This window comes from Variovorax cryoconiti (genome assembly GCF_051216395.1).
GTDB lineage: Bacteria > Pseudomonadota > Gammaproteobacteria > Burkholderiales > Burkholderiaceae_C > Variovorax.
Window position 1 is genome coordinate 1 of record NZ_JBPJZI010000005.1, and the last position, 111,288, is coordinate 111,288.

105 protein-coding genes, 1 tRNA gene and 1 pseudogene (1 of these 107 only partly in view) are annotated in these 111,288 nt (G+C 68.2%); 60 read left to right on the forward strand and 47 right to left on the reverse strand.

All coding sequences use genetic code 11. From position 1 onward, the window contains the following. The 4 genes and pseudogenes from ACSFA2_RS13855 to ACSFA2_RS13870 all read left to right on the forward strand — a co-directional run. Positions 1–313, forward strand: a pseudogene (locus ACSFA2_RS13855) (methyl-accepting chemotaxis protein); the annotation flags it as partial. 19 nt (positions 314–332) lie between these two features. Next, complete coding sequence (locus ACSFA2_RS13860; RefSeq protein ID WP_435455896.1) at positions 333–1,565, forward strand: EAL domain-containing response regulator; 1,233 nt, start codon at positions 333–335, stop codon at positions 1,563–1,565. Beyond that, on the forward strand, positions 1,562–2,365 hold the full coding sequence (locus ACSFA2_RS13865) for a CheR family methyltransferase (RefSeq protein WP_435455897.1): 804 nt from the start codon (positions 1,562–1,564) through the stop codon (positions 2,363–2,365). The genes ACSFA2_RS13860 and ACSFA2_RS13865 overlap by 4 nt, the downstream gene beginning before the upstream one ends. Positions 2,366–2,390: 25 nt before the next feature. Further along, positions 2,391–3,458, forward strand: coding sequence for a protein-glutamate methylesterase/protein-glutamine glutaminase (locus ACSFA2_RS13870; protein WP_435455898.1), 1,068 nt, complete (start codon positions 2,391–2,393; stop codon positions 3,456–3,458). A gap of 12 nt (positions 3,459–3,470) precedes the next feature. On the opposite strand, the gene ACSFA2_RS13875 is transcribed toward ACSFA2_RS13870, so the two are convergent. From ACSFA2_RS13875 to ACSFA2_RS13890, 4 genes are all read right to left on the reverse strand, one after another. Beyond that, positions 3,471–4,076 (reverse strand): phospholipase D family nuclease, encoded by a 606-nt coding sequence (locus ACSFA2_RS13875; protein WP_435455899.1) that lies wholly within the window; start codon positions 4,074–4,076, stop codon positions 3,471–3,473. 62 nt (positions 4,077–4,138) lie between these two features. Continuing rightward, positions 4,139–4,855: an alpha/beta hydrolase gene (locus tag ACSFA2_RS13880; RefSeq protein ID WP_435455900.1), complete on the reverse strand. Its 717-nt coding sequence runs from the start codon at positions 4,853–4,855 to the stop codon at positions 4,139–4,141. Between the two features lie 218 nt (positions 4,856–5,073). Next, positions 5,074–5,448 carry an Hsp20/alpha crystallin family protein gene (locus ACSFA2_RS13885; RefSeq protein ID WP_435455901.1) on the reverse strand — a complete coding sequence of 125 codons (375 nt, stop codon included), beginning with the start codon at positions 5,446–5,448 and terminating at the stop codon, positions 5,074–5,076. Positions 5,449–5,576: 128 nt separating this feature from the next. Beyond that, the gene (locus ACSFA2_RS13890; protein ID WP_435455902.1) at positions 5,577–5,702 is read right to left on the reverse strand and encodes a hypothetical protein; all 126 of its coding nucleotides are present in this window, start codon (positions 5,700–5,702) and stop codon (positions 5,577–5,579) included. Between ACSFA2_RS13890 and ACSFA2_RS13895 the strand changes: the two genes are divergently transcribed. The 25 genes from ACSFA2_RS13895 to ACSFA2_RS14015 all read left to right on the forward strand — a co-directional run bounded on the left by ACSFA2_RS13895 (position 5,701) and on the right by ACSFA2_RS14015 (position 29,501). Further along, positions 5,701–6,855: a branched-chain amino acid ABC transporter substrate-binding protein gene (locus tag ACSFA2_RS13895; protein ID WP_435455903.1), complete on the forward strand. Its 1,155-nt coding sequence runs from the start codon at positions 5,701–5,703 to the stop codon at positions 6,853–6,855. The genes ACSFA2_RS13890 and ACSFA2_RS13895 overlap by 2 nt on opposite strands. A 21-nt stretch (positions 6,856–6,876) precedes the next feature. Then, complete coding sequence (locus ACSFA2_RS13900; protein ID WP_435455904.1) at positions 6,877–8,037, forward strand: pyridoxal phosphate-dependent aminotransferase; 1,161 nt, start codon at positions 6,877–6,879, stop codon at positions 8,035–8,037. Between the two features lie 245 nt (positions 8,038–8,282). After that, the gene (gene rpsO, locus ACSFA2_RS13905) at positions 8,283–8,549 is read left to right on the forward strand and encodes a 30S ribosomal protein S15 (protein WP_435450976.1); all 267 of its coding nucleotides are present in this window, start codon (positions 8,283–8,285) and stop codon (positions 8,547–8,549) included. Between the two features lie 218 nt (positions 8,550–8,767). Further along, positions 8,768–11,080, forward strand: a complete 2,313-nt coding sequence (gene pnp / locus ACSFA2_RS13910) for a polyribonucleotide nucleotidyltransferase (protein WP_435455905.1) — start codon at positions 8,768–8,770, stop codon at positions 11,078–11,080. 44 nt (positions 11,081–11,124) lie between these two features. Next, positions 11,125–12,123 (forward strand): NAD(P)H-quinone oxidoreductase, encoded by a 999-nt coding sequence (locus ACSFA2_RS13915; RefSeq protein ID WP_435455906.1) that lies wholly within the window; start codon positions 11,125–11,127, stop codon positions 12,121–12,123. A 19-nt stretch (positions 12,124–12,142) separates the two neighbouring features. Further along, positions 12,143–12,892: a triose-phosphate isomerase gene (gene tpiA / locus ACSFA2_RS13920; RefSeq protein ID WP_286645437.1), complete on the forward strand. Its 750-nt coding sequence runs from the start codon at positions 12,143–12,145 to the stop codon at positions 12,890–12,892. 34 nt (positions 12,893–12,926) lie between these two features. Further along, entirely contained in the window at positions 12,927–13,352 is a 426-nt protein-coding gene (secG, locus tag ACSFA2_RS13925; protein WP_435455907.1) for a preprotein translocase subunit SecG, read from the forward strand. Positions 13,353–13,482: 130 nt separating this feature from the next. After that, positions 13,483–13,567, forward strand: a tRNA-Leu gene (locus ACSFA2_RS13930). 68 nt (positions 13,568–13,635) lie between these two features. Beyond that, on the forward strand, positions 13,636–13,995 hold the full coding sequence (locus tag ACSFA2_RS13935; protein ID WP_183026589.1) for an NADH-quinone oxidoreductase subunit A: 360 nt from the start codon (positions 13,636–13,638) through the stop codon (positions 13,993–13,995). Between the two features lie 26 nt (positions 13,996–14,021). After that, complete coding sequence (locus ACSFA2_RS13940; protein ID WP_140839331.1) at positions 14,022–14,504, forward strand: NuoB/complex I 20 kDa subunit family protein; 483 nt, start codon at positions 14,022–14,024, stop codon at positions 14,502–14,504. 11 nt (positions 14,505–14,515) lie between these two features. Next, complete coding sequence (locus ACSFA2_RS13945) at positions 14,516–15,124, forward strand: NADH-quinone oxidoreductase subunit C (RefSeq protein ID WP_435455908.1); 609 nt, start codon at positions 14,516–14,518, stop codon at positions 15,122–15,124. Between the two features lie 2 nt (positions 15,125–15,126). Beyond that, entirely contained in the window at positions 15,127–16,380 is a 1,254-nt protein-coding gene (locus ACSFA2_RS13950; RefSeq protein ID WP_435455909.1) for an NADH-quinone oxidoreductase subunit D, read from the forward strand. Continuing rightward, entirely contained in the window at positions 16,377–16,907 is a 531-nt protein-coding gene (locus tag ACSFA2_RS13955; RefSeq protein WP_435455910.1) for an NADH-quinone oxidoreductase subunit NuoE family protein, read from the forward strand. Before ACSFA2_RS13950 ends, ACSFA2_RS13955 begins: the two co-directional genes overlap by 4 nt. Continuing rightward, positions 16,904–18,244 carry an NADH-quinone oxidoreductase subunit NuoF gene (gene nuoF / locus ACSFA2_RS13960; protein ID WP_435455911.1) on the forward strand — a complete coding sequence of 447 codons (1,341 nt, stop codon included), beginning with the start codon at positions 16,904–16,906 and terminating at the stop codon, positions 18,242–18,244. The genes ACSFA2_RS13955 and nuoF overlap by 4 nt, the downstream gene beginning before the upstream one ends. 19 nt (positions 18,245–18,263) lie before the next feature. After that, a complete protein-coding gene (gene nuoG, locus ACSFA2_RS13965; RefSeq protein WP_435455912.1) occupies positions 18,264–20,456 on the forward strand; it encodes an NADH-quinone oxidoreductase subunit NuoG in 2,193 nt (730 codons plus the stop codon). Beyond that, entirely contained in the window at positions 20,453–21,529 is a 1,077-nt protein-coding gene (gene nuoH / locus ACSFA2_RS13970; protein WP_435455913.1) for an NADH-quinone oxidoreductase subunit NuoH, read from the forward strand. Before nuoG ends, nuoH begins: the two co-directional genes overlap by 4 nt. Before the next feature lie 15 nt (positions 21,530–21,544). Continuing rightward, complete coding sequence (nuoI, locus tag ACSFA2_RS13975) at positions 21,545–22,057, forward strand: NADH-quinone oxidoreductase subunit NuoI (RefSeq protein WP_435455914.1); 513 nt, start codon at positions 21,545–21,547, stop codon at positions 22,055–22,057. A 27-nt stretch (positions 22,058–22,084) separates the two neighbouring features. Further along, positions 22,085–22,762, forward strand: a complete 678-nt coding sequence (locus ACSFA2_RS13980) for an NADH-quinone oxidoreductase subunit J (protein WP_435455915.1) — start codon at positions 22,085–22,087, stop codon at positions 22,760–22,762. Next, complete coding sequence (gene nuoK, locus ACSFA2_RS13985) at positions 22,759–23,067, forward strand: NADH-quinone oxidoreductase subunit NuoK (RefSeq protein ID WP_262074813.1); 309 nt, start codon at positions 22,759–22,761, stop codon at positions 23,065–23,067. The genes ACSFA2_RS13980 and nuoK overlap by 4 nt, the downstream gene beginning before the upstream one ends. 9 nt (positions 23,068–23,076) lie before the next feature. Further along, positions 23,077–25,107 carry an NADH-quinone oxidoreductase subunit L gene (nuoL, locus tag ACSFA2_RS13990; RefSeq protein ID WP_435455916.1) on the forward strand — a complete coding sequence of 677 codons (2,031 nt, stop codon included), beginning with the start codon at positions 23,077–23,079 and terminating at the stop codon, positions 25,105–25,107. Positions 25,108–25,132: 25 nt separating this feature from the next. Next, positions 25,133–26,608, forward strand: coding sequence for an NADH-quinone oxidoreductase subunit M (locus tag ACSFA2_RS13995; RefSeq protein ID WP_435455917.1), 1,476 nt, complete (start codon positions 25,133–25,135; stop codon positions 26,606–26,608). Positions 26,609–26,632: 24 nt separating this feature from the next. Then, positions 26,633–28,120, forward strand: a complete 1,488-nt coding sequence (nuoN, locus tag ACSFA2_RS14000; protein WP_435455918.1) for an NADH-quinone oxidoreductase subunit NuoN — start codon at positions 26,633–26,635, stop codon at positions 28,118–28,120. A 7-nt stretch (positions 28,121–28,127) separates the two neighbouring features. Further along, complete coding sequence (locus ACSFA2_RS14005; protein ID WP_435455919.1) at positions 28,128–28,436, forward strand: DUF2818 family protein; 309 nt, start codon at positions 28,128–28,130, stop codon at positions 28,434–28,436. A 4-nt stretch (positions 28,437–28,440) separates the two neighbouring features. Then, a complete protein-coding gene (locus ACSFA2_RS14010; RefSeq protein ID WP_435455920.1) occupies positions 28,441–29,031 on the forward strand; it encodes an NUDIX domain-containing protein in 591 nt (196 codons plus the stop codon). A gap of 11 nt (positions 29,032–29,042) precedes the next feature. Further along, positions 29,043–29,501 (forward strand): DUF1178 family protein, encoded by a 459-nt coding sequence (locus ACSFA2_RS14015; protein WP_435455921.1) that lies wholly within the window; start codon positions 29,043–29,045, stop codon positions 29,499–29,501. Between the two features lie 28 nt (positions 29,502–29,529). Here the strand turns inward: ACSFA2_RS14015 and ACSFA2_RS14020 are convergent, their stop codons facing one another. After that, positions 29,530–31,314 carry an ABC transporter transmembrane domain-containing protein gene (locus tag ACSFA2_RS14020; protein ID WP_435455922.1) on the reverse strand — a complete coding sequence of 595 codons (1,785 nt, stop codon included), beginning with the start codon at positions 31,312–31,314 and terminating at the stop codon, positions 29,530–29,532. Between the two features lie 80 nt (positions 31,315–31,394). On the opposite strand from ACSFA2_RS14020, the gene ACSFA2_RS14025 reads away from it, so the two are divergent. The 10 genes from ACSFA2_RS14025 (at position 31,395) to ACSFA2_RS14070 (ending at position 42,487) form a co-directional block, all read left to right on the forward strand. Continuing rightward, the gene (locus ACSFA2_RS14025; protein ID WP_435455923.1) at positions 31,395–31,925 is read left to right on the forward strand and encodes a MarR family winged helix-turn-helix transcriptional regulator; all 531 of its coding nucleotides are present in this window, start codon (positions 31,395–31,397) and stop codon (positions 31,923–31,925) included. Beyond that, a complete protein-coding gene (locus tag ACSFA2_RS14030; protein WP_435455924.1) occupies positions 31,922–33,394 on the forward strand; it encodes an efflux transporter outer membrane subunit in 1,473 nt (490 codons plus the stop codon). Before ACSFA2_RS14025 ends, ACSFA2_RS14030 begins: the two co-directional genes overlap by 4 nt. A gap of 59 nt (positions 33,395–33,453) precedes the next feature. Then, positions 33,454–34,713: an HlyD family efflux transporter periplasmic adaptor subunit gene (locus tag ACSFA2_RS14035; RefSeq protein WP_435455925.1), complete on the forward strand. Its 1,260-nt coding sequence runs from the start codon at positions 33,454–33,456 to the stop codon at positions 34,711–34,713. Between the two features lie 13 nt (positions 34,714–34,726). Beyond that, on the forward strand, positions 34,727–36,289 hold the full coding sequence (locus ACSFA2_RS14040; protein ID WP_435455926.1) for a DHA2 family efflux MFS transporter permease subunit: 1,563 nt from the start codon (positions 34,727–34,729) through the stop codon (positions 36,287–36,289). 194 nt (positions 36,290–36,483) lie between these two features. Continuing rightward, entirely contained in the window at positions 36,484–37,254 is a 771-nt protein-coding gene (locus tag ACSFA2_RS14045) for an ABC transporter ATP-binding protein (protein WP_435455927.1), read from the forward strand. Between the two features lie 85 nt (positions 37,255–37,339). After that, complete coding sequence (locus ACSFA2_RS14050; RefSeq protein WP_435455928.1) at positions 37,340–38,047, forward strand: ABC transporter ATP-binding protein; 708 nt, start codon at positions 37,340–37,342, stop codon at positions 38,045–38,047. Between the two features lie 71 nt (positions 38,048–38,118). Continuing rightward, the gene (locus ACSFA2_RS14055) at positions 38,119–39,273 is read left to right on the forward strand and encodes an ABC transporter substrate-binding protein (protein ID WP_435456248.1); all 1,155 of its coding nucleotides are present in this window, start codon (positions 38,119–38,121) and stop codon (positions 39,271–39,273) included. 61 nt (positions 39,274–39,334) lie between these two features. Then, the gene (locus ACSFA2_RS14060) at positions 39,335–40,537 is read left to right on the forward strand and encodes an ABC transporter substrate-binding protein (protein ID WP_435455929.1); all 1,203 of its coding nucleotides are present in this window, start codon (positions 39,335–39,337) and stop codon (positions 40,535–40,537) included. Between the two features lie 77 nt (positions 40,538–40,614). Further along, on the forward strand, positions 40,615–41,490 hold the full coding sequence (locus ACSFA2_RS14065; RefSeq protein ID WP_435455930.1) for a branched-chain amino acid ABC transporter permease: 876 nt from the start codon (positions 40,615–40,617) through the stop codon (positions 41,488–41,490). 10 nt (positions 41,491–41,500) lie between these two features. After that, positions 41,501–42,487: a branched-chain amino acid ABC transporter permease gene (locus ACSFA2_RS14070; RefSeq protein WP_435455931.1), complete on the forward strand. Its 987-nt coding sequence runs from the start codon at positions 41,501–41,503 to the stop codon at positions 42,485–42,487. 30 nt (positions 42,488–42,517) lie between these two features. Here the strand turns inward: ACSFA2_RS14070 and ACSFA2_RS14075 are convergent, their stop codons facing one another. Beyond that, positions 42,518–43,660 carry an HPP family protein gene (locus ACSFA2_RS14075; protein ID WP_435455932.1) on the reverse strand — a complete coding sequence of 381 codons (1,143 nt, stop codon included), beginning with the start codon at positions 43,658–43,660 and terminating at the stop codon, positions 42,518–42,520. 138 nt (positions 43,661–43,798) lie between these two features. Here ACSFA2_RS14075 and bamA point away from each other — a divergent pair, with 138 nt between their 5' ends. Further along, the gene (bamA, locus tag ACSFA2_RS14080; protein ID WP_435455933.1) at positions 43,799–46,216 is read left to right on the forward strand and encodes an outer membrane protein assembly factor BamA; all 2,418 of its coding nucleotides are present in this window, start codon (positions 43,799–43,801) and stop codon (positions 46,214–46,216) included. A 142-nt stretch (positions 46,217–46,358) separates the two neighbouring features. Here the strand turns inward: bamA and ACSFA2_RS14085 are convergent, their stop codons facing one another. The 7 genes from ACSFA2_RS14085 to ACSFA2_RS14115 form a co-directional block, all read right to left on the reverse strand. Continuing rightward, entirely contained in the window at positions 46,359–46,607 is a 249-nt protein-coding gene (locus tag ACSFA2_RS14085; RefSeq protein WP_435455934.1) for a hypothetical protein, read from the reverse strand. A 15-nt stretch (positions 46,608–46,622) separates the two neighbouring features. After that, positions 46,623–46,817, reverse strand: a complete 195-nt coding sequence (locus ACSFA2_RS14090) for a hypothetical protein (RefSeq protein WP_435455935.1) — start codon at positions 46,815–46,817, stop codon at positions 46,623–46,625. 87 nt (positions 46,818–46,904) lie between these two features. Then, a complete protein-coding gene (locus tag ACSFA2_RS14095) occupies positions 46,905–47,585 on the reverse strand; it encodes a response regulator (RefSeq protein WP_435455936.1) in 681 nt (226 codons plus the stop codon). Next, on the reverse strand, positions 47,582–49,123 hold the full coding sequence (locus ACSFA2_RS14100) for an ATP-binding protein (RefSeq protein ID WP_435455937.1): 1,542 nt from the start codon (positions 49,121–49,123) through the stop codon (positions 47,582–47,584). Before ACSFA2_RS14100 ends, ACSFA2_RS14095 begins: the two co-directional genes overlap by 4 nt. A 202-nt stretch (positions 49,124–49,325) precedes the next feature. Next, positions 49,326–50,369, reverse strand: a complete 1,044-nt coding sequence (locus ACSFA2_RS14105) for a lipocalin-like domain-containing protein (RefSeq protein ID WP_435455938.1) — start codon at positions 50,367–50,369, stop codon at positions 49,326–49,328. 5 nt (positions 50,370–50,374) lie between these two features. Further along, a complete protein-coding gene (gene dsdA / locus ACSFA2_RS14110; RefSeq protein ID WP_435455939.1) occupies positions 50,375–51,733 on the reverse strand; it encodes a D-serine ammonia-lyase in 1,359 nt (452 codons plus the stop codon). Between the two features lie 148 nt (positions 51,734–51,881). After that, positions 51,882–54,419, reverse strand: a complete 2,538-nt coding sequence (locus ACSFA2_RS14115) for an FtsX-like permease family protein (protein ID WP_435455940.1) — start codon at positions 54,417–54,419, stop codon at positions 51,882–51,884. 253 nt (positions 54,420–54,672) lie between these two features. Here ACSFA2_RS14115 and ACSFA2_RS14120 point away from each other — a divergent pair, with 253 nt between their 5' ends. Next, entirely contained in the window at positions 54,673–55,071 is a 399-nt protein-coding gene (locus tag ACSFA2_RS14120) for a helicase SNF2 (protein ID WP_435455941.1), read from the forward strand. Positions 55,072–55,178: 107 nt separating this feature from the next. Then, on the forward strand, positions 55,179–56,144 hold the full coding sequence (locus tag ACSFA2_RS14125) for a threo-3-hydroxy-L-aspartate ammonia-lyase (RefSeq protein WP_435455942.1): 966 nt from the start codon (positions 55,179–55,181) through the stop codon (positions 56,142–56,144). A gap of 7 nt (positions 56,145–56,151) precedes the next feature. On the opposite strand, the gene ACSFA2_RS14130 is transcribed toward ACSFA2_RS14125, so the two are convergent. The 5 genes from ACSFA2_RS14130 to mutL form a co-directional block, all read right to left on the reverse strand. After that, complete coding sequence (locus ACSFA2_RS14130) at positions 56,152–56,799, reverse strand: ABC transporter ATP-binding protein (protein WP_435455943.1); 648 nt, start codon at positions 56,797–56,799, stop codon at positions 56,152–56,154. Beyond that, positions 56,796–57,740 carry a tRNA (adenosine(37)-N6)-dimethylallyltransferase MiaA gene (miaA, locus tag ACSFA2_RS14135; protein ID WP_435455944.1) on the reverse strand — a complete coding sequence of 315 codons (945 nt, stop codon included), beginning with the start codon at positions 57,738–57,740 and terminating at the stop codon, positions 56,796–56,798. Before miaA ends, ACSFA2_RS14130 begins: the two co-directional genes overlap by 4 nt. Beyond that, positions 57,733–58,908: a Bcr/CflA family efflux MFS transporter gene (locus tag ACSFA2_RS14140; protein WP_435455945.1), complete on the reverse strand. Its 1,176-nt coding sequence runs from the start codon at positions 58,906–58,908 to the stop codon at positions 57,733–57,735. Before ACSFA2_RS14140 ends, miaA begins: the two co-directional genes overlap by 8 nt. A 109-nt stretch (positions 58,909–59,017) precedes the next feature. Beyond that, positions 59,018–59,905, reverse strand: coding sequence for an alpha/beta hydrolase (locus tag ACSFA2_RS14145; RefSeq protein ID WP_435455946.1), 888 nt, complete (start codon positions 59,903–59,905; stop codon positions 59,018–59,020). A gap of 108 nt (positions 59,906–60,013) precedes the next feature. Beyond that, the gene (gene mutL, locus ACSFA2_RS14150; protein ID WP_435455947.1) at positions 60,014–61,894 is read right to left on the reverse strand and encodes a DNA mismatch repair endonuclease MutL; all 1,881 of its coding nucleotides are present in this window, start codon (positions 61,892–61,894) and stop codon (positions 60,014–60,016) included. A gap of 39 nt (positions 61,895–61,933) precedes the next feature. Between mutL and ACSFA2_RS14155 the strand changes: the two genes are divergently transcribed. Beyond that, positions 61,934–62,602: a DedA family protein gene (locus tag ACSFA2_RS14155; RefSeq protein WP_435455948.1), complete on the forward strand. Its 669-nt coding sequence runs from the start codon at positions 61,934–61,936 to the stop codon at positions 62,600–62,602. Positions 62,603–62,660: 58 nt separating this feature from the next. Here ACSFA2_RS14155 and ACSFA2_RS14160 read toward each other — a convergent pair whose 3' ends face one another. The 4 genes from ACSFA2_RS14160 to ACSFA2_RS14175 form a co-directional block, all read right to left on the reverse strand. Beyond that, complete coding sequence (locus tag ACSFA2_RS14160; RefSeq protein ID WP_435455949.1) at positions 62,661–62,927, reverse strand: glycine zipper domain-containing protein; 267 nt, start codon at positions 62,925–62,927, stop codon at positions 62,661–62,663. A 119-nt stretch (positions 62,928–63,046) separates the two neighbouring features. Continuing rightward, complete coding sequence (locus ACSFA2_RS14165; RefSeq protein ID WP_435455950.1) at positions 63,047–64,543, reverse strand: N-acetylmuramoyl-L-alanine amidase; 1,497 nt, start codon at positions 64,541–64,543, stop codon at positions 63,047–63,049. After that, complete coding sequence (tsaE, locus tag ACSFA2_RS14170) at positions 64,540–65,019, reverse strand: tRNA (adenosine(37)-N6)-threonylcarbamoyltransferase complex ATPase subunit type 1 TsaE (RefSeq protein WP_435455951.1); 480 nt, start codon at positions 65,017–65,019, stop codon at positions 64,540–64,542. Before tsaE ends, ACSFA2_RS14165 begins: the two co-directional genes overlap by 4 nt. Before the next feature lie 133 nt (positions 65,020–65,152). Continuing rightward, positions 65,153–66,223: an alpha/beta fold hydrolase gene (locus ACSFA2_RS14175; protein ID WP_435455952.1), complete on the reverse strand. Its 1,071-nt coding sequence runs from the start codon at positions 66,221–66,223 to the stop codon at positions 65,153–65,155. Between the two features lie 180 nt (positions 66,224–66,403). Between ACSFA2_RS14175 and ACSFA2_RS14180 the strand changes: the two genes are divergently transcribed. Continuing rightward, a complete protein-coding gene (locus ACSFA2_RS14180) occupies positions 66,404–67,375 on the forward strand; it encodes a hypothetical protein (protein WP_435455953.1) in 972 nt (323 codons plus the stop codon). Between the two features lie 10 nt (positions 67,376–67,385). Here the strand turns inward: ACSFA2_RS14180 and ACSFA2_RS14185 are convergent, their stop codons facing one another. Next, complete coding sequence (locus tag ACSFA2_RS14185; RefSeq protein ID WP_435455954.1) at positions 67,386–68,396, reverse strand: ABC transporter substrate-binding protein; 1,011 nt, start codon at positions 68,394–68,396, stop codon at positions 67,386–67,388. Positions 68,397–68,521: 125 nt separating this feature from the next. Here ACSFA2_RS14185 and ACSFA2_RS14190 point away from each other — a divergent pair, with 125 nt between their 5' ends. Continuing rightward, positions 68,522–70,924, forward strand: coding sequence for a sensor histidine kinase (locus ACSFA2_RS14190; protein WP_435455955.1), 2,403 nt, complete (start codon positions 68,522–68,524; stop codon positions 70,922–70,924). Continuing rightward, positions 70,921–72,081 carry an adenylate/guanylate cyclase domain-containing protein gene (locus ACSFA2_RS14195; RefSeq protein WP_435455956.1) on the forward strand — a complete coding sequence of 387 codons (1,161 nt, stop codon included), beginning with the start codon at positions 70,921–70,923 and terminating at the stop codon, positions 72,079–72,081. The genes ACSFA2_RS14190 and ACSFA2_RS14195 overlap by 4 nt, the downstream gene beginning before the upstream one ends. A 76-nt stretch (positions 72,082–72,157) precedes the next feature. Here ACSFA2_RS14195 and ACSFA2_RS14200 read toward each other — a convergent pair whose 3' ends face one another. Beyond that, entirely contained in the window at positions 72,158–72,607 is a 450-nt protein-coding gene (locus ACSFA2_RS14200) for a hypothetical protein (protein ID WP_435455957.1), read from the reverse strand. A 131-nt stretch (positions 72,608–72,738) separates the two neighbouring features. Here ACSFA2_RS14200 and ACSFA2_RS14205 point away from each other — a divergent pair, with 131 nt between their 5' ends. After that, the gene (locus ACSFA2_RS14205; protein ID WP_435455958.1) at positions 72,739–73,455 is read left to right on the forward strand and encodes a Crp/Fnr family transcriptional regulator; all 717 of its coding nucleotides are present in this window, start codon (positions 72,739–72,741) and stop codon (positions 73,453–73,455) included. Continuing rightward, complete coding sequence (queG, locus tag ACSFA2_RS14210; RefSeq protein WP_435455959.1) at positions 73,452–74,519, forward strand: tRNA epoxyqueuosine(34) reductase QueG; 1,068 nt, start codon at positions 73,452–73,454, stop codon at positions 74,517–74,519. Before ACSFA2_RS14205 ends, queG begins: the two co-directional genes overlap by 4 nt. A gap of 7 nt (positions 74,520–74,526) precedes the next feature. Here queG and ACSFA2_RS14215 read toward each other — a convergent pair whose 3' ends face one another. The 6 genes from ACSFA2_RS14215 to ACSFA2_RS14240 form a co-directional block, all read right to left on the reverse strand. Continuing rightward, positions 74,527–75,354, reverse strand: coding sequence for a siderophore-interacting protein (locus tag ACSFA2_RS14215; RefSeq protein ID WP_435455960.1), 828 nt, complete (start codon positions 75,352–75,354; stop codon positions 74,527–74,529). A 1-nt stretch (position 75,355) separates the two neighbouring features. Then, positions 75,356–75,952, reverse strand: coding sequence for a PadR family transcriptional regulator (locus tag ACSFA2_RS14220; protein ID WP_435455961.1), 597 nt, complete (start codon positions 75,950–75,952; stop codon positions 75,356–75,358). A 111-nt stretch (positions 75,953–76,063) separates the two neighbouring features. After that, the gene (locus ACSFA2_RS14225; protein ID WP_435455962.1) at positions 76,064–76,555 is read right to left on the reverse strand and encodes a nuclear transport factor 2 family protein; all 492 of its coding nucleotides are present in this window, start codon (positions 76,553–76,555) and stop codon (positions 76,064–76,066) included. Between the two features lie 7 nt (positions 76,556–76,562). Further along, complete coding sequence (locus tag ACSFA2_RS14230) at positions 76,563–76,958, reverse strand: nuclear transport factor 2 family protein (protein ID WP_435455963.1); 396 nt, start codon at positions 76,956–76,958, stop codon at positions 76,563–76,565. 4 nt (positions 76,959–76,962) lie between these two features. Next, positions 76,963–77,859 carry an MBL fold metallo-hydrolase gene (locus ACSFA2_RS14235; protein WP_435455964.1) on the reverse strand — a complete coding sequence of 299 codons (897 nt, stop codon included), beginning with the start codon at positions 77,857–77,859 and terminating at the stop codon, positions 76,963–76,965. Between the two features lie 31 nt (positions 77,860–77,890). Then, positions 77,891–78,529: a DsbA family protein gene (locus ACSFA2_RS14240; protein WP_435455965.1), complete on the reverse strand. Its 639-nt coding sequence runs from the start codon at positions 78,527–78,529 to the stop codon at positions 77,891–77,893. A 78-nt stretch (positions 78,530–78,607) separates the two neighbouring features. Between ACSFA2_RS14240 and ACSFA2_RS14245 the strand changes: the two genes are divergently transcribed. Next, positions 78,608–79,555 carry a LysR family transcriptional regulator gene (locus tag ACSFA2_RS14245; protein ID WP_435455966.1) on the forward strand — a complete coding sequence of 316 codons (948 nt, stop codon included), beginning with the start codon at positions 78,608–78,610 and terminating at the stop codon, positions 79,553–79,555. A gap of 44 nt (positions 79,556–79,599) precedes the next feature. Here the strand turns inward: ACSFA2_RS14245 and ACSFA2_RS14250 are convergent, their stop codons facing one another. Together ACSFA2_RS14250 and ACSFA2_RS14255 are read right to left on the reverse strand one after the other, a co-directional pair. Then, a complete protein-coding gene (locus ACSFA2_RS14250; RefSeq protein WP_435455967.1) occupies positions 79,600–80,697 on the reverse strand; it encodes an alkene reductase in 1,098 nt (365 codons plus the stop codon). Between the two features lie 78 nt (positions 80,698–80,775). Beyond that, the gene (locus ACSFA2_RS14255) at positions 80,776–81,630 is read right to left on the reverse strand and encodes a pirin family protein (RefSeq protein WP_435455968.1); all 855 of its coding nucleotides are present in this window, start codon (positions 81,628–81,630) and stop codon (positions 80,776–80,778) included. A gap of 130 nt (positions 81,631–81,760) precedes the next feature. Here ACSFA2_RS14255 and ACSFA2_RS14260 point away from each other — a divergent pair, with 130 nt between their 5' ends. Beyond that, positions 81,761–82,720, forward strand: a complete 960-nt coding sequence (locus ACSFA2_RS14260) for a LysR family transcriptional regulator (RefSeq protein WP_435455969.1) — start codon at positions 81,761–81,763, stop codon at positions 82,718–82,720. Here the strand turns inward: ACSFA2_RS14260 and ACSFA2_RS14265 are convergent, their stop codons facing one another. The 4 genes from ACSFA2_RS14265 to ACSFA2_RS14280 form a co-directional block, all read right to left on the reverse strand. After that, a complete protein-coding gene (locus ACSFA2_RS14265) occupies positions 82,721–83,815 on the reverse strand; it encodes a mechanosensitive ion channel family protein (protein WP_435455970.1) in 1,095 nt (364 codons plus the stop codon). It abuts the gene before it with no gap. A 3-nt stretch (positions 83,816–83,818) separates the two neighbouring features. Beyond that, positions 83,819–86,062 carry an FUSC family protein gene (locus ACSFA2_RS14270; protein ID WP_435455971.1) on the reverse strand — a complete coding sequence of 748 codons (2,244 nt, stop codon included), beginning with the start codon at positions 86,060–86,062 and terminating at the stop codon, positions 83,819–83,821. Then, complete coding sequence (locus ACSFA2_RS14275; RefSeq protein WP_435455972.1) at positions 86,062–87,123, reverse strand: inositol monophosphatase family protein; 1,062 nt, start codon at positions 87,121–87,123, stop codon at positions 86,062–86,064. The genes ACSFA2_RS14270 and ACSFA2_RS14275 overlap by 1 nt, the downstream gene beginning before the upstream one ends. Positions 87,124–87,252: 129 nt before the next feature. Continuing rightward, entirely contained in the window at positions 87,253–87,540 is a 288-nt protein-coding gene (locus ACSFA2_RS14280) for a DUF1330 domain-containing protein (RefSeq protein ID WP_435455973.1), read from the reverse strand. A gap of 104 nt (positions 87,541–87,644) precedes the next feature. On the opposite strand from ACSFA2_RS14280, the gene ACSFA2_RS14285 reads away from it, so the two are divergent. The 3 genes from ACSFA2_RS14285 to cysE are packed head-to-tail and all read left to right on the forward strand — an operon-like array spanning position 87,645 to position 90,109. Then, on the forward strand, positions 87,645–88,517 hold the full coding sequence (locus tag ACSFA2_RS14285) for a LysR family transcriptional regulator (RefSeq protein ID WP_435455974.1): 873 nt from the start codon (positions 87,645–87,647) through the stop codon (positions 88,515–88,517). 30 nt (positions 88,518–88,547) lie between these two features. Beyond that, on the forward strand, positions 88,548–89,297 hold the full coding sequence (locus ACSFA2_RS14290) for an RNA methyltransferase (RefSeq protein WP_435455975.1): 750 nt from the start codon (positions 88,548–88,550) through the stop codon (positions 89,295–89,297). A 35-nt stretch (positions 89,298–89,332) separates the two neighbouring features. Continuing rightward, positions 89,333–90,109, forward strand: a complete 777-nt coding sequence (gene cysE, locus ACSFA2_RS14295) for a serine O-acetyltransferase (protein ID WP_435455976.1) — start codon at positions 89,333–89,335, stop codon at positions 90,107–90,109. 39 nt (positions 90,110–90,148) lie between these two features. Here cysE and ACSFA2_RS14300 read toward each other — a convergent pair whose 3' ends face one another. Continuing rightward, positions 90,149–91,849 (reverse strand): electron transfer flavoprotein-ubiquinone oxidoreductase, encoded by a 1,701-nt coding sequence (locus ACSFA2_RS14300; protein WP_435455977.1) that lies wholly within the window; start codon positions 91,847–91,849, stop codon positions 90,149–90,151. A gap of 174 nt (positions 91,850–92,023) precedes the next feature. On the opposite strand from ACSFA2_RS14300, the gene ACSFA2_RS14305 reads away from it, so the two are divergent. Next, on the forward strand, positions 92,024–92,446 hold the full coding sequence (locus ACSFA2_RS14305) for an acyl-CoA thioesterase (protein ID WP_435455978.1): 423 nt from the start codon (positions 92,024–92,026) through the stop codon (positions 92,444–92,446). A 6-nt stretch (positions 92,447–92,452) separates the two neighbouring features. Here the strand turns inward: ACSFA2_RS14305 and ACSFA2_RS14310 are convergent, their stop codons facing one another. The 7 genes from ACSFA2_RS14310 to ACSFA2_RS14340 all read right to left on the reverse strand — a co-directional run bounded on the left by ACSFA2_RS14310 (position 92,453) and on the right by ACSFA2_RS14340 (position 100,774). Further along, the gene (locus ACSFA2_RS14310; RefSeq protein ID WP_435455979.1) at positions 92,453–92,911 is read right to left on the reverse strand and encodes a copper chaperone PCu(A)C; all 459 of its coding nucleotides are present in this window, start codon (positions 92,909–92,911) and stop codon (positions 92,453–92,455) included. 33 nt (positions 92,912–92,944) lie between these two features. Beyond that, positions 92,945–93,586, reverse strand: coding sequence for a TIGR02466 family protein (locus tag ACSFA2_RS14315; protein ID WP_435455980.1), 642 nt, complete (start codon positions 93,584–93,586; stop codon positions 92,945–92,947). An 8-nt stretch (positions 93,587–93,594) separates the two neighbouring features. Continuing rightward, positions 93,595–94,557, reverse strand: coding sequence for a HupE/UreJ family protein (locus tag ACSFA2_RS14320; protein WP_435455981.1), 963 nt, complete (start codon positions 94,555–94,557; stop codon positions 93,595–93,597). Continuing rightward, positions 94,554–95,372, reverse strand: coding sequence for a peptidyl-prolyl cis-trans isomerase (locus ACSFA2_RS14325; RefSeq protein ID WP_435455982.1), 819 nt, complete (start codon positions 95,370–95,372; stop codon positions 94,554–94,556). The genes ACSFA2_RS14320 and ACSFA2_RS14325 overlap by 4 nt, the downstream gene beginning before the upstream one ends. 48 nt (positions 95,373–95,420) lie before the next feature. Beyond that, a complete protein-coding gene (locus ACSFA2_RS14330; protein WP_435455983.1) occupies positions 95,421–98,039 on the reverse strand; it encodes a fused MFS/spermidine synthase in 2,619 nt (872 codons plus the stop codon). Positions 98,040–98,120: 81 nt separating this feature from the next. Further along, entirely contained in the window at positions 98,121–100,226 is a 2,106-nt protein-coding gene (locus ACSFA2_RS14335; RefSeq protein WP_435455984.1) for a hypothetical protein, read from the reverse strand. Positions 100,227–100,267: 41 nt separating this feature from the next. Further along, entirely contained in the window at positions 100,268–100,774 is a 507-nt protein-coding gene (locus tag ACSFA2_RS14340) for a hypothetical protein (protein WP_435455985.1), read from the reverse strand. Positions 100,775–101,042: 268 nt separating this feature from the next. Between ACSFA2_RS14340 and nikR the strand changes: the two genes are divergently transcribed. Further along, the gene (gene nikR / locus ACSFA2_RS14345) at positions 101,043–101,516 is read left to right on the forward strand and encodes a nickel-responsive transcriptional regulator NikR (RefSeq protein WP_435455986.1); all 474 of its coding nucleotides are present in this window, start codon (positions 101,043–101,045) and stop codon (positions 101,514–101,516) included. Positions 101,517–101,601: 85 nt separating this feature from the next. Next, a complete protein-coding gene (locus ACSFA2_RS14350) occupies positions 101,602–103,686 on the forward strand; it encodes a TonB-dependent receptor (protein WP_435455987.1) in 2,085 nt (694 codons plus the stop codon). Positions 103,687–103,689: 3 nt separating this feature from the next. Here the strand turns inward: ACSFA2_RS14350 and ACSFA2_RS14355 are convergent, their stop codons facing one another. After that, positions 103,690–105,051 (reverse strand): sensor histidine kinase, encoded by a 1,362-nt coding sequence (locus ACSFA2_RS14355; protein WP_435455988.1) that lies wholly within the window; start codon positions 105,049–105,051, stop codon positions 103,690–103,692. Beyond that, positions 105,048–105,722, reverse strand: a complete 675-nt coding sequence (locus ACSFA2_RS14360) for a response regulator (protein ID WP_435455989.1) — start codon at positions 105,720–105,722, stop codon at positions 105,048–105,050. Before ACSFA2_RS14360 ends, ACSFA2_RS14355 begins: the two co-directional genes overlap by 4 nt. A 277-nt stretch (positions 105,723–105,999) precedes the next feature. On the opposite strand from ACSFA2_RS14360, the gene ACSFA2_RS14365 reads away from it, so the two are divergent. Both ACSFA2_RS14365 and ACSFA2_RS14370 read left to right on the forward strand, forming a co-directional pair. Further along, positions 106,000–106,713, forward strand: a complete 714-nt coding sequence (locus ACSFA2_RS14365) for a phosphatase PAP2 family protein (protein ID WP_435455990.1) — start codon at positions 106,000–106,002, stop codon at positions 106,711–106,713. Between the two features lie 46 nt (positions 106,714–106,759). Continuing rightward, positions 106,760–108,517, forward strand: a complete 1,758-nt coding sequence (locus ACSFA2_RS14370) for a phosphoethanolamine transferase (protein ID WP_435455991.1) — start codon at positions 106,760–106,762, stop codon at positions 108,515–108,517. Positions 108,518–108,521: 4 nt separating this feature from the next. On the opposite strand, the gene ACSFA2_RS14375 is transcribed toward ACSFA2_RS14370, so the two are convergent. Then, positions 108,522–109,112: a peroxidase-related enzyme gene (locus ACSFA2_RS14375; RefSeq protein ID WP_435455992.1), complete on the reverse strand. Its 591-nt coding sequence runs from the start codon at positions 109,110–109,112 to the stop codon at positions 108,522–108,524. A gap of 183 nt (positions 109,113–109,295) precedes the next feature. Here ACSFA2_RS14375 and ACSFA2_RS14380 point away from each other — a divergent pair, with 183 nt between their 5' ends. Then, positions 109,296–110,027: a gluconate 2-dehydrogenase subunit 3 family protein gene (locus ACSFA2_RS14380; RefSeq protein WP_435455993.1), complete on the forward strand. Its 732-nt coding sequence runs from the start codon at positions 109,296–109,298 to the stop codon at positions 110,025–110,027. A 144-nt stretch (positions 110,028–110,171) separates the two neighbouring features. Further along, positions 110,172–111,288, forward strand: partial view of a GMC family oxidoreductase gene (locus tag ACSFA2_RS14385; RefSeq protein WP_435455994.1) — the 5' portion only. Its footprint extends 656 nt past the window's final position; only the first 1,117 of its 1,773 coding nucleotides appear in the window; it begins with the start codon at positions 110,172–110,174; its stop codon lies beyond the right edge, outside the window.

The window sequence follows — 111,288 nt, forward strand, 5'->3', positions numbered from 1 at the left end:
GTCGGGCGTGGGCCAGATCAACGCGGCGGTGAGCCAGCTGAGCCAGACGACGCAGCAGAACGCGACCAGCTCGGAGGAGCTGGCGGCGACGGCCGAGGAGATGAGCAGCCAGGCCGAACAGCTGCAGCGCACCATGAGCTTCTTCAAGCTGGCCGGTGTGGCGGCTGCGGCGTCGGTGCGAAAACCGGTCAAGAGCGCCGTGACCAAGGCGCCCAAGCCGATGGTGGCCGGCCGCAAGAGCGGCAACCCGAGGCTGGCGCTGGCGGGCGCCGACGCGGCGGAGGTGGACGAGAGCCACTTCGCGAGCTATTGAGTCGCCGACCATGCAAGCGATGGCGCCCGCTCTCCTGAAGCGATCGATCCTGGTCGTCGACGACAGCGCCGTGCAGCGTCAGCACGCTGTGGCGCTCTGCCGTGCGCTCGGCATCGCGGCGGTGCACGAAGCGGCCGATGGGCTGGAGGCACTGGCCGCGATCGAGGCGCTCGACGTGATGCCCGGCCTGCTCATCGTCGATCTCGAGATGCCCAGGATGGATGGCATCGAACTGATCGAGGAACTGCACCGGCGTGGCGTGCATGTGCCGATCGCGCTGGTGTCCTCCCGGGAACATCCCCTGATCGAATCGGTGCAGGCCCTGGGCCATTCGGTCGTGGCCGGTCTGCGCAAGCCGCTGACGCACGAGAACCTGGTGAATGCATTGAGCGCCGGGAGCTCGTTTCTCGCCACCATTCCTTCGCGAAGCCGCCTGCTGCGCCTGCCGATCACCGTGGCGATGTTGCGCCAGGCGATTGCCGAGCGCGCCATCGTCCCGCACTTCCAGCCCAAGGTCGATACGCAAAGCTGTGCGCTGCAGGGTGTCGAGGCGCTGGCGCGCTGGTCGCATCCCACGCTCGGCATGGTTCCGCCGGACGAGTTCATCCCGATCGCGGAGAGCACCGGCCTGATCCACGCGCTCACGCTGTCGATCATGGAACAGGCCTTCGCCCAGTGCGCGGCCTGGAACGAGCAGGGCCTCGTCCTGTCGGTGGCCATCAACCTGTCGCCGAGGCTGCTCGTGCATCCGGAGATCGTGATGCAGATCTGCGAGCTGCAGCGGCGCTACCGGCTGCGCGCCGAGCAGGTGATTCTGGAGGTCACCGAAAGCTCGGTGGTCGATGCCACGGGGTCTGCGCCCGGCGTGCTCGCGCGCCTTCGGCTCAAGGGCTTCGGGCTGTCGATCGACGACTATGGCACCGGCTTCTCGTCGCTGCAGCAGCTCACACGCATTCCCTTCACCGAACTGAAGATCGATCGGGCCTTCGTCTGCGGCGCGCACCGGCGCAAGAGCATCCGCACCATCCTCGAATCGGCCGTCGAGCTGGCGCACCGGCTGCAGCTCGCGACGGTGGCGGAGGGTGTCGATGCCGTCGACGACTGGCGGCTGCTGCAGTCCTTTCGCTGCACGCAGGGCCAGGGATGGCTGATCGCGCCAGCGATGACGGGGCCGGACCTGCAAGCCTGGGCGGCCACCTGTCAAGAACGCCTGGCGCCGTTGCAGGCGCCGGCACACCCCTCCTCGCCATGAACAGCCAGACCATCTCCGACCGTGACTTCGCCAACTTCCAGCGCTTCATCTTCGATGCTGCGGGCATCACCTTGTCGCCGTCCAAGAAGGCGCTGGTCTGCGGGCGCCTGGCCAAGCGGGTGAGCGCGCACGGCCTGGATGGCTACGCTGCCTATTTCGCCCTCCTCAAGAAGGGCGATGCGCCCGACGAAGTGCAGACCGCCGTCGACCTGCTCACGACCAACGAGACCTACTTCTTTCGCGAGCCCAAGCATTTCGAACTGCTGCGCGCCGCCGCGACGGCCCACACCGGCCCCGGGCCGTTCAGGGTGTGGAGCGCGGCGAGTTCGAGCGGCGAAGAGGCCTACAGCATCGCGATGGTGCTGGCCGATTGCCTGGGCGAGCGGCCCTTCGAGGTGCTCGGAACGGACATCAGCACCCGCGTGCTCGCGCGCGCTCGCGTGGGCCACTACCCCGAACAGCGCGTGCGGCAGATCCCGCAGAACTACCTCAAGAAGTACTGCCTCAAGGGCATGGGCGATCAGCAGGGCACCTTGCTGGTCGAGCGCTCGCTGCGCCAGAAGGTGCGCTTCGCGCATGCCAACCTCAACGAGCGGCTGCCTGACCTGGGGCTCTTTGACGTGGTGTTCCTGCGCAACGTGCTGATCTATTTCAACGGCGAGACCAAGCGGCAGGTGGTGGCACGCGTGCTGGCGCCGCTCAAGCGCGGCGGCTTCTTCTTCATCGGCCATTCGGAGAGTCTCAACGAGGTGAACACCGACGTCGTGCAGATGGCGCCCGCGGTCTACCGCAAACCCTGATGGCCACGCACGAAGGCGCTACCGAATGAAAGCGATCCAGGTTCTCGTGGTCGATGACTCGGCGGTCGTGCGCCAGGTGCTGACGGCCCTGATCGACGCCACCCCGGGCATGGAGGTCATGCACGCCGCAGCCGACCCGCTGCTTGCGATGGAGCGCATGCGGCGCCAGTGGCCGGACGTGATCGTGCTCGACGTCGAGATGCCGCGCATGGACGGCATCACCTTCCTGCGCAAGATCATGACGGAGCGCCCGACGCCGGTGGTGATCTGCTCCACGCTGACCGAGCAGGGCGCCAAGACCACGCTGGAGGCGCTGTCCGCCGGCGCCGTGGCGATCGTGACCAAGCCCAAGCTGGGGCTCAAGCAGTTCCTGACGGATGCGGCGGACGACCTGGTCACCACCGTGCGGGAGGCCGCCCGGGCCAACGTGCGGCGGCTGGCGCCGCGGCGCGAGGCCGCGCCCCTGCAACCGGTCGCCAAGCTCACGGCCGATGCGATCCTGCCGCCGGGTGCCGGCCGCGCCATGACACAGACCACCGAGCGCGTGGTCGCCATCGGCACGTCAACCGGCGGTACCCAGGCGCTCGAGGAGGTGCTGACGGCATTGCCGCGTGTGTGCCCGGGCATCGTGATCGTGCAGCACATGCCCGAGAAGTTCACCGCCGCTTTTGCCAGCCGCCTCGACAGCGTCTGCCGCATCGCCGTCAAGGAAGCCGAACACAACGACCGCGTGTTGCCCGGCCGCGCGCTGATCGCCCCGGGCGGCAAGCACATGGTGCTGCGGCGCAGCGGCGCGCAGTACCACGTGGACGTGGTGGACGGCCCGCTGGTGAACCGGCACCGGCCGTCGGTCGACGTGCTGTTCCGTTCGGTGGCCAAGTGCGCCGGCGCCAACGCGGTGGGCATCATCATGACCGGCATGGGCGACGACGGCGCGGCGGGCCTGCTCGAGATGCACAACGCCGGCGCGCGTACCGTGGCGCAGGACGAGGAAAGCTGCGTCGTGTTCGGCATGCCCAAGGAAGCGATCAAGCGCGGTGGCGTCGACAAGACGGTGACGCTGTCGGCGATCTGGCGCGAGATCGGCGCCTGAACCCAGGCACCGCTACGGCTTTTCCTCGGCGCTACCGTCGGCGTCGAACACCATGCCGGGCCGGTAGGTCGCCGATTCCTTCTGCAGCCGCTGGAACTCGGCCGCATAAGTGCCCGCGAGCTGGGGCCAGCGGCGGAACAGGTTGAAGTTCTCGGCGTTCTGCTGGGCCCCGGCGCGCGTGAAGTTCATCGAGCCGAAGCCGACCGTGTCCTGGTCGATGACCACGAACTTGTGGTGCATGACCGGGTAGCGCGCGTTGATCCACAGCGGCACGCCGTGGTTGTGGAAGTAGGTCGCGCTCGAATAGCGCAGGCTCACCTGCGAGCGGTCGAGCACGACGCGGACGTCGAGCCCGCGTTCACGCGCCTGGTGGATGGCTTTCGCGAGGACCGACGACGTGAAGTAGTAGCCCGCGATCCAGACACGCTGCCGCGCCTGCGCCATGGCCTGGGCGATGGCGCGATCGGTTTCGTCGTCGGGGGAGAAGAAGACCTGGACCTGGGCACCCGCGGAAGGTGCCGGCAGCGGGACCACGGTGGCGGTGGCCTGTGCGTGGGTGGCCGCAACGGCCAGGAGCGTCCAGGCGCAGGCGAGGGTGGTCCCCCGGAGTGGCTTCATGCGATCTTCCCTGAATGAGCGGCAGCGGGTGTGCCGGACCGCCCATTGTCGCGGCCGGTGCGTCAGGCCGCGACGGGCAGGGCGGCAGCAGGCTGCGTCTTCGGGGTCGTGGACGAAGGAAGCGGCAGCACGTCGAGCAGGCTGCGCCAGAGGCGCGACCATTGCGGCCAGTCGTGGCCGCCCTCGGTCGTGAACACGTGCCCGTCGGGCAGCACGTCGGCCAGCAGCTGGTGGTTCGCGGCGAAGCGGTCGGCCAGGCCGTAACCCAGGTACAGCGGCGGGAGTGCGCCGGCCGGGCGCGGGTCGGCGTACTGCTGCAGCCAGGGCCAGAGCTTGCGGTCGATCTCGTCGTCGGTCGGGGCTTCGGGCGCCTTCCAGGCGCGCAATCCACCGGCCTTCTGGATTTCGGCGCCGATCGGCCGGCGACCCAGGTAGGGTGCGAGGACGACGATGCCCTCGACCAGGCCGGGGCGGCTCAGTTCATGGGTGAGGGCACCGAAACCGCCGATCGAGATACCGACCAGCCAGATGGCGGCGTAGCCGGCGCTGCGCGCGGGGGCCAGCACGTCGTCGCTGAGCCGCTGGACGAAACTCTGGTCGTAGTAGTACGACACGTTCGCGTCGACCAGCATGACGTCGGCCGCCAGGTCCCGCTCGCGCACGGCGCTGACGAAACCCTCTCGTTCGAACTCCTCCGGCTTCAGAAAGGCACCTGGCAGGAACACCAGGAGCGTGTCCGAACGCTGGCCTGGCTTGGCGGTCTGCAGATGTGTGTCCAACGGGGAGCCCCTTCATGCCGAGGCCCCGCTGAACACGGGCTTTTCAGCGGAAGCGCGACCTCGAATTAAGAAAATAGTTTTGTAAAACAATCACTTGGCGTGATCTTTTACACACCTTTCAGATTGAAGCATAAAAAAAGCCGGCCACAAATGTGGCCGGCCGGCGTATTGAGGGAAAAGTGTAAGTAAAAGCGGCAAGGTGCCGCTTCCGCGCGCCCTCAGTTGATGGCGAGTTGCTGCACCTGGCTCACGGGCACGACCTTGCCCAGCTTGAGGGTCAGGACGCCGTTTTCGAGCCGCGCGTCGCTGGTGGCGACGTCGATGCTCTGCGGCAGTTCGTAGGCGGCCTTGAAGGGGCGCTTGGCGTCGGCCTTGGTTTCGATGCGGACGACAGGGCCTTCGATGCCGATGCTGAGGTCGTCACGCGACAGGCCAGGCACGTCCAGGCTGAGCGTCCAGGTCTTGTCGTCCTGCTCGACGTTCAGCGAACGCTGCGGGCCGCTGGGAAACGCATCGTTGACGAAGCGTTCGAAGCTGCGGTCGAAGGCGCGGGGGGCGAAGCGGGCGGTGCGGACGGCGGGTGCAAAGAACATGGTGAGACTCCAGAGGATGAACACGATGGGGACAAGAATGGTGTGTCCCGTACACTGCGCGGCCGTTCAACATGAGTGCCGCTTGCCACCTCATCTAGGCATGCGCGCACGCGTTTCAAGAGAATGAATCAGAGCTTTATTTGGCGCCGCCGGGCCTTGAAATTCGCGGCCTCGGCGCTATGCGTCGCGGCTGCCGCGCCGGCGGTGCAGGCCCAGTCCGCGGCTCCCATCCGCCTGGCGTTGATCGAAAGCATGAGCGGCCCCTTCGCGAACACCGGCGAGGCCGTGTTTCGCAACATCCTCTGGGCCGTGGAGCGCGTCAACGCCCGCGGCGGCGTCAAGCTGCCGGGCGGTGCCCGCCAGCTGCAGCTCGACCGCTACGACAGCAAGGGCCAGAACGAGGAGGCGCTGTCGGCACTGCGCGCCGCCATGGACGACGGTGCGCGCATCGTGCTGCAGGGCAACTCGTCGGCGACGGCGGCGGCGCTGGTCGATGCCATCGACAAGAACAATGAGCGCGACCCGTCGCGCCGGGTCATCTTCCTGAACTACTCCGCGGTCGACCCGGTGCTGACCAACGAGCGCTGCAGCTTCTGGCACTTCCGCTTCGACGCCCATGCCGACATGCGTGTGACGGCGCTGATGGACGTGGTGAAGGACGACGCGTCGCTCAAGCGTGTCTACCTGATCGGCCAGGACTACAGCTTCGGCCAGGCCGTGCTGCGCGAGTCGAAGCGGCAACTCGCGGCGCTGCGGCCCGACGTGCAGGTGGTGGGCGACGAACTGCATCCCATGGGCCGGGTGAAGGATTTCTCGCCCTATGCCATGAAGATCATCGCCAGCGGTGCGCAGGCCGTGATGACCGGCAACTGGGGCAACGACCTGACGCTGCTGGTCAAGGCGGCGCGCGAGGCCGGCTTCAACGGGAGCTTCTACACCTTCTATGGCAACGCGCTGGGCGCGCCCGCGGCCATCGGCGACGCCGGCATCGGCCGCGTGATCGCGGTGGCCGACTGGCTGCCGAACGTGCAGACGGCACCGTCCGAAGCTTTCTACCAGTCGTTTCGCGCGCGCTTCCCGAAGGCGTCCGAAGACTACGTGCACATGCGCATGCAGTTGCTGGTCGAGTCGCTGGCCCAGGCGATCGAGCGCGCCGGAAGCACCGACACCGTCGCGGTCGCGCGCGCCATGGAACGGGCCGACGTCACGCTGGCTGGCCAACGCGGCCGCATGCGCGCGGCGGACCACCAGTTTCAGCAACAACTGGTCGTGGGCATGATGGACAGGCAGGGGGCGCCGGGCGTGAAGTTCGACGTCGAAGGTTCGGGCTACGGCTTTCGCGTCGTGAAGACCGTGGCCGCCGAGCGTGCCGAGATGCCCACCACCTGCAAGATGCAACGCCCCTGAGCGGGCCCGGAGAACCCCACCATGCGCCAAGCCATCCTCGACCTCGAAGCCTCCAAGATCCGCGAAGTCGCCAATGCCGGCATCGGCCGCGACGACGTGCTCGCCTTCTGGTTCGGCGAGAGCGACGAAGTCACGCCCGAGGTCGTGCGCCGGGCCGCGATCGATTCGCTGCAGCGCGGCGAGACCTTCTACGCCCACAACCTGGGCCTGCCCGAGCTGCGCGAGGCGATCGCCGGCTACGCCAGCAGCCTGCACCCGCGGATCGATGCGTCGCGCATCGCCGTCACCTCCGGTGGTGTGAACGCGCTGATGCTGGCGGTGCAGGCGCTGGTCGATGCGGGCGACGAGGTCGTGGCCGTGACGCCGGTGTGGCCCAACCTGGTGGCCCAGCCGGCCATCATGGGTGCGACGGTGCGTGCCGTCGCGCTGAAGCCGGTCGACGGCGAATGGACGCTCGACCTCGATGCGCTGCGCGCCGCCATCACCCCGCGCACCAAGCTCTTGATCGTCAACGCGCCGAACAACCCGACCGGCTGGACGCTGACCGGCGACGAGCAGCGCGCCATCCTCGACCATTGCCGCCAGACCGGCACCTGGATCCTGGCCGACGAGGTCTACGAGCGCCTGTACTTCGAGCCGACGCCCAACGGCTGCGCGCCGAGCTTCCTGGACGTGGCCGCGCCGGACGACCGCCTGGTGGTGGCCCACAGCTTCTCCAAGAGCTTCCTGATGACCGGCTGGCGCCTCGGCTGGCTGGTGCTGCCGCCGGCGTTGATGGACGGAATGGGCAAGTTGATCGAATTCAACACCTCGTGTGCGAGCGTGTTCACCCAGCGCGCGGGCATCGCGGCCATCGAACACGGTGCGGACATCACGCCGCGCGTGGTCGCCCACCTGAAGGCCTGTCGCGACGTGCTGGTGCCGTTGCTGGCGGCCGTGCCCGGCGTGCAGGTGGCACCGGCCAAGGGCGGCATGTATGCCTTCTTCAAGCTCGACGGCTTCGACGATTCCCTCGCGGTCGCCAAGCGGCTGGTCACCGAAGCCGGCCTGGGCCTGGCGCCGGGCAACGCGTTTGCCCCGGAGGCGCAAGGCTGGCTGCGCTGGTGCTTCGCGTCGAAGGACCCGCAGCGGCTGGTCGAAGGCGTTCGCCGACTCCAAACCTGGCTCGCCGCTCAAAGATAAGCCGACTGGCGTGCCAATCCGATGAGCGGGCGCCGGCCGCAGGTCCGGCGCCTGTTCGTGAAACACCGCGGAACCGGCTTCGCCGGGCCGCTGGTGTTGCCCCCGGTAGGGGGTGCGGAGCGCTACACGCAGTGAGCGCGACCTGGGGGCGAGCTATAATCCTTGGCTAACCGCCGCAAGGCACACGGTGCGTGCAGTTCCAGCGCACACCGCAAGTCAAACTATTTGGAACGAAGGAAATCATCATGATCGCAGCCTCCATCAAGGCCGAAGTCGTCAAGGACAACGCCCGCGCCGCCAACGACACGGGCAGCCCCGAAGTGCAAGTCGCACTGCTGACCGCCCGTATCAATGAGCTCATGCCCCACTTCAAGACGCACGCCAAGGACCACCATGGTCGCCGCGGTCTGCTGCGCATGGTGAGCCGCCGCCGCAAGCTCCTGGACTACCTCAAGTCCAAGGATGCCGACCGTTACACCGCGCTGATCGCCAAGCTGGGCCTGCGCAAGTAATTCGAATCGCATGCAAAAAACGCCTGGGTTAGTCCGCTAGCTCAGGCGTTTTTTACTTCGCGAACAAGTTTTCGGAGCGACAGAACAGAGCGAAGCTGTGTCATTCCAGGGAGGTTCGAGCCGAGCTTCACTGGAATGGCATCGTGTTCTGCGAAGCGCTCCAACCCCTGCGGGTGCTGCCGATACGGTGGTTCGCCGCTCTCAAATCAGGAGCAAACATGAGCCTCTTCAACAAAGTCACCAAGTCCTTCCAGTGGGGCGACAAGACCGTCGTCCTGGAAACGGGCGAAATCGCCCGCCAGGCCAGCGGCGCAGTCAAGGTCGACATCGACGGCACCGTCGTGCTGGCCACCGTGGTCGCCTCCAAGTCGGCCAAGCCCGGCCAGGACTTCTTCCCGCTGACCGTCGACTACATCGAGAAGACCTATGCCGCGGGCAAGATCCCCGGCAGCTTCTTCAAGCGCGAAGCCAAGCCCAGCGAACATGAAACCCTGACCAGCCGCCTGATCGATCGCCCGATCCGCCCGCTGTTCCCCGAAGGCTTCCTGAACGAAGTGCATGTGGTCATCCACACGCTGTCGCTGAACCCCGAAGTCGATGCCGACATCGCCGCCATGATCGGCGTGTCCGCCGCACTGTCGATTTCCGGCATCCCGTTCAGCGGCCCGATCGGCGCCGCCCGCGTGGGCTACATCAACGGCCAGTACGTGCTGAATCCGGGCCAGACCGCCCGCAAGGATTCGCAGATGGACCTGATCGTCGCCGGCACCGAAGCGGCCGTGCTGATGGTCGAATCCGAAGCGCTGCAACTGTCGGAAGAAATCATGCTGGGTGGCGTGGTGTTCGGCCATGAGCAGGCGGCTGTCGCGATCAACGCGATCCACGAACTCGTCCGTGACGCCGGCAAGCCGGTGTGGGACTGGTCGGCACCGGCCGAGGACGAAGCTTTCGTCGCCAAGGTCAATGGCCTGGCCGAGGAAAAGCTGCGCGCGGTCTACCAGATCCGCAGCAAGCAAGCGCGCACGCAAGCCCTGCGCGAAGCCAATGCCGGCGTGATGGCCGCGCTGAAGGAAAGCGGCGAGCCTTTCGATTCGGGCAAGGTCAACGACCTGCTGTTCGCGATCGAATCGAAGATCGTGCGCAGCCAGATCCTCGAAGGCGAGCCGCGCATCGACGGCCGCGACACGCGCACCGTGCGCCCGATCGAGATCCGCAATTCCGTGCTCCCGCGCACCCACGGTTCGGCCCTGTTCACCCGCGGTGAAACGCAGGCGCTGGTCATCACCACGCTCGGCACCGAACGCGATGCGCAGCGCATCGACGCGCTGATGGGCGAGTACGAAGACCGCTTCCTGTTCCACTACAACATGCCTCCCTTCGCCACCGGCGAAGTCGGCCGCATGGGCTCGACCAAACGCCGCGAAATCGGCCACGGCCGCCTGGCCAAGCGCGCGCTCGTCGCCGTGCTGCCGTCGAAGGAAGAGTTCCCGTACACGGTTCGGGTGGTGTCGGAAATCACCGAGTCGAACGGTTCGTCGTCGATGGCGTCGGTCTGCGGCGGCTGCCTGTCGATGATGGACGCCGGCGTGCCGATGAAGGCCCACGTGGCCGGCATCGCCATGGGCCTGATCAAGGAAGGCAACCGCTTCGCGGTGCTGACCGACATCCTGGGCGACGAAGATCATCTGGGCGACATGGACTTCAAGGTGGCCGGCACGACCAACGGCATCACCGCGCTGCAGATGGACATCAAGATCCAGGGCATCACCAAGGAAATCATGCAGGTCGCCCTGGCCCAGGCCAAGGAAGCGCGCATGCACATCCTGGGCAAGATGCAGGAAGCCATGGGTGAAGCCAAGGCCGAGGTGTCGAACTTCGCGCCCCGCATGACCACGCTGAAGATCAACCCGGAGAAGATTCGCGACGTGATCGGCAAGGGCGGCGCGGTCATCCGCGGCCTGCAGGAAGAAACCGGCACGACGATCAACATCGACGAAGACGGCACCATCACGATCGCATCGGTCGACCCGGAAAAGGCCGAGCTGGCCAAGAAGCGCATCGAGCAGATCACGGCGGAAGTCGAAATCGGCAAGGTGTACGAAGGCCCGGTCACGAAGATCCTGGACTTCGGCGCGCTGATCAACCTCTTGCCCGGCAAGGACGGCCTGCTGCACATCAGCCAGATTGCGCACGAGCGCGTCGAGCGCGTGCAGGACTACCTGAGCGAAGGCCAGATCGTGAAGGTCAAGGTGCTCGAGACCGACGAAAAGGGTCGCGTCAAGCTGTCGATGAAGGCCCTGACCGAGCGTCCGGCCGGCATGGAGTTCCAGGAACGTGCACCGCGCGAAGACCGCGGCGACCGTCCGCCGCGCAACGATCGCGGCCCGCGTGAAGACCGTGGCGATCGCGCGCCTCGCGGTGACCGTCCGCCGCGCTTCGAAGAGCGCGGCAACGGTGGCGAGCAGGCACCCGAGCAGGGCGCCGCACAGCCGACGCCGGACGCCAACCGCGGCGGCGATCAGCAAGGCTGAGGAAGAAGAGGTCGGGCGGTGCGAGCCGCCCCCTCTTTCCCACCATGAAAGCCATTGAAATCACTTCGTTCGGCGCGCCGGACGTGCTGCGTGTCGTCGAGCGGCCGGACCCGGTGGCGGGCGAGGGCGAGCTGCTGATCCGCGTCGCGGCCAGCGGCGTGAACCGTCCGGACGTGCTGCAACGCACCGGCAACTACCCGGTGCCACCCGGCGCGTCCGACCTGCCAGGCCTCGAAGTGGCGGGCGAGATCGTCGCGGGCGATGCCAAGGCCCTGGCCGATGCCGGCCTGGCGATCGGCGACCGCGTCTGCGCGCTGGTGGCGGGTGGCGGCTATGCCGAACTCTGCGTCGCGCCCGTCGCGCAATGCCTGCCGGTGCCCAAGGGCTGGAGCGTCCTCGACGCCGCTTCGCTGCCCGAGACCTTCTTCACCGTCTGGAGCAACGTGTTCGAACGCGGCCGCCTCCAGAAGGGCGAGACGCTGCTGATCCAGGGCGGCTCGAGCGGCATCGGCGTGACCGCCATCCAGCTCGGCAAAGCCATGGGCGCGACGGTGGTCGTCACGGCCGGCAGCGACGACAAGTGCGAGGCCTGCCTGAAGCTGGGCGCCGACCACGCGATCAACTACAAGTCGAGCGATTTCGTCGCCGAGATCCAGCGCATCACGGACGGCAAGGGCGTCGACGTGGTGCTGGACATGGTGGCGGGCGCCTACGTTGCGCGCGAAATCGAATGCCTGGCCGAAGACGGCCGACTGGTGATCATCGCGGTGCAGGGCGGCATCAAGGCCGAAGTCAACGCCGGGCTGGTGCTGCGTCGCCGCCTGACCATCACGGGTTCGACCCTGCGGCCGCGCTCGATCGCCTTCAAGGGCGCCATCGCGCAGGCGCTGCGTGACACCGTGTGGCCGCTGCTGGAAAGCGGCGCGATCAAGCCGGTCGTGCACAGCACCTTTGCCGCCGTCGGCGATCCCAGCGGCGGGGCGCAGGCCCATGTCCTGATGGAATCGAACCAGCACATCGGCAAGATCGTGCTGCGCTGGTGAACAACGGAACAAGACGACGATGACCCCACGCAAGCTGATTGCCGGCAACTGGAAGATGAATGGCAGCCTGTCGGCCAACGACGCGCTGCTGAAGGCGCTGCTGCAGGGCGTCGGCACGCCGGGCTGCGATGTAGCGGTCTGCGTGCCGGCGCCTTACTTCGCGCAGGTGCAGTCGCTGGTGGCGGGCTCGCCTGTCGCGCTGGGTGCGCAGGACATCTCGGCACAGCCGCAGGGGGCCTTCACCGGCGAGCAGTCGGCAGCGATGCTCAAGGACTTCGGTGTGCGCTATGCCATCGTCGGCCATTCGGAGCGGCGCCAGTACCACGGCGAAACCGATGACGTCGTGGCGGCCAAGACGGCCGCCGCGCTCGCCAACGGCATCACGCCGATCGTCTGCGTGGGTGAAACGCTCGCAGAGCGCGAGGCCGGTCGCACGGAAGAGGTGGTGAAGCGCCAGCTTGCCGCGGTCATCCATGTCAACGGCCATTGCATCAGCGAGATCGTGGTGGCGTACGAGCCGGTCTGGGCCATCGGCACCGGCAAGACGGCCACGCCCGAACAAGCGCAGGGCGTGCACGCCGTACTGCGTGCACAACTGCACCACGCCGCCAGCGAACACGCCGCCGGCATTCGCATCCTCTACGGCGGCAGCATGAACGCGGCCAATGCCGCGGAACTGCTGGCCCAGCCCGACATCGACGGCGGCCTGATCGGTGGCGCGTCGCTCAAGGCACCCGACTTTCTACACATCATTGCGGCCGCACGCTGAGTCGCACGCGGCAGATCCTTAGGAGAAACAACGAATGAACATGGTCCTCAACATCCTCGTCGGCGTGCAGATGCTCACCGCGCTGGCAATGATCGGCCTCATCCTGGTGCAGCACGGCAAGGGCGCCGACATGGGCGCGGCCTTCGGCAGCGGCAGTGCCGGCAGCCTGTTCGGTGCCAGCGGCAGTGCGAACTTCCTGTCGCGCACCACGGCCGTTCTCGCCGCCGTGTTCTTTGTGTGCACCTTGCTGCTGGCCTACTTCAGCCATGCACGTCCTGCGTCGGGTGGCAACAGCCTGCTCGAGCGCGCGGCCATCGGTGCGCCGGCACCGGCCGCTTCGGGTGCTGCAACGCAGATTCCGGCCCCGGGCACGCCGGCTGCGCCGAGCGCCGGTGCGCCGGCGTCGGCGTCGGCACCTGCCGCACCCACTTCCGGCGCGGGGCAGATTCCGACCAAGTGAGCTGTGTGAATCTGTGTGCATTCATTGCAGCAGCGCACTGAAAACAGCTGTATTTCAGGGTAAACTCTAAAGCTGCGCCGGAAAGCCAAAACCCTTTGGGTTCCTCATGCCATCCGGGCAGCAAAAAACCGCGGTCGTGGTGAAATTGGTAGACACGCTATCTTGAGGGGGTAGTGGCGAAAGCTGTGCGAGTTCGAGTCTCGCCGACCGCACCAAATCTCACCGGCAGGTGGCAGCCATCGTGTTGCTTTCTGCTGGTGGCAAGCGGTGATAGAACCCCCTGATGAACCTCGATTCCTACCTCCCCGTCCTGTTGTTTATTCTGGTCGGCATCGGGGTCGGCATCGCACCCCAGGTTCTGGGCTACATCCTTGGTCCCAACCGTCCCGACGCGGCCAAAAATTCCCCCTACGAGTGCGGCTTCGAAGCGTTCGAGAACGCCCGCATGCAGTTCGATGTCCGCTACTACCTGGTGGCCATCCTTTTCATTCTGTTCGACCTGGAAATCGCTTTCCTCTTCCCGTGGGCCGTCGCGCTCAAGGAAGTGGGGGCTGCGGGCTTCTGGGCGGTCGTGATCTTCCTGGCGATCCTCGTCGTGGGCTTCGCCTACGAATGGAAAAAGGGTGCGCTTGACTGGGAATAGCCGGAACTCGGCAACAAGGTACAGCCATGGCCATTGAAGGCGTTTTCAAAGAAGGTTTCGTCACCACGTCCTACGACTCGGTGGTGAATTGGGCCAAGACCGGCTCGTTGTGGCCCATGACCTTCGGTCTGGCCTGCTGCGCGGTCGAAATGATGCATGCGGCCGCCGCGCGCTATGACATCGGGCGCTTCGGCGCCGAGGTGTTTCGCGCCAGCCCGCGCCAGTCCGATCTGATGATCGTGGCCGGCACGCTGTGCAACAAGATGGCGCCGGCGCTGCGCAAGGTGTACGACCAGATGGCCGAACCCCGCTGGGTGCTGTCGATGGGCTCGTGCGCCAATGGCGGCGGCTACTACCACTACAGCTACTCGGTCGTGCGCGGCTGCGACCGCATCGTGCCGGTCGACGTCTACGTGCCCGGCTGCCCGCCCACGGCGGAGGCCCTGATCTACGGGATCATCCAGCTGCAACAGAAGGTGCGCCGCACCAACACCATCGCCCGCGCCTGAACGGGACCGACATGACAGTCTTTGCGATCGATCCCGGTGCCCTGAAGGACACCATTGCCGCGGCCCTTGGCGACAAGGTCAAGAGCATCAACGTAGCGCTCGGCGAGGTGACGCTGGTGGTCAAGGCTGCCGACTACCTGGCCGCCATGCAGACCCTGCGCGACGCGCCGGGCTGCCAGTTCGAGCAGCTCGTCGACCTCTGCGGGGTCGACTATTCCGCCTACCGCGACACCGAGTGGGAAGGCCTGCGCTACTGCGCGGTATCGCACCTGCTGTCGGTGAGTCTGAACCAGCGCGTGCGCGTGAAGGTGTTCTGCGCCGACGACGACTTCCCCGTGCTGCCGTCGGTGATGCACCTGTGGGCGTCGGCCAACTGGTTCGAGCGCGAAGCCTTCGACCTGTTCGGCATCGTGTTCGAGGGCCATGAAGACCTGCGCCGCATCCTGACCGACTACGGCTTCATCGGCCACCCGTTCCGCAAGGACTTCCCGCTGTCGGGTCATGTCGAGATGCGCTACGACGAAGCGCTCAAGCGCGTGGTCTACCAGCCGGTGTCGATCGAACCCCGCGAAGTCACGCCGCGCGTGATCCGCGAAGAGAACTACGGCGGGCTCCACTGACCATGGCTGAAATCAAGAACTACACGCTGAACTTCGGTCCGCAGCATCCGGCCGCGCACGGCGTGCTGCGCCTGGTGCTCGAGCTCGACGGCGAAGTCGTCCAGCGCGCCGATCCGCACATCGGCCTCTTGCACCGCGCGACCGAAAAGCTCGCCGAACACAAGACCTACATCCAGTCGCTGCCCTACATGGACCGCCTCGACTATGTGTCGATGATGTCCAACGAGCACGCCTACTGCCTGGCCATCGAGAAGCTGATGGGCATCGAGGTGCCGATCCGCGCGCAGTACATCCGCGTGATGTTCGCCGAGATCACGCGCCTGCTGAACCACCTGATGTGGCTCGGTTCGCACGGCAACGACTGCGGCAGTTCGACCATCCTGATCTACGCCTTCCGCGAACGCGAAGACCTGTTCGACATCTACGAAGCCGTCTCGGGTGCGCGCATGCACGCGGCGTACTTCCGGCCGGGTGGCGTCTACCGCGACCTGCCGGACTCGATGCCGCAGTACAAGGTCAGCAAGATCAAGAACGCCAAGGCGCTCGAGCGCATGAACGAGAACCGTCAGGGTTCGATGCTCGACTTCATCGATGACTTCACGAAGCGGTTCGTCAAGCACATGGAGGAGTACCACACGCTCCTGACCGACAACCGCATCTGGAAGCAGCGCACCGTGGGCATCGGCGTGATGACGCCCGAGCGCGCGCTCAACCTCGGCCTGTCCGGCCCGATGCTGCGCGGTTCGGGCATCGCCTGGGACCTGCGCAAGAAGCAGCCGTACGACGTGTACGACCGCATGGACTTCGACATCCCGGTCGGCAAGACCGGCGACTGCTACGACCGCTACCTGGTCCGCATGGAAGAGATGGCGCAATCCAACCGCATCATCCAGCAGTGCGTCGAGTGGCTCCGCGTGAACCCCGGCCCGGTCATCACCGACAACCACAAGGTGGCAGCACCGGCCCGTGAGTCCATGAAGGGCAACATGGAAGAGCTGATCCATCACTTCAAGCTCTTCACCGAAGGCTTCCATGTGCCCGAAGGCGAGGCCTATGCCGCCGTCGAGCACCCCAAGGGCGAGTTCGGCATCTACCTGGTCAGCGACGGCGCCAACAAGCCGTATCGCCTGAAGATCCGCGCGCCCGGCTTCGTGCATCTGTCGGCGCTCGACGAGATGACGCGCGGCCACATGATCGCGGACACTGTCGCCGTGATCGGCACCCTGGACATCGTGTTCGGAGAAATCGATCGATGAGCAACCCCAGCACCCCCGCGGCTGCGAAGCCGCTCTCTGCCGCCGCACTGGAACGCTTCGCGCGTGAGGCGGCCAAGTACCCGGCCGAGCAGGCACAGTCCGCCGTGATGGCCTGCCTGTCGATCGTGCAGCAGGAACAAGGCTACGTGAGCCTCCAGAGCGAGAAGGTCGTCGCCGACTTCCTCGGCATGGCACCGATCGCGGTGCACGAGGTCACGACTTTCTACAACATGTACAACCAGCAGCCGACCGGCCGCTTCAAGCTCAACGTGTGCACGAACCTGCCGTGCCAGTTGCGCGACGGTGTCACGGCGCTGACGCACCTCGAGAAGAAGCTCGGTGTGACGATGGGCGGCACCACCGACGACGGCATGTTCACGCTGCAGCAGAGCGAATGCCTGGGCGCCTGCGCCGATTCGCCGGTGATGCTGGTCAACGACCGCACCATGTGCAGCTTCATGAGCAACGAAAAGCTCGACCAGCTCATCGACGGCCTGCGTGCCTCCTCGAAGGGAGACGCCGCATGACGCCCGAACAAGTCCTCTCGCAGTTCCAGGCCACCGGCGTCCAGACCTGCTTCCACGACCGCCATATCGGCGCGCAGATCTACGCGGACCTCGACGGCACCAACTGGCGCCTGGCCGACTACGAAGCGCGTGGCGGTTACCAGGCCCTGCGCAAGATCCTGAGCGAGGGCCTGACGCCCGATCAGGTGATCGCCGAAGTGAAGGCCTCCGGCCTGCGTGGCCGCGGCGGTGCGGGTTTCCCGACCGGCCTGAAGTGGAGCTTCATGCCCCGCCAGTTCCCGGGCCAGAAGTACCTCGTCTGCAATTCCGACGAAGGCGAGCCGGGCACCTGCAAGGACCGCGACATCCTGCAGTTCAACCCGCACATCGTGATCGAAGGCATGGCCATCGCGGCGTACGCGATGGGCATCAGCGTCGGCTACAACTACATTCACGGCGAGATCTTCCAGTCGTACGAACGCTTCGAGGAAGCGCTGGAAGAAGCGCGTGCGGCTGGTTACCTTGGCGACAAGATCATGGGCAGCACGTACAACTTCCAGTTGCACGCGGCCCACGGCTTCGGCGCGTACATCTGCGGCGAAGAAACGGCACTGCTCGAGTCGCTCGAAGGCAAGAAGGGCCAGCCGCGCTTCAAGCCGCCGTTCCCGGCGAGCTTCGGCCTGTACGGCAAGCCGACGACCATCAACAACACCGAGACCTTCGCGGCGGTGCCCTGGATCATCCGCAACGGCGGCCAGGCCTACCTCGAGTGCGGCAAGCCGAACAACGGCGGCACCAAGATCTACTCGGTGAGCGGTGACGTCGAACTGCCCGGCAATTACGAAGTGCCGATGGGCACGCCGTTCTCCAAGCTGCTCGAACTCGCCGGCGGCGTGCGCAAGGGTCGCACGCTCAAGGCGGTGATTCCGGGGGGCTCGTCGTCGCCGGTGCTGCCGGCCGACATCATGATGGCCTGCACCATGGACTACGACTCCATCGCCAAGGCCGGCTCGATGCTCGGCTCGGGCGCGGTCATCGTGATGGACGACAGCCGATCGATGGTCGAGTCGCTCAAGCGCCTGTCGTACTTCTACATGCACGAATCCTGTGGCCAGTGCACGCCGTGCCGCGAAGGCACGGGCTGGATGTGGCGCGTGGTCGACCGCATCCACACCGGCCACGGCAAGCCGAGCGACATGGACCTGTTGAACTCGGTCGCCGACAACATCCAGGGTCGCACGATCTGTGCGCTGGGCGACGCCGCGGCGATGCCCGTGCGCGCCATGATCAAGCATTTCCGCCACGAGTTCGAGGCGCTGATTCCGGGCTATGTGCCCAAGGCGCCGGCCAAGGCCTGAGCACGAAAACGCAACACATATGGTTGAAATCGAACTCGACGGCAAGAAGGTCGACATCGTCGAAGGCAGCATGATCATGCATGCCGCCGACAAGGCGGGCACGTACATCCCGCACTTCTGCTATCACAAGAAACTCAGCATCGCGGCCAACTGCCGCATGTGCCTGGTCGACGTGGAGAAGGCGCCCAAGCCGATGCCGGCCTGCGCCACGCCCGTGACCCAGGGCATGATCGTCCGCACCAAGAGCGAGAAGGCCATCAAGGCCCAGCAGTCGGTGATGGAGTTCCTGCTCATCAATCACCCGCTCGACTGCCCGATCTGCGACCAGGGCGGCGAATGCCAGCTGCAGGATCTGGCCGTGGGCTACGGCGGCTCTTCCTCGCGCTACGAGGAAGAAAAGCGCGTGGTGTTCCACAAGGACGTCGGCCCGCTCATCAGCATGGAAGAGATGAGCCGCTGCATCCATTGCACGCGTTGCGTCCGCTTCGGCCAGGAAGTGGCCGGCGTGATGGAGCTCGGCATGATCCACCGCGGCGAGCACTCCGAGATCACGACCGTGATGGGCGAGACCGTCGACTCCGAACTGTCGGGCAACATGATCGACATCTGCCCGGTCGGCGCGCTCACCAGCAAGCCTTTCCGCTACAGCGCCCGTACCTGGGAGCTGTCGCGCCGCAAGTCGGTCAGCCCGCACGACTCGACCGGCGCCAACCTGATCGTCCAGGTCAAGAACCACCAGGTGATGCGTGTCGTTCCGCTGGAGAACGAAGACGTCAACGAATGCTGGATCGCCGACCGCGACCGCTTCTCGTACGAATCGCTCAACAGCGACGAGCGCCTGACGCAGCCCATGCTGAAGCAGGGCGGCCAGTGGCAGGCCGTCGACTGGCAGACCGCCCTCGAATACGTCGCCAATGGCCTGCGGCAGATCAAGACCGACCATGGCGCAGCTGCCATCGGCGCGTTGGTCAGCCCGCACAGCACCGTTGAAGAACTGGCCCTGGCCGGCGCACTGGTGCGCGGCCTGGGCAGCGAGAACGTCGACCACCGCTTGCGCGCCGCCGACTTCACGTCGGCCGGTGGCATCCGCTGGCTCGGCACCTCGATCGCGTCGCTGTCGAACCTGCAGCGCGTGCTGGTCGTGGGTTCGAACCTGCGCAAGGACCATCCGCTGTTCGCGCAGCGCATCCGCCAGGCGGCCCGCAAGGGCGCGGCCGTGAGTGTGATCGCTTCGTCGAACGAACTGGCCTCGCGCGACGCGTGGGCCATGTCCTTGGCCAGCGTCACGACCGTGGCTGCCAGCGGCTGGGCACAGGCCCTGGCCGACGTGGCGACGGCCATCGGAGCAGAGAAGGGCGTTTCGGCGCCTGTCCAAGGCAGCGCCAGCGACGAAGCCAAGGCCTTCGCGCAATCGCTGCTGGGCGGTGAACGCAAGGCCATTCTGCTCGGCAATGCCGCTGCCCACCATGTCGACGCGTCGCGTCTGCTGGCGCTCGCGCAGTGGATCGGTGAACAGACCGGTGCCAGCGTCGGCTACCTCACCGAAGCGGCCAACACGGTCGGCGCCCAATGGGCGAACGCCGTGCCGGGCGCCAACGGTCTGAACGCCGGCCAGATGCTGTCGGGCGGCCTGAAGGCCGTGCTGCTGCTCAACAACGAACCCGAATTCGATTCGGCGGCCGGCGCCCGTGCCGCGGCCGGCCTCGAGCATGCCCAGATGGTCGTGACCCTGAGCCCCTTCAAGGCGAACCTCGCCATCAGCGACGTGCTGCTGCCGATCGCGCCGTTCAGCGAAACGCCGGGCACCTTCGTCAATGCCGAAGGCCGCATCCAGAGCTTCCACGCCGTGGTCAAGCCGCGCGGCGAGGCCCGCCCGGCCTGGAAGGTGCTGCGCGTGCTGGGCAACATGCTCGGCCTGCCGAACTTTGATTTCGAGACCGCGCAGGACGTGCTGGCCTCGGTGCGCGGGGCCGATGCTGGCGCCACGCACATCGCCGCCGACCGGCTGTCGAACGCGGCGCCTGCCGGCGTCGACCTGTCGAAGGCGGCGGTCGATGCTGCGGCGCCGGTCACGGCGTCGATCTATCAGCTGGACGGCCTCGTGCGCCGCGCCACCTCGCTGCAGCTCACCGCCGACGCGCGCGGTGCCGCGCATGCGGCGCTGGGGGTGTGGCCTGGCCAGCACCCGGTGATCGACGAGGTGACGGCATGATCGATTCCATCTACGGTTTCGGCCAGGGTCTCATCGGCGCGCATTGGTGGACTGCCGGTGGCTGGCCGGTGCTCTGGGCACTGATCAAGATCATCTGCGTGCTGCTGCCGCTGCTCGGCGCCGTGGCCTATGCGACGCTCTGGGAGCGCAAGTTCCTGGGCTGGATCCAGGTCCGCCATGGCCCCAACCGCGTCGGCCCCTTCGGCTTGCTGCAGCCCATCGCCGACGCGGTCAAGTTGCTCACGAAGGAAATGATCAACCCGACGGCGGCAAGCCCGGGCCTGTTCCGACTCGGCCCGATCATGGCCATCATGCCGGCGCTGGCCGCCTGGGTGGCGATTCCCTTCGGGCCCGAAGCGATCCTTGCGAACGTCAATGCGGGCCTGCTGCTGATCATGGCGATCACCTCGATCGAGGTGTACGGCGTGATCATCGCCGGCTGGGCCTCGAATTCGAAGTACGCCTTCCTGGGTGCGCTGCGCGCGTCGGCCCAGATGGTGAGCTACGAAATCGCCATGGGCTTCTGCCTGGTCGTCGTCATCATGGTGACGGGCAGCTTGCACCTGGGCGACGTGGTGGCTTCGCAGGGCAAGGGCATGGGCGTCAACATGGGCCTGGGCTTCCTGTCCTGGAACTGGCTGCCGCTGCTGCCGATCTTCGTGGTCTACGTGATCTCCGGCGTGGCCGAGACCAACCGCCACCCCTTCGACGTGGTCGAAGGCGAAGCGGAAATCGTGGCCGGCCACATGGTCGAGTACTCGGGCATGGGCTTCGCGATCTTCTTCCTGGCCGAGTACGCCAGCATGTGGCTCGTGTCGATCCTGGCTGCGCTGATGTTCCTGGGCGGCTGGCTGTCGCCGATCGGCTTCCTCGATTTCATCCCGGGCTGGATCTGGCTGGGCCTGAAGACCTTCTTCGTGCTCACGCTCTTCATCTGGATCCGCGGCACCTTCCCGCGCTTCCGTTATGACCAGATCATGCGTCTGGGCTGGAAGATCTTCATTCCGGTCACCCTTGTGTGGCTGCTGGTGGTCGGGGGCTGGATGCAGACGCCCTGGAACATCTGGAACTAAGCGGAGAACCCCACGATGTCTTCAGCTGTTGCTGCTTCCACCTTCTCGGTCAAGGACTTCCTCAAGAGCTTCATGCTCACGGAACTCCTCAAGGGCATGGTCCTGACGGGACGCTACGCGTTCCGCCGCAAGATCACGGTCCAGTTCCCCGAGGAGAAGACCCCGCTGTCGCCGCGCTTTCGCGGGCTGCACGCGCTGCGTCGTTATGAAAACGGCGAAGAGCGCTGCATCGCCTGCAAGCTGTGCGAGGCCGTGTGCCCCGCGGTGGCGATCACCATCGAATCGGAAGTGCGTGACGACGGCTCGCGCCGCACCACGCGCTACGACATCGACCTGACCAAGTGCATCTTCTGCGGCTTCTGCGAAGAGAGCTGCCCGGTCGACTCGATCGTCGAGACGCACATCCTCGAGTACCACGGCGAAAAGCGGGGCGACCTGTACTTCACCAAGGAAATGCTCCTGGCCGTGGGTGACCGCTACGAACCCGAGATCGCGGCCGCCAAGGCCGCCGACGCGAAATACCGTTAACGGCAGACGCCCGCAAAGAAAAATTCCATGGACGTCAAGACTGGCTTCTTCTATCTGTTCTCGCTGGTGCTGCTGTTCGCGGCCTTCCGAGTCATCACCGCGCGCAATCCCGTGCACGCCGTGCTCTACCTGATGCTCGCGTTCTCGCAGGCGTCGGCCGTGTGGCTGCTGCTGCAGGCCGAGTTCCTGGCCATCGTGCTGGTGCTGGTCTACCTGGGCGCCGTGATGGTGCTCTTCCTGTTCGTCGTGATGATGCTCGACCTGAACATGGACAGCCTGCGACAGGGCTTCTGGAAACACTTCCCGCTGGCCGCGCTGGTCGGCGTGGTGATTGCGCTCGAGATGGCCTACGTGCTGATGGGCGGCTTCCGCGAGATGCCGGCTGCCGCGCAGGCGGCCATGACGCAGGGCGGTTCCAACACCAAGGCGCTGGGCATCCTGCTGTACACGGAATACCTGTACCCGGTGCAGATCGCCGCGGTGATCCTGGTGGTGGCCATGATCGCGGCCATCGCGCTCACGCTGCGCGAGCGCAAGGACACCAAGTTCATCGACGTGAGCGACCAGATCCACGTGAAGGCACGCGACCGCATGCACCTCGTGAAGCTCGACGTCACGCGTGCGGCACCGCCGCCTCCGCCGGCCGAGCCTGCACCCGCCGCCGCGCCTGCCGCACCCGCCGCCGCACCGGAGAAGAAGGCATGACACTGACCCTCTCACATTACCTGTCGCTCGGCGCGATGCTGTTCGCGATGTCGGTCATCGGCATCTTCCTGAACCGCAAGAACCTGATCGTGCTGCTCATGTGCATCGAACTGATGCTGCTGGCGGTCAACATGAATTTCGTGGCGTTCTCGCACTACCTGGGCGACATGCACGGCCAGATCTTCGTGTTCTTCATCCTGACGGTGGCCGCGGCCGAGTCGGCCATCGGCCTGGCGCTGCTGGTGCTGCTGTTCCGAAACAAGTCGAGCATCAATGTCGACGAGCTCAACACGCTCAAGGGATAAGGCTTTCTCATGAGCGCAACACTTTCCGCATCCACGCTGCTGGCGGTCCCGATGGCGCCGCTGGTCGGCGCTGCACTGGCCGGCCTGTTCGGTACGAAATTCGGCGGCAACCACATCGGCCGCAAGGTCACGCATTCGCTGACCATCCTGGGCGTCGCCATCGCCTTCCTGATCTCGGCCATGACGCTCAAGAGCGTGGTCGTCGACGGCGCGCGCTTCAACGCCACGCTGTACGAATGGATGATCGTCGGCGGCCTGAAGATGGAAGTCGGCTTCCTGGTCGACGGCCTGACCGCCATGATGATGTGCGTCGTGACCTTCGTGTCGCTGATGGTCCACATCTACACCATCGGCTACATGGAAGAAGACGAGGGCTACAACCGCTTCTTCGCCTACATCTCGCTGTTCACCTTCTCGATGCTGATGCTCGTCATGAGCAACAACATGCTCCAGCTGTTCTTCGGCTGGGAAGCGGTGGGCCTGGTGTCGTACCTGCTGATCGGGTTCTGGTTCAACAAGCCGACCGCGATCTTCGCGAACATGAAGGCCTTCCTGGTCAACCGCGTGGGCGACTTCGGCTTCATTCTCGGCATCGGCCTGATCGCCGCCTACGCCGGCACGCTGAACTACGGCGAAGCCTTCGCCAAGGCCGACGACCTGGCCAAGCTGACGTTCCCGGGCACCGAGTGGATGCTGGTCACCGTGATCTGCATCTGCCTGTTCATCGGCGCGATGGGCAAGAGCGCGCAGTTCCCGCTGCACGTCTGGCTGCCCGACTCGATGGAAGGCCCGACCCCCATTTCGGCGCTGATCCACGCGGCGACCATGGTGACCGCCGGCATCTTCATGGTGGCGCGCATGTCGCCGCTGTTCGAGCTGAGCGACACGGCCCTGAGCTTCATCCTCGTGATCGGCTCGATCACGGCGCTCTTCATGGGTTTCCTGGGCATCATCCAGAACGACATCAAGCGTGTGGTCGCGTACTCGACGCTGTCGCAGCTGGGCTACATGACGGTGGCGCTGGGCGCCTCGGCCTATTCGGTCGCGGTGTTCCACCTGATGACGCACGCCTTCTTCAAGGCGCTGCTGTTCCTCGGCGCCGGTTCCGTGATCATCGGCATGCACCACAACCAGGACATCCGCTGGATGGGCGGTGTGCGCAAGTACATGCCGATCACCTGGATCACCTCGCTGCTGGGCTCGCTGGCGCTGATCGGCACGCCGCTGTTCTCGGGCTTCTACTCGAAGGACAGCATCATCGAAGCGGTGCACGAGAGCCACCTGTGGGGCGCCGGCTTCGCCAACTTCGCGGTGCTGGCGGGCGTGTTCGTCACGGCCTTCTATTCGTTCCGCATGTACTTCCTGGTGTTCCACGGCAAGGAGCGCTACGACCAGAATCCGGACGCGCACCACGACGACCACCATGCGCATGATGACCATGGTCACGGCCATGATGCGAAGCCGCACGAGTCGCCCTGGGTGGTCTGGCTGCCGCTGGTGCTGCTGGCGATCCCGTCGGTGGTGATCGGCTTCATGACGATCCAGCCGATGCTCTACGGCGACTTCTTCAAGGATGCGATCTTCTTCAATCTGGAGAAGCATCCGGCGATGGAAGAAATGAAGGAAGCTTTCCACGGCCCCTGGGCCATGGCGCTGCACGGCCTGACGACCATGCCTTTCTGGCTGGCACTCGCCGGCGTGGTGGCTTCGTATTACATGTACATGATCAATCCGGCGCTGCCGGCCGCGATCAAGCGCGCCTGCGGCCCGGTCTACCGCCTGCTCGAGAACAAGTACTACCTCGACTGGATCAACGAGAACATCGTGGCGCGCGGCGCCCGTGCGCTCGGCACCGCCTTCTGGAAGGGCGGTGACCAGGCCCTGATCGACGGTGCCGTGGTGAACGGTTCCTGGAAACTGATCGGCCGCATCGCCGGCGTCGTACGCTGGATGCAGTCGGGCTACATCTACCACTACGCGTTCGCGATGTTGCTGGGCATCTTCGTGCTCATGACGTACTTCGTCTGGTTCAACAAGTAAGCGTGCGCGCTGGAGAAAAAGAAAAATGGGTTTGTTGAGCCTTGCCATCTGGGTGCCGATCGCCTTCGGCGTCCTGCTCCTGGCCATCGGCCGTGACGACCGTGCCAACCTGGTCCGCTGGATCGCGCTGGTCGGCTCCCTCGTGAGCTTCCTGGTCACGATCCCGCTGTACACGCGCTTCCAACTCGGCACCGCTGCGATGCAGTTCGTCGAGAAGTTCAGCTGGATCCAGCGATTCAACGTGAGCTACCACGTGGGCGTCGACGGTCTGTCGCTGTGGATGGTGCTGCTGACCGCCTTCATCACCGTGGTCGTGGTGATCTCGGCCTGGGAGGTGATCACCGAGCGCGTCAGCCAGTACTTCGGCGCCTTCCTGATCCTGTCGGGGCTGATGATCGGCGTGTTCTCTGCGCTCGATGGCATCCTGTTCTACGTCTTCTTCGAAGCCACGCTGATCCCGATGTACCTCATCATCGGCATCTGGGGCGGCCCGAACAAGATTTACGCCGCCTTCAAGTTCTTCTTGTACACGCTGCTTGGCTCGCTGCTCATGCTGGTCGCGCTGATCTACCTGTACAACAAGTCGGGTGGCAGCTTCGACATCCTGACCTGGCACAAGCTGCCGTTGGCCAGCGGTGCGCAGAGCTTCCTGTTCTTCGCCTTCTTCGCGGCCTTCGCGGTGAAGGTGCCGATGTTCCCGTTCCACACCTGGCTGCCCGACGTGCACGTCGAGGCGCCGACCGGTGGCTCCGCCGTGCTGGCCGCCATCATGCTGAAGCTGGGCGCCTACGGCTTCCTGCGCTTCTCGATGCCGATCGCGCCGGATGCCTCGCGCGAGTGGGCCTGGCTGATGATCGGCCTGTCGCTCATCGCCGTGATCTACGTCGGCCTGGTCGCGCTGGTGCAGCAGGACATGAAAAAACTGGTGGCGTACTCGTCGGTCGCCCACATGGGCTTCGTCACGCTCGGCTTCTTCATCTTCAACGAGCTGGGCGTGTCCGGCGGCATCGTGCAGATGATCGCGCACGGCTTCGTCTCGGGCGCGATGTTCCTGGGCATCGGCGTGCTGTACGACCGCGTGCACTCGCGCCAGATCGCCGATTACGGCGGCGTGGTCAACACCATGCCCAAGTTCGCCGCCTTCGCGCTGCTGTTCGCCATGGCCAATTGCGGCCTGCCGGGCACCGCCGGCTTCGTGGGCGAGTGGATGGTGATCCTCGGCGCGGTCAAGGCGAATTTCTGGGTCGGCTTCGGTGCCGCCACCGCGCTGATCTTCGGCGCCGCCTACACGCTCTGGATGTACAAGCGCGTCTACCTGGGCCCGGTGGGCAACGACCACGTGAAGGCGCTCAAGGACATCAATGCCCGCGAGTTCCTGATGCTGTCGCTGCTGGCCATCGCCGTGCTGTGGATGGGCCTTGCCCCCAAGCCCTTCACCGATGTGATGGACGCTTCCGTGAGCGACCTGTTGCAGCACGTCGCCAAGTCGAAGCTGCCCTGAGTCCACGCTGAACAAGAGAACGAGATGATTGACAAACTCAGCTGGATGGCGATTTACCCCGAAGTGGTGCTGCTGGTCATGACCTGCATCATTGCACTGGTGGACCTGTCGACCACCGACGCCCGCCGCACCCGCACCTACATCCTGACCCTGCTCACGCTGGCGGTGGTGGCGGCGCTGACCGGCCTCAATGCCTACAACGGCCACACGGTCTACGGCTTCGGCGGCATGGTGGTGAGCGACCCGATGGGCAACTGGCTCAAGTGCTTCGCCACCGTGGCCCTGATGGTGACGCTGGTCTACGGCCGGCCGTATGCGGCAGACCGCGGCATGCTGCGCGGTGGCGAGATGTTCACGCTCAGCATGTTCTCGCTGCTGGGCGGGTTCGTGATGATCTCGGGCAGTAACTTCCTGATGATCTACCTGGGCCTGGAATTGCTCACGCTCTCCAGCTATGCCCTGGTGGCGCTGCGCCGCGAGAACGCGACCGCCAGCGAAGCCGCCATGAAGTATTTCGTGCTCGGCGCCATGGCCAGCGGCTTCCTGCTGTACGGCCTGTCGATGATGTACGGCGCGACCGGTTCGCTCGACGTCAACGAGGTCTTCAGAGCGATCGCGAGCCGCAAGGTGAACCACCAGGTGCTGGTGTTCGGCCTGGTCTTCGTCGTGGCCGGGCTGGCCTTCAAGGTCGGCGCCGCGCCGTTCCACATGTGGGTGCCCGACGTTTACCAGGGCGCACCGACGGCGATCACGCTGCTGATCGGCGCCGCGCCTGAACTGGCCGCCTTCGCCATCATCATCCGCCTGCTGGTCGAAGGCATGCTGCCGCTGGCCATCGACTGGCAGCAGATGCTCGCGGTGCTGGCCGTCGCCTCGCTGCTGGTAGGGAACCTGGCCGCCATCGCACAGACCAACCTCAAGCGCATGCTGGCCTACTCGACCATCTCGCAGATGGGCTTCATGCTGCTGGGCCTGGTGGCTGGCGTGGTCAACGGCAGCACCTACAACGCGCAGTTCGCGTACAGCGCCTCGATGTTCTACGTCGTGACCTATGTGCTGACCACGCTGGCGAGCTTCGGCATCATCCTGTTGCTGGCGCGTGAAGGCTTCGAGAGCGAAGAGATCACCGACCTGGCCGGCCTCAACCAGCGCAGCCCGCTGTATGCCGGCGTGATGGCCATCGCCATGTTCTCGCTGGCCGGCCTGCCGCCGCTGGTCGGCTTCTACGCCAAGCTGGCCGTGTTGCAGGCCCTCATCGCGTCGGGGCAGGCCGTCTACATCGGCCTGGCCGTGTTCGCGGTGATCATGTCGCTGATCGGTGCCTTCTACTACCTGCGCATCGTGAAGGTCATGTACTTCGACGCACCGGTCACGGCGACCACCGTGTCGGCACCGCGCGACGTGCGTGCAGTGCTCACGGTCAATGGCGCGTTGATCCTGATCCTCGGCATCGTGCCCGGCGGCCTGATGACGTTGTGCGCCCAGGCCATCGTGGCCACGCTGGCGAACTGACGGCGGCGTGTCGCAAAGCGCCTCGGTCTGGTTGGTCCTGCTGCTGGCCCTGGTGGCGGCGAACCTGCCGTTCGTGAACGAGCGGCTGCTGGCCTGCATCCCGGTCGGCACCGGCGGCAAGAAGTCGCTCGCGCTGCGCTTGGCCGAACTGGTGCTGCTCTATGTCATCGTCGGCGGCATCGGATTGCTGTTCGAGCGCCGGGTCGGGCAGATCGCGCCGCAGGGCTGGGAGTTCTACGCCATCACCGGCGCGCTCTTCATCGTGCTGGCCTTTCCCGGCTTCACCTGGCGCTATCTGCTTAAACACAGGAATTGACCCCATGGACGACGCGCATCTGAAGGAAGAGGGCATCGCGAGCGAGTCGCTCTTCGAGGGCAATTTTCTCCACGCCAAGCGCGACACCGTGCGCCTGCCCGACGGCCAGACGGCGACGCGCGAGTACGTGATCCACCCGGGTGCCGTGGTGGTGGTGCCGCTGCTCGACGACGGCCGCCTCGTGCTCGAGCGGCAGTACCGCTACCCGGTGGGGCAGGTGATGACCGAGTTTCCGGCCGGCAAGCTCGACGCGGGGGAATTGCCGCTGGTCTGCGGCCAGCGCGAACTGCTGGAAGAAACCGGCTACACCGCCCGCGAGTGGGCCTATGCGGGCCTGATGCATCTGGCGGTCGGTTACTCCACGGAGATCATCCACATCTTCTTCGCCCGCGGGCTGACGCTCGGCGATCGCCAGCTCGACCACGGGGAGTTCGTCGATGTGTTCACGGCCACGCCGCAGGAGCTTTTCGACGGCTGCCGCGACGGCCGCGTGACCGACGCCAAGACGCACAGTTGCATGCTCTGGCTGCAGAACGTCCTGTCGGGCGTGTGGACGCTCGACTGGCAGACCCTGCCCGCCGCGAACGGCGACTGATAATCGCCGGCATGAAGGTTCTCGACCTCCAATGCCAGCACGGCCATGCCTTCGAGGGCTGGTTCGCCTCCAACGATGCCTTCGACGAACAGCGCGCGACCGGCCTGGTCGCCTGCCCGATCTGCGCCGACACGTCCGTCATCAAGCTGCTGTCGGCGCCGCGCCTCAATCTGAGCGGCGCGAAGGCGCCTGAAGGCCCTTCGGCACCGGCATCGACATCGGCCAATGCCGTGGCCGTACCGGATTCACCCGAAGCGCGGTGGATGCGCGCCGTGCGCGAGGTGATGGCCAAGACCGAAGACGTCGGCGAACGCTTTGCCGACGAGGCGCGTCGCATGCACTACGGCGAGACGGCCGAACGCGGCATCCGCGGGCAGGCCACGCGCGCGCAGACCGAAGCGCTGCTCGACGAGGGCATCCCGGTGCTGCCGTTGCCGCTGCCCGTGGCGCTCAAGGAAACGCTGCAGTAGCGCCAGCGTTTGGAGGCCGCGTTCGGACTCAGGCCGTGAACTGCAGCGCTGCCAGCCGCGCATAGACACCGCCTTGCGCCACCAGCATGGCGTGCGTGCCCTGTTCGACGATGGCGCCGTGGTCCAGCACGACGATGCGGTCCGCTTTCTGAACGGTCGCCAGCCGGTGCGCGATCACCAGGGTGGTACGGCCGGCCATGGCCGATTCCAAGGCCGCCTGCACCATGCGCTCGCTCTCGGCGTCCAGCGCGCTGGTGGCCTCGTCGAGCAGCAGCAGCGGCGGGTTCTTGAGCATCGCCCGCGCGATCGCGATGCGCTGGCGCTGCCCGCCCGACAAACGCACGCCACGCTCGCCCAGGAAGGTGTCGTAGCCCTCGGGCAGGGCCTTCAGGAAGTCGTCCGCGTAGGCGGCGCGCGCGGCGGCGTACACCTCGTCGGCGCTCGCGTCCGGACGGCCGTAGCGGATGTTCTCGAAGGCGCTGGTCGAGAAGATGACCGCGTCCTGCGGCACCAGCCCGATGCGGTGGCGCAGGTCCTCGAGCGCCAGCATCTCAAGTGGCACGCCGTCGAGCGCGATGCGGCCGGTGCCGGGGTCGTAGTAGCGCAGCAGCAACTGGAAGACCGTGCTCTTGCCGGCGCCGCTCGCACCGACCAGCGCCACGGTCTCGCCCGGTGCGACCTGCAGGCTGAAGTCGCGCAGCGCGGGCGTGAGCGGCCGCGAAGGGTAGTGGAAGGTCACCGCGTCGAAGCCGACGCTGCTGCCGGCCGGCGGCACCGGGGCGGCGACCGGTTGCGCCGGCGACGCGATGGCCGAGCGGGCGTGCAGCAGTTCCATCAGCCGCTCGGTGGCGCCGGCGGCGCGCAGCAGGTCGCCATAGACCTCGCCCAGCACGGCGGCGGCGCCCGCCAGGATGATCACGTACACCACCGTCTCGCCCAGGTGGCCTGCGGTGATCGTGCCCTGCAGCACCGCTTGCGTGCCCTGGTACAGGCCCCACAGCAAGGCGGCCGAGGTCGCGATGATGATGAAGGCGACCAGCACCGAGCGCGCCTTGGCGCGGCGCACCGCGGTGCGGAAGGCGTTGTCGGTCGAGGCATCGAAGCGGGCCGCCTCGCGCGCCTCCGCGGTGTAGCTCTGCACCACGGGGATGGCGTTCAGCACCTCGGCCGCGATGGCGCTCGAATCGGCCACGCGGTCCTGGCTGGCGCGCGACAGCTTGCGCACGCGGCGGCCGAACCACATGCTCGGCAGCACGACGAGCACCAGCACGCCCAGCACCTGGCCCATCACATAGGGATTGGTCCACACCAGCATCCCCAGCGCCCCGATGCCCATCACCGCATTGCGCAGGCCCATGCTGAGCGACGAGCCCACCACCGTCTGCACCAGCGTCGTGTCGGCGGTCAGGCGCGACAGCACCTCGCCGGTCTGCGTCGTCTCGAAGAACTGCGGGCTCTGGCGCAGCACATGGGCGTAGACCGCGTTGCGCAGGTTGGCCGTGATGCGTTCACCGAGCCAGCTGACCGTGTAGAAGCGCGCCGCCGAGAACAGCCCGAGCGCCACGGCCACGCCGAAGAGGGCGAAGAAGTGCTCGCGCAGCGCCATCGTCTGCGCGCCTCGGTCGGTGGTGACCAACCCGCCGTCGATCAGGCGGCGCAAGGCCAGCGGGAACACCAGCGTGGCGCCGGCGGCCGCCACCAGAAAAACGGCCGCGAGTGCGATCTGCCAGCGGTAGGGCCAGAGAAAAGGGAGTAGGCCCGACAGGGATTTCGGGGAGCCTTTTGCAGGCGTGCGGGAGACGGAGACGGCCATGGGCACCGATTCTACTTACCGGTTGCCCTCGCAAAGGTCGCCTTGACAGTAATTGCCTAAGCAAATAATATCGCGCCCCGATGAACGATCCCCATTCCCCTGAGAAGTCCGCGTCCGACGCGGCGCCCTTGGCGGTGCCGGCCTTCTATTCGGCCGCCACCTACCGTTCCGAGGAAAGCGTCGGCTACCTGATGCGGCGCATCATGACGGCGGTGGGGCAGGCCGTGGATGGCCAGATTTCCGAGCCGGGCGGCCCGACGTATCCGCAATGGATCCCGCTGCACAAGCTGCAGATGGGCACGGCCACCACGGTCGCAGAGCTGGCCCGTGAATGCCTGCTGGACGCTGGCGCGATGACCCGGCTGCTCGACCGGCTCGAGGCCAAGGGCCTGTGCCGCCGAGTGCGCTCGCTGGAGGACCGCCGCGTCGTCAACATCGAACTCACCGACGAGGGCCGGGCGGCCGCACAGCAGGTGCCGGAGGTCCTGAGCCGGGTGCAGAACGAACACCTCGCGGGCTTCAGCGAAGCCGAATGGGAGCAGCTCAAGAGCTACTTGCGTCGCATCCTCGACAACGCACAGGCCCTGGCGGCCCGTGGAGAAAAGAAATGACCCGTCCCCCTTTCATGTTCCGTCGCGGTGCTGCGCTTTCGGTCGCCGCGGCCGTTCTGGTCGTGCTCGCCGGCTGCGCCGACATGTCCGGCATCGCATCCCAAGCCAAGCTGCGCGATGCCGACTCGCTCGGCCTGAAGGGGGCGCCATTCAGCACGGGCACCAGCGAGGTCGACGCCTGCTGGTGGCTCGGCTTCGGCGATGCCCAGCTCGATGCGTTGGTCGACGAGGCGCTGGCGGGAAGTCCCAACATCGCGGTGGCACGCGCGCGGCTGTCGCGCGCGCAGGCCGCCATCGCCACGGCCGAATCGGCCGACCGGCCGCAACTCAACGGTTCGCTCGACGCCACCCGCCAGAAGTTCAGCAGCAACTACATCTACCCGGCACCGCTCGCCGGCTCGATCCAGGAGGTGGGAACGCTGCAGCTCAACGGCAGCTGGGAGATCGACTTCTTTGGCAAGAACCGCGCGGCGCTCGACAGCGCCCTGGGTTCCTCCACCGCGGCGGCCGCCGAGGTCGATGCCGCGCGCATTCTCCTGGCCAGCAATGTCGCGCGCGGCTACATCCAGTGGGCCCGCCTGAACGACCAGTTGACGGTTGCCAGACGCACCCTGGCGCAGCGCGACGAGACGCTGCAGCTGGTGCGCGACCGGGTGTCCGCCGGCCTGGACACGCGCCTCGAACTGCGCCAGAGCGAAGGCGGCCTGCCTGAGGCGCGCCAGCAGATCGAGGCGCTCGACGAGCAGATCGCGATCGCGCGACACGCGCTCGATGCATTGGTGGCACGCCCCGACGCCACGAAGGCGCTGACCGCGCCCAGCCTGGCGTCGCTGCACGCCGTGGCGCTGCAGCCCACCATCCCGGCCGACCTGATCGGACGGCGCGCCGACATTGCCGCAGCGCGCTGGCGCGTCGAGGCCGCCACCGGCGACGTGGCGGGTGCGAAGACGCTGTTCTATCCCAACGTCAATCTCACGGCCTTCGTCGGTGTGCAGAGCCTGGGCTTGGACAACCTGCTGAAGTCGGACAGCGCGCAATGGGGTGTCGGCCCGGCCATCCGCCTGCCGATCTTCGAAGGCGGGCGGCTGCGTGCCAACCTGCGCGGCAAGGCCGCCGACCTCGATGCCGCCATCGAAAGCTACAACGCCAGCGTGCTCGACGCGGTGCGCGACGCGGCCGACCAGGTGAGCAGCGCGCAATCGGTGGCACGCCAGCAGGTGCAGCAACGGGAGGCGCAGACCGCCGCCGAAGGCGCCTACGACATCGCCGTGCAGCGCTACCGTGCCGGCCTCGGCAACTACCTCAACGTGCTGACCGCCGAATCGACTGTGCTGGCGCAACGCCGCCAGGCGGTCGACCTCGCGGCGCGCGCGCTCGAAACCCAGGTCGGCCTGGCGCGCGCGCTGGGTGGCGGATGGCAGCCGCCCGTGGCTGTCGCTGCCTCCGGCAAGACCGCCACCGCCCGCTGAACACATCCGGTGCGTGCGCATCGCGCGACACCCAACGCCCGAACTCGAAGGACACTGACATGGACAACAACACAGTCGCCACCTCTGCAGCATCTGCCCCGGCCGCGAAGGCCGGCAACCCGAAGCGCCGCCGCGCGCTCACCGCGCTGGCCGCGGTCGTAGTCGTCGCCGGCGCAGGGTGGGGCCTGTACGAATACCTGGTGGCCAGCCACTACGAAGACACCGACAACGCCTACGTGCAGGGCAACGTGATCCAGATCACGCCGCAGGTCACCGGCACCGTGCTGTCGATCATGGCCGACGACACCGACTTCGTGAAAGCCGGCCAGCCGCTGGTGCAGCTCGACCCGGCCGACGCCCGGCTCGCGCTCGCGCAGTCCGAAGCCGCGCTGGGCCAGGCCGTGCGGCAGGTGCGCACGCTCTACGCCAACAACGGCTCGCTGGCCGCGCAGGTCACGCTCAAGCAGGCCGACATCGCGAAGGCGCAGAGCGACATCGCCCGCGCGCAGGACGACCTGAAGCGCCGCCAGGCGCTCACCGGCAACGGCGCGGTGTCGAAGGAAGAACTCAACCATTCCGAGACGGCGTTGTCCAACGCGAAGAGTGCCCTGGCCGCCGCGCAGGCCGGCGTCGCGTCGGCCCGCGAGCAGCTCGCCAGCAACCAGTCGCTGACCGAGGGCACCAGCGTCGAGCAGCACCCGAACGTGCTGGCCGCCGCTGCCAAGGTGCGCGAGTCGTGGCTCGCGGTGCAGCGCGTCGCGCTGCCGGCGCCGGTCGACGGCTACGTCGCCAAGCGCACGGTGCAGCTCGGCCAGCGCGTGGCGGCTGGGACGCCGATGATGTCCATCGTGCCGCTCAACCAGCTGTGGGTCGACGCCAATTTCAAGGAAGTGCAGCTGCGCAACATTCGCATCGGCCAGCCCGTGAAGCTCACGGCCGACCTCTACGGCAAGAAGGTCGAATACGACGGCAAGGTGGCAGGCCTGGGCGTGGGCACCGGTGCGGCCTTCGCGCTGCTGCCGGCGCAGAACGCCACCGGCAACTGGATCAAGGTGGTGCAGCGCGTGCCGGTGCGCATCGCGCTCGACGCCGAGCAGCTCAAGGCCAGCCCGTTGCGCGTCGGCCTGTCGATGGACGCCGAGGTCGATGTGACCGACAAGGGCGGCAAGGCGCTGGCCGATGCACCGCGCAGCACCGCCTTCGCGCAGACACAGGTGTATGCCGATGTCGATCGAGCCGCCGAGGCCGATGCCGACGTCGCCCGCATCATCGCGGCCAACCTCGGTCGCCCCATGAAGCCGCAGAGCGGTCGCGGCTGATCGGCACGTCGCCATGGCCACCAACGCTGCACCACCCGCCGCGCATCCGCCCCTGGAGGGCTCCGCGCGGATCCTCGGGACGATCGCGCTGTCTGCCGCGACCTTCATGAACGTGCTCGACACGTCGATCGCGAACGTCTCGCTGCCCGCCATCTCGGGTGACCTCGGCGTCAGCCCGACCCAGGGCACCTGGGTCATCACCAGCTTCGCCGTGGCGAACGCGATCGCCGTGCCGCTCACCGGCTGGCTCACCCAGCGCTTCGGGCAGGTGCGCCTCTTCCTGCTCAGCATCCTGCTGTTCGTGATCAGCTCCTGGATGTGCGGCCTGGCGCCGAACATGACCACGCTGATCCTGTTTCGCGCCGTGCAGGGCTTCGTCGCCGGACCGATGATCCCGCTGTCGCAGACGCTGCTGCTGGCAAGCTACCCACGCGCGCTGGCCGGGACGGCGATGGCGATGTGGGCCATGACGACGCTGGTCGCGCCCGTCATGGGGCCGCTCTTGGGCGGCTGGATCACCGACAACGTCTCCTGGCCGTGGATCTTCTACATCAACATCCCGGTGGGCATCCTCGCGGCGGGCATCACGTGGATGATCTACCGCAAGCGCGACACGCCGATCAAGCGCCTGCCGATCGACGGCGTCGGCCTGGCGTTGCTGGTGCTCTGGGTCGGTGCCATGCAGCTGATGCTCGACAAGGGCAAGGAGCTCGACTGGTTCCATTCGCCGGCGATCGTGACGATGGCCGTGGTGGCGGTGGTGGGCTTTGTCTTCTTCATCATCTGGGAGCTCACCGACGAGCACCCGGTGGTCGACCTGTCGCTCTTCAAACGGCGCAATTTCTGGTCGGGCGCGGTGGCGACCGCGGTGGCCTACGGGCTCTTCTTCGGCAACCTCGTGCTGATGCCGCTGTGGCTGCAGCAGTACATGGGCTACACCGCGACGCAGGCCGGCATGGTGCTGGCGCCGGTCGGCGCGTTCGCGATCGTGCTGTCGCCGCTGGTGGGCATGACGGTGGCCAAGGTCGACCCGCGTCGCTACGCGACCTTCTCCTTCCTCGTGTTCGCGCTGGTGCTGTGGATGCGGTCCAACTTCAACACGCAGGCCGACATCGGCACCATCATGATCCCGACGATCATCCAGGGCATCGCGATGGCGTTTTTCTTCATCCCGCTGGTGACGCTGACGCTGTCGGGCCTCACGCCCGATCGCATTCCGGCCGCCTCGGGGCTGTCGAACTTCCTGCGCATCACGGCGGGCGCGATCGGAACGTCCGTCGTCACGACCGTGTGGGACAACCGCGCGACCGTGCACCACGCGCAGCTCGCGGAGTCGATCAACCCCGGCAACGCAACGGCGATGGCGACGATGAACAGCTTGAGCAGCAGCGGCTTGAGCGCCGACCAGGTGCTCGCGCAGATCAACCGCCTGGTCGACCAGCAGGCGTTCATGCTGGCGTCGAACGACGTGTTCTACGCGTCGGCCGTGCTGTTCGTCTTCCTGATCCCGCTGGTCTGGCTGGCGCGGCCGCAGATGGGCGGCAGCGGCGGCGATGCGGCCGCCGGCGCGCATTGATCGACTCTGACGCTGCGCTGACACTTCGCTGACGGGCGCGCCCTCAACGCGCGCAGGTTGCAGTGCAGCATAGGCATTTGCCCCAGTAGGCACGGGGGAGGGGGTCGCCAACAATGCGGACGCGCTCAAGGTGGGCGCGAACAGACGCACCGCATGACCGACCTTTCTTCCCAGCCTTCGGGCTCCCGCGCGAGATGAGCGACATCATTCTCGAGACGCGCCAGCTCACCAAGGAATTCAAGGGCTTCACCGCGGTCAGCAAGGTCGACCTCAACGTGGTGCGTGGGTCGATCCACGCGCTCATCGGCCCCAACGGTGCGGGCAAGACGACCTGCTTCAACCTGCTGACGAAATTCCTGGAGCCCACCTCCGGCGCCATCCTGTTCAACGGGCAGGACATCACCGGCGAGCGGCCGGCACAGATCGCACGGCGCGGCATCATCCGCTCGTTCCAGATCTCGGCGGTGTTCCCGCATCTCACGCTGCTGGAGAACGTGCGCCTCGGCCTGCAGCGTGCGCTCGGCACCTCGTACCACTTCTGGAAGAGCGAACGGTCGCTCAAGCCGCTCGACATCCGCGCCCGTGCGCTGCTGGCCGAGGTCGGGCTCGAAGACCTCGCCGACGAACTCACGGTGAACCTGCCCTATGGCCGCAAGCGCGCGCTCGAGATCGCGACCACGCTCGCGATGGAGCCCGAGCTGATGCTGCTCGACGAACCCACGCAGGGCATGGGCCATGAAGACGTGCACCGCGTGGCCGAGCTCATCAAGCGCGTCTCGGTGGGCCGCACCATCCTCATGGTCGAGCACAACATGAGCGTGGTGTCGACCATCGCCGACACCATCACGGTGCTGCAGCGCGGCGCCGTGCTGGCCGAAGGGCCGTACGCCGAAGTCTCCAGGAACCCGCTGGTGATGGAGGCCTACATGGGCACCACCGACGGCCAACTGCAAGGGGCACACTGATGAGCGCAGCGCCGGGCCGCCCCAAGCAAGCTCGCGGCCCCCTCGGGGGGCAGCGAGGACACGAAGTGCCGAGCGTGGGGGCCCTATGACACCCGCACTCCAGATCAAGGACCTGCACGCCTGGTACGGCGAATCGCACGTGCTGCACGGCGTCGACATGGTGGTGCAGCCCGGCGAAGTCGTCACGCTGCTGGGTCGCAATGGCGCCGGCCGCACGACCACCATGCGCGCCATCATGGGCCTCGTGGGCGCGCGCAAGGGCAGCATCCAGGTCAATGGCGTCGAGACCATCGGCATGGCGACGCACCGCATCGCCCACCTGGGCCTCGGCTACTGCCCGGAAGAGCGCGGCATCTTCGCGAGCCTGTCGGCCGAAGAGAACCTGTTGCTGCCACCGGTACTCAAGGGCATGGGCCCGGGCATGTCGATCGACGAGATCTACGCCATGTTCCCCAACCTGGCGGAGCGCCGCCACAGCCAGGGCACGCGCCTGTCCGGCGGCGAGCAGCAGATGCTGGCGGTCGCACGCATCCTGCGCACCGGGGCCAAGCTGCTGCTGCTCGACGAGATCTCCGAGGGCCTCGCCCCCGTCATCGTGCAGGCGCTGGCGCGAATGATCCACATGCTGCGTGGCAGGGGCTACACCGTGGTCATGGTCGAGCAGAACTTCCGCTTCGCCGCGCCGCTGGCCGACCGCTTCTACGTGATGGAGCACGGGCGCATCGTCGAGACCTTCGGCGCATCGCAGCTCGAAGCCAAGATGCCGGTGCTCAACGAACTGCTCGGCGTCTGATTTCTTTCCACGACAACAGAGACAAAACAATGAACAAGCAATTGAGCGCCATCGGTTTGGCAACTGCAGCGATGCTCCTGGGCGTGACGGGTGTGCATGCCCAGGAGAAGGTCAAGATCGGCTTCGTCACCGACCTGTCCAGCCTTTACGCCGACCTGGAAGGCAAGGGCGGCATCACCGCCATCCAGATGGCGATCGACGACTTCGGCGGCAAGGTCCTCGGACAGCCCATCGAGCTGCTCACGGCCGATCACCAGAACAAGGCCGACGTGGCGGCCTCGAAGGCGCGTGAGTGGATCGACACCGCCGGTGTGACGATGGTCTTCGGCGGGACCAACTCCGGCACGGCGCTGGCCACCGCCAAGGTGGCGCAAGAGAAAAAGCGCGTGTACTTCAACAACGGCGCGGGCACCTCGGCGCTCACCAACGAGCAGTGCAGCCCCTACACGGTGCACTACGCCTACGACACCGTGGCACTGGCCAAGGGAACGGGCAGCGCGGTGGTCGACAAGGGCGGCAAGAGCTGGTTCTTCCTGACCGCCGACTACGCCTTCGGGCATGCGCTGGAGGCCGACACCTCGACGGTGGTCAAGGCCAAGGGCGGCACCGTGGTCGGCACCGTGCGTCATCCGCTCAATGCTTCGGACTTCTCGTCCTTCCTGCTGCAGGCGCAGAACTCCAAGGCCCAGATCCTGGGGCTGGCCAACGCTGGCGGCGACTTCATCAACGCCGTGAAGGCGTCCAAGGAGTTCGGCATCAACAAGACGATGAAGACGGCCGGCCTGCTGGTGTTCCTGAGCGACATCCACAGCCTGGGCCTGAAGAACACCGAAGGCCTGTTGCACACCACCAGCTGGTACTGGGACCTGAACGACGACACCCGCAAGTTCGCCGCCCGCTTCTTCGAGAAGACCAAGCGCATGCCGACCGACGTGCAGGCCGCCGACTACTCGGCCACAACGACCTACCTGAAGGCCGTGGCCGCGGCCAAGACCACCGATTCGGACAAGGTGATGGCGCAGCTCAAGAGCATGAAGATCGACGACTTCTACGGCAAGGGCCAGATCCGCGCCGACGGCAGCTTCATCCACGAGATGTACCTGGTCGAAGCCAAGTCGCCCGCCGAATCGAAGAAGCCCTGGGATTACCTGAAGGTGATCGCCAAGCTGCCCGGCGAACAGGTCTTCACGACCAAGGCCGAGACCAAGTGCGCACTGTGGAAATGACCCGCCCGCCACGGCGCCACCACCCCCGCATCGACCGCACCCCCTTCATCCAGGAGACACCATGAAACGCACCCTCATCGCTACCGTCTGCACGCTCGCCGTCGGCCTCCTCGGCGCCGCTGCGGCCCAGGCCCAGGCCACCGACAAGGTCAAGATCGGCTTCATCACCGACATGTCGAGCCTGTATGCCGACGTGGAAGGCAAGAACGGCGCGCTGGCCATCCAGATGGCCATCGACGACTTCGGTGGCAAGGTCAACGGCATGCCGATCGAGCTGCTCACGGCCGACCACCAGAACAAGGCCGACATCGCAGCGTCGAAGGCGCGCGAGTGGATCGACACGCAGGGCCTCACGATGCTCTTCGGTGGCACCAGCTCCGGCACCGGCCTGGCCATGGCCAAGGTGGCGCAGGAAAAGAAGCGGGTCTTCATGGTCAACGGTGCCGGCAGCTCGGCGCTGACCAACGAGCAGTGCACCCCGTACACCGTGCATTACGCCTACGACACCGTGGCGCTCGCCAAGGGCACCGGCAGCGCCGTGATCGCGCGCGGCGACAAGAACTGGTTCTTCCTGACAGCCGACTACGCCTTCGGCCATGCGCTCGAAGCCGATGCGAGCAAGGTCGTGAAGGAGAAGGGCGGCACCGTGGTGGGCGCGGTCCGGACGCCGCTCAACACCTCGGACTTCTCGTCCTTCCTGCTGCAGGCCCAGAACTCGAAGGCGCAGGTGCTCGCCCTGGCCAACGCGGGCGGCGACACCATCAACTCGATCAAGTCGGCGCGCGAGTTCGGCATCACCAAGTCGATGAAGATGGTCGGCCTGCTGGTGTTCGTCACCGACATCCACAGCCTGGGCCTGAAGAACACCGAAGGCCTGCTGCTCACCACCAGCTGGGACTGGAACCTCGACGACAAGACCCGCGCCTTCGGCAAGAAGTTCTTCGAGAAGACCAAGCGCATGCCGACGGACATCCAGGCGGCCGACTACTCGGCCACGATGACCTACCTGAAGGCCTTGCAGGCCACCAAGACGACCGATGCCGACAAGGTGATGGAGTACATCAAGAAGACGCCGATCGACGACTTCTACGCCAAGGGCTACGTGCGTCAGGACGGCCGCTTCGTGCACGACATGTACCTGATGGAAGTCAAGTCGCCCGCCGAATCGAAGCAGCCGTGGGATTACTACAAGGTCGTTCAGAAGCTCAAGGGCGAGGACGTGTTCACGACCAAGGCCGAGTCGCGCTGCTCGCTCTGGAAGTAATTGTTCGACCCTTCCGCGCGGCCGGGCGCGGAACGCCGTGAATCAGAAACTCGATCGTTGTTGTTGAAGCGTCTTCCATGAATATCTCCCTGCCGGCCTTGTTGAGCCAGCTCCTTCTGGGGCTGGTCAACGGCTCGTTCTACGCGATCCTGAGCCTGGGGCTGGCCGTGATCTTCGGCCTGCTCAACGTGATCAACTTCGCCCACGGGGCGCTGTTCATGCTGGGGGCGGTGCTCAGCTGGATGGCGATGGAGTACTTCGGCATCAACTACTGGGTGATGCTGGCGGCCGCGCCGGTCATCGTGGGCCTGTTCGGCGTGCTGATCGAGCGGCTGCTGCTGCGATGGATCTACAAGCTCGACCACCTCTATGGCCTGCTGCTCACGCTGGGCCTCACGCTGCTGATCGAGGGCGTCTTCCGCTCGATCTATGGCGTGTCCGGTCTGTCCTACGACGCGCCCGACGCACTGTCGAGCGCGACCGACCTGGGCTTCATGGTGCTGCCCAACTACCGCGCCTGGGTGGTGGTCGCTTCCTTGGTCGTGTGCTTTGCCACCTGGTACGTGATCGAGAAGACGCGCCTGGGCGCCTACCTGCGCGCGGGCACCGAGAACCCGCGGCTGGTCGAGGCCTTCGGCGTCAACGTGCCGCTCATGATCACGCTGACCTATGCTTTCGGTTGCGCGCTGGCCGCTTTCGCCGGTGTGCTGGCGGCGCCGGTGATCCAGGTGTCGCCGCTGATGGGGCAGAACCTCATCATCGTGGTCTTCGCGGTGGTCGTGATCGGCGGCATGGGCTCGATCATGGGCGCCATCCTTACCGGGCTCGGCCTGGGCGTGGTCGAAGGGCTCACCAAGGTGTTCTATCCGGAGGCCTCCTCCACCGTCGTGTTCGTGATCATGGTGATCGTGTTGCTGATTCGTCCGGCCGGTCTGTTCGGCAAAGAGAAATAAGAAGCGCGGTATGAAGAAGCTGTCCACTGTCATCTACCTGCTGCTGCTCGTTGCATTGCTGGTCGCGCCTTTTGCCGGGGCGTACCCGGTGTTCGTCATGAAGCTCATGTGCTTCGCGCTGTTCGCCTCGGCCTTCAACCTGCTGCTGGGCTACACCGGCCTGCTGTCCTTCGGCCATGCGGCGTTCCTCGGCGGCTCGGCCTACGTGGCCGGCCACGCGATCAAGGTCTGGGGCCTGACGCCTGAGCTGGGCCTGCTGGCCGGCACGCTGGCGGGCGCGCTCATGGGCTGGCTCTTCGGCGTGCTCGCCATTCGCCGGCAGGGCATCTATTTCGCGATGATCACGCTGGCGCTGGCGCAGATGATGTTCTTCGTCGCGCTGCAGGCCAAGTTCACCGGCGGCGAGGACGGCCTGCAGGGCGTGCCCCGCGGCAAGCTGTTCGGCGTGATCGACCTGTCGAACGACCTCACCATGTACTACGTGGCGCTGGCCGTCGTCGTCGCGGCCTTCCTCTTGATCGTGCGCACCATCCATTCGCCCTTCGGGCAGGTGCTCAAGGGCATCAAGGAGAACGAGCCGCGTGCGCTGTCGCTGGGCTACGACGTGGCCCGCTTCAAGCTGCTGGCCTTCGTGATCTCGGCCGCGCTGTCGGGCCTGGCGGGTTCGCTCAAGACGCTGGTGCTGGGCTTCGCCACGCTGTCCGACGTGCACTGGACGGCGTCGGGCCAGGTCATCCTGATGACGCTGGTGGGCGGGCTGGGCACGCTGTCGGGCCCGATCGTCGGTTCGGCGGTCGTGGTGCTGCTGGAGAACAAGATCGGCGAACTGGGCAACTTCCTGGCGCGTGTCACCACCGTCGACTGGTTCAACACGCTGGGCGAGTCGGTGACCATGGTCACGGGCCTGATCTTCGTGGTCTGCGTGCTGGCCTTCCGCAAGGGCATCATGGGCGAGATCATCGCCTTCATCGAGCGGCGGCGCGGCAGGCGCGCCTGAGCGGGTTCGATCGCGCCGGCGCGTCGTGCCTCAGGTCGCGCGATGCAGGGCGCGCACCAGGTCCGACTGCGTGATGATGCCGACCAGCCGTCGCTCCGCATCGATGATCGGAATGTGGTGGTGTCCGCCTTCCGAGAAAAGTGGCACCAGCTCCGACACCATCCGTCCTTCGCTCGCCACGCGCACCTCGCGCGTCATGATCTGGCCGACCGCGTCGGGCTTGTCGTCGTGCGACACGCCGCTGCGCCGCACCAGGCTGCGCAACCGTTCACCGATGCCGTCGTGCCGGCCGACGTCGGCATGCCGCATGAAGTCCGCGACGGTGACGATGCCGACGATCCGCTGGGCGCGATCCACCACGGGCAGGGCCTTGACCTTGCGTTCCCGCATCATCGACCACGCCTCCTGCAGCGAGGTGCCGAACTGCACCGAGAGCGGGTCCGGCGACATGATGTCGCGGCAGCGCAGGGCACCGAAGCGCCGCGCGTAGGCCGCTGCCTCTGCGTGCTGAAGCAAGGCTTCGAGGTCGTCGCGGCTCACGTCGAGCACCTGGTTGTAGTGGGCGAGCGCGGCGTCCAGGTCGGCCGCACTGAAGCGTGACCCGTGGGGGACGGGCGTTGCCGACGGCAGCCTCTGAGCATGCGGGTAGCGCCGGCCGGTGAGGCTGTTGTAGGCCACGCCGGCCGCGACGAGCAGCAGCGAGTTGACCAGCATGGGCGACAGGGCGAATTGGAAGCCCGTGGCACCGAGAGCGGTCAGCAGCGCCGTCGCACCGCCGGGCGGATGCAGGCAGCGCAACGCGAACATCAGCGCGATGGCTGCCGCCACGGCGACCGCGCCGGCCCAGGCCGGGTCGCCGATGAACATCGCGCAGGCGGCGCCCACGAGGGCCGACAAGGTGTTGCCGCCGACCACGGCCCAGGGCTGCGCGAGCGGGCTGGCCGGCACCGCGAACACCAGCACCGCGCTGGCGCCCAGGGGCGCGACGAGCCAGGGCTGGGGCGCTCCCGTGCCGATCCACCAGCGGCTGATCAGCGCCGTGACGAGGATGCCGAGGCCTGCGCCGGCCACGGCGCGCCAGCGCTCCTTCGAATCGGCGAACACGCGCTCCGGTCGCAGTCCGCCGAGGAACTGGCGCAGACGGGCCGTGGCGCGTTGCAGCGGTGGTGTCATGGGATGTTGTCTCTTCGGTTCAAGCGCAGGGTGCATGCGTCGCCGCGAGCTGCGCGGGCCGATCGGTCGCGGCGCGTGAGGATGCCACAGCCCGCGCGTCTCCCAGATTCCTCCGCAGTCGCTGCCGATCATCGCGCCATGCATTTTTCCAACTTTCGCCTGCTGGGCGCGGCCACTGCGGTGGCCGGCGCACTGGCACCACCGGCCGCCTGGGCCATCGATCCTTTCGCCGTGCGCGACATCCGCGTGGAGGGGCTCCAACGCGTCGAGCCCGGCACCGTCTTCGCCACCGTGCCGCTGCATGTCGGCGACACCTACACCGACGAACGCGGCTCGGCATCGATCCGCGCGCTGTTCGAACTCGGGGTCTTCAAGGACGTTCGCATCGACGTGCGCGACGGCACATTGATCGTCGTGGTGGAAGAGCGCCCCACGGTGGCCGCCGTCGACTTCGTCGGCGCCAAGGAATTCGACACGAAGGCGCTGCTCAAGGCCCTGGCCGAGGTCGGCCTGGCCGAAGGCCGCGCCTACGACAAGGCGCTGACCGACCGTGCCGAGCAGGAAATCAAGCGCCAGTACGTGAGCCGCAGCCTCTACAACGCCACGGTGGTGACCACCGTCACGCCGATCGACCGCAACCGGGTGAACCTGAATTTCAATGTGACGGAGGGCGAGCCCGCACGCATCCGCGAGATCCACATCGTGGGCCAGCAGGCCTTCTCGGAGGACACGCTGCTGAGCCTGTTCGACCAGGACAGCGGCGGCTGGATGAGCTGGTACACCAAGTCGAACCAGTACTCGCGCACCAAGCTCAACGCCGACCTGGAGACGCTGCGCTCGTACTACCTCACGCGCGGCTACATGGAGTTCCGCATCGACTCCACGCAAGTGGTCGTCTCGCCCGACCGCAAAGACCTCAGCGTGACGGTGAACGTCACGGAGGGCGAGCGCTTCGTGATCGCCGGTGTGCGGCTCGATGGCGACTACCTGGCGCGCGAGCAGGAGTTCCAGACGCTGGTGGACGTCCGCGTCGGCGAGCCCTACAACGGCGAGCAGGTCAGCGCCACGACGAAGGCCTTCACCGACTACTACGCGAGCTTCGGCTACGCCTTCGCGAAGGTCGCGGTGCAGCCGGAGATCGATCGCGAGCGCCGTCGCGTCACGCTGGTGCTCAAGGGCGAGCCGCAGCGCCGCGTGTACGTGCGGCGGGTGAACATCGGCGGCAACAGCCGAACCCGCGACGAGGTGATCCGGCGCGAGTTCCGCCAGTACGAGGCGAGCTGGTACGACGGCGACAGGATCAAGCTGTCGCGTGACCGGGTGGACCGCCTGGGCTATTTCACCGACATCGACATCCAGACGCAGGAGATCGCCGATTCGCCGGACCAGGTCGACCTGGTCGTCGACGTCAAGGAGAAGCCCACCGGCAGCCTGCAGCTGGGCGCCGGCTTCTCCACCTCGGACAGCGTCACGGTGAGCTTCGGCATCACGCAGGAGAACGTCTTCGGTTCGGGCAACTACCTCGGGCTGTCGGTGAGCCTCGGGTCGTACAGCAAGGCGATCTCGCTGTCGGCCACCGATCCGTACTTCACGCGCGACGGCATCTCGCGCACGGTCTCGGCCTTCTACTCGACGTCGCGGCCCTACTACGACGTGGACGGCAACTACGAGCTGGTGCACGAAGGCGCGTCGATCAAGTTCGGCGTGCCCTTCAACGAGATCGATCGCGTCTTCTTCGGCATCGGCCTGGAGAAGTACCACTTCGACCCGGGGTCCAACGGCACCACCACGACGGTCGATGGCACGACCTACGACACCGGCGTGCCGCAGTCCTATGGCGACTACTTCGGCTGCAGCCGCGACGCCAGCAGCGGCGTGGTCACGAACTGCACGAAGGCGGGCGTCTGGGGCATTCCGCTGACCGTCGGCTGGTCGCGCGACGATCGCGACAGCGCGCTGGTGCCGACCAAGGGCCGCTTGCAGTCGGCCAACCTGGAGGTCGGCATCGGCGGCGACATGCGTTACCTCAAGAGCGACTACCAGTACCAGCAGTACTTCGCGCTCAACAAGCAGTACACGTTGGCGGTCAACGGCCAGCTCGGCTACGCCAAGGCGCTGGCCGGCCAGACCTACCCGGTGTTCAAGAACTTCTACGCCGGCGGCCTGGGCTCGGTGCGCGGTTTCGAGAGCAACTCGCTCGGGCCGCGCGACAGCGTGACCGACGGCGCGCTAGGCGGCACCCGCAGGGCGATCTTCAATGCCGAGCTGAGCACGCCCTTTCCGGGCGCTGGCAACGATCGCACGCTGCGGCTCTACAGCTTCTTCGACATGGGCAACGTGTTCGCCGAGCGCAGCGCCGGCCTGACCGATGCGCAGTGGAAGGCGCAGCAGGCCCTGCGGGCGTCGGTGGGCCTGGGCATCAGCTGGATCTCGCCGCTCGGGCCGTTGCGGGTGGCCTATGCCATCCCCGTGAAGTACCAGAAGGCGGACGATGCGAACGGCATCGCGAAGGACCGCACCCAGAGCTTCCAGTTCCAGATCGGCACCGCGTTCTGAGCCGTCGGCTCAGGGCAGGCGGTCGAGGAGGTTGCCGATCTGCTGCGCCAGCGCGACCAGGGCGTGCCAGAGCGCTTGCAGCGTGCGCAGGAATTCCATGGGTGATTCTCGAGGCGGCTGCCCGCTTCCGGGCCAGCCAGCGCTAGATTGGGGGGAGGCTGCCGGCATGGTGGCGTGCTGCCAGGATGAGTGCATTGAGCGTGTCGTCCTGAAAGCCCAGCCACCAGCCTTGCGAGGCGAAATGCGAAGCGTCGGCAGTGGGCGGCGATGCCGGGCCGCTTGCCGTTGCGATACCGGGCTGTTTCGTCGCGGGCGACATCACGAGATTGGCTTGGGCACCGATGGCCGCCGACAGGTCCAGCAGCGCCAGGAAGGGAAGGGGAATCCGCATGCGCGCCTCGCGGGCTCAGGGCTGGCGTCCGGGCCGGAACATCGGCTGGCCATCGTCGTCGCGCTCGCGACCGCGCTCCAGTGCCTCGCCGGGTGGGCGGTACGCCTGAGGCGGCGGTGGGGGCAGAAATGGCGGCGGGGGCGGCAGTATCACGCAGCCGCTCAGCGCCAGGGCGGCCGTCACGGCCAGCATGCCATCGCGTCTTTTCATCAGTCGACTCCTTGTTGAGAAGCCTCGACTGTGCGCAGCGAATGCGGAGGAATATGGGAACGCGAGGTGGCCGCCGTGGCGGCCGGATCAGTCGTCCGGCGTCTCCAGCGAGAAGCCGATGCCGTAGACCGAACGGATCCAGTCGTGGGAGGGCGAGAGCGTGGCGAGCTTGCGCCGCAGGTTCTTGACGTGGCTGTCGACGGCGCGCTCGGTCACGTCGTCGACCGGCTCGTAGGCCAGCTCGAGCAGCTGCCCGCGCGAGAAGATGCGGCCCGGGTGGCGCGCCAGCGCCTGCAGCAGGCGGAACTCGCGCCGTGTCAGGTTGAGCGGCTCGCCATGCAGGCTGGCGCTCCACTGTTCCTCGTCGAGCGCGAGGGCGCACGGTGGCGTGTTCGACACCGCGGCCTGGGCCGTGCGGCGCAGCACGGCGCGCACCCGCGCCACCACCTCGCGCGGCGAGAAGGGCTTGCAGATGTAGTCGTCCGCACCCAGCTCCAGGCCGATCAGCCGGTCGACTTCCTCGGTGCGCGCGGTGAGCATGATCACCGGCGCGTCCGAGCGCGCGCGGGCACCGCGCAGCACGGCCAGGCCGTCGAGCCGCGGCAGCATCACGTCGAGCAGCGTCAGGTCCGGCGGGTCGGCCTGGATGCGCGCCAGCGCGAGCTGGCCATCGGCGATGTGTTCGGTCTCGTAGCCCTGGTGCCGCAGGTAGTCCTGCAGCACCGAGGCGATGTCGGGTTCGTCTTCGACGATGAGGATGCGGGTCATGGTGCGGGGCTCAGAGGAAGGGTGACGATGACGCGCAGGCCGCCCATCGGCGACGGCGACGCGTCGATGCTGCCGCCATGCGCTTCGACGATGGTGCGGCAGATGGACAGGCCCAGGCCGGAGCCGCCGGTCTCGCGGCTGCGCGATGCCTCGCCGCGGAACAGGCGGTCGAACAGGCGCGGGACCTCGTGCACCAGCGGGCCGGGCGCGCTGTCGTCGAAACGCAGGTGCAGCAGGCCGTCGCTGGTGCCGCCTTCGACACTGGCGCTCAGCCGCACGCTGCCACCGGCGTCGGTGTAGTTGAGCGCGTTTTCCAGCAGGTTCATGAAGACCTGGTGCAGGCGCGGCGCATCGCCACGCATGGCCAGACCGTTGTCGACGCTGCCCAGTCGGCGCGTGTCGACCGCGATGTAGCGTTGTGCGAAGCGTTCGCGCATCGTCTCGACGGCCTCGGTCAGCAGCATGAAGGGGAACACCGTCGCGAACGCGGCGGTGCCGTGCGTGGTCACGTCGTCCGGCTCGCGCATGCTGCTGCGCAGGTCGTCGACCAGCTGGCCGAGCCGCATCACCTGCCGGTGCAGGCGCAGCGCGGTCTTGTCGTCGAAGCGGCGCACGCCGTCCTGCAGGGCTTCGATCTCGGCGCGCATCGCGGCCAGCGGCGTGCGCAGCTCGTGCGCGACATCGGCCAGCCAGGCGCGGCGCGAGGTCTCGATGGTGTCGAGCCGTTCGGCCATGGAGTTGAAGGTCTGGCCGAGCAAGGCGATCTCGTCGGTGCCATCCACCCTCACGCGGGTGTGGAGACGGCCATGGGCGATTTCCTGCGCGGCACGGCTCAGTCCGTCGATCGGCGCGAGCCAGCGGCGCGCCACCAGCCACGACAGCAGCAGCGCCAGCATCAGGCCGACCAGGCCGGTCCAGGCGATGAAGCCCGATTGGCGCGCCAGGAACGCACGATCGACCCGGCCTCGAAACACTTCAGGCGGCGCCAGCACGAGGTAGCCGATGACGCGGTTGCGTTGCATGAGCGGCAGGCGCGCTGCATCGGCCGGGTTGACACGGGCTCCGGCCACGTAGCCGCCCTCGGCGTCGGTCACGCCGAGGTGCTCGAAGATCGTGTCGGGTCCGCCGTTCCCGCCTTCGTCGAGCGGTGGCGGTGGGAAGGCGCGCCCTTCCAGCGGCAGCAAGCCGTCGCCGGGCCCGCCGGGTGGCGGGCCCGGCCGGCCGTACCACGGCGGCAGGCGGCGCCCGCCCAGCTGGGCGCCGGCGATGTCGCGCTCGCCCCACTGCAGGCGCGGCCAGACCAGGCCATCGCGCCGCAGCGACTCCCAGTTGCCGTCGGCGGCGTACTTCTTCTGCAGCCCCTCGGCCAGCCAGGTCATCCGGCGGATCTGGATCTCTGCCGCATAGGGCCCGAGTCCGCGCTGCAGGCCGACGATCGAGAAGGCGGTGAAGATCAGCAGCAGCAGCACGAGCAGCGTCGCGAGCGCGAGGAAGATCTTTCGGGACAGCGTCAGGCGAGGAAAAAGAGGGCGGCGCACAGGAATCCGTTCGAGGGGGCGCGGTGCGCTGCGGGTGGCGCATCGACAGGGCCGAGGTAGCGGCGCGATCTTGCGGGGCAATTGCGGAGAGATTGGGGAGAACCCGTGCCGGGGACCGCGACCGCCCGCGATTCTCGGGAGCGCACGAACACGCCGGGTGTCGCCCGTGTAAAGGCCGCGTGAAGCCGGTGCGGAGGCGCTGCTAGAGCCGCAGGCGCGCCGCGTAGCCCGTCATTTCCAGGTAGCCGCGCCCGACGCGCCGGGCCTGGTCGTCGAGCAGTTCGCTCAGCCCCTCCCAGTAGACCGCACCGGTCGAGCCGCGGCTGTCGAGTTCCTGGTCGTCGAGCAAGGCCCGCACCGTGAAGCGCCCGGCGGGCGTGTCGATGCGCCACTGCACCGGGTAGGCGGCGCGCGTTCGCGGGCTGGCCCAGCGGCGCCCGGCGTCGAAGTGCACCGTGTCGGCGCCGAAGCTGCGCGCCGCGCCGCCGCGCGGCCGCCACGAGCCGCCGCCCCACAGCGCGCTGCCGTCGGCGCGCCGCAGGTGGAAGGCGGTGAGCGCGCTGCCGTCGTCGAGGTTCATGCCGATCCAGTCCCAGCCGACGGCCTCGGGGTGCATCAGCGCCTCGCTCCATTCGTGGTCGAGCCAGGCGGTGCCCTCGACGTCGAAGCCCTGGCCCTGCACGGTGAGGCGACCGCGCGCGGCGAGCTGCGGCTCACTGTAGTAGTAGCTGGCCTGTTCGGGCTGCGGCCCCTTGCGCGACAGGCCGGCGCTGCCCTGCAGCAGCACCGGCTGGGTCGGCGTGAAGTCGAGGGACAGCGCGAAGTCGCCGGCCGGCAGCCGGGCCTGGTAGCGGCCGTCGGGGCGGCGTTGCAAGGTCCAGTCGCGCAGGCGTAGGTCGGTGTCGGTCTCGCCGGCCTGCGCGATGCCGAAGCCCGCGCGGGCGATGCGCTGGTCGTGCAGCAGGCGGCGGCCCTGGAGGTCGGTGACGGCGGCATGCGCGAAGACCAACTGCTTGGCCGCGAAGGCCGAGCGCATGCCCTGCGTGTCGCCCACACGCGAGCGGAAGAAGGTCAGCTGGAAGCCGAATTCGCGCGTACCCGATTGCGCGTGGCCGGTGATGTACCACCACTCGGTGCGCAGATCGGGGTGGCTGCCGAAGTCGCGCGGGAACTGCAGTGCACGCGGTGGCAGCGCCCAGGCGGCGGGCGCCGACAGCATCGCCAGCAGCAGGGTGCGGCGATGCATGGCGTTCATGCGAGCGCGCGGCCCTGCGCCAGGTAGCGTGCCATCTCGTCCTCCGGCACCATGCCGCCGCCGGTGGCCCACACGAGGTGGGTGGCGCGGCCCATTCGCTCTTGGGACAGATCCATCCGTTCGCGGTAGCCCTGCGTCTCGGTCAGCACCTGCACCATGCCGGGCAGGCCGGCCACGGCGGAGGGCTCGAGCCGCACCCCTTCGAGCGCGTCCATCTGCGCGATGCGCCGGTACAGCGTGTCGTCGCCCACGGTGATGTAGCCGTCGATGAGGCGCTGCATCGCGCGCCCGACGAAGCCCGACGGCCGGCCCACGGCCAGGCCGTCGGCCGCGGTGACGCCGTCGATGCCGAAGTCCTGCACCGCCACGTCTTCGTGCAGGCCGGTGCGCACGCCCAGCAGCATGCAGGGCGCGTGCGTGGGCTCGGCGAAGACGCAATGCACCGCGTCGCCGAAGATCAGCTTCAGCCCGAAGGCCACGCCGCCCGGCCCGCCGCCCACGCCGCAGGGCAGGTAGACGAAGAGCGGGTGCTCGGCGTCGACCGCGATGCCCTCGGCGGCGAGTTGTTTCTGCAGCCGCTCGGCCGCGACCGCGTAGCCGAGGAAGAGATCGGTCGAGTTCTCGTCGTCGACGAAATGGCATTGCGGGTCGGCCTCGGCCTGGCGGCGGCCTTCGGTCACGGCGGCGCTGTAGTCGGACGCGTACTCGACGACGTGCACGCCGTTCGCGCGCAGTCGCGCCTTCTTCCAGGCACGCGCGTCGGCCGACATGTGGACCGTGACGTGGAAGCCGAGCTTGGCGCCCATCAGGCCGATCGACAGTCCGAGGTTGCCGGTCGAGCCGACGGCGATGCGGTGCCGGCCGAAGAAGGCGCGGAAGGCGTCGCTGTCGAGGCGCGCGTAGTCGTCGTCTTCGTGCAGCAGGCCGGCGGCCAGGGCCAGGCGCTCCGCATGCGCCAGCACTTCGTAGATGCCGCCGCGCGCCTTGATCGAGCCGGAGATGGGCAGGTGGCTGTCCTTCTTGAGCCACAGCGCGCCCTGCGGCGCGATGCCGGCGTCGCGGCACAGCGCGGCCTGCATCGCGGGCAGTGCGGCGATGCCGGATTCGATCAGCCCGCCGGCGGCCTGTGTTTCGGGGAACACGCGCGCGATCCACGGCGCGAAGCGCTGCAGCCGCGCGCTGGCCGCGGCCACGTCGGACGCATCGAGGCCGACATCGGCCAGGGCTTGCGCCGTGGGCGCGATGCCGGGGTTGAACCAGCTCAGTTCCTTCAGCGCGACCAGCTCGTCGATGAGCGGGATGGCGTGGCGCCATTCGGCGGCACTGCGGCCGCCCAGCGTGTTGTCAGCTTTCATTTCAATGATCCAATTCGTTTGGCGCCACGCGCTTCGCATGAAACCGGCACGGTCCAGGCCAGGGCACCCGCGGAACTGGCTCTGCCAGGCCGCCGGGTGCGCCCCCCTCGGGGGGAGGCGCCGAAGGCGCATCGGGGGGGACCAATTGTTACCAATCTTCCTTGACCGCCAGCACGGCGTCGCGCCCGGCGGCCGCGCGGCCCGCCAGCCAGGCCGTGAGCGTACCGGCTGCAACCACCGCGGCGCACAGCGCCACCAGCCGCAGCCAGGGCACCAGCAGGTCCATCGTCCAGTGGAAGCTCTGCGGGTTCACCACGTGCACGAGCACGACCGACACCGCCAATCCCAGCGCCAGCCCGGCGACCGCGCCGATGGCCGTCCACGCCGCGCCTTCGCCGGCGACCACGGCCAGTACCTGGCGGCGCGTGAAGCCCAGGTGCGCCATCAGGCCGAATTCCTTGCGCCGTGCCAGCACCTGGGCGCTGAAGCTCGCGGCGATGCCGAACAACCCGATGGCGATCGCCACCGCCTGCAGCCAGTAGGTGACCGCGAAGCTGCGGTCGAAGATGCGCAGCGAGGTCGCGCGGATCTGCGCCACCGACGACAGCTCGACCGCATCGCCCAGCCCCGGCTCGTCGGCCGCGAGCTTTCGCACCGCCGCCTGCACCGCGCCCCCGGCCGCGCCCGGCGCGAGCCACAGCGACACGTCGCTTGCGCTGCGGTCGCCGGTCAGGCGCTCGAAGTCGCGCGCATCCATCGTGATCGTGCCGAACTGCCGCACATAGTCGCGCCATACGCCGGCCACGAAGAATGTCGACGACGTGCCGAGTGCCTGCGCGAGCGGTGCGAAGGTGGTGCCCGGCCGGGCGCCGTACAGGTCGACCATCGCCTCGCTCACGTAGATGCCGATCTGCCCTGCGGGCACCGGCAGCGCCTCGCCGACCAGCGGCAGCGAGCGGGCGGCGCCGCCTTCCTCGAAGTTGCGGCCGATGAGCGAGACGGCCGGTCGCGCCGGGTCGAGCAGCAGCGGGCGCAGCCGCAGCGTGCCGGTGCGCGCCACGCCCGGCAGCTGCGCGAGCCGCTGTACGAAGGCCGGTGTGAAGGCCGCGTCGTCGCTGCTCGCGCTGCCGGCCACGCGCAGGTACAGGTCGGCCGGCAGCACCACGTCGAGCCAGCGCGTGACCGAGTCGCGGAAGCTCGCGACCATCACCGTCAGCGCCACCGCCAAGCTCAGGCTCGCGACCACGCCGCTCACCGCGACCGCCGCGGTGCCGCGCATGCGCCGTGCGCGCTCGATGGCCAGCATCGGCAGCACGCGCTGTGCGAAGGCCGGCGCGATGCGGTCATACAGCAGCGCGATGAGCCAGGGCAGGGCGGTGATGCCGCCCACCAGCAGGAAGCCGACCGACACGTACGCCGCCACCGGGATGTCGGCGATGGGCGGCAGCCTGGCGAGCACGACGCCGATCGCCAGCAGCGCCAGCGGGACGATCCGCCCGCCGCGCTGCGGCGTCGTGGCGCCCAGGCCCTTGAGCGTCTGCGCTTCCGGCAGCGACTGCGCCGCGCGCGCCGGCCACCAGCCGCCGACGCCGGCTGCCGCGATGCCCAGTGCACCGTAGAGCAGGGCGGCACCGCTGCTCCAGCGCAGCGTGGGCGCGACGCCCGCGAAGTAGCCGCCGCCGAGATCGCCGCCCAGCACCTTCAGCGCGAACGCGGCCAGTGCCGCACCGAGCGCGATGCCGGCGATGCTGCCGACCGCCCCGAGCATCAGCGACTCGGCCAGCACCAAGCCGAGGCGCCCGCGCGGCGTGAGGCCCAGCACGCCGAGCAGCGCGAACTGCTGCGCCCGCTTGGCCACGCTGAGCGCCAGCACCGAGAAGACCAGGAAGGCACCGGTGAAGAGCGCGACCAGCGCCAGCACCGTGAGGTTGACGCGGTAGGCGCGCGAGAGGTTGTTCACGCGCTCGGCCGCATCGCCGGGCTCGGCGATGCGCACGTTCGACGGCCAGTCGGGCGCGCCTGCGAGCGCCCGTGCGAAGGCGGCGCGGTCGGTGCCGTCCGCCAGCCGCAGGTCGATGCGCGTGAGCTGGCCGATGCGGCCGAACAGTTCCTGCGCGGCGCCGATGTCCATCACCGCCAGCGCCGTGCCGCCGGCCGCGACGCTGCCGGCGACCTGCACATCGCGGCGCTGTGCGCCGATCTGCAGCATGACGCGTGGCGCTGTGTCGCCCAGCGCCGTGCGCGCGGCGGCATTGAGGAAGACCTGGTCTGGCGCGAAGAGCGAGAAGCGCGCCGCGCCCTCAGACGGAACCGCCATCAACGCTGGCGCGAGCGTCGGCAGCACCAGTGCATCGACACCGACGATGCGCAGCGGCAGTCGCCGTTCGCCCACCAAGGCAGTCGCAGACACCTCGACCACGGGGCTGGCCAGCGCCACCTGCGGATGCCTCGCCACGCGCTCGAACAGCGCCTCGTCGAAGCTGCCCTGCGCGGCGCGCAGTTCCAGGTCGGGTTGGCCGTTGACCGAGCGCACGGCACTGGAGAACTCGTCGAGCGCCGAGGCATTGATGAGGTGCACCGAGAAGGCCAGCGCCACACCCAGCATCACGGCGACGACGGCGGCTGCGTTGCGCCAGGGGTGGTGCCGCAGTTCCTGCCAGGAGAAGGTGAGAAGCAGCGCACGCATCGTTCGATTGTGGCCGGCCGCGTTGAACGCCATGCCGCGATTGTTTCGTTCCCGGGAACACCGTGGTTCCTTTTGGCCCGTGTTGCACGCGGGTGTGCGGCGGAGAATTCATCCCAACAGAGCAGCAGGCGCAACCGGGTTGAAGACGCTGATCTGGGTGAGCTAGGCACCGAGCGTGGTGGCCGCCCCCATCAAGAGGACGGCGCCCCCCGATACCGGTTCGAAATTCATCCAAACTTTTGAAGGAATCATCATGAAGACCACGCAACTCAAGACCTCGCAATTTCTCGGCGCTGTCTTTCTTTCCATCCTCGGCGTCTCCACCGGTGCCCAGGCGGAAACCTACCAAGGCGTGCAGACCGTGAACTCGGCGGTAAGCCGCGCCGACGTCGCTTCGCAGGCCCGTGCGGCGGCCCGTGCCGGCGATCAGTTCGGCGAAGCGTCGTACAGCGGCACTGCCCCCGTGATGAACTCGGGCCTGAGCCGTGACGCCGTGCGGGCCCAGGCCAGCCAGGCCGCTCGCCAAGGTGATATCTACAGCGACGCGGCGCTCTATGGGTTCCCGGCACCGACCATCGGTCAGGCCGACCGCGCCGCGGTTCGTGCACAGGCCCGCGAGGCCGCACGCAACACGACGGCCGTGCCGCTCTGACCGCGCCGCCAGCGTCGCTGGTTTCCAACGAGGCCGCCGTCGAGAGACGGCGGCCTTTTTCTTTCTGGCGCGGGTGGCGCCGTCGGTGCATCCGCTAAGCTTTCGGCATGATTTCTCTGCCCACCTACGACGATGTGGCCGCCGCTTCCGAACGGCTGGCGGGCCACGCCCACCGCACCCCCGTGCTGCGTTCATCCACCGCCGACGCGCGCTGGGGTGCACAGTTCTTCTTCAAGTGCGAGAACTTCCAGCGCATGGGCGCGTTCAAGTTCCGCGGCGCCTTCAATGCGTTGTCGCGTTTCGACGCGGCGCAGCGTAAGGCAGGCGCCCTCGCGTTTTCCTCGGGCAACCATGCGCAGGCTGTCGCGCTGTCGGCCCGGCTGCTCGGCATGCCGGCCGTGATCGTCATGCCGCTGGATGCGCCGGCCGCCAAGGTGACGGCCACGCGTGGCTACGGTGCCGAGGTGGTGACCTACGACCGCTTCACCGAAGACCGCGAGGCGATCGCCAGGCGTCTGGCGGTCGAACGCGGCATGACGCTGATCCCGCCCTACGACCATCCGGACGTGATCGCCGGGCAAGGCACCGCGGCCAAGGAGCTGATCGAGGAGGTCGGCCCGCTCGATGCGCTCTACGTGTGCCTGGGCGGCGGTGGCCTGACCAGCGGCTCGGCGCTCGCGGCCCATGCGCTGTCGCCCGGCTGCAAGGTCTACGGCGTGGAACCCGAGGCGGGCAACGACGGCCAGCAGTCGCTGCGCGCCGGTCACATCGTGCACATCGACACGCCCAAGACCATCGCCGACGGCGCGCAGACGCAGTACCTGGGCGAGTACACCTTCGGCATCATCCGCCGTGACGTCGCCGACATCCGGACGGTGAGCGACGCGCAGCTGGTCGACGGCATGCGCTTCTTCGCCGAACGCATGAAGATGGTGGTCGAGCCGACCGGCTGCCTGGCCTTCGCCGGCGCGGTGGCCGATGCGCCGTCGCTGCAAGGCGCGAAGGTCGGCGTGATCGTGAGCGGGGGCAACGTCGACCTGGCGCGCTACGCCGCGCTGCTGAACGGCGACTGACGGCCGTTCAGGCGGCGATGCCGTCGGCGCGCAGGTGCAGTACCCGGTCGGCGCGGGCCGCGGCGGCCTCCGAATGCGTGACCAGCACCAGCGAGGCGCCGTGCTCGCGCGTCTGCGCGAGCAGCACGTCCATGACCTTGGTGGCGGTGGTCGGGTCGAGGTTGCCGGTCGGCTCGTCGGCCAGCAGCAGGGCAGGACGGTGCACCAGCGCGCGGGCGATCGCCACGCGCTGCAGCTGTCCGCCGCTGAGTTGCTGCGGCAACCGCGCGCCGAAGCCGGCCAGGCCGACCACCTCGAGCATCCGGGCCACGCGCGCGTCGTCGCGTTGCTTCTGCAGCATCAGCGGCAGCGCGACGTTCTGCGCCACGTCCAGGTGCGGCAGCACGTGGAAGGCCTGGAACACGAAGCCGACGTGGCTGCGGCGCCAGAGCGCGCAGGCCTCGGCGTCGAGTGCACCGATGTCGGTGCCGTCGTGCACGATGCGGCCGTCGTCCCAGTGGTCGAGGCCGGCCATGCAGTTGAGCAGGGTCGACTTGCCGACGCCCGATTCACCGACGATGGCGACGAACTCGCCGGGCGCCACGTCGAGCGAGACGTTCGCGAAGACGGTCGCGTCGCCGTAGCGCTTGGCCAGGCTGTCGACGTGCAGGGTCATCGGAGTTCCAGGATGCGGTCGACCACCTGCGCGGTGGCGTCAGATGCTTCGGCAGCGATCACGTGGCGCTGCGGCATGCTGCGCAGCCAGGTGATCTGGCGCTTGGCAAGCTGGCGCGTGGCGGCGATGCCGCGCTCGCGCAGCTCGGCCAGGGGAAAGTCGCCATCGAGCGCTTCCCAGGCCTGGCGGTAGCCCACGCAGCGCATCGACGGCAGGTCGGGGTCGAGGTCGCCGCGCGCGCGCAGCGCCTGCACCTCGGCGATGAAGCCGCCGGCCAGCATGGCGTCGAAGCGCTCGGCGATGCGGCCGTGCAGCCAGGGGCGATCGGTGGGTTCGAGCGAGACCAGCAGCGAGCAGATGGGTCGACCGGGTGCGGGCTCGGCCTTGCCGGCCGCATGGAAGTGCGACAGCGGCTGGCCGCTGGTGTGCCAGACCTCCAGCGCACGCTGGATGCGCTGGCTGTCGTTGGGCGCCAGTCGCGCGGCCGTGACGGGGTCAACCTCGGCCAGGCGCGCATGCATCGCGGGCCAGCCGTGGGCTGCGGCGTCGGCTTCCAGCATGGCGCGCACGGCCGGGTCGGCCGCGGGCATGGCGTCGATGCCGTCGGCCAGCGCCTTGACGTACAGCATCGTGCCGCCGACCAGCAGCGGCAGCCGGCCGCGTGCGCTGATGTCGCCGATGAGGCGCGTCGCGTCGGCGACGAAGGCCGCAGCGCTGTAGGTCTCGCGCGGGTCGCGGATGTCGATCAGGTGGTGCGGCACCGCGGCGCGCTCGGCCGGCGTGGGCTTGGCGGTGCCGATGTCCATGCCGCGGTAGACCAGCGCCGAATCGACGCTGACGATCTCGACCGGCCGGCGCGCCGCCACGGCCAGTGCGGCGGCGGTCTTGCCCGACGCGGTCGGGCCGGCGATGGCGGCATAGCGCAAGGCGCGTTCACCCATGCTTTTGCACCACCGTCCACGCCAGCAGCGCCACGCAGACGCTCCAGAAACCCATGCCGTAGGTCAGCGGCAGCACCGTGCCGTCGAGGTGCGTGCCCAGCCAGCCGCCGACGCCGAAGACGGCCAGCATCATGACGAAGCCGTTGAGCGCCGATGCCGCGCCCGCCGCCTGCGGGAACGGGCCGACCGCGCCGCTCTGGCCGCAGGGCTGGTGCACGCCATGGCCCAGCATCATGAGCGTGAGCGGGCCGACGATCGCCGCCGTCGAATGGATGCCGGCGAAGGCCAGGCCGGCCATCAGCAGTCCGCCCGACAGCGTGAGCACCGCGCCGCGCGCCACGCTGCGGCGCACGCCATGGCGCGCCAGCCAGTAGCGGCAGACGAAGGTGCCGCCGATGTACGACAGCGAATTCCACAGCATCACGAGCCCGTACTGCGTCTTCGTCAGGCCCAGCACCTGGATGAAGACGAAGGACGAGGCGGCCAGAAAGGTGAAGAGCAGGGCGTACGACGCGGTCGTGAGCGCGCAGAAGGCCAGGAAGGTCGGGTGGCGCAGCACCGTCGCCCAGGTGCGCACCAGCGTGGCAGGCTGCAGCGCCTGCAGGTCGCGGCGGGCCAGCGATTCGTCGAAGCGCCAGGCCACCAGCCCGAGCGCCACGGCGCCGAACAGCGCGGGCACAAGCAGTGCGACGCGCCAGCCGGCCAGGTCGGACACCAGCCCGCCGACCGGTGCGCAGAGGCACGCGATCACGCCCAGGCCCGTGAGTGCACGGGACATCACGCGCGCGCCGTCGGCCGGTTGATACAGGTCCCGCACGATGGCGCGGGCCGCCATCACCGACGCGCCCATGGCCGCGCCCTGCAGCGTGCGCCAGACGATCAGCAGCGCCATCGACGGCGCCAGCGCCGCGCCCACCGCCGCGAGCACATAGGCCGCCAGGCCCCACAACAGCACCGGTCGCCGGCCGAAGCGGTCGGACAGCGGGCCGAGCACCAGTTGCGACAACCCGAAGGCCAGCAGCAGCGCCGTGAGCGTGAGCTGGGCCTGCGCCACGGGCGCGCCGAAGCCGGTGGTCAGCGCCGGCAGCGCGGGCAGGTAGAGGTCGGTGGTGACGGGCTGGATGCCCAGCAGCAGCGCCAGTGTCAGGACGACCAAGGCGGGCGGCATGCCGAGGGCAGGCCGCGCGGGAGACGAGACGGCCGGTGCAGGCGAAGAGGGCGGCATGCGCCCGAGGGTAACAAATGACACGCGCCCCGGGCGGGGCGGGCCTGCCCGCTCAGATGGCGTGCGGGGCGTCGCCGGCGACGTCGGTGCCCGGCGGCTTCATGCGGAACAGCTGCGACAGCGCGGCCCGGTATTGCGCCGCGCCGACCGAGTTGGTGTTGTGGTGCGAGCCGCCCTCGACCAGCACGAACATCTTGGGCACCTTGGCGGCTTCGTAGAGCTTGCGGCCCAGCGTCGGGTTGATCAGGCTGTCGGCCGTGCCGTGCACCACCAGCAGCGGCGCGCCGATGTCCTTGACCTTGCTGATGGCCTCGAAGCGCTGGGTGATGAGCGCGCTGAAGGGCAGCCAGCCCCACTTGAAGCTGCCCACCACGTCGGCGATCGAGGTGAAGGTGCTCTCGACGATGGTGCCGCTCTCGTCGTTGACGCTGGCGGCCAGGTCGATGCCGATGGCGCCGCCCAGCGAGTGGCCGAAGATGTAACGGTGTTGTTGCGGGTGGCGGGCGGCCAGCCAGGTCCAGGCGGCGCGGGCGTCTTCGCGGGCGGTCGCTTCGGACGGCAGGCCGGCCGAGCTCTTGCCGAAGCCGCGGTAGTCGATGGCCAGCACCGAGAAGCCGAGGTCATGCATGCGCCGCATGCGGGGGGCCGAGCCGGCGACGTTGTAGCGGGCGCCGTGCAGGTACAGCAGCACGGGGGTGTCGGCCCTTTCGGGCGCTCCGCCGAGCCAGAGCCCATGCAGGCGGGCCGGCTCACCGGTGACGTTGGACTTGAAATCGATCCAGACGTGGTCCATGCCCTCGGTCATGGCTTCCGAATTGCCCCAGCTGCGGTCGCTGGGCTGGAAGATCCACTCGCGCTGGCGCTCGTCGAGCGTCGAGCAGCCGCCGGCCAGCAGGGCGAGGGCCGCAGTGGCCGTGGCGAACAGGGACCAGTGTTTCATGCGTGGGCAGACAGACAGGCGATGACGTCGGAAAGTTCCGACAGGGAGCCCATGCAACGTGCGTGCCCGCTCGTCCGATGACGATCGGAAACCCCGATATGACTTTTGTTACCGGCCGCGCAGGAAAAGCCCGTCGAGCTCCCGCACCGAGAGCTGGCGCCAGGTCGGGCGGCCGTGGTTGCACTGGTCGGAGCGCTCGGTGGCTTCCATCTGCCGCAGCAACGCGTTCATTTCGTCCACGGTCAGCTTGCGGTTGGCGCGTACCGCGCCATGGCAGGCCATGGTGCCGAGCAGCTCGTTCTGGGCGCGCTGGACCACGGTGCTGGCGTCGTGCTGCGCCAGTTCAGCCAGCACGCTGCGCGCCAGCTCGACCGGGTCGCCGTCGGCCAGCGTCCCTGGCACGGCGCGCACCGCCAGAGTGCGTGGCGAGAAGGGCGTGATTTCCAGCCCCAGCGTCGCAAGCACCCCGGCGCAGGCTTCGGCCGTGGCGACTTCCTGGGGGGTTGCGGCAAAAGTTGCGGGAATCAGCAAGGGCTGGCTGCTGATCGCGGCGCCATCGAGCTGGGTCTTGAGCCGTTCGTAGACGATCCGCTCATGCGCGGCGTGCATGTCGACGATGACCAGGCCCTGGGCGTTTTCGGCCAGGATGTAGATGCCCTGGAGCTGCGCCAGGGCACGGCCGAGCGGCCAGACCGGGGCGGTATCCGCATCGGGCGCTGGCGCCGCCGGGGTGCCGGCCGCGGGCGTTCCGGGGACGAGGTCGGCCCAGGTCCGTGTTGTGGCCGGTGCCGACGGCGCCGCTGCGGGTGCGCCCGGCCACATCGCGGCCGCATCGCCGGTGCCGCGTTCGGCGGCGAAATGCATGCGCGGCTGGGTCCAGGCCGGTGCCGCACGCGTCGCAGCGGGCGCTGTCGGGAACAGTGAGACGGCCGCCGGCGTTTCGGACTCGCCGGCGCGCGGCGCCGCCAGCGCCTTCTCGACCGCCTGGCGCACCGCCTGGTGCACCTCGCGGCCATCGCGGAAGCGCACCTCGATCTTGGTCGGGTGCACGTTGACGTCGACCCGTGCCGGGTCGATCGTCAGGTAGAGCGCATACACCGGCTGGCGTTGGCCGTGCAGCACGTCCTCGTAGGCACTGCGTACGGCGTGGTTGAGCACCTTGTCGCGCACGAAGCGGCCGTTGACGTAGAAGAACTGCTGGTCGCCGCGCGAGCGGGCCGCGTCGGGAATGCCGGCGCGGCCTTCGACGCGCACGGCGCCCAGCAGATGCTCGACCGCGACGCTGCGCGCGACGAAGTCGTCGCTCAGCGCATCGGCCAGGCGCGGGTCGCGCGCGGCGGTGGCGCGCCACTGCTCGACCAGCTTGCCTTCGTGCCACACGGCGAAGCCGACGTCGGGCCGCGCCAGCGCATGCCGGCGCACGGCTTCGACGCAGTGCGCGAGTTCTGTGGCGTCGGTTTTCAGGAATTTGCGCCGGGCCGGCGTGGCGTAGAACAGCTCCCGCACCTCGACCGTGCTGCCCACCGAACGCGCCACGGGGCGCAGCTCGCCGGTGCGGCCGTCGAGCGCATAGGCCGCGTCGGCATCGCGGGCGCGCGAATGCAGCGTGAGTTCGGCGATCGAATTGACGGCTGCCAGCGCCTCGCCACGGAAGCCCATGGTCCCCACGGTCTCGAGGTCGCCCAGGCTGGCGATCTTGCTGGTGGCATGGCGGCGCAGCGCCACCGCGAGTTCGTTCTGGGGAATGCCGTGCCCGTCGTCTTCCACCGAGATCAGGCGCACGCCGCCGGCCGACAGCCGCACCGTCACCTGCGTGGCGCCGGCGTCGAGCGCGTTGTCGACCAGCTCGCGCACCACGGAGGCCGGTCGCTCGACCACTTCGCCAGCCGCGATCTGGCTGATCAGCTCATCGGGCAGCTCGCGGATGGGGCGGCGGGCACTGGCGTCGGCGCCAGACGGAATGGGCAAGGAAGAGGGAAGGGCACTCACCGGGGCATTCTAGAAGTCGGCATCGGGATAATGCGCGGCATGGACATCGTGCACTTTCTTCTGGATTTCATTCTTCACATCGACAAACACCTGGAGGCCTTCGTGATCGCCTACGGGCCCTGGGTGTATGCGCTGCTCTTCGCCATCGTGTTCGTGGAGACGGGGGTGGTGGTCATGCCCTTCCTGCCGGGCGACTCGCTGCTCTTCATCGTCGGGGCCTTGTGCGGCATCGGCCTGATGAGCTTCCCCATTGCCTGCGTGGTGCTGATCGCTGCCGCCATCCTGGGTGACCAGTGCAACTACAGCATCGGCCGGTATTTCGGGCCGAAGGTGTTTCAGTGGGAAGACTCGCGCTTCTTCAACAAGAAGGCCTTCAACCAGGCGCACGGCTTCTACGAGCGCTATGGCGGCGTGACCATCATCCTCGCGCGCTTCATGCCCTTCATCCGCACCTTCGCGCCTTTCGTGGCCGGCGTGGCCGAGATGAACCGCGCCAGGTTCACGATGTTCAATGTCGTCGGTGCGTTGATCTGGGTGCTGGGCATCGGCACCGCAGGCTACTTCTTCGGCAACCTGCCGCTGGTGCGCGAGCACCTCGAGAAGATCATCTGGGGGCTGATTCTCGTGCCCGGACTCATCGCCATCTTCGGCGCCTGGCGCGCCGGCCGGGCCGAGAAGGCGCGTGCTGCAGCGCAGCCCCAACCCTGATCAATCCCAAACGAAAAAAGGCGCACCGAGGTGCGCCTTTCTTTTTCCGGAAGAGGGTTCAATACCGGGGACCATTGTTCGGGTAGTACGAACGCTGTTGGTTGCGCTGGTCGGCATTGCGGCCGACTTCGTTGCCCACCAGGCCACCGATGGCCGCGCCGCCAACGGTCGCCGCCGTGCTGCCGCCAATGGCATTGCCCAACAGAGCACCGCCTACGGCGCCACCGGCCACACCCAGTTGCTGGTTGGGACCGGTGCCGGCACAACCGACCAGGGCCATGAGGGAAGCGGCCGCTGCCGTGCTAATCAAGAGACGAATCTTCATGGTGTCCACCTTTCGATGATGTGATGACGCCATTGTCTGGACCGGCCGCGCCGGGGCTGTAGGAACAGACCGCCGCTGCCTGCGCGACACGGCGCGCGATCCCTGCGGGACGGCTTTGCTTACAACTGACGGCTGCGCGCCAGCGGCGGGTTCTGCGCGAAGTAGCGCTGAATGCCGCGCATGAGCGCATCGGCCAGGTTCTCCTGGTACTGCGTGCTGCGCAGCTTGGCTTCTTCGTCGGGGTTGCTGATGAAGGCGGTTTCGACCAGCACGCTCGGGATGTCCGGCGCTTTCAGCACCGCGAAGCCGGCCTGCTCGACGCTGCCCTTGTGCAGGCGCGCCCCGATGTTGCGGATCTCGCCGAGCATCGCGCTGCCGAGCTTGAGGCTGTCGTTGATCTGCGCGGTGGTGCTCATGTCCAGCAGCGCGCGCTGCACCTGCACCTCGTGCTCGCCGACGTTGAGCCCGCCGACCTTGTCGGCCTGGTTTTCCTTGTTGGCCATCCAGCGCGCCGCGCTGCTGGAAGCGCCCGACTGGCTCAGCGCGAACACGCTGGCGCCGCTGGCTGCGGGCGTGGTGAAGGCGTCGGCATGGATGCTGACGAACAGGTCGGCCTGCACGCGCCGCGCCTTCTGCACGCGCACGCCCAGCGGCACGAAGAAGTCGGCGTCGCGTGTCAAGAAGGCGCGCATCGGGCTTCCGTTGACGCTGGCGGCGTTGATGCGATCGCGCAGCCGGTGTGCCACCTGCAGCACGATGTCCTTCTCACGCGTGCCGGCGGGACCGATGGCGCCCGGGTCCTCGCCGCCGTGGCCGGGGTCGAGCGCGATGATGATGATGCGGTCGGTGCGGCTCGCCGTGGCCGTGGCGGGCGGTGCGTTCGCCGGCACGGGTGGCGCGGCCGGCTTCAGCGGCGCAGTGGCCACCACCGGCGGCAACCTCGGCGGCGCGACCAGCGACGGCGCGCCGGAGGTCTGCGGCGCCGGCCGCACCGACTGCTGCGCCATCAGGTCGCCCAGCGGATCGACACCGGGCGGGGCGGCGCGTGTGGGTGCCGGCGGCGCGCCGAGCGTGGCCATGTCGCGGGGCGCGATGCCGGCCACGGTGGTGTCGCCGCTGCCGGCGCGCGGCGCATCTCGCAGGCGCTCGGCGATCAACGCCTCCATCGGGTCCACCGGCCGCTCCGGGTACAGGTCGAGCACCAGCCGGTGCCGGTACGCGGCGATCGGCGCGAGCGAGAACACCTGCGGCTGCACCGCCTGCTTCAGGTCGAACACGATGCGCACCACGTTCGGTGCGAACTGGCCGACACGCAGTCCGTTGATGAAGGGGTCGCCGGGCTTGATCTTGCCGACCAGGTCGCGCAGCGCGGGGTTCAGTTCGATGCCCTGGATGTCGACCGCCAGCCGCGGCGGGCTGCCCACCGTGAGCTGCTGCGTCTGCAGCCGGCCGTCGGATTCGATGGTGACGCGCGTGTAGTCGTTCGCGGGCCAGACGCGCACCGCCATGATGGTGGCGCCGCGTGCGATTTCCTGCACGCCCAGCAGCAGCACCAGGCTGCCGGCCTTCAGGAAGGCTCGGCGCGGCGATGGGGTCGAGGGCTGTGCCTTCGTCATGCGGCAGCGGCCGCCAGCAGCGTGTTGCCGCGCGGCGTGCCGGCGGTCAGTTGGACGGTGCGGGTGTCGTCGGTCATGGCTTCGATCCTAAGGGTGAGGTCCGCGGGCGGCAGATGGCCCGCGGCGTTGTCCGGCCACTCCGCCAGCTTGAGGCCGGGGCCCGCGAAGAGGTCGCGAAAGCCCGCGTCTTCCCACTCGCGCGGGTCGCTGAAACGGTAGAAGTCGAAGTGAAAGATGGGCAGGCCGTCGGGCGCTTCGTGCGGCTCGACGACCGCATAGGTCGGGCTCTTGATGCGGCCCGTGATGCCGAGCGCGCGCAGCAGGTGCCGCACGAAGGTGGTCTTGCCGGCGCCCAGGTCGCCCTGCAGTGCGATGAAGGCATCGCGCACCGCCGGTGCTGCTGCAAGCGCACGCGCGAAGGCTTCGGTGTCGGCTTCGCCGCGCCACGTGAGGGTCGTGCTGGAAAGGGGGCCCAAAGGGTCGTCCTGCTGTGAATGAAGGGTGGTTTCCTGGCGCTCGGAGGTGCTCCAGCCGGTCCCCATCCCCAGGCTGTTCGGACGGTCACCGCTCGGAGCGCGGTACTTCGGTCCAAAGCTTAGCAGCACGGCGTCAGGCGGCATCGCGGTCGCGTACCTGGACGATGGCTTCGGCCCGGGTGCGCACGCCGAGCTTGTCGAAGATGCTGGAGACCTGGTTGCGCACGGTCTTCTCGCGCTTGTGGAGCTGGCGCGCGATGGCCGAATTGTCGAGCCCCGCCACCACCAGGCGCAGGACATCGCGCTCGGCCGGTGTCAACCCGGCGTCGCTGGCGGCGGCGTCGGCCGCGGGCATCGCCGCCACCTGCAGGAAGTCGGCCACTTCCGCCAGGAAGTGCGGCCACGCAGGCTCGCTGTCGAGCAGCACATGGTTGTCGCTGTCCAGCGGAACGAAGCGCGCGCCCGGAATCAGTGCGGCCAGCTGGCGGCCTTCGTCGAACGGGACCCGGGCATCGCCCCGCGCATGCAGGACCAGCGTGGGCACCTGCAGGCGATACGCCAGGTCGGACACGTCCACGCGGTGGAACGCCTCGAGCGTGCGCGCGGCGTTGTCCGCGCTCGACGTCAGTCGCTCGAGCTCGTTCCACCACTGGTGCTGCGCCGGCGTGCCGCCCGGAATGAAGAGGTTGGTGAACACCTGCCGGAAGGCCGGGTTGTCGCGTCCCCAGCCCAGCCGGATCAGGTTCACCAGCGTCTGGGCCTCGAGCCGGTCCTTGTCGCCCGTGGCGCGCACCAGCGCCCCGCGTGCATAGGCGCCCACCAGCACCAGGTGCGACACCCGGTCGGGATGGCGCAGCGCGTACGTGACGGCCACGGCGCCCCCCTGCGACATGCCGATGAGCGGGAAGCGCCGCAGCTTGAGGCTGTCGACCACCGCTTCCAGGTCGCCCACCCAGGCATCGAGCGACAGGTCGGACACCTCGCGGTCGGACAGGCCGCAGCCGCGCTGGTCGTAGCGGATGTAGGTGTGATGGCGTGCCAGTTCGGCCAGCCAGGGGCGCCACACGGGGCTGGCCTGGTCGTGCTCGACATGGCTGAGCCAATGCGCGGCGCGAACCAGCGGCGGACCGGACCCGACCGATGCGACCGCGATCCGCGTGCCGTCCTTCGCCGTGCAGAAGCGGAGCGTCTGGCGGAACTGCATGCGGCCATTATCCCGGCGCGGACCTGCCGTGGTTGTCGGCAGATGGGACAGACGGCCCACGGACGGCGCGCTTTCACGGGCCGCACGGGCGTGCGCGGGACATCGCCCCCATGCGCCGCGGGCGCGGTTCTCGAATGATGCAACCACGTCGATCCGACGCATCACCCGAGAGGAGCCGCCATGTCACCCACCCCCGCTTTCACCGACACGCAGCGCTACGCGAGGACGATCGAGGCGTCCAAGCGCGTGCGCTGGGACATCGACCGCGACGTCATCCGCGGGCGCGAATTCCATCTTGCCGACCGCTTTCTTCCTGAAGGGCTCTCGCTGGTCGATGAGTTGCCCTGGCTGGACGCGCGCGAGAAGCGGTTCATGAGCCAGGTGCAGGGACGGACCTACGCCCACATGTTCGGGCTCGTCGAGCGCTTCATCGGCGCCAAGATGCTGGAGGTGAGCCGCGACCACTGGCTGGGCGACCAGACCGCGCTCGAGGCCATCGTCCGCTTCACCGACGAGGAACTGAAGCACCAGGCGCTGTTCCGACGCATCGAGGGGCTGGTGGCGGCGCGGATGCCGGCCGGCTATCGGTTCGACATCGCACCCAACGACGTCGCCGGTTTCGTGCTGGGCAAAAGCACCTGGGCGGTGCTGGCGCTGACCTGCCACATCGAGCTCTTCTCCCAGGCCCACTACCGCGCCAGCATCGAGGGCGCCGAGGGGCTGTCGCCGCTCTTCAAGGATGTCTTCCTGTACCACTGGAAGGAGGAATCGCAGCACGCGATCATCGACGAGCTCGAGTGGGTCCGCGAGGACGCGAAGCTCGCTTCGGACGCCGAGCGCGACCAGGCCGTGGACGACCTGCTCGCACTCATCGCCGGCGTCGACGGCATCCTGCAGGCGCAAGCCCGATGCGACGCGGCGTACTTCCTGCACGCCTGCGGCAGGGACGATGACGACGAACGTGCTGCGGACGTTCGTGCCGTGCTGCTCAAGGCGTATCGCTGGCAGTACATCGTCTCGGGGGCGGGCGAGCCCCGCTTCCAGAAGCTGCTCGCCAGCCTGGTGAACGCATCGCAGATGCAGCGCATTCAGCGCGCGCTGGCGCCGTTGGCCCATGCCGTGCCGCGCGTCGCCATGGCCATGGCGGCATGAACTCGTCGCTTCAGTGGATGACCTTGTCCGCGCGGTTCAGCACGGAGCGCGGAATGGTCAGGCCCAGCTGCTTGACCGTCTTCAGGTTGATCAGCAGCTCGAACTTGGTCGGCTGCTCGATCGGCAGGTCGGCCGGGCGCGCGCCCTTGAGGATGCGGTCGACATAGCGCGCGCCGTCCTTGCCCTCGGTGCCGTAGCCGGGGCCGTAGGCCATCATGCAACCGTTCTCGGCGTAGTCGCCACGCGCGCAGATGGTGGGAAGGCCGCGCGACAGCGCCAGGTCGGCGATGAGCTTCTGGTTGGAGTTTGCCACCGGGTTGAGCGTGACCCAGACCGCGCCGCTCCTGGACCGCACCGCCTCGGCGAAGGCCGCCGCATAGTCCGACGCCTGGCTGGTCGGCATCGACACCAGCGTCAGCCCCAGCGTGCGCGCCGGGTCCTGGCTGGCGTCCCACTGCGGAATGGAACCGGGCGCCTGCGGGTCCCACATCACGGCGATGCGCGTGACCTGGGGCAGCACTTCCTTGAGCAGCTCGAGCCGCTTGCCGCTAAGGATGGCCGCCACGTTGGTGATGCCGGTGCTGTTGCCGCCCGGGTGCGCGAGGCTCTTCGCCAGGCCGATGGCGATCGGATCGGTCACGCCCATGAAGACGATCGGCGTCGTCGTGGTGGTGCGCTGCGCCGCCTGCGCGGCGTTGGACGTGACTGCCACCAGCACGTCGATGTCCTGGCGGAGCAGCTCGGCCGCCAGCGCCGGCAGACGCTGCAGGTCGCCGCTTTCGTGGCGGTACTCGATCAAGATGCTCTGGCCTTCGACATAGCCCAGGTCGCTCAGTCCCTTGCGGAAGGCGGACAGGCGCGGCGCATCGGCGCTGGCGGAGACGGCGGCCAGGTAGCCGATGCGCGGGATGCGCCGCGCCTGCTGCGCTTGCGCCCCCTCGGCCCACAAGGGCACGAGCGCCCCCAGCACCACGCAGAGCCACCGGCGCGTCGTTCTGCCGAGCGGGATTGGGAAGGCCATCTCAATGCCATTCTGCGCCGCCCGATGCGCCGGGGAACACCACCGTCGCGCTAGGCGCATCGGCCATGCGGCCTACCCGCACCGGCTTCCCATCGCGCGGCACGGCGGGTCCAATCACGGGCGTGATGTCTCTCCCGGATTCCTCGCCCCATCCGCTGCCGGACGCGCGCGCGTCGCTATCGGGTGTGAAGCGCCTGTGGCTGTGGTCGCCCGCCACGCGCGAGATCCATCGTGGCCGCCTGTTTCGCCGCTACCTGCTGCTGATGCTGTTCCTGGTGACGATGGTGCTGGGCGTCTCGAGCGCCATCGGGCTCTATTTTTCCTACCAGGAGAACAAGTCCGCGCTGGCCAGCCTGGAAAAGGAGAAGGCCATCGGCGCCGCATCGCGCATCGAGCAGTACGTCCAGCAGATCACCCAGCAGCTGAGCTACGCCTCGCTGGCGCAGCTCGATGCGTCCGACCTGGAGGCACGCCGCACGGAGTTCTGGCGGCTCTTGCGGCAGGCGCCCGAGGTGACCGACATCGCGCAACTCGACCGCCGCGGCCGCGAGCAGATCGCGGTGTCGCGGCTGGGGCTGGACGCCATGGCCTCGGCCATCGATCGCTCCGCGGAGCCCGGCTTCCGCGAGGCCGTGGCCGACGCGCCCTGGTTCGGTCCGGTCTACTTCAACCGCGACACCGAGCCCTACATGACGGTCGCCATCCGCGCCGGCGGCGACCAGGGGGGCGTGACGATCGCGCAGCTGAACCTCAAGTTCATCTGGGACGTGGTGTCGCGCATCCAGGTGGGCCAGAACGGCAAGGCCTATGTCGTCGACCGCGACGGTCTGCTGGTGGCGCATCCCGACATCGGGCTGGTGCTGCGAAAGACCAGCGTGGCCGCACTGCCGCATGTGGGCGCTGCGGCCAAGGGCGGTGCCTCGCACGACGAGGCCATGGTCTCGCAGGACCTGCAGGGTGCGGCCGTCCTGACCTCGACCGCGTTGATCCAGCCGCTGGGCTGGCGGGTCTTCGTGGAGCAACCGATCTCGGAGGTGTACGCCAAGCTCGATGCCTCGATCCTCCGGGCGGTGCTGCTGCTGCTCGCGGGCCTCGTGGTCTCGGCGCTGGCCGCGTCGCTGCTGGCCCAGCGCATGGTGCAGCCGATCCGCACGCTGGCGCGGGGCGCGCGGCGCATCGGCGAAGGCGAGCTCGACCAGCAGATCGTCGTGAACACGGGTGACGAGCTCGAGGGACTGGCCGCCCAGTTCAACCGCATGTCGGCCCAGCTGCGCGAGTCGTATGGCGAGCTCGAACGCAAGGTGGCGGTGCGCACCGCCGAACTCAGCGCATCGCTCGAGTTCCAGACGGCCACGGCCGAGATCCTGCGCGTGCTGAGCCGATCGCCGACCGATCTGCAGCCGGTGCTGCAGGCCGTGACGCAGCGGCTGCTGACGCTTTGCCGCGCGCAGGGCTGCCGGATCTGGCTGCCGGAGGACGACGGCCTGCGCGCCGCGGCCGGCCATGCGGGCCACCACGACGACGTCGACCCGCCACCGTTGCTTGACTTCGACGGCACGGCCCTGGTCGCGCGTGCGTTTCGCGAGGCGCACACGCTGCACGTCGAAGGCGTCCGTTCGACGCTGGCCGTGCCGATGCTGCGCGAAGGCACGGCCGTCGGCGTGATCGCCGTCCTGCGCGACGCACCGGGGGGCTTCTCGGCGGCGCAGGTTCGCCTGGTCGAGACCTTTGCCGATCAGGCGGTGATCGCCATCCAGAACGCGCGCATGTTCCGGGAGATCGAAGAAAAGAGCCGGCAGCTCGAAGTCGCCAACCGCCACAAGTCGGCCTTTCTCGCGAACATGACCCACGAATTGCGCACGCCGCTCAATGCCATCATCGGCTTCTCCGAGGTGCTGAGCGAGGGCATGTTCGGCGACATCAACGAGCGGCAGCTCGAGTACCTGCGCGACATCCATTCGTCCGGTCGCCACCTGCTCTCGCTGATCAACGACGTGCTCGACCTCTCGAAGATCGAGGCGGGCCGCATGGAGCTGGACCTGAGCTGCTTCAACCTCGGCCTGCTGCTGGACGATGCGCTCACGCTGGTGCGCGAACGCGCGCAGCGCGCCGGGCTCTCGCTGTCGGTCGAAGTCGGGCCGGGGCTGGAGGAGTGGATCGCGGACGCGCGCAAGGTCAAGCAGGTGGTGATCAACCTGCTGTCGAACGCGTTGAAGTTCACGCCGCCGGGCGGCAGCATCCGGCTGTGCGCCCGCCGCGCCGATGTCGACGCACAGCCGATCGCCGAACTGAGCGTGTCCGACACAGGCGTGGGCATCGCGCCGGAGGACCAGACCATCGTCTTCGAGGAATTCCGTCAGGCCGGCGGCGACCTGGGGCGCAAGGCGCAGGGCACGGGCCTGGGCCTGCCGCTGTCGCGCCGCTTCGTCGAACTGCATGGCGGCCGCCTGAGCCTGACCAGCCAGCCGGGCGAGGGCTCGACCTTTCGTTTCACCTTGCCCTTGCAGGGTTCGGAGATTGCGACGTGAGCGCGGCGGCGATTCTGATCGTGGACGACGTCGACCGCAACGTCCGGCTGCTGGCCGGCATCCTGCAGGCGCGCGGATTCCGCACGCGCACCGCGGACTCCGGCGAGGAGGCCTTGCGCTGCATCGCGGCGGACCCGCCGGACCTGGTGCTGCTCGACGTGATGATGCCCGGCATGAACGGCTACGAGGTGTGCCGCGCCATCCGGGCCGACCCGTCCTGCGCCGTGTTGCCCGTGGTGCTGGTGACCGCGCTCGATCCGGAGCAGGAGCGGGTCAAGGGCCTGGAGGCGGGCGCGGACGATTTCCTGAGCAAGCCGATCCACCAGGCCGAGCTGATGGCCCGCGTGCGTTCGCTGTTGCGGGTCAAGTCGCTCTACGACGAGGTCCAGCGGCAGCGCCTCGAACTGCAGGCCTGGAACCGCACGCTGGAACAGCGCGTGGAGGAGGGCGTGCGTCAGCTCGAACGCGTCGGCCGGCTCAAGCGCTTCTTCTCGCCGGCACTGGCCGAAGCGATTCTCGCGGGCGGCGCCGACGATCCGCTGCGCAGTCACCGGTGCGAGATCACCGTGGTCTTCCTCGACCTGCGCGGCTTCACGGCCTTCACCGAGACCTCCGACCCCGAGGAGGTGATGGGGGTGCTGGGCCAGTACCACGCGGCCATGGGCCGGCTGGTGCTGGTGCACGAGGGAACGCTGGAGCGCTTTTCGGGCGACGGCATGATGATCTTCTTCAACGATCCGCAGCCCCTGCCCGATGCGCCGGAGCGGGCGGTGCGCATGGCCATCGAGATGCAGCGCGCGATGGCCGTGCTCAGCACCCAGTGGCGCCGCCGCGGCTACGACCTGCACATGGGCATCGGCATCGCGCAGGGGTTCGCGACGCTCGGCGGCATCGGCTTCGACGGCCGCATCGACTACGGTGCGATCGGCACCGTGACGAACCTGGCCGCGCGCCTGTGCGGCGAGGCGGCGGGCGGGGAAATCCTCATCTCGCCGCGGGTCCGGGCCGCGGTGCAGGAGGCGCAGGAGAAAGACGCGGGGGGTGTGCGGTGGCGCATCGAGGATGCCGGTGAACTCGACCTGAAGGGCTTCCACCGGAAGGTGCGCGCGGCGCGCGTGTTGGGTGTGGGGTCCGGAGATGCGAACGATGGCGACTGAAGCCGGCAGCTGCCACGCCGGCCGTCGACAGACGTGCTGGCCGCATGTTCCCATGACGGCCAGCCACATCCGGCGGTCAGCGGGCCACCGCGCCGTCTTCCAGCTGCGCGCTGGTGATCACGTCCAGGCCCCCGTGACGGATGCGCTGCACCTCGGCCACGAAGGCCGGACCATTGCGCATCTGCTCGAAGACCGCCAGCTGCGCGCGGAAGGCCGGCGCGTTCGGGTCGAAGTTCTCCTGACCCGCCACCTGGGCCATGCCCGAGCGGATCCAGAGGTTCAGGTCGGCCGCGACCTCGGCGCGGGTCACTGCGCCGGTGGGCGTCGACGCGGGCCCGACCCGCAGTTCCTGTGGCGCCGACGTTTCGGCGCGCGCGGCGATGAATTCGGCGGTCACGTCGTCGCGGCTGGCCGCGCTCACGGCCTGCAGCGGTGCGCCCACCCATGCTTCGGCCGGGACGGTCTGCGCGAAGACCGGCGCGACCAGCGCCAGGGCAGAGATGCTGAGAATTTGCTTGGTGTTCATGATGTTGACTCCGGTGGTTCGTGCGGTGAGCGGGAATCGCTGCCGTCACGGATGTCACTGTGCCGGTCGGCGGCCGAAAGGGATGTGAGCCTGCTCACAGCTTTCGGCAGGTCGGGCCGAGGCGATGTGCGATGACGGCCGGTCGCTCCAGCCTGGCCCTGCGTCGCATCGCGCTGCTCGAAGGCCTGTCGCCGGCCCGCCTCGATGCGCTCGCGCAGCGCTGCCGGTGGCAGAACGTGCCGGCCGGAAAGTCGTTGCTGGTGCGATCCGAAGCGCTCAGCGACGTGCACTTCCTGGTCGCCGGGCGCTTGCGTGTCACGACCTACGCCACCAACGGTCGGCAGGTCACCTTTCGGGATTCGACCGAAGGCGAGTACTTCGGCGACATCGCGGCCATCGACGGCAAGCCGCGCAGCGCGGACGTCGTGACGCTTAGCCCCTGCGTGGTCGCGGTGCTCGACCCGGAAGGCTTCCTGGCCTTGTTGCGCGAGGAGCCGGCCGTGGCCCTTCGCGTGATGCGCGGCCTGGCCGCGCGGGTGCGCGAACTGTCCGAACGGGTGATCGACCTCAGCACCGTGGGCGTGCCGCAGCGCTTGCACGCGGCGCTGCTGCGCCTGGCCCAGGCCGCGGGCGTGGTCGACAACCGCGCGCGAATCGACCCGCTGCCCACGCACCTCGAACTGGCGAACCAGATCAGCACGGCGCGCGAGCAGGTCACGCGCGAACTCGGCATCCTGGCGCGGTCCGGCGTGGTGCTGAAGGATGGTCGGGCGCTGGTCGTGCTCGACGCGCGTCGGCTCCAGGATCTGACCGAGGCGTCTGCGCCGATTCCTACAATCGGCCGGTGATCGGCAACCCTCCCCTCGTTCATCGGATTCAGGCCTGGGCCCGGGAACTTGGCTTTTCCCGGATCGGCATCGCGGGCATCGATCTGTCGAGCGCCGAGGCCGGCCTGATGCAGTGGCTGGCCGAGGGCTTCCATGGCGAGATGCACTACATGGCGGCCCACGGCACCCGCCGCGCCCGGCCGGCCGAGCTGGTGCCGGGCACCGTGTCGGTGATCACCGCGCGCATGGACTACCTGCCGCGTGCCACCTCCAACGACTGGCAGGCGGTCGAATTCGATCGTCTGACGCGGCCCGGCGAGGCGATCGTGTCGCTCTATGCGCGGGGCCGCGACTACCACAAGGTGCTGCGCAGCCGGCTCGCCAAACTGGCCGAGCGCATCGCCGAAGAAGTCGGTCCGATCGGCCACCGCGCCTTCACCGATTCGGCGCCGGTGATGGAGGCCGAACTGGCTTCGCGCAGCGGCCAGGGCTGGCGCGGCAAGCACACGCTGGTGCTGGACCGCGACGCCGGCTCGATGTTCTTCCTGGGCGAGATCTACCTCGACATGGCGCTGCCCGAAAGCGCACCGGTCACGCCGCATTGCGGCAGCTGCAGCGCGTGCATCGACGTCTGCCCGACGCGGGCCATCGTCGCGCCGCAGCGGCTCGATGCGCGGCGCTGCATCTCGTACCTGACGATCGAGCACCCGGGCGCCATCCCGATTGAGCTGCGCCCGCTGATCGGCAACCGCATCTACGGCTGCGATGACTGCCAGCTGATCTGCCCCTGGAACAAGTTCGCGAAGAAGAGCGCGCTGCCCGATTTCGATGCGCGCGACGGGCTCACCGGCCGGCAGCTTGCCGAACTGTTCGCCTGGACCGAGGACGAGTTCCTGCGCCACACCGAAGGCAGCCCGATCCGCCGCATCGGCCACGAGCGCTGGCTGCGCAACATCGCCGTGGCCTTGGGCAATGCCGTGCGGGCCGGGCAGGGCGAGGGGAGCGTGGCGCTCGCGGCGCGACGCGAGCACCCGAGCGTGCTGGTGCGCGAGCACGTCGCGTGGGCCTTGGCGCAGGCCGCCTGACGGCGGGCTATTCGTCGTGCGAGTCGTGCGTGGCGGCCGTGCCCGCGCGCCAGTAGCCCGACGCGCGGATCCACTTCGGGTGGGCACGGCATTCGTCGATGAGGTGCGCGCGCAGCGCCTTGGCATGCGCCGATTCGCAGCCGATCCATGCGTGGAAGGCGCCCGTCGGCAGGCGGGCGGCGTGCAACGCGGCCAGCAGCGGCGGCGTGCCGGTGGCTGCGCGGGCTTCGTTGCGATGCACCCAGGTGATGTCGACATCGGCCGCGGTCGGCAGGTCGACGTGGTCGGCGGCACTGTCGACCTCGGCCAGCACGACGGCGCGCGCGCCCTTCGGCAGCTCGGTCAGGCGCCGAGAGATCGCGGGCAATGCGGTGTCGTCGCCGATCAGCAGATGCCAGTCGAACGCGGTCGGCACGATGAAAGAGCCGCGCGGCCCGCCGACGCCCAGGCGCTGGCCGACGGCGGCCTGTTCGGCCCAGCGCGTGGCGGGGCCGGCCTCGTGCAGGGCGAAATCGATCTCCAGCGTCCGGGCGGCGGCGTCGAAGCGGCGCGGGGTGTAGTCGCGCATCGTCGGCTTGCGGCCTTCGGGCCAGATCGGGCCGTCGGGGCCGGCGGTGGGCAGCGTCAGCGCGCCGCTGGCTTCGTCGGGGAAGAAGAGCTTCACATGGTCGTCGAAGCCGGGGCTGGTGAAGCCTTCGAGCGCGTCGCCGCCGAGCGTGATGCGCAGCAGATGCGGCGTGACGCGTTGCACCGCCTGCACCGCGAGTTCGCGAAAGCGCAGCGTGTGGCGCACGCGCTGCGGCGTGCGGTCGGGGAGGAGGGTGGTGTCGTTCATGCTAGATCTGTTCGAGTTGTTGGGCCGCGTGGTCGAGCACGGCCGCGAAGGCGTTCGCTTGCTCGGGCGTCAGCGCTTCGCGCGACAGCCGCATGCGCATGGCCAGCTTGAGGTTCTCGATGGCGCGCGTGACCTGCGGCGGCCGGCCGCCTCGTGGGCCGGCACCATCGACGCCGCCCTGCATGCGCGCCAGCATGGCGTCGGCGGTACTGCGGTTCTCTTCGAGGAAGGTGCTGCCGGCGTCGGTGATGCGGTAGCGCTTGCGGCCGCCGGCATCGGCTTCCTCCACGCTCAGGTAGCCCTGTTCTTCCATCAGCGTGAGCGTCGGGTAGACCGTGCCCGGGCTCGGGCTGTAGGCGCCGCCGAGGCGGTCCTCGATGGACTTGATCAGTTCGTAGCCGTGGCTGGGCTTGTCGGCGATCAGCTGCAGCAGCACGAAGCGCAGGCCGCCGTGGCCGAAGATGCGGCCGCCGCGCGGGCCGTCGCCGTCGCCGCGGTGGCCACGGCCGCCGCCCAGGCCGTCGTCGTGCTCGCCGCGGCGGATGCAGGCGTGGTGATGGCCGTGGGCATGGTGGTGGTGGTGATGAGAAGGGTGCATGGCATCTATTTCGTTGTATCGTATTTGATAACGATATATCTAAATAGAGTCTAAGTCAACCGTCGCCGGCGCAAGAGGCGGCTCGGCGTCCCGTCACCGAGACACGCGGTGTCACTGGCGCAGGGCGGAATCCCAATGCTCGGCGATCTTGCCGTTCTCGATGCGGAACATGTCGAACCAGGTGGTCGTGTACTTTCGCGAAGCGTCCTTCGGATCGGGGTACTCGCGCACGAAGCTCAGAATCACGAGATCGCGCTCGGCCGCGATGGACACCAGGGGGGCCTTCACGCGTTCTTCCACCGGCAGGGGCGCAGGGTGTCGTCGCGAGATGAAGCCGACCAGAGCGGCCCTGCCGTTGGGGACGTTCGGGTTGTGCTGGATGTAGGACTCGGCGACGTACTTGTCGACCGAGGCCACCTGTCCGGACTCGAAGACTTCGCGCCAGAAGTCGTAGACGAGGCGCTTGTTGGCGACAAGCGCCGGGTCGCTGCTGACCAGCAGCGATGCCTGGTCGGGGTTCGCACTCACGGGGGTCTGGGCGAATGCCGGCGACCAGAGCGTGAACGCGATCGCGGCGGCACAGAGCAGTTTCGATGTGGACATAGGGTGCTCAGGTCGCCGTCAGGGCCTGCTGAACCATCGCGCTGTCGACGTACTGTTCCATGCTCAGGATCTTGCCGTCTTCGAGCCGGTAGAGATGCGCGAAGGTCGCGCGCATCGATTTGCCAGTCTTGGCGTAGGTGCCCGAATACACGCCGAAGGCCGCGACCCGATCGCCGTCGGCCAGGTAGGTGTGGACCTCGGCCTTGTAGCCCACCCACTCGGTGGCCAGCCGGCGAAAGACCCCGTCGAAGATTGCCGCGGGGCCGGTGTAGGTGCCGGCGTAGGGGAAGCCCGCCGCTTCGGTCCAGGTGGCCTCGGGGGCCAGGGCGGCGAGCAGGTGCTTGCCGTTCTCTTCCGACGGGCCTTCGTAGGTCGCGCGGATGATGTCCAGGTGGGTGGTCATCGCATCAACCCCACTTCATCTCGCCCTTGGCGACCTTGGCGCCGATCTGCAGCGCGACGCCCATGCCGGCGGTCGGATAGCGTTGGGTCATGGCCGCGATCAGGGCGGCGCTGTCGGCGGCCTTGGCCAGCTCTTCCTCGAACGCCACGAGGTAGTCGCGGGTGTAGCGGATCGCCGAGACGTCGATCGCAGCCGTGGGTGCCATGTGGCCCGGGATCACCACGGCCGGCTTGCGGGCCGCCATGGCATCGAGCGTCTTGATCCAGGCGGTGCGACCCTCGATACCCGCCGTGTCGGCCGTCCAGACGTGGGTGCCGGAAAACACCAGCACGCCGCCAACGATGGCGTCGAGCGACTTCACCCAGAGGTAACGGCGGTTGGCGAGGCCGTCCGCATCAACGATGTCGATGGACTGGCCTTCCAGCGCGATCGAGGCGCCATCGAAGGCTTGCGGCATCACGATGTCCGACAGGGTCTGCGGGCCGTTGTCCTTGAGCTGGGGGCCCCAGGTGGCCAGCTTCTTCTCGACGCTGCTCTTGATGGCGGCGATGGTGGCCGATGCCGCGATGACGCGCGCTGCGGGAAACGCCGCCTTGATCGGGCCCAGGCTGAAGTAGTAGTCGGGGTCGCTCTGGCTGATGTAGATGGTGGTCAGCGTCTTGCCGCTGGCCTTGATCGCTTCGGCGAGCGCCTTGCCGTCCGGCAGCGTGAAGCCGCCGTCGACCAGCACGGCCTCGCGCGCGCCGGAAATCAGGACCGGGGCACGGAAGAACCCGTGTTCGCCGGCGGGGAAATGCTTGAGGGTCAGGGTCGATGCAGCCATGGCGGTTTTCACTCCTAAGAAGGCCGTCGCGACACCCGCGGCGGCAAAAGTTTGAATCAGGTCTCTGCGTGTTGTCATGGTGTTTTCCTTTGGGAAAGTAAGAAGGAGTTCAGGCGCGTTGCAGCTGGCTGATCAATGCGCGTGGATCGGCGTAAGCGGCACTGGCATCCACCTGCCAGCGCTTCGCGCCGGATTCCGCGATCAAGGTCGGCACGCCGCGGGCGCCGAACTCCCGCATCAGTGCCTGGCCCCGGCCCACGCGGGCTCGATCAGCGGCGAGAAGCTCTGAGTCTGGTTGCGCCAGACGCGCGGCCGGCTGCGCGAGCCGCAGCCCTTCCAACAGCTCGGCCAGCGTCGTCAGCGAGGTCACGTCCTTGCCGTCCACGTAGCGCGCGTGCTGAATGGCTTGGAGGGTTTCGAGTTCCCGGGCCGGGTCGGTCAAGGACACCGCGGTCAGCGCCAACATGGCGGGGCTGCTGTCGAAAGACTGCTGGCGATCGCCGAGAACCTGCTGGCGATAGCGTTCGGTGAAACGCTGCCCGGTCAGCTGTTCGATGCGCTGGTCGTTGGTCCATGCGAAGGCCGCGAAGCCATCGTCCATCGCCCGCGCACCCGCGCCGGAAAACAGGCCGGTGGGCCGCAGTTCGACGGCGATGCCCGGCTCGTCGGCCAACGCCGAGAGGGCGGGTGTGGCGCCGTAGCACCAGCCACACAGCGGGTCGAACAGGTAGTGCAAGGTGATGTCCATGAGCTTTGTCTTTCGTTGCCAGGTGCATCGTAGGCAGCGCGCATTGATTCTTAAATACATACGTGATAAACACACTGTGTGCTTAAAACAAACAATCAAGGCGAAAATGGCCCCGATGGCCTGGGCAACCTCCGGCGCCTGGCCTACTTCGTTGCCGTCGTGGAAACCGGGTCGTTCACCGCCGCCGCGGAGCGCCTGGGCATCACCAAGGCGGTGGTGAGCCAACAGGTCGCTCGACTCGAGCGCGAGTTCCGCACCTCCCTCTTGGTGCGCACCACGCGCAAGGTGCAGGCCACGGAAGTGGGCCGGGCCTTCTACGAGCGGTGCGCCGTGATCCTGCGCGAGGCGGAGCATGCGTTCGATGGTCTGGCCGAGCGGTCGGCGGAGCCATCGGGCACGCTGCGGCTCACGGCGCCTTTCGACTACGGCGTCGGTGTCGTGGTGCCAGCCATCGCCGCGTTCACCAAGCGCTATCCCGCGTGCAAGGTCGATGCCGTGCTCAGCGACCAGACGCTGGATCTGATGTCCGGCAACATCGAGATGGCCATCCGTGTCGGATGGCTGACCGAGACGAGCGAGCAGGCGCGAAAGATCGGCGCCTTCCGCCAGTTGCTCGTCGCGTCATCGTCCATGGCAGGGCAGCTTGCAAAGCTCGACAGCCCGGCAGACATCGCCCCTTTGCCCTTCGTGGCCAACACCGCCTTGCGCGATCACTTGCGGTGGACCTTCTCGTCGGGCGAGGGTCACACCCAGGTGGTGCATGTGCAGGCCTCCATCTTTCTGGACGCCACGCTGGCCGTCCGCGAGGCCGTGTGCCAAGGCGCGGGGCTGTCGGTGCTCCCGGACTATGCGGTCGCAGCGGACCTCGCCGCCGGGCGGCTCATCGAAGTCCTGCCGCGCTGGCAGTTGCCTTCCGGTGGCATCCATGCCGTGTTTCCAGCGGCGCGCTATCGCCCGGCGAAGGTTCGCGCCTTTGTGGATCTGCTGGCGGAGCGGGAGCAGAAACGGCAGAGCGTCGGCAGTTGATGCCGCGGGGCAGCGGGAATCGGCCGCGCTGCCGGTCGATGGGCTCAGCCTTCTTGCGGCGCGGCGATGGTGCCGTGAAGGGTGGGATAGTCGGTGTAGCCGCGCGCTTCGCCCTGGTAGAAGGTCGAGGGATCGGCCGCATTCAACGCCGCGCCGTTCCTGAGCCGCTCGACCAGGTCCGGATTGGCCAGGAACGGCGTGCCGAATGCGACCAGATCGGCCGAACCCGAACGAAGTGCCGCGGCGGCGCGCTCGGCGTCGTAGCCGCCGTTGGCGATGTACTTTCCGCCGAAGCGGCGCTTCAGTTCGATGAAGTCGAACGAGCCCGTGCCCAGTTGCATGACATGCAGGTACGCCAGCCCATAGGTCCCGAGCATCTCGGCCGCGTGGCCGTAGGTCGCCTGCGGATCGCTGTCTTTCTTGGCGAAACCATCAAAGAGGGGCGACAGACGGACGCCGACACGGTCCGCCCCGAAAACCGGCGTCACCGCTTCGACCAGGTCCTGGAGGAAGCGGATGCGGTTTTGCACCGATCCGCCGTAGGCGTCGTTCCGGACATTGGTGCTGTCGCGCAGGAACTGATCGATCAGGTAGCCATTCGCGCCGTGGAGCTCCACGCCATCGAAGCCGGCCGCCTTGGCGTTTTCGGCGCCTTGGCGAAAGTCGGCGACCACGACTGGAATCTCGGCCAGCGTCAGCGCCCTCGGTGTCTCGTAGGGCTGGAGCCCCGTGGGGGTGTAGAGCTCGCCATCCGCCTTGATCGCAGACGGTGCCACGGGCAACGCGCCGCTGGCCTGGACCGACGAATGCGACAGCCGGCCGACGTGCCAGAGTTGCAGGAAGATGCGTCCGCCCTCCGCATGGACCGCATCGGTCACGCGCTTCCAGCCGGCGACCTGGGCCGGGGTGAAGATGCCGGGCGTTCTCGGGTAGCCCTTCGCCTGTGCCGAGACCTGCGAGCCTTCCGAAATGATGAGACCGGCGCCAGCGCGCTGGCGGTAGTACTCGGCCGTCATCGACGTGGCAACGTCGCCTTCACCGGCGCGGCTGCGCGTCATCGGCGCCATCACCAGGTGGTTTTTCAAGGGCAGCGGACCGAGGTGCGTGGGGGCGAACAAGGGGGCGAGATGGGTAGAGGTCATGGATGCTTTCTGGTGACTGGTGACTGGTGACTGGTGACTGGTGACTGGTGACTGGATCGATCGAGCGTCGAACTGCGTTCAGTTCGTCTGGCGAGTGCCAGGCAGTCGCCTGCCGTTGCGAAGCTCGGCGCCGATGCGCCGGATCTCCTGTTCGCCCTGTTCGAGCGCTGCCTCGCTCGTGTGCACCGAGTAGCGGCCCATGACCAGGTCGTGCGGATGCTTCACCGCCGAGCCCAGCACGAAGGACGTGTCGCCGTGGGCCACGAAGTCGATGGACTGCGCCGAGTCTTCGAACACGGCGAGTTCACCCGCGGCCACCATGCCGCCCGCGGCGAGTCGACCCGTGTCGACCGCCAGCCAGGCCACCGTGTGCCCTTTGGGGGTCGCGTAAGTCCACCGCTCGCCGTCTTTCAGGTGGACGGCGAGGTAGTTCATGTCCGCAGGTGCCGGCACCGGGCTTTTCGCTGCGCCGTAGCGTCCGAGCAGCACGCGTGCAGGACCTTCCCGGGGGATGTCGGCCGGCGCCAGGTAGAGGCTCTGCGCGGGTGCGTTTTCCTCCGACGCGGGCAGGGCCACCCAGAGCTGGAAGCCCAGCATGGGCGAGCCCGCGATCGGCGCGCCGGTGTGCCACACGCCGTTGCCCGCGCGCATCCACTCCACGCCGCCGGCGGGCAGTACGCCCTTCTGACCCGTCGTGTCTTCGTAGTTCACGTCGCCTTCGCGCAGGAAGGTCAGCGTGGCGATGCCCGAATGGGGATGCATGCCGAAGTTCTGTCCCGTCAGCGCCGTGGAGCGGACCAGGTCCAGAAACACGAAGGGCTTGAGGAATTCGCCGAGGTCGCCCGGGCTCATGAGCCGGGTGATCGGCCCGTGGGCATCGCCGCGGGTTCGGTGGACGATGGCACGCGTTTCGATGCGGGTGGCGATGGTCATGGCGCGATCTCTTGTTCGGTGAATGAAGGCCCTCTGCGGCCGATGGACGAAGAATAGGATCGCCACCATTGACTGACTAGACGGTGTAATTGGATTGAACTCATCCGTTTTTCAAAGTAATCTGCGCGGCATGGTGGACTTGAACGACATCGCCCTTTTTGTGCAGGTCGTGCGCAGTGGCAGCTTTGCGGAGGCCGCGCGACGGCTTGGCGTGCCGTCCAACACGGTGAGCCGGCGCGTCCAGGCGCTGGAGGCGCAGCTCGGCACGCGGCTGCTGCAGCGCTCCACCCGCAAGCTCACGCTCACCAGCGCGGGCGAGGCCTTCCAGGAACGCTGCGCGAATGCGGTGGACGGGTTGATCGACGCGGGCCAGGAATTGATGACCGGCCACCACGAGCCCAGCGGCCTGGTGCGTGTCGCGGCGCCCGCCGATTTCTTCGACTTCTTCCGGATGGAATGGGTGACCGGCTTCCTGGCCGCCCATCCGCGGGTTCGCCTGGACTTCGTGCTCAGCGACGCGCGGGCCGACCTGATTGCCGAGCGGATTGACGTCGCGTTCCGCGGTGGCGTGCTGCGGGACTCGGGTTACGTCGGACGTCAGGTCCTGCGCGACGGCAGCGACGTGCTGGTGGCCAGCCCGGCGTACCTCGCTGCCCGCGGTTCACCCGACACGCTGCAGGACCTCAAGAACCATGACTGCGTGAGCTTTGCCCATCCCAGCGGGCATGCGACATGGCGCTTGACGGGGCCCGACGGTGTCGACGAAGAGGTCCAGGTGGCCGCCCGCTTCAGCGGCAACACCGCGCAGGCGCTGCGCAAGGCGACGGTGGCCGGACTTGGGATCGCCCTGCTGCCGCACACGATCACCACCTTCGACCTTGAGGCGGGCCGGCTCGTGCCGGTGCTGCCGCACTATCGATGCAAGGGCTACGGCCTGAACGTGCTGTACCCGAGCCGACGGCATCTGCCGCTGGCCGTGTCGGCCTTCATCGACCTGGTGGTCGAGAAGCTCGGGGCACTGGATGCATCGGCGGTGTCGCAACGCCCCTCACGGACCCACGTCGAACGTGCAGGCCACCACGCGGCCTGATCAGGCGGCTTGCGGCATCCCGTCCGGCGGCGCGGCCTTTGGACGCGTCTGCGCGTCGCCGTCCTCCACGCGCAGGCGCGGCAGGAACTGCGGGTACTCGCGCTGCATGTAGTCGATCACGCCTTCACGCACCGCGCAGCGCAGGTCGAAGGCCAGCGAGGACGAGGCGGCGGTGCACAGCACGCGCAGCTGCATGCTGCGCTCGGTGGCGTCGGTCACCTGCAGGTTGAAGAAGCGGCCGTCCCATTGCGGCGCGGCCTTCACCAGGCGTTCGACCTCTTCGCGCAAGGGCGCGAGCGGCATGCCGTAGTCGGCGTAGATGAAGACCGAACCCAGCAGCTGCGAGCCGGTGCGCGTCCAGTTCTGGAACGGCTTCTCGATGAAGTAGCTCAGCGGCAGGATCAGCCGGCGGTCGTCCCAGATCTTGAGCACGACGAAGGTCCCGGTGATCTCTTCCACGCGGCCCCATTCGCCCTCGACCACCAGCACGTCGTCGATGCGGATCGGCTGCGCCAGCGCGATCTGCAGGCCGGCGATCAGGTTGCTGAAGACCGGTTTGGCGGCCAGGCCGGCCACGATGCCGATGACGCCGGCCGAGGCCAGCAGGCTGGCGCCGACCTGGCGCGCGCCCGGGAAGGTCATCAACATCATCGCGGCACCGGCCACCAGCAGCACGCTGTTGGCGGAGCGCGCCAGCACGCGGGTCTGGGTGAGCACGCGGCGCGCCTGCAGGTTGTCGGCCGCGTCGTAGGGGTGCTTGGCGATCAGGCCGTCGGCGAAGCCGTTGACCGCGCGCACCAGCACCCAGGTCGCCATGGCGATCAGCAGCAGGCCATTGACATGCCGGACGCTGGCGATGAAGCGCAGGTCGTCAGGCGCGGCCTGCCACACCGCCTGCAGGGCGAGCAGCGGCAGCAGCGCCTGCGCCGGCCCCTTGATGTTGACGAGCAGGGCATGCAGCACCGGCATGTGGCGTGTCACCCGCTGGAGCACCAGGCTGGCCACGCGGTGCAGCAGCAGCGCGAGGAAGACGGCGATCAGTGCGGAGACGAAAGGCGGGAACCACGGGTGGCCGAGCAGCATGTCTTTGGTCATCGTTCAGGGGGTCCTTTCAGGGAGATTGGCGTCGGGGTCGTTGAGCGCCTGCAGGATGCGTGCCGCATCGTCGCGCAGCTGGCTGGAGATGGCCGTGGCGAGGTCGAGCCGACGAAGCAGCCAGGGGCTCACGTCGTTGTCGAACGGGTCCGGCAGGGGGATCGGCCCGGCCAGGGCCGTGGCGGGTGGGCTCTCGGGCAGGTCGCTGCCGGCGATCGGGGCGCTGCCGATCGTCGCCTCGATGCGCGCGGCGGTGCGCGCGAGCGGGCCTTCGATGTCGGCCGGCGTGAGCCGGTCGCGCCGCAGCACCAGCATCGACTTGACTGCGCTCAGTTGCGCGAGCAGCTGATAGCTGTGGGCCTGCAGGTGTTCGAGCGGCGCGATGGGCGGGCGCACGGCACGCGGTTCGGACAGCGAACGCTGCGTCGCCTGCACCAGCGCCGAGAGGCTGTCGAAGGCTTCCTTGCGGGCCAGTCGCCATTCGAGTTCGGGGCTGGTGTCGATCGCGTGCAGCTGGCCGAGGCCGAGCGCGAGCCGCGCGTGCTGCGCCTGGGCCTTCAGCGTGCGCGCCACCAGCGACGGGATCTGGCTGCGTTCCCACGACGGCAGCACATAGCAGAAAGCCCAGGCCAGCGCCGCGCCGATCAGCGTGTCGGCCACGCGCTCGAACAGTGCGAAGGTGGGCGTCGCGCCGACATTGAGCATGTGGGCCTGCACCAGGCCCAGCACCGTCGCCGCCACGGCGGTGATCAGGTAGCGCCGCACCGCGAAGCCGTGCGCGATGGCCTGCGCCACCACCGACGCGACCAGCATGCCCATCGCCGAAGGATGCGTCGACAGCAGCGCCACCGCAAAGACGCAGCCCAGCAGCGTGCCGGCCACGCGGCTGTTGCGGCGCTCGAGCGTCTGCGAGAGGCTCCCACGCAGCACCACCACGATGGTCAGCAGGATCCAGTAGTCGTGCGAGCCCCAGGGCAGCAGCAGCGCGATGCCGTAGCCGGTCCCGATGGCGAGCGACGCGCGGATCGCATGGCGCAGCGGCGGGGCGTCCCAGCGCCACAGTGTGCGCAGCGGGCGCCACGACCAGTCGGTCGGGCTCACGAACATCTGCCAGTTGGCGCGCACCACGGCCAGGTCGGGCGCGACGTCGCCGCGCGCCATCGCCACCAGGCGCAGCACCTCGTCATTGATGTGGCCGATGCGGCTGGCCAGGCCACGGGCGAGCATGGCGGCGGTGGGGCCGGACGCGCCGTGCGCGTGCGCGGCGTCCGGCGCGAGATGGATCGCCGAGAGCTGTGGGCGCCGGTCGGGCACCGGCTCGGGCGTGCGCCCCAGCAGCAGCGCGTCGGCCAGGGCAGCGGTGTCGTCGGCCAGGGCTTCGAGCACGCGGCGCATCGCCATCAGGGCCGGGGCGTGCGCGGGGTTGGCCTGCAGCGCTTCCAGGTCGAGTTCGCTGGCGAGCAACTGGTCGCGCATCTCCAGCACGATCACCAGCATGCCGGCCAGGCGCTGGCGGTAGGCGGTGCGCGGCGACTCCAGCACGATGTCGCGCGTGGCCTGCAGCTGGTCGGCCAGCGCGGCCTGTTCGCGCAGCAGGCGCCCGAGCAACGGCGCAGGGGTCTCGCGCACGTCGCCGGATTCGTCGCGCGAACTGAACTGGCTCGCCTCGGTGCGCATGAGCGCCGACAGCGACAGCAGCACGTCGGCCATCGCCTGCACGCGGTAGCGGCCGTTGAGCGCCAGGTTGGCGAGCACCGCGTACACCACGTACAGCCCGGCGCCCAGCCCGAAGATCATCGTGCGGTGCAGCGCTTCGTCCAGCCCCTCGGGCTTGGGCGTGGCCATCGAGAAGATCATCGAGAACATCACCGCGATCGCGATCGGGATGCCGCGCTTGCCCCAGGCCATGGCGGTGAAGGCGAGGAAGGTGGCGGGCACCAGCAGCAGCCCGAGGCGGATGGGGGCGGCGTGCAGCATCTGCACCGCGAAGAACAGCGGCAGGCCGATGAGCGGCGCCGGCAGCATCTGCCAGAACTTGCCACGGCGCGGGCCGGGCAGGTCGGGCGGGGCGGTGACGATCACGCCGACTGCCGCCGAAGCCGCCGCCAAGGCGCCGAGCCAGGCATGCACGCTGGCGGAAATCAGAAAGAGGCCGAGCGCGACCGACAGGCCGTTGGCGATGTAGTGGCTCAGCCCGACGCGCAGGGCGGCCCTGCTGCGCTGGACGGCGGCGCGCGGCGCCTGCATCAGCGCTTGGCGGCGTCGCCCTCGGCGGGCGGGACGGCGGCACCGTCGGCGGCCGGGTCGCGGCGGATGCGGGTCAGCTTGCGCGGTGCGGGGGCGGCGGCCGGAGCCGGGGCCGCATCGGCCGCGGACTCCTCGTCGCCGGCGATGGTGCTGCGTGCGTAGATGTCGGCCGACGACGCATCGGCGTTGGGCGCGATCGAGGCCGACACGGCGCGGGCGCGGTCGCTCGCGCGCATCTTGGCGTCGAGGCCGGCGAACTTGGAGTACTGCGACAGCAGCGGCACCAGCTGGCCGTAGATGCGCGGGGCGCCGGCCAGGCATTCGCGCTGGTCGAGGAACTCGGGCTCGCCGGTGAAGTTGCCGATCAGGCCGCCGGCCTCGGTCACCAGCAGCGAGCCGGCCGCCACGTCCCAGATGCTCAGACCGGTCTCGAAGAAGCCGTCGGTGAAGCCCGCGGCCACGTAAGCCAGGTCGAGCGCCGCCGCGCCGGGGCGGCGCAGGCCGGCCATCTTGGGCATCAGGTCAGACATGATGGCCAGGTACTGCTTGAAGTTGTCGCCGGTGCGGAACGGGAAGCCGGTGGAGATCAGGCACTCGTGGAGCTGGGTGCGCTTGGAGACGCGGATGCGCCGCTCGTTCATGAAGGCGCCGCGGCCCTTGGTGGCGGTGAACAGATCGTTGCGGCTCGGGTCGAAGATGACCGCCTGCTCGACCTTGCCCTTGACCGCCAGCGCGATCGACACGCAGTAGACCGGGAAGCCGTGGATGAAGTTGGTGGTGCCGTCGAGCGGATCGATGATCCAGACGTAGTCGGAGTCCTTGGCGCCGTGCTCGGTGCCGGATTCTTCCGCGAGGATGCCGTGGCCCGGGTACGCGGTGAGCAGCGTCTCGATGATGACGCGCTCGCTGGCGTGGTCGACCTCCGTGACGAAATCGTTCACCTGCTTTTGCGAGATGCGAACGGCTTCGACGTCGAGCGCGGCACGGTTGATGATGGCACCGGCGGCGCGGGCGGCCTTGACGGCCACGTTGAGCATGGGATGGAGGTTGGGCGACGACATGAATTGTGGGAAGAGCAGGCGAGGGCACGGGGCCCCGGGAAATGCGGCCCGGCGATGCGGGCGGCGAACGATGACCTATTTTCCCATAACCCGCCGGGCCGCGCCCCGGGGATGTCGAATCCGGGCCGTTCAAGCGCCTTCGACGATCACGAAATCGGTGTCGGCAACGCGCTGCCGAATGGCCTTGGCAAGCCCGTATTCCTCGCTTTGGTAGCACGCATTAGCGGTCGCCACATCGACGAATTCGACCACCACGTTGCGCTCGCGCGCCACGCCTTCCATGCACTCGAAGGCGCCGCCACGCACCAGAAAGCGGGCGCCGAATCTCTCGAAGGCGGGCCGCGCCGCCGCGAGATAGGCAGGATATTCCGCCGCGTTGTGCACCGAGACCCGAACGATCCAGTAGCCCTTTGCCATGTCGATCTTTCTTTCATTCATTGGTAGAGAGAAACGCACGATAGCGCTGGCACATCATTTTGAAAAATGAATAATCGAGATTCAAATCATCTTGAAATGAGAACATGGATCTCGGTGACCTGCAGATATTCCAGGCGGTGGTCGAAGCCGGCAGCGTGACGCGGGCGGCCGAGCGTTTGCACCGTGTGCAATCCAACGTGACCACGCGCATTCGCCAGCTCGAACAGAAGCTGGGTGTCGCCCTGTTCATCCGCGAGGGCAAACGGCTGCACCTGTCGCCGGCGGGCCGGCAACTGTTGCCCTATGCGCAGCAATTGCTGGCGCTGGCAGCGCAAGCGCGCGAAGCGGTGTGCGACGACCGACCACGCGGCCCCCTCGTGCTGGGCGCCATGGAAAGCACCGCCGCCGTGCGCCTGCCGGGGCCGCTGAGCGAGTTCGTCAAGCGCTATCCCGAGGTCAAGCTGACTTTGAAGACCGGCAACCCGCAGCAGCTCGCTGCCGCCGTGTTGGCAGGGCGGATGGACACGGCTTTCGTGACCGGGCCGATCGCAGACGGGCCCCTCGAGCGGGTGCCCGTGTTCTCGGAAGAACTCGTCATCGTCGCTCAGGCTGGGCATGCGCCCATCGGCAAGGCGCACCAGTTGCTGCCGCCGGCGATCGTGGCTTTCGAAGCTGGATGTCCGCACCGCGCGCGGCTCGAGGCGTGGTACGCGCGGCGGGACGGCATGCCACTGCAGACCATCGAAATCACCTCCTACCACGCCATGCTGGGCTGCGTGGTGGTCGGCATGGGCATTTCACTGGTGCCGCGCGGCGTGCTCGCCACCTTTCCGGACCGTGAACGCCTGAGCCTGCACCCGCTGCCGCGCGGCGAGAACCGCGCCTCGACCGATCTGATCTGGCGGAGTGGGGCGTTGTCGCCCAAGATCACAGCGTTGCTGCAGTTGTTGAAGCCGGCGAGCGCCTTGGCGGGCTGAGAGCTCGGCGGGCTGAGACAATTCGCGCCCATGCGCACCCGCTTCATCCTGATCCAGACCAGCCACGCCGGCAACGTCGGCGCCGCCGCGCGCGCCATGAAGACCATGGGCTTCGACGACCTGGTGCTGGTCGCGCCGCGCTGGGCCAACGTGCTGCGGCGCGAAGAAACCATCCAGCGGGCCAGCGGCGCCCTCGACGTGCTGGCCAACGCCCGCATCGTCGACACGCTCGATGAAGCCCTCGACGGCGTCACGCACCTGTGCGCCACCGCCATGATCCCGCGCGACTTCGGCCCGCCGACGCGCACGCCGCGCGAGCACCTCGAGCCGCTCGCGAAGAGCGACCCGCCGCAGCACGTCGGCTTCCTCTTCGGCTCCGAGCGCTTCGGCATGCGCAACGAGGACGTGTACCGCTGCAACGTGGCGCTGAGCATCCCGGCCGATCCGAACTTCGGCTCGCTCAACCTGGGGGCCGCCATCCAGCTGATCGCCTACGAATGGCGGCTGGCGCTGGGCGGCTTTCCGGTGACCGAATCGGTGCTGCCCACGCAGGCGGCCGACGCCCAGGCCGTGGCCGGCATGCTGGCGCACTGGGAACGCTCGCTGGTGCAGATCGGCTTCCTCGACCCCGAGGCGCCCAAGAAGCTGATGCCGCGTCTGCAGCAGCTGTTCAACCGCGCCCAGCCGACACCGGAAGAGATCCACATCCTGCGCGGCATCGCCAAGGCCATGGCCGACGCGAAGACCCCGCCGCCGACGCGCTCCGACGGCGCCGCTTAGACTGCGCGCCCGCTGTCTTCATCACGACAACATCCATGCTTTCGCGCCTGCGTTCCGACATCCAGTGCATCCTCGACCGCGACCCCGCGGCCCGGACACGCTGGGAAGTGATCACCCTGTACCCCGGCTTCCATGCTGTGGTGCTGCACCGCGCGGCGCACTGGTGCTGGACGCACGGGCTCAAGTGGGTCGGTCGCTTCGTCTCGCAGTTCTCGCGCTGGATCACCGGCATCGAGATCCACCCGGGCGCCAAGTTGGGCGAACGCGTGTTCTTCGACCACGCGATGGGCGTGGTGGTGGGCGAAACGGCGGAGATCGGTGACGGCTGCACCATCTACCAAGGCGTGACGCTCGGCGGAACCTCGCTCTACAAGGGCACCAAGCGGCATCCGACGCTGGGCCGCGACGTGGTCGTGAGCGCCGGCGCCAAGGTGCTGGGCGGTTTCGTGGTGGGCGATGGCGCCAAGATCGGCAGCAACGCGGTGGTCATCAAGCCGGTGCCCGCGGGCGCGACCGCCGTCGGCATCCCGGCGCGCATCATCCCGTCGAAGACCGGCGCCAGCGCCGATGTGACGGGCAGCGATCGCAAGTTCTCGGCCTACGGCATCACGCTGGACGACGACCCGCTGTCGCAGGCGATGCGCGGGTTGATCGACAGCGCCAAGGGGCAGGAGCACCAGATCGCGCTGATCTGGGAAGCGATCGAGAAGCTCTCGTCGAGCACGCCCGACAAGGGCGACTGCATGCCCTGCGACGCCGCGCGCGAGGAGTGCTTCGAAGCGGAAAAGCTCACGCAGCTGGTCGGCAAGTGAGCCGACCGCCGCCGCGGGCTTCCAGATTTTTTCCCGCTTCTACATGCCCACGTAGTTCGGCCCGCCGCCGCCTTCGGGCGTGACCCACACGATGTTCTGTGTCGGGTCCTTGATGTCGCAGGTCTTGCAGTGCACGCAGTTCTGCGCGTTGATCTGCAGTCGCTCCTTGCCGGCGTTCGCCTCGTCGGGCACGAACTCGTACACGCCGGCCGGGCAGTAGCGCGCCTCGGGGCCGGCGTACTCGGGCAGGTTGATGCGGGTGGGCACCGTCGCATCCTTCAAGGTCAGGTGCGCCGGCTGGTTCTCTTCGTGGTTGGTGTTGCTGATGAACACGCTGGAGAGCCGGTCGAAGGTGAGCTTGCCGTCGGGCCGCGGGTAGGCGATCTTCTTGCACGCGCTCGCGGGCTTCAGGCGCGCGTGGTCGGGCTCGGTGCGGTGGAGGGTCCAGGGGATGTGGCCGCGCAGCACGAACTGCTCGATGCCGGTCATCACCGTGCCGACGGTCAGGCCCTTCTTGAACCACTGCTTGAAGTTGCGCGCCTTGTTCAGCTCGGTGTGCAGCCAGCTCTTCTCGAAGGCGGCCGGGTAGGCGGCGAGTTCGTCGTGCTGGCGGCCTGCGGTCACGGCCTCGAAGGCGGCTTCTGCGGCCAGCATGCCGGTCTTGATCGCGGCATGGCTGCCCTTGATGCGGCTCGCGTTCAGGTAGCCGGCTTCGCAGCCGACCAGCGCGCCACCGGGGAACACCGTCTTGGGCAGCGACAGCAGGCCGCCGGCCGTGATCGCGCGTGCGCCGTAGCTCAGGCGCTTGGCCGGCTTCAGGCCCTTGTCCTGGCCTTCGAGGTACCAGCGGATGTTCGGGTGCGTCTTGAAGCGCTGGAACTCCTCGAAGGGGCTCATGTGCGGGTTCTGGTAGTCGAGCCCGACCACGTAGCCGATGATGAGCTGGTTGTTCTCCGCGTGGTAGACGAAGGAGCCGCCGTAGGTGTCGTTCGGCAGCGGCCAGCCGGCCGTGTGGATGGCCAGGCCCGGCTCGTGGCGGGCCGGGTCGATCTCCCAGAGTTCCTTGATGCCGATGCCGTAGCTCTGCGGGTCCTTGCCGTCGTCGAGCTTGTACTTCGCGATCAGCTGCCGACCCAGGTGGCCGCGCGCACCTTCGGCGAACACCGTGTACTTGCCCAGCAACTCCATGCCGAGCTGGAAGTTCTCGGTCGGCTCGCCGTCCTTGCCGATGCCGAGGTTGCCGGTGGCCACGCCGCGCACCTGGCCGTCGTCGGTGTAGAGCACTTCGGCGGCAGGGAAGCCGGGGAAGATCTCCACGCCGAGTTCCTCGGCCTGCTGCGCCAGCCACTTCACCACGTTGCCGAGGCTGACGATGTAGTTGCCTTCGTTGTGGAAGTTGTGCGGGAGCAGGAAGTTCGGCGTGCGCGTCGCGCCGGTCTCGCTGAGCATCAGGAAGGTGTCGGCCGTGACCGGCTGGTTCAGCGGTGCGCCCTTGGCCTTCCAGTCGGGGATGAGTTCAGACAGGGCGCGCGGGTCCATGATGGCGCCCGACAGGATGTGCGCGCCGGGCTCCGAGCCCTTCTCGAGCACCACCACCGAAATCTCCTTGTCGTTCTGTGCCGCGAGCTGCTTCAGGCGGATCGCGGTGGAGAGCCCGGCGGGGCCGCCACCGACGACGACGACGTCGTACTCCATGGATTCGCGCGGGCCGAACTGGGCGAGGATTTCGTCGTGGGTCATGGGGTCTGTTCGATAATGGTTTTTGGACGCATCGGCACGTGAAATGCTGCCGAACAATGAAACATTTTATGCGGCGTCATTCGGCGGTCCCTGTCGTCCAGGGTCGCCAGTGCAAGGGGCAGGCGGTCGCCTTCGCGACTGGCCCCTCCGGGTCCGCCAAGCCATCCTTGCCCCATGAAGATCGAAATCCCCGAGAAGAAGAAGCTGGTCTACGAGATGTCCATCGCCATCCGCTGGGGCGACATGGATGCGATGGGCCACCTCAACAACGGCAGCTACTTCCGCTACATGGAGACGGCGCGGATCGACTGGATGCGCTCGATCGGCTTCGAGCCCGACCCGAGCGGCGAGGGCATGGTCATCGTCAATGCCTTCTGCAATTTCTACCGCCAGCTCGAGTACCCGGGCGACGTGCTGCTGAAGATGTACGCCAGCGACCCGGCCCGCACCACCTTTGAGACCTGGGCCACCATGGCACGCGCCGATGCGCCCGAGGTGGTCTGCGCGGCCGGCGGTGCGACCACCATCTGGGTCGACTTCCCCAAGCAGAAGGCGATGGCGCTGCCCGAGTGGCTGCGCACGCTGGTCAGCGCCTGAGCGTACTCAGTGCGCGCCGACCGACACCATCACCTGGATCGGACCGGACTTCTCGAAGAACATCGTCATCTCGTAGCTGCGGCCCCATTGCAGCGGCGCCTTCAGGTTGCGCAACACCATGTGCGGCTTGTCCTTGCCGAAGTCGAGCTTGTCGGCCGGCGCGATGTCGATGGCCTTCAGCCGCTTGGCGGAGGGCGCGTCGCTGCTGCGGAATTCCACCGTCTCGGCATAGGGCGTGGCGGCGCGCACCAGCCGGTCCTTGCCGCGCACGCTTTCCATCGTGAAGTAGATCGGTGCAGAGGCCAGCTGGCCCTCGGGTGTCGGGTCGGCCCAGGGGTGGATCAGCGTGAAATCGGCGCCGTAGTACTCGTGCGTCGCGGCGGCGATCGGCGAGAGCGCCAGCGTCAGGAGAAGGGCGCGCCGCAGGGCGGAGGTGATGCGGGGGAAGCGTTGGGTCGTTGTCATGGTGTGGGGGCGAGAAAAATGGCGTTCGGAAGTTCAGTTCGAGAAGGACATCGAATAGCCCCACGCGTCGAGCCGATCCGGCATCGCGTTGAAGGCGAGGGTGCTGCGCGCGGCGCCGCGGTTCACCGGCACCTCGTGCAGCAGGTAGCTCGGGAACAGCAGCAGGTCGCCCGCGGCCGGCGTCGGGCCGATCCACCGTTCGGCGTTGAAGGGCCCGGTGGCGCTGCGCGGGTTGGCATTGCTGAACACGTAGTCGCGCCCGCCGAGGCTGCGGATGAAGGCGGTGTTGCTCGCCGGCTCGCAGGCGCTCAGGTAGAGCACGCCGGAAACGAAACTGTTGGCATGGTTGTGCACCGCCTGCTGGCCGCCGGCCTGCATCACGTTGAGCCACATCTCCTTGATGCGCCATTGCAGCGCCTCGCCGAAAAGCAGCGTGCCGAATTCGCGCAGCGGCGCATCGAGGCGCTGCGCCACCTCGCGCAGCAGCGGTGCGTCCTGCGGCGAGAGCAGGCGGCTGTGCGACAGCGCGTCGGAGCGATGGTTTGCTTCCGAGAGATCGGCGCCCAGCTGCGCATGCAGCCCGGCGACCAGCGTGGTGTCGATGCAGCCCTCGACGCGCATGACCGGCGTCGGAAACAGCTCGAAGACCTGCGCGCGGGGTGGTGTGGCCGTCATGCGAGCGATCAGCCGGCGATCGCGACGATGCGCGAGATCGTCCAGAAGCTGGCCAGCGCGCCGATGCCGTACAGCGCCGGACGCTTGACCGCGAGCGCGAAGGCATGGCGCCGCAGCAGCACCGTGAGGCCCCAGGCCAGTGCCACCACCATCAGCTGCCCGGCTTCCACGCCGAGGTTGAAGCTCAGCAGCGCGAGCGGGATGTTCTGCTGCGGCAGGCCGATGTCCTTCAGCGCGCCAGCGAAGCCCAGCCCGTGGATCAACCCGAACAGGAAGGCGACCAGCGCGGGCCAGCGGCGGCTCCAGGTCTGCCGGTCGTGCAGCGCTTCTGCCGCGACCAGCACGATCGACAACGCGATGGTCGCTTCCACCGGCGGCGAGCGCAGCGTCAGCCAGCCCAGCGCACTGGCCGCCAGCGTGAAGCTGTGCGCCAAGGTGAAGGCCGAGATGGTGCCGATGAGCCGCTTGTTCAGCCCCACCAGGAACAGCAGGCCGATGACGAACAGCAGGTGGTCGATGCCGCTGAGGATGTGCTCGACGCCGAGGATGCCGTAGACCTTCGCCAGCTCCAGGCCGCCGCGCTCGTCGCGCGCACCGCCGAAGAGCTGCACGCTCGGTTGCGAGCCGCTGAGCGTGTGCACGCTCTGCTGGCCGTCGCGCCAGTGGATGCGAACCAGCGCGGCGGAGTAGGCCTTGCCCACGCCGTCGATCGACAGGGTGCCCGCCATCGGCCCGGGGCACTGCACCGTTTGCGCGTCGCCCACGCAGCCTTGCGGCCAGGTCGGCGTGAGTTCCTCGGCGACCGGCCGGCTCTTGCCCGGCGCGCCCCAGGACCAGACGAACTGGCCCGAGCCGACCTCGCGCATCGTCATCTCGGCGATGCTCATCTCGTGCGCGCCGGCGCCAGCTGCGTGCCAGCCGACGGCCAGCAAGAACAGGGTGCGCAGCACAAATCGCCAGACGGTCGTCATGGCTTTGCGCCCTCGGTGCGGATCGCGTACTTCTTGCTCATCTCGTGCACCGCGTCGGACGTGCGCTGCGCCATCGTGTCGTCCTTCCAGTCCTGGTGGACCGAGTCCTTCATGTCTTCGAACTTCGCTGTCGTGCCGGGCTTGATCGCCTCGACGCGGACCACACGCAGGCCGGCGCTGCTCGGCACGGCCTGCCATTCGCCGACCTTGAGCTGGGCCAGCTTGTCGGCGAAGTCGCTGCCGTAGCTTTCGACCAGGTTCGTTCGCGGACGGTCCTTGAAGACTCGCAGGTCGCTCTGCGTGTCGCTCTTCGCGGTGCCGTTCAGGGCGGCGGCGAAGGTCTCCAGCGCCTCGGGCGTGCTGTCGCCGATCACCACCGCTTCCATGAAGTCGTAGCGGGCCGGCGTGTCGTAGCGATCGCGACGCGCCTCGAACCACGCCCGCAACGTCGGCTCGTCGATGGTCGGCAGGCTGATGCCGCTGCGCGCGATGCTCATGGCCTTGAAGATCACGCGCTCGCGGATGGTGCTGTCGCCACGGTCCAGGCCGAGCGACAGGCCTTCGCGGTACAGCACCTCGTTGTCGACCCAGCGGTCGATCAGTTTCTTCATGTCGCCGGGCGTTGGCTCACGCTGCATGCCGGCCACGAAGATCTCGCGCACTTCCTTCTGCACATCGGCACCCACGACGATGGTCTGCGGGTCTTCGCGGCGGGCGTTGAGCACGTGGTCGACGCCGAACAGCAGCAGGCCGAGGAACAGGAAGTGAAGCAGCGGCTCGCGGGCCGCGCGTTTCAGGGCGTTGGACAGGTCCATGGGTGGGCGATCGGTCGGAAGGTGAAAGGATGGGAAGGCGGCGTGCGTTTAGGACGCCGGCGCGGTGTGGGGTGCGGCCTGGGCGCAGCGTGCGCCGATGCCGTCGAGTGCGGCGGTGACGGCCTCTGCGCGGGCCGGGTCGCTGCCGCGCAGGGCGTTGGCCATCGCGACCAGGGGCTCGCAGGCGGGGCGGAATTCGGGACTCTGGCGCAGCAGGCCCATCAGCGGCTTCTGCACGCGCTGCAGCATCTCGCCCGGGTCGGCGACGGGGCGCACGGTGGCACCGAACGCGAGGTAGAGGCGGCGCGCGGCCCAATAGGCCTGCATGCGGTCGGCCTCGGCGTCGCGCGGCTGGCGCAGCAGCTCCGTGGCGTGCGGTTGCAGTTCGCCCAGCAATTGCATCAGGCGCTCGCGCGGGGTCGAGGGCGGGGCGTAGGTGGCCCAGGGCGCCTGGTGCACGACCACCGGGCGGTCGTCGGTGTTGGCGGTGGCGCCTTGGGCGAAGCGCGCGAGCGTCGCCGGCCCGGCGAGCACGCTGCCGACCACGGCGAATTCGTCTTCGAGGCGTGCGGTAGCCAATGGCGATGGGCCGGCCCCTTGGGCGCGTTGCGCGAGCCGGGCACGTACCGCCGCCATGTCGATGGCCGGATCGTCCGGCCGGGCGATCAGCCCCAGCACCGGCGTGTCGAGGCTGTTGCTGGCCAGCACGGCGATCGCGTCCGGGTACACGGCGAGGAAGGCCGCGACGATGCTGCGCAGGGTGTCGAGATCCATCTGGTGCAGCGCCAGCCACTGGCAGAAGACGCCACCGGGGGCCAGGCGCGCGCGCACCGCGGCGAATTGCTCCACCGTGTAGAGCGCACCGGCACCGCTGCGCGCGGGATGGAACAGGTCGGCCACGATCACGTCGTAGTGCGCGTCGGACGCCTGCACGAAGCGCCGCGCGTCGGCCGACACGGTGTGCAGCGGCTGCCGCGGCACCGGTGCGGCCGGCGACTTCGCGAACAGCGCGGCGGCGTTGATCACCTCGGGCAACAGCTCCACCGCGTGCACCTGCAAGCCCGGTTCCTGGGCCGCGGCGGCTGCGGTGAAGCCGGTGCCCAGCCCGAGGAAGAGCGCCTGCCGGGGCGGTGTCGTGTGCAGCAGCAGCGGCAGTTGCGCCAGGCGCCACTCGACCAGGCCGCTCGCGCTGCTGCCTTCCTGTGCGCGGTTGTTGATGCGCAGGCGCGCCACGCCATCGGCGTCGGCCACCACGCTCACGGCGGCCATCACGCCGTCGTCGTAGCTCAGCACCCGGCCGCCGACGGGCACATCGACGAAACGCAGGTTCGCGCCCCACAGGACCATCGCGCCAGCCACCGCGGCGATCGCCACGGTCTGCGGGCGCCGCCAGCGCACGGGCGATTGCAGCAGCAGGTAGCCTGCGACCATCAGGGCCAGACCGGCCGGTGCGCCGAGCGCGGGGATCAGCCACACGCCCACCAGCGCGGGGGCGAGGGCCGCGCCCGCGGTGTTGAGCGCCAGCGCGCGTCCGAGCGGCAGCCCGCCGGACTGCGCCTCGATGCACAGGTGCGTGAACAGCGCACCCATCACCAGCGTCGGCGCCCACATGGCGGCGGCGGCCGCGAGCGCTTCTCCGGCGAGCGCACTGGCCGCGCCGGGGCCGATCCAGCGAGCGGGCCAGGCGCACAGCGCATCGGCCCCGCCGAGGGCCAGGCCCGACAGCAGCACCGCGGCCGCCAGGGCGAGCAGCAGCCGGTCGCGCACCTGGCGCGGATCGCCGCCACGGTGCGCCAGTCGCTGGTAGATCGCCGCACCCGCGGCCGTGCCGAGCAGGTACATGGCGAGCAGCAGCGCGTAGCTGTAGACGGTGCTCTCGGTCACCTGGCTGAGAACACGCACTGCGAGCACCTCGTAGCCGATGCCGAGCAGGCCGGTGGCCACCAGCAGGGCGGGCACACGGGGGCCGAGGATTGACCGCATCGAGATGTCGGGCGTGGCGGCCGGTGCCGCCGGCGTGTCGCGCCAGAGCCACCAGGCCAGCGCGGCGCACAGGGCATTCGCCGCGGCGCAGAAGAGGGCGGTGCGCAGCAGCCCCGCGTGCGGCATGACGACGAATACCGCCAGCAGCAGGCCGAGCACCGCCCCGAAGGTGTTCGCTGCATAGAGCCCGCCGAGGCGGCTGCGCGCGGCGCTCAGCTGGCGCTCGAGCGCGGGCAAGGTGGCGCCCATCGCTGCGCTGGCCGGCAGCAGCAGGAGAAACGGGAAAAGAAAGGCGACCGTCCAGTGCCGCAGCACCGACGGTTCGGGGCCGATCAGCCGCGCTGTCGCGTTGATCAGCGAAGGCATGGCCAGGGTGAGGGCCAGGCCCCACGCCAGCAGCAGCAACTCGCAGCCGGCGTACCAGCGCCCGGGCCAGCGGCTGCGCGCCAAGGTTCGGCCCAGCATCTGCGCGCCCAGGGCGAGGCCGCCGAAGAAGGCGGCCAGCACGGCCAGCACTGCCACGATCTCGTGGCCCATCGCGGCACCGAATTCGGCGGTCCAGACCATCTGCCAGGCGAGCGCGGCCGCACCGGACAGCACCATCAAGAGATGAGCAATGGGGAGTTCCAGGCGCGCGCCTTCCCCGTGCGGCGCGGCGGGAATTTCAGGGGGGACGCTGAGCATGACGCTGCGTGCTTCTTCGGACAAAAAGGCACGGCAGACACCCTGTGTCTGCCGTGCCGATGCGGGACGGGCCCGTGCCGCTTACTTGATGCCGGCGACCTTGATGGTGTTCACGACTTCCACGAACACCGGGTTGGCATAGAACCAGAGGTCCGACCAGCCGGCGACGTCATAGCTCGCGTACTTGGTGCCGTTCAGCGTGCGCATGTGCGCCGGGCAGGCCGCGTCGCTGCAGGGGATCTTGCCCGGCTGGGTGCCGTCGGACGGGTTCGAGATGAAGTCGAGCAGCGGGTTGCCGTCGGCGTCGGTCTCGAAGGGTGTCGCGGCCGGCAGGTTGGTGCCGCGCAGGCGGAAGTACTGCGATGCCTTGGCCGCCGGAACGATGTAGCTCATCATCCGCGTGCCGTCGGCCTGGGCCGTCCAGTTCGTGCTGTTGAACACCTTGGCGACCTTCGCCGTCTTGTTGGTGGCGGCCACCGAGCCCAGCGTGCCGGCGTAGTTCGCGGTGTCCGACGGGGCGACCATGCCGGTCACCATGCCGTTGATCACGTCGACGTGGTCGAGCACCGGCGCATTCAGCGGCTGCGTGATGTTGACCTGCTTGAGCGACGGGTTCGGGAACGAATACGGCGCGTTGTTGGTGCCTTGCGGGTCGCGCAGCACCACCGTCACCACCAGGTCCGTGCCCGGGCGCACCACGAGCTTCTCGCCCATGGTCGCGCAGCCGTTGATGCGCACGTCGCCATTGGCCGCCGTGGCGTTCTGGCCGGCCTTCTCGTAGAGGGCGTTGCCCGCGTTGCGCGGCAGGCCGGGGTTGGCGGCGCAGACCGTGAATGACAGGCGATCGATCAGCTGGCCGTTGGCGACGAAGCTGTTGCCGCTGCGCAGGCCGTCGATGATGCCGCCCGCCGTGAGGTTGTCGCTGCCCTTGCGGACCATCACGTAGTCGCGGGTGTACTCGCCGGGGAAGAAGTCCGACGTCGTCTCGCGCTGGTCGGCACCGAAGCTGCCGCGGTTGTGGTAGTCGGAGCTGGCGAAGAAGAACCAGTTGCGGCCTTCGCCCAGCAACGCGTCCCACACGCCACCGACGGTCGCCGCGTAGACGCCCGAGCCGCCGTAGGTGCCACCGCCCACGGCGCCGGTGCTGTAGCTGCCGCGGTTGCCTTCGGCCTGGTGGCCGGGCATCGACTCGAAGCCGAAGGCGATCTTCGGTGCCGCGTTGTTGAAGTTGCGCAGGTGCTCGATGTTGAAGCCGTTGTTGCCCGTCGGGTTGTAGGCGCCTGCACGCTCCAGGTGGGCCGGGACGAAGTAGCTGGCGGTGGGCGCCTTCTCGTTCATCCACTTGATGCCTTCGACGGTCTTCAGGTGACCGAGGTTGGGCGTGCTGGCGCTGTTGGTGCCGGTGATCTTGCGTGCGGTGGTGTCGAGCAGGTTGTTGTTGTTGCTGCCGCCCACGGTGCAATCCCACTGGTTCTCCGCGCCGCGGCTGGTGTCGCTGTCGCTGCGGTCGAAGCAGTACTCGTACTGTGCTTGCAACGCAGCGTTGCCGCCGCCGGCGGTCGACGGCCAGGGCAGCTGGCCCGGCAGCACGTTGGTCGAGACGTGCTCGTGGCCGGGCGCGTTCTGTTCCACGCCGATCCAGATCGGCTTGTTGCGGGCGCGGCTTTCCTTTTCGATCACGGGGTACTGGAACTCCTTGATTTCCTGCCAGCGCCACATCGCCTTGACCGTGGCAGTGCCGTCACCCTTGATGTCGGCACGGCCGTTGGGCAACGTGGCTTCCCAGGTCTGGTTCGGGCCCTTGCCCATGGGGGCAGGCTGGCCCGTGCTGGGGTAGGTGTTGGGCGGGTACGGGCCGGTCGCGCTGTTGGTCAGACCGACGCCTGCCGGCACCGGCTCGAACGGGTCTTCGGCCAGCGTGCAGTTGCGCGTGCTGCTGCCGCCGTGGTCGGCCTGGACGAACCAGTCGAGGCCGAAGGTCTTGGCCGACTTGTCGACCAGCTTCTGCACCGACAGCGCGCCGTCCGAGCAGGTCGTGTGGTTGTGGAAGTCGCCGGCGACGTAGGTGCCGCTCGCCTTGGTGTCCGCACGGTCGGCGGCCCGGGCAGCGCTGAAGGGAAGGGCGGTGATGCTGGCCAGGGCGACCAGCGCCAGTGCCGTGTCGCGCAAAGGGAAAGGAGTCTTCATGAAAAAATTTCCGCGTTCGTTCGTATGAGGGGCCGGTCGGCTCAGGTCTGCTTCTGGTCGCCGAGCAGGCGGAACTTGCCGCCGGTGAACGACAGGCGCGAGGTGAAGCTCACCGAGGTCGTGTCGACGTCCGTGTTGGTCAGCGTGGCGGTCAGCGTGCACACGTTGGCGGCGTCGCAGCCGTTGATCGTGACGGCCGACAGCTTGACGGCCGGGAAGGAAGACAGCTGCGTCGAGAAGAGCAGCAGCGCGGCGGCTTCCTGCGTCAGGGCGTCGCGCACCTGCGCCTTCGAGTAGCCCGCATCCAGGAAGGCGTCGTCGTAGTTGTCCAGGAAGGCCGCGTTGGTCAGGCCGCCGTAGCTGTTGAGCGACGCGAGGCCGGCGCCGAAGTCGGTGGCGAAGGCCGCCTGCCGGGCGGAGTCGTTCGGAGAAGCACCAGCTGGCGGTGGCGTGGTGGCGACGTTGTCGTCTCCACCGCCGCCGCAGGCGGCCAACAGGGCCAGCATGCTGCTGGCGAGCAAGAATCGAAAGCGGTGACCTGGGCGCATGGCGAATGCCTTTTCTTTTCTCTTGATAGAGCGTGTTGTTTGACGGGCGACTTTTTCGGGGCGCGAGCGGCGCCAATCCGAGAAGTTCATCCTATTTTTCGACTGTTACAACGCCATGAATTTGCAAGGCGTCGGAACTTTTTCTTGAACTTTTTTCTCATGCGGTCGATCGCGCGTCGGGCGAGTGCGCTGCGCCATGCGTGAGGCGGTGTGTGGCATTCTTCGTCCGGCCGCTTTGGCCCGCCCTCTGTCCCTTCCTCACGCGACCATGCAGCGATTCACCATTTCTCTGGACGACGAACTGGCGCAGCAGTTCGACGCTCTCATCGCCGGCAAGGGGTACGTCAATCGGTCCGAGGCCGTGCGCGATCTCATTCGTTCGGGCGTCGGCCGCGAGACGCTCGAACATGACACGGCGGTTGGAAAAGCGGTCTGGTGCGTGGCGACCGTGAGCTATGTCTACGACCGGCACGAACACACCATCATCTCGCGCCTGCTGGAACTGCAGCACGCACACCATGACCTCGTCGTCACGAGCCTGCGAACGCACCTGGACCACGACCACTGCATGGAAGCGGTCGTGCTGCGCGGGCCCATCGCCGATGTGCAGACCTGTGCGGAGCTGCTGCTCGCCTTGCGTGGTGTTCGGCACGGCAACATCCACCGCGTGCCGCTGGCCCGATCCAGGCCGCATGCGCACGGCGCGGCCGGCACGCACACGCACCTCAAACCACTGAATTGACCCGGCACCTCCGTCAAAAGGCGTCATGCCGACGTCACTGTTTGTATGAACAATTTGCGTTTTCTCATACTGACAGAGGGACGAGATGAAACGCAGACAGGCACTGGCGCGACCGGTGCTCCTGGGTGTGGCTTTCGCTGCCAGCGTAGCCTGTGCGCAGCAAAGCCATTTGCCGGAGGTCGAGGTGCGTGGCCCGCGCGATGCGGCCATCGGCTCGGCCGACAGCGCCAGCGAGGGTGCCGTCGAACGCGAGTCCTACCAGACGCGACCCAAGCTTCGCCCTGGCGACATCGTCGAAGCGGTGCCCGGCGTCGTGGCGACCCAGCACTCCGGTGACGGCAAGGCCAACCAGTACTTCCTTCGCGGCTTCAACCTCGACCACGGCACCGACTTCGCCGTCAGCGTCGACGGCATGCCGGTCAACATGCCGACGCACGGCCATGGCCAGGGCTTCGCGGACCTCAACTTCCTGATCCCCGAACTGGTCTCGGGCGTGCGCTACCGCAAGGGGCCGTACTTCGCCGACGGCGGCGACTTCTCGCTGGCCGGAAGTGCGACGCTGGACTACTTCGGGGCGCTCGACGCGCCCTTCGCCGAGCTGAGCTTCGGCGCCAACAACTTTCGCCGGCTGCTGGCCGCAGGCTCACGGACCGTGCAGGACCAGACCTGGCTCGGCGCCATCGAGGTCGAGGGCAACGATGGCCCCTGGGACGTGGCCGAGAACCTCCAGAAGGTCAATGCGGTGCTGCGCTATGCGCAAGGCTCGCCGACGCGCGGGTTCAGCCTGACCGGCATGGCCTACAAGAGCCGCTGGACCGCCACCGACCAGGTCCCGCAGCGCCTGATCGACAGCGGCGAGCTGTCGCGCTTCGGCTCGCTCAACCCCAGCGACGGCGGCAAGACGGAGCGGGTCAGCCTGTCGGGCAAGTGGTTCGACAAGGGACCGGACGGAGAGACGACCGTCAGCGCCTATGCCATCGACTACCGCTTCAAGCTCTTCTCGGACTTCACCTACTTCCTGAACGACCCGGTGAACGGCGACCAGTTCGAGCAGGTCGACCGCCGCCACATCTTCGGTGCGCAGGCGGCCCGCACCCTGCCGACCCGGTTCGGCGGGCTCGATGGTGTGCTGAGCATGGGCGCCAGTTGGCGGGGCGACCGCATCGGTCAGGTCGGGCTGTATGCGACGCAGGCTCGTGAGCGGCTCGGCACCGTGCGCGACGACAAGGTGTCGCAGGACCTCTTTTCGATGTATGGTCAGCAGCTGGTGTATCTGACCGACCGGCTGCGCGGCTATGTGGGCGTGCGCGGCGATGTGCTGCGCTACGACGTGCAGGGGCGCGAGCCGGTCTATGGCGCGGCCAACAGCGGCCGCGGTCACGATGCCCTGGCCAGCCCGAAGGCGGGCCTGGCCTTTGCGCTGACGCCGCAGCAGGAGCTCTACCTGAACGCGGGCGTCGGCTTCCACAGCAACGACGTGCGCGGTGCCACCATCACGACCGACCCGGCCTCGGGCCTGCCGGCGGACCGCGTGCCGGCCCTGGCCAAGGGCACCGGTGCCGAAGTCGGTTGGCGCCTGCAGCCCAGCGAAGACTTCACCGCGACGGTGGCCCTGTGGCAACTCAAGCTCGATTCCGAGCTGGTGTACGTCGGGGACGCCGGCTCGACCGAAGCCGGCCGCGCGAGCAGCCGCCGCGGGGTCGAGGCGACCTTGCGCTGGAAGCTCGATCGGGCATGGCGTCTGGAACTCGACGGCGCCCTGTCGCGCGCGCGCTTCCGGGGCGAGGCGCCGGAGGGGGAGGGCAACCACATCGACAACGCGGTCGAGAAGGTGCTGGCCGCAGGCGTCACCTACATCGAGGGGCCGCTGACGACATCGCTTCGGCTGCGCTATCTCGGTCCCCGCGCACTGGACACGCTGAACACCGAGCGCTCGAAGTCCTCGACGCTGCTCAATCTCGGGATGCGCTACGCCGTCAACCCGCATCTCACCCTGGGGCTTGACGTGTTCAACCTCGCGGGCAAGAAGGGCAACGACATCGAGTACGCCTACGCGTCGTGCACGGCCGGCGAGGTGGCCGGCGGTACCTGTGGCGGCGGCATCGACGACCGCCATGTGCACCCGATGGAGCCGCGCAGCGCCCGGGTCAGCGCGCGCTGGACTTTCTAGGGCCTAGGCTCGCGTCAGCACGATCCGCGCCTCGAACCCGTGCGCCGCACCCGGCGGCGGCGACAGCAGTTCGAGCTGCGCACCGTGCTTCTGCACGATCGTCGCGACGATCGACAGGCCCAGCCCGTAGCCGGCGCGCTCCGCACTGTGGCGCACATGGCGCAGCTGCAGGGTACGCAGTTCGACGTCGGTCACGCCCGGTCCGAAGTCGCGCACGACGAGGCGGCCGTCGGCGTCGACTTCGATCTCCACCGCGGCGCCCTGCGCATAGCGCAACGCGTTCTCCACCAGGTTGCGCAATGCGATCGCGAGCGCGTCGACGTCGCCGAGCGCGACCGGCGCGTCGCCACTGTCGGGCACCTTCAGGCCGAGCCGGTCGATCGCGGCCGGGTCCTGCCAGAACTCCTGCGCGACCGTGGCGGCGAGCTGCGTGAGGTCGACGCGTTCGCGCGTGAAGGACGCGCCCGACTCGGCGCGCGAAAGCTGCAGCAGCTTCTCGGTGCGATGGCTGAGCGTGCGCAGCGCGTCGAGCGCCGCCACCACGTCGTCGCGGCGCAGGTCGTGCTCCAGCGCGGTCTGCAGCCGCAGCCGTGCCGCCGCCAGCGGCGTGCGCAGCTCGTGCGCGGCGTTGGCGGCCAGCGCGCGTTCGACGTCGAGTGCCTGAGCCAGCCGTTCGAGCAGGCGGTTGACGTGGTCGCCCACGGTCTGCAGTTCGCGCGGCAGGCCGGGCAGGGCCAGGGGCCGCAGGTCGTCGCCGCCGCGATGGCCGATTTCGGTCGCCATGGTCTGCAGCACCCGCAGCTCATCGCGCGCGATCTTGCGCAGCACCAGGGCCAGCAAGGGCAGCACCGCCCCCAGCGGGATGATGAGCCCGAAGAGCGTGCGGTTGAGCGCCTCGCGCCGCTCGTCCAGCGGGTCGGCCACCTGCAGGTAGAGCTTGCGCGTGGGATGGCGCACCGTGTAGATGCGCCACGCCTCGTCGTTGGCGAAGCCGCTGGCCAGCGGCACGTCGAAGGTGTTGCCGGGCGTCTCGGCCGAGCGCAGCAGCACGCGCCCGCCCGGCTCGATCACCTGGAACATCACCGCCGCGTCCGCGAAGGTCGGGGTCGGCGCCGTCAGCGTCCGGCCGTCGACGGCTTCGGGCTGGCGGCGGTCGAGCTCATCGAGCGCGATGTCGAACATGCGGTGCGACACCTCGACCAGCTCGTTGTCGAAGTTGTAGTTGATCTCGCGATCGACATACCAGACCACGCCGATCACGCACAGCAGCCAGACCCCGCCGACCCACAGGATCAGCGTGCGGATGAGCCGGCCGGCCAGCGTGTCGCGCGTCTCGCGCGACGGGGGCGCTGCCGTCGCACTCACGGCGCGTCACCACCCGCGTTCACCAGGCGGTAGCCCAGCCCGCGCAGCGTCTGGATGTGCTCGCGCCCGAGCTTGCGGCGCAGCCGGCTGATGAATACCTCCAGCGTGTTGCTGTCGGCCTCGTCGTCGAAGCCGTAGAGCGCGTCCTGCAGGTTGTCGCGGGTGTGGATGCGGTCGGGCCGCGTCGCCATCACGCGCAGCAGCGCCCACTCCTTCTGCGTCAGCGTCACCGGCACGCCGCGGCTGCGCACCAGTTCGCGCGTCAGGTCGATCTCCAGGTCGCCCAGCTGGACCACCGGTGCCGTCGACGTGCTGCGGCGGCGCTCGACCGCGCGCAGCCGCGCCAGCAGTTCGCCGGGGTCGTAGGGCTTGATGAGGTAGTCGTCGGCGCCCGCGTCGAGGCCGCGGATGCGGTCGGTCACCTGGTCGCGCGCGGTGAGCACGATGACGATCGGGCGGTCCTTCAGCGCGCGCACCTGTGGCAGCAGCGACAGTCCGTCGCCGTCGCCCAGGTGCAGGTCGAGCAGCACGGCCGCGTACTGGGCACCATGCAGCGCCGCGCTGGCCTGCGCGAGGCTGGGCACGGCGTCGACCACGAAGGCCTTGGCCCGCAGGTAGCCACAGACCGCCTCTGACAGGGCGATGTCGTCTTCGACGAGCAGGACGCGCAAGACGGTCTCCAAAAAGCAGCGAGTCTAGGGCCTGTGAATGCTATTTCCGGAGATTGCGTTGCCCTGGGCCGGGCAACCCGAAGGGAAGGCATGCCCAGGCCAGCCACTCGGCGTTGCGCTCCTTGCATGTGCCGACGCACATGCGGCGTCACGCGCCTTGATTGGCCAGCCTGGGCACGCCTTCGCAACTCCGGAAATAGCGTTAACAGGCCCCGGAGCCTGGTCGCGGGCCGGGCCTTCAGGCTCGGTTCATGCGGCCTCGCTAGCCTCCGCGGCCATGACCCGTGGGACCCCGATCGCCTTCTCCCGACTTTTTCTCGCCACCCTCCTTGCGCTGCTGATGATCCTGCTGTGGGATGCCTCCGGCCTCGACCTGCCGATGGCCCGACTGGCCGGCGGCTCGCGCGGCTTCGCGCTGAGCGACGATGCGGCAGTGGTCCTGTGGCTGCACGAGGTGCCGCGCTTTCTGAGCTGGCTCAGCCTGGCGGTGCTGGCCGCTGCGGTGCGCTGGCCCTTCGCGCTGCTGCGGGGACTGACCCGGCGCGAGCGAATCCAGCTGGCGTTGACGGTGTTCGTCTCGGTGGTCGCCGTCTCGCTGCTCAAGAACAGCAGCCGCACGAGCTGTCCGTGGGACCTGGCCGAGTTCGGCGGCACCGCGCGCTACGTGTCGCACTGGGCGTGGACCGTGCACGACGGCGGACCGGGCCGGTGCTTCCCGGCCGGCCATGCCTCGGCGGCCTTCGCGTACCTGGGGGGGTGGTTCGTGTTGCGGCGCTCCATGCCGCGCGCCGCCTGGGTCTGGCTGACCATGGCGGCGTTGTTCGGACTGGTGCTGGGCCTCGCGCAGCAATGGCGCGGCGCGCACTACATGAGCCACACGCTGTGGACGGCCTGGGCGTGCTGGGTCGCAGGCTGGGCGGTCGACGGCGTTTTCCATCGCCGACGGCCAGTGTCCGATCCACAGGCGACGCCGAAGCTGAACGAAAGCTGAGCGCTTCGTTCAGGCTGATTTCAGTCCTGGTTTTCAACATCGGAAGATGATCGTTTCTTCCGAAGCCGCGGACCGCGTGCACCCGGCCGCCGCCGGCACTGGCTTTTCCGCTCCTGTCTCCCTGCGCTGGCCCGGCGCGCTGTCGAGGTTCGACACCTGGCTGTCGCGCCCCCGGTCGGCCCGGGTGGTGGTGGTGGCGCTTTCCGTCTATCTGCTGCTCGCCGCCAACTGGCCGCTCTGGCTGGAACTCGCACGCATCGGCGGTGCGCCCAGCGTGTACCTGCGCTGGGTGGGTGTGATGGCGTTGCTCGCTGGCTTCGGCACGGTGGCGGTGCTGTCCCTCACGGCATGGACGCGCGGCATGAAGCCGCTGTGGTTCGCCGTCGTGCTGCTGGCCGCGATCGCGCAGCACTACATGCTGACCTACCACGTCGTGATGGACCCGACGATGGCGGCGAATGCCATGCAGACCGACGTCCACGAGACGCGCGACCTGTTGAGCTGGCGCCTGCTGGTCAATGTGCTGCTGGTCTGCGCGCTGCCGGCCTGGGGCCTGCTGCGGGTGCGCATCCTGCCGATGCGGCCGCTGTCGCAACTCTGGCGCAATGTGGTGCTGTGCGCGGTGGCCCTTGCGGTGGTGGCGGCGAGCGCGGTGGCGACATCGCGCGAGCTGGCGCCGCTGATGCGCAACCACGTCACGCTGCGCTACATGATGAACCCGCTCGCGAGCCTCTATTCCGCCGGCGCGGTGGTGCTCAAGCCGCTGTTTCAGCACAGCCGAAAGCTGATCCCGATCTCCGGCGGCGCGGCGCTGGGCGCCAGCTATGCGGCGCAGAGCAAGCCGCCGCTCTTCGTCGTCGTCGTGGGCGAGACGGCGCGGGCCGATCACTTCGCGCTCAACGGCTATGCGCGCAACACCACGCCCGGGCTCGCCGCACGGCAGGTGGTCAGCTGGCCCAACGTGCATTCCTGCGGCACCAACACGCTCGCCTCGGTGCCGTGCATGTTCTCGCCGCTCGGCAAGGAAGGCTACGAGGGGCGCAAGGACGACTACGAGACCCTGGTCGACGTCGCGCAGGCCGCCGGGCTGGCGGTGCTGTGGATCGACAACCAGGCCGGCTGCAAGGGCGTGTGCGTGCGCGTGCCCACCGTCTCGGCGTCCGAGGGGCTCGACGCGGCCACGCGCAGCGCGCTGTGCGACGGCGACGAATGCCTGGACGACGTGATGCTCAAGAACATCGACCAGCGTATCGCCGCGCTGCCGGCCGAGCGACGCGATCGCGGCGTGCTGCTGGTGCTGCACCAGATGGGCAGCCACGGACCGTCCTACGCCAAGCGCTCGGCGCCCGACACCAAGCGCTTCATGCCCGAATGCACGACCAACGTGCTGGCCGACTGCAGCCACGGCGAACTGATGAACGCCTACGACAACTCCATTGCGCACACCGATCGCTTCCTGGCACGCACCATCGACTGGCTGCAGGCGCAGTCTTCGCGCTACGACACCGGCATGCTCTACATGAGCGACCACGGCGAGTCGCTCGGCGAGTACGGGCTGTTCCTGCATGGCCTGCCGTACAACATCGCGCCGGACGTGCAGAAGCATGTGCCGATGGTGGCCTGGTTCGGCGATGGCCTGAAGGCGCGCGAGCACCTGTCGACCGCGTGCTTGTCGAAGGGCCGCGACGCTGCGCTGACGCACGACAACCTCTACCACACGGTGCTCGGCGTGATGGACCTGAAGACACCGACCTACAAGCCGGCGCTCGACGCCTTCGCGGCGTGCCGCGGGCCGGCCGCCTGACCGGCTACTTCTTGTCGCGGGGCACACGCCCCATGAGGAAGAACTCGGTGTTCGGCTGCATGCCAGCGAAGCTCGCCATGCGGTTCGACAAGCCGAAGAAGGACGTGATGGCCGCGATGTCCCAGATGTCCTCGTCGTCGAAGCCGTGCACGTGCAGCGCAGCGAAGTCGGCGTCGTCGATTTCATGCGACCGGTCGCACACCTTCATCGCGAAATCGAGCATCGCGCGCTGCCGCGGCGTGATGTCGGCCTTGCGGTAGTTGACGGCCACCTGGTCCGCGACCAGCGGCTTTTTCTCGTAGATGCGCAGCAGCGCGCCGTGTGCGACCACGCAGTAGAGGCACTGGTTGGCCGCGCTGGTGACGGTCACGATCATCTCGCGGTCGCCCTTGGTGAGCGAGCCTTCTTCCTTCAGCATCAACGCGTCGTGGTACGCGAAGAAGGCGCGCCATTCGGCGGGCCGGCGGGCGAAGGCGAGGAACACGTTGGGCACGAAGCCGGCCTTCTCCTGCACCGCGAGCACGGCGGTCAGGATGTCGTCAGGCAGGTCCTTCAACTCGGCCATGGGATAGCGCGCTGCGGTGAGAGAGGGCATGGTCTGTCTCCTTGTAGGTAGGTCGTTGGCGGACATCATGCCTCGGTGAAGCCGTTGGCCGATTCGCGCCAAACATTGGCCGACTTCATCGCTCGGAAGTGCTGCCGTCCGATTGCTTGAACAACGTCGCAGTGCCATGCTGGACGCATAACAACACAGCGGCCTCGTGCTGCAGATTCATCGATGACTGACGTTCCTTCACCGGGTCGGCGCGGCTTTCTGCGTCGGTCCATCGCGATCGTTCCCGCGGCCGGTGCACTCACGGCGACCGGCTTTGTGGCAGGCCAGCAAGTGGCAGCGCAGACTGCCGCGGCACCCGCCGCTTCTTCCGCCTCGCCCTACAACCCGGTGTACTTCCACGCGCAAGAGTGGGCCTTCATCCAGGCCGCGGTGGCACGGCTCATCCCCTCCGACGACACCGGCCCCGGCGCCATCGAAGCTGGTGTGCCCGAGTTCATCGACCGGCAGATGGAAGGCGCCTTCGGCCAGGCGGCCACCTGGTACATGCAGGGCCCCTTCGTGCCCAGCTCGCCGCTCTTCGGCTACCAGGGAAAAATGCTGCCGCGCGAGGTCTACCGTGCCGGCATCGCCGCGACCGATGCATGGTGCAAGCAGCAAAAGGGCGGCAAGCGCTTCGCCGAACTCGATGCGGCTGCGCAGGACGAGGTCTTGAAGGGTCTCGACGGCGGCACGATCCAGTTCGCCGAGGTCGGCGCCAAGGACTTTTTCAACTTCCTGCTGCAGAACACCAAGGAAGGCTACTTCAGCGACCCCATCCATGGCGGCAACAAGAACGCCGTGGCCTGGAAGATGATCGGCTTCCCGGGCGCGCGTGCCGACTTCCTCGACTGGGTCGACAAGCCCGGCGTCCACTACCCGCTGCCCCCCGTCAGCATCAACGGGCCGCAAACATGAATCACCCCCGAAGCGCCTGCGGCGCCTCCCCCTCAAGGGGGCGATACCAGCGGCCCGGCAAAGCCGGTTCCGCGGTATCCCTGGAATGTGGCGGCGTCAACCTCGCGTATCGCGGATCTCGCAATAGCACGGTGGAGAACTAGCATGGCCACCATCAAGAAACCCAGTGTCGACGCCGTGCTGGTCGGCTTCGGCTGGACCGGTGCCATCATGGGCATGGAGCTCACCGCCGCCGGCCTGAACGTGCTGGCGCTGGAGCGCGGCGAGAACCGCGACACCGTGCCCGACTTCGCGTACCCGCGCATCACCGACGAGCTGAGCTACGGCATCCGCGGCAAGCTGTTCCAGAACCTCTCGAAGGAGACGGTGACCATCCGCCACACGCCGGCCGACGTGGCGGTGCCGTACCGGCAGCACGGTTCCTTCCTGCTGGGCGACGGTGTCGGCGGCGCCGGCGTGCACTGGAACGGCCACCACTGGCGCGCGCTGCCAGCCGACCTGCAGCTGCGCAGCACCTACGAAGCGCGCTACGGCAAGAAGTTCATCCCCGAGGGCATGTACCTGCAGGACTTCGGCGTCACGTATGACGAGCTCGAGCCGCACTTCGACATGTTCGAGAAGATCTGCGGCACGGCAGGCAAGGCCGGGAACATCAAGGGCCAGATCCAGGCCGGCGGCAACCCCTTCGAAGGCTGGCGCGCCAACGAATACCCGCTGCCGCCGCTGGCGTCGCCCAACAGCGCGGTGCTCTTCGAGAAGGCTGCGCGCGAACTGGGCTATCACCCGTTCCCGCAGGCCGCGGCCAATGCATCGCGGGCCTACACCAACCCGCACGGCGCGCAGCTCGGCCCCTGCAACTTCTGCGGCTTCTGCGAACGCTATGGCTGCTACATGTATGCGAAGGCGTCGCCGCAGACCACGCTGCTGCCGACGCTGATGAAGCGGCCCAACTTCGAGCTGCGCACGCGTTCGCACGTGCAGCGCGTGACCCTGTCGCCCGACGGCAAGCGCGCCACCGGCGTGACCTACATCGATGCGCAGGGCAACGAGGTCGAGCAGCCCGCCGACCTGGTGGTGCTGTGCGCCTACCAGATGCACAACGTGCGCCTGCTGCTGCTGTCGAACATCGGCAAGAAATACGACCCGGCCACCGGCGAGGGCGTGGTGGGCCGCAGCTATGCCTATCAGTTGAACGGCGGCGCCACGCTGCATTTCGACAAGGACCAGCCGATGAACCCCTTCGTCGGCGCCGGCGCGAGTG

Bases quoted from the DNA above. Each gene is read 5' to 3' on its own strand.
- ACSFA2_RS13885 (WP_435455901.1), bottom strand. From the start codon at position 5,448: ATGTTCTTTGCACCCGCCGTCCGCACCGCCCGCTTCGCCCCCCGCGCC.
- ACSFA2_RS14235 (WP_435455964.1), bottom strand. From the start codon at position 77,859: ATGACAACACGCAGAGACCTGATTCAAACTTTTGCCGCCGCGGGTGTC.
- ACSFA2_RS14285 (WP_435455974.1), top strand. From the start codon at position 87,645: ATGGATCTCGGTGACCTGCAGATATTCCAGGCGGTGGTCGAAGCCGGC.
- ACSFA2_RS14040 (WP_435455926.1), top strand. From the start codon at position 34,727: ATGGCCACCAACGCTGCACCACCCGCCGCGCATCCGCCCCTGGAGGGC.
- ACSFA2_RS14160 (WP_435455949.1), bottom strand. From the start codon at position 62,927: ATGAAGATTCGTCTCTTGATTAGCACGGCAGCGGCCGCTTCCCTCATG.
- ACSFA2_RS14010 (WP_435455920.1), top strand. From the start codon at position 28,441: ATGGACGACGCGCATCTGAAGGAAGAGGGCATCGCGAGCGAGTCGCTC.
- ACSFA2_RS13870 (WP_435455898.1), top strand. From the start codon at position 2,391: ATGAAAGCGATCCAGGTTCTCGTGGTCGATGACTCGGCGGTCGTGCGC.
- ACSFA2_RS14375 (WP_435455992.1), bottom strand. From the start codon at position 109,112: ATGCCCTCTCTCACCGCAGCGCGCTATCCCATGGCCGAGTTGAAGGAC.
- secG (WP_435455907.1), top strand. From the start codon at position 12,927: ATGAACATGGTCCTCAACATCCTCGTCGGCGTGCAGATGCTCACCGCG.
- ACSFA2_RS14060 (WP_435455929.1), top strand. From the start codon at position 39,335: ATGAAACGCACCCTCATCGCTACCGTCTGCACGCTCGCCGTCGGCCTC.
- ACSFA2_RS13860 (WP_435455896.1), top strand. From the start codon at position 333: ATGGCGCCCGCTCTCCTGAAGCGATCGATCCTGGTCGTCGACGACAGC.
- ACSFA2_RS14350 (WP_435455987.1), top strand. From the start codon at position 101,602: ATGAAACGCAGACAGGCACTGGCGCGACCGGTGCTCCTGGGTGTGGCT.
- nikR (WP_435455986.1), top strand. From the start codon at position 101,043: ATGCAGCGATTCACCATTTCTCTGGACGACGAACTGGCGCAGCAGTTC.
- ACSFA2_RS14280 (WP_435455973.1), bottom strand. From the start codon at position 87,540: ATGGCAAAGGGCTACTGGATCGTTCGGGTCTCGGTGCACAACGCGGCG.
- ACSFA2_RS14205 (WP_435455958.1), top strand. From the start codon at position 72,739: ATGACGGCCGGTCGCTCCAGCCTGGCCCTGCGTCGCATCGCGCTGCTC.
- ACSFA2_RS14145 (WP_435455946.1), bottom strand. From the start codon at position 59,905: ATGAAACACTGGTCCCTGTTCGCCACGGCCACTGCGGCCCTCGCCCTG.
- miaA (WP_435455944.1), bottom strand. From the start codon at position 57,740: ATGGGTGAACGCGCCTTGCGCTATGCCGCCATCGCCGGCCCGACCGCG.
- ACSFA2_RS14015 (WP_435455921.1), top strand. From the start codon at position 29,043: ATGAAGGTTCTCGACCTCCAATGCCAGCACGGCCATGCCTTCGAGGGC.
- ACSFA2_RS14310 (WP_435455979.1), bottom strand. From the start codon at position 92,911: ATGACAACGACCCAACGCTTCCCCCGCATCACCTCCGCCCTGCGGCGC.
- ACSFA2_RS14330 (WP_435455983.1), bottom strand. From the start codon at position 98,039: ATGCTCAGCGTCCCCCCTGAAATTCCCGCCGCGCCGCACGGGGAAGGC.
- ACSFA2_RS14240 (WP_435455965.1), bottom strand. From the start codon at position 78,529: ATGGACATCACCTTGCACTACCTGTTCGACCCGCTGTGTGGCTGGTGC.
- tpiA (WP_286645437.1), top strand. From the start codon at position 12,143: ATGACCCCACGCAAGCTGATTGCCGGCAACTGGAAGATGAATGGCAGC.
- ACSFA2_RS14140 (WP_435455945.1), bottom strand. From the start codon at position 58,908: ATGCCGCCCGCCTTGGTCGTCCTGACACTGGCGCTGCTGCTGGGCATC.
- nuoN (WP_435455918.1), top strand. From the start codon at position 26,633: ATGATTGACAAACTCAGCTGGATGGCGATTTACCCCGAAGTGGTGCTG.
- ACSFA2_RS13890 (WP_435455902.1), bottom strand. From the start codon at position 5,702: ATGCTTTCGATCAACGCCAGGCGGATGGGAGCCGCGGACTGGGCCTGC.
- ACSFA2_RS14065 (WP_435455930.1), top strand. From the start codon at position 40,615: ATGAATATCTCCCTGCCGGCCTTGTTGAGCCAGCTCCTTCTGGGGCTG.
- ACSFA2_RS14200 (WP_435455957.1), bottom strand. From the start codon at position 72,607: ATGAACACCAAGCAAATTCTCAGCATCTCTGCCCTGGCGCTGGTCGCG.
- bamA (WP_435455933.1), top strand. From the start codon at position 43,799: ATGCATTTTTCCAACTTTCGCCTGCTGGGCGCGGCCACTGCGGTGGCC.
- ACSFA2_RS14225 (WP_435455962.1), bottom strand. From the start codon at position 76,555: ATGTCCACATCGAAACTGCTCTGTGCCGCCGCGATCGCGTTCACGCTC.
- nuoI (WP_435455914.1), top strand. From the start codon at position 21,545: ATGTCTTCAGCTGTTGCTGCTTCCACCTTCTCGGTCAAGGACTTCCTC.
- ACSFA2_RS14290 (WP_435455975.1), top strand. From the start codon at position 88,548: ATGCGCACCCGCTTCATCCTGATCCAGACCAGCCACGCCGGCAACGTC.
- ACSFA2_RS14050 (WP_435455928.1), top strand. From the start codon at position 37,340: ATGACACCCGCACTCCAGATCAAGGACCTGCACGCCTGGTACGGCGAA.
- ACSFA2_RS14275 (WP_435455972.1), bottom strand. From the start codon at position 87,123: ATGTCGTCGCCCAACCTCCATCCCATGCTCAACGTGGCCGTCAAGGCC.
- ACSFA2_RS14055 (WP_435456248.1), top strand. From the start codon at position 38,119: ATGCTCCTGGGCGTGACGGGTGTGCATGCCCAGGAGAAGGTCAAGATC.
- ACSFA2_RS14165 (WP_435455950.1), bottom strand. From the start codon at position 64,543: ATGACGAAGGCACAGCCCTCGACCCCATCGCCGCGCCGAGCCTTCCTG.
- ACSFA2_RS13935 (WP_183026589.1), top strand. From the start codon at position 13,636: ATGAACCTCGATTCCTACCTCCCCGTCCTGTTGTTTATTCTGGTCGGC.
- ACSFA2_RS14095 (WP_435455936.1), bottom strand. From the start codon at position 47,585: ATGACCCGCATCCTCATCGTCGAAGACGAACCCGACATCGCCTCGGTG.
- rpsO (WP_435450976.1), top strand. From the start codon at position 8,283: ATGATCGCAGCCTCCATCAAGGCCGAAGTCGTCAAGGACAACGCCCGC.
- ACSFA2_RS14020 (WP_435455922.1), bottom strand. From the start codon at position 31,314: ATGGCCGTCTCCGTCTCCCGCACGCCTGCAAAAGGCTCCCCGAAATCC.
- ACSFA2_RS13895 (WP_435455903.1), top strand. From the start codon at position 5,701: ATGAGCGGCCCCTTCGCGAACACCGGCGAGGCCGTGTTTCGCAACATC.
- ACSFA2_RS13950 (WP_435455909.1), top strand. From the start codon at position 15,127: ATGGCTGAAATCAAGAACTACACGCTGAACTTCGGTCCGCAGCATCCG.
- ACSFA2_RS14325 (WP_435455982.1), bottom strand. From the start codon at position 95,372: ATGGACCTGTCCAACGCCCTGAAACGCGCGGCCCGCGAGCCGCTGCTT.
- ACSFA2_RS14105 (WP_435455938.1), bottom strand. From the start codon at position 50,369: ATGCATCGCCGCACCCTGCTGCTGGCGATGCTGTCGGCGCCCGCCGCC.
- ACSFA2_RS14185 (WP_435455954.1), bottom strand. From the start codon at position 68,396: ATGGCCTTCCCAATCCCGCTCGGCAGAACGACGCGCCGGTGGCTCTGC.
- ACSFA2_RS14365 (WP_435455990.1), top strand. From the start codon at position 106,000: ATGACCCGTGGGACCCCGATCGCCTTCTCCCGACTTTTTCTCGCCACC.
- ACSFA2_RS13945 (WP_435455908.1), top strand. From the start codon at position 14,516: ATGACAGTCTTTGCGATCGATCCCGGTGCCCTGAAGGACACCATTGCC.
- nuoF (WP_435455911.1), top strand. From the start codon at position 16,904: ATGACGCCCGAACAAGTCCTCTCGCAGTTCCAGGCCACCGGCGTCCAG.
- ACSFA2_RS14090 (WP_435455935.1), bottom strand. From the start codon at position 46,817: ATGAAAAGACGCGATGGCATGCTGGCCGTGACGGCCGCCCTGGCGCTG.
- nuoG (WP_435455912.1), top strand. From the start codon at position 18,264: ATGGTTGAAATCGAACTCGACGGCAAGAAGGTCGACATCGTCGAAGGC.
- ACSFA2_RS14315 (WP_435455980.1), bottom strand. From the start codon at position 93,586: ATGACGGCCACACCACCCCGCGCGCAGGTCTTCGAGCTGTTTCCGACG.
- ACSFA2_RS14120 (WP_435455941.1), top strand. From the start codon at position 54,673: ATGAAGACCACGCAACTCAAGACCTCGCAATTTCTCGGCGCTGTCTTT.
- ACSFA2_RS13865 (WP_435455897.1), top strand. From the start codon at position 1,562: ATGAACAGCCAGACCATCTCCGACCGTGACTTCGCCAACTTCCAGCGC.
- ACSFA2_RS13955 (WP_435455910.1), top strand. From the start codon at position 16,377: ATGAGCAACCCCAGCACCCCCGCGGCTGCGAAGCCGCTCTCTGCCGCC.
- ACSFA2_RS14030 (WP_435455924.1), top strand. From the start codon at position 31,922: ATGACCCGTCCCCCTTTCATGTTCCGTCGCGGTGCTGCGCTTTCGGTC.
- ACSFA2_RS14115 (WP_435455940.1), bottom strand. From the start codon at position 54,419: ATGCGTGCGCTGCTTCTCACCTTCTCCTGGCAGGAACTGCGGCACCAC.
- ACSFA2_RS14340 (WP_435455985.1), bottom strand. From the start codon at position 100,774: ATGCGCCCAGGTCACCGCTTTCGATTCTTGCTCGCCAGCAGCATGCTG.
- ACSFA2_RS14215 (WP_435455960.1), bottom strand. From the start codon at position 75,354: ATGAACGACACCACCCTCCTCCCCGACCGCACGCCGCAGCGCGTGCGC.
- ACSFA2_RS13980 (WP_435455915.1), top strand. From the start codon at position 22,085: ATGGACGTCAAGACTGGCTTCTTCTATCTGTTCTCGCTGGTGCTGCTG.
- ACSFA2_RS14130 (WP_435455943.1), bottom strand. From the start codon at position 56,799: ATGACCCTGCACGTCGACAGCCTGGCCAAGCGCTACGGCGACGCGACC.
- ACSFA2_RS14320 (WP_435455981.1), bottom strand. From the start codon at position 94,557: ATGACGACCGTCTGGCGATTTGTGCTGCGCACCCTGTTCTTGCTGGCC.
- ACSFA2_RS14370 (WP_435455991.1), top strand. From the start codon at position 106,760: ATGATCGTTTCTTCCGAAGCCGCGGACCGCGTGCACCCGGCCGCCGCC.
- ACSFA2_RS14255 (WP_435455968.1), bottom strand. From the start codon at position 81,630: ATGACCATCGCCACCCGCATCGAAACGCGTGCCATCGTCCACCGAACC.
- ACSFA2_RS14070 (WP_435455931.1), top strand. From the start codon at position 41,501: ATGAAGAAGCTGTCCACTGTCATCTACCTGCTGCTGCTCGTTGCATTG.
- ACSFA2_RS14085 (WP_435455934.1), bottom strand. From the start codon at position 46,607: ATGCGGATTCCCCTTCCCTTCCTGGCGCTGCTGGACCTGTCGGCGGCC.
- ACSFA2_RS14260 (WP_435455969.1), top strand. From the start codon at position 81,761: ATGGTGGACTTGAACGACATCGCCCTTTTTGTGCAGGTCGTGCGCAGT.
- ACSFA2_RS14190 (WP_435455955.1), top strand. From the start codon at position 68,522: ATGTCTCTCCCGGATTCCTCGCCCCATCCGCTGCCGGACGCGCGCGCG.
- ACSFA2_RS14075 (WP_435455932.1), bottom strand. From the start codon at position 43,660: ATGACACCACCGCTGCAACGCGCCACGGCCCGTCTGCGCCAGTTCCTC.
- ACSFA2_RS14155 (WP_435455948.1), top strand. From the start codon at position 61,934: ATGGACATCGTGCACTTTCTTCTGGATTTCATTCTTCACATCGACAAA.
- ACSFA2_RS14045 (WP_435455927.1), top strand. From the start codon at position 36,484: ATGAGCGACATCATTCTCGAGACGCGCCAGCTCACCAAGGAATTCAAG.
- ACSFA2_RS14230 (WP_435455963.1), bottom strand. From the start codon at position 76,958: ATGACCACCCACCTGGACATCATCCGCGCGACCTACGAAGGCCCGTCG.
- pnp (WP_435455905.1), top strand. From the start codon at position 8,768: ATGAGCCTCTTCAACAAAGTCACCAAGTCCTTCCAGTGGGGCGACAAG.
- ACSFA2_RS14305 (WP_435455978.1), top strand. From the start codon at position 92,024: ATGAAGATCGAAATCCCCGAGAAGAAGAAGCTGGTCTACGAGATGTCC.
- ACSFA2_RS14175 (WP_435455952.1), bottom strand. From the start codon at position 66,223: ATGCAGTTCCGCCAGACGCTCCGCTTCTGCACGGCGAAGGACGGCACG.
- ACSFA2_RS14300 (WP_435455977.1), bottom strand. From the start codon at position 91,849: ATGACCCACGACGAAATCCTCGCCCAGTTCGGCCCGCGCGAATCCATG.
- dsdA (WP_435455939.1), bottom strand. From the start codon at position 51,733: ATGAAAGCTGACAACACGCTGGGCGGCCGCAGTGCCGCCGAATGGCGC.
- ACSFA2_RS13940 (WP_140839331.1), top strand. From the start codon at position 14,022: ATGGCCATTGAAGGCGTTTTCAAAGAAGGTTTCGTCACCACGTCCTAC.
- ACSFA2_RS13995 (WP_435455917.1), top strand. From the start codon at position 25,133: ATGGGTTTGTTGAGCCTTGCCATCTGGGTGCCGATCGCCTTCGGCGTC.
- ACSFA2_RS14025 (WP_435455923.1), top strand. From the start codon at position 31,395: ATGAACGATCCCCATTCCCCTGAGAAGTCCGCGTCCGACGCGGCGCCC.
- ACSFA2_RS14220 (WP_435455961.1), bottom strand. From the start codon at position 75,952: ATGCACCCTTCTCATCACCACCACCACCATGCCCACGGCCATCACCAC.
- cysE (WP_435455976.1), top strand. From the start codon at position 89,333: ATGCTTTCGCGCCTGCGTTCCGACATCCAGTGCATCCTCGACCGCGAC.
- ACSFA2_RS14335 (WP_435455984.1), bottom strand. From the start codon at position 100,226: ATGAAGACTCCTTTCCCTTTGCGCGACACGGCACTGGCGCTGGTCGCC.
- ACSFA2_RS14270 (WP_435455971.1), bottom strand. From the start codon at position 86,062: ATGCAGGCGCCGCGCGCCGCCGTCCAGCGCAGCAGGGCCGCCCTGCGC.
- ACSFA2_RS14265 (WP_435455970.1), bottom strand. From the start codon at position 83,815: ATGACCAAAGACATGCTGCTCGGCCACCCGTGGTTCCCGCCTTTCGTC.
- nuoH (WP_435455913.1), top strand. From the start codon at position 20,453: ATGATCGATTCCATCTACGGTTTCGGCCAGGGTCTCATCGGCGCGCAT.
- ACSFA2_RS14180 (WP_435455953.1), top strand. From the start codon at position 66,404: ATGTCACCCACCCCCGCTTTCACCGACACGCAGCGCTACGCGAGGACG.
- ACSFA2_RS13900 (WP_435455904.1), top strand. From the start codon at position 6,877: ATGCGCCAAGCCATCCTCGACCTCGAAGCCTCCAAGATCCGCGAAGTC.
- nuoK (WP_262074813.1), top strand. From the start codon at position 22,759: ATGACACTGACCCTCTCACATTACCTGTCGCTCGGCGCGATGCTGTTC.
- ACSFA2_RS14380 (WP_435455993.1), top strand. From the start codon at position 109,296: ATGACTGACGTTCCTTCACCGGGTCGGCGCGGCTTTCTGCGTCGGTCC.
- ACSFA2_RS14035 (WP_435455925.1), top strand. From the start codon at position 33,454: ATGGACAACAACACAGTCGCCACCTCTGCAGCATCTGCCCCGGCCGCG.
- ACSFA2_RS13915 (WP_435455906.1), top strand. From the start codon at position 11,125: ATGAAAGCCATTGAAATCACTTCGTTCGGCGCGCCGGACGTGCTGCGT.
- ACSFA2_RS14250 (WP_435455967.1), bottom strand. From the start codon at position 80,697: ATGACCTCTACCCATCTCGCCCCCTTGTTCGCCCCCACGCACCTCGGT.
- nuoL (WP_435455916.1), top strand. From the start codon at position 23,077: ATGAGCGCAACACTTTCCGCATCCACGCTGCTGGCGGTCCCGATGGCG.
- ACSFA2_RS13875 (WP_435455899.1), bottom strand. From the start codon at position 4,076: ATGAAGCCACTCCGGGGGACCACCCTCGCCTGCGCCTGGACGCTCCTG.
- ACSFA2_RS14125 (WP_435455942.1), top strand. From the start codon at position 55,179: ATGATTTCTCTGCCCACCTACGACGATGTGGCCGCCGCTTCCGAACGG.